This window comes from Mesorhizobium sp. M2A.F.Ca.ET.043.05.1.1, assembly GCF_003952445.1.
Lineage (GTDB): Bacteria > Pseudomonadota > Alphaproteobacteria > Rhizobiales > Rhizobiaceae > Mesorhizobium.
Genome location: NZ_CP034446.1, coordinates 6,058,779 through 6,171,461, shown reverse-complemented (window position 1 = coordinate 6,171,461; position 112,683 = coordinate 6,058,779). Strand labels below are relative to the sequence as shown.

At 63.8% G+C, this 112,683-nt stretch carries 107 protein-coding genes, 2 tRNA genes and 6 pseudogenes (2 of these 115 running past the window's edge); 52 read left to right on the top strand and 63 right to left on the bottom strand.

Annotated elements, in window-relative coordinates; all coding sequences use genetic code 11:
- The 3 genes in view from EJ069_RS29765 to EJ069_RS29755 are tightly spaced (each overlapping or abutting the next) and all read right to left on the bottom strand, a layout consistent with a single transcriptional unit that may run on beyond the window.
- Positions 1-237 carry the 5' end (the start) of a transporter associated domain-containing protein gene (locus EJ069_RS29765; protein ID WP_126064165.1) on the bottom strand. It extends 660 nt beyond the left edge of the window, so the window shows 237 of its 897 coding nt (coding positions 1-237); it begins with the start codon at positions 235-237; its stop codon lies off the left edge, out of view.
- Positions 234-1,403 carry a 3-dehydroquinate synthase gene (aroB, locus tag EJ069_RS29760; protein ID WP_126064164.1) on the bottom strand — a complete coding sequence of 390 codons (1,170 nt, stop codon included), beginning with the start codon at positions 1,401-1,403 and terminating at the stop codon, positions 234-236. Before aroB ends, EJ069_RS29765 begins: the two co-directional genes overlap by 4 nt.
- Complete coding sequence (locus tag EJ069_RS29755; protein WP_126064163.1) at positions 1,400-2,029, bottom strand: shikimate kinase; 630 nt, start codon at positions 2,027-2,029, stop codon at positions 1,400-1,402. The genes aroB and EJ069_RS29755 overlap by 4 nt, the downstream gene beginning before the upstream one ends.
- Before the next feature lie 190 nt (positions 2,030-2,219).
- Here EJ069_RS29755 and EJ069_RS29750 point away from each other — a divergent pair, with 190 nt between their 5' ends.
- From EJ069_RS29750 to EJ069_RS29730, 5 genes are all read left to right on the top strand, one after another.
- Entirely contained in the window at positions 2,220-2,372 is a 153-nt protein-coding gene (locus EJ069_RS29750; RefSeq protein ID WP_042643428.1) for a hypothetical protein, read from the top strand.
- A 13-nt stretch (positions 2,373-2,385) separates the two neighbouring features.
- Positions 2,386-3,300, top strand: coding sequence for a site-specific tyrosine recombinase XerD (locus EJ069_RS29745; protein WP_126064162.1), 915 nt, complete (start codon positions 2,386-2,388; stop codon positions 3,298-3,300).
- Between the two features lie 101 nt (positions 3,301-3,401).
- Complete coding sequence (locus EJ069_RS29740) at positions 3,402-4,352, top strand: acetyl-CoA carboxylase carboxyltransferase subunit alpha (protein ID WP_126064161.1); 951 nt, start codon at positions 3,402-3,404, stop codon at positions 4,350-4,352.
- Positions 4,353-4,578: 226 nt separating this feature from the next.
- Positions 4,579-5,868, top strand: coding sequence for a murein L,D-transpeptidase family protein (locus EJ069_RS29735; protein WP_126064160.1), 1,290 nt, complete (start codon positions 4,579-4,581; stop codon positions 5,866-5,868).
- A 75-nt stretch (positions 5,869-5,943) separates the two neighbouring features.
- The gene (locus EJ069_RS29730) at positions 5,944-6,195 is read left to right on the top strand and encodes a sulfurtransferase TusA family protein (RefSeq protein WP_126064159.1); all 252 of its coding nucleotides are present in this window, start codon (positions 5,944-5,946) and stop codon (positions 6,193-6,195) included.
- 19 nt (positions 6,196-6,214) lie between these two features.
- Here EJ069_RS29730 and EJ069_RS29725 read toward each other — a convergent pair whose 3' ends face one another.
- Entirely contained in the window at positions 6,215-7,387 is a 1,173-nt protein-coding gene (locus tag EJ069_RS29725) for a GTP-binding protein (RefSeq protein WP_126064158.1), read from the bottom strand.
- A 5-nt stretch (positions 7,388-7,392) separates the two neighbouring features.
- Positions 7,393-8,559 carry a D-alanyl-D-alanine carboxypeptidase family protein gene (locus EJ069_RS29720; protein ID WP_126064157.1) on the bottom strand — a complete coding sequence of 389 codons (1,167 nt, stop codon included), beginning with the start codon at positions 8,557-8,559 and terminating at the stop codon, positions 7,393-7,395.
- Positions 8,560-8,780: 221 nt separating this feature from the next.
- Here EJ069_RS29720 and EJ069_RS29715 point away from each other — a divergent pair, with 221 nt between their 5' ends.
- Positions 8,781-9,944, top strand: a complete 1,164-nt coding sequence (locus EJ069_RS29715; protein ID WP_126064156.1) for a M20 aminoacylase family protein — start codon at positions 8,781-8,783, stop codon at positions 9,942-9,944.
- A gap of 110 nt (positions 9,945-10,054) precedes the next feature.
- Positions 10,055-10,131, top strand: a tRNA-Arg gene (locus EJ069_RS29710).
- 227 nt (positions 10,132-10,358) lie between these two features.
- Here the strand turns inward: EJ069_RS29710 and EJ069_RS29705 are convergent.
- From EJ069_RS29705 to EJ069_RS29690, 4 genes are all read right to left on the bottom strand, one after another.
- Complete coding sequence (locus tag EJ069_RS29705) at positions 10,359-11,216, bottom strand: carbohydrate ABC transporter permease (protein ID WP_126064155.1); 858 nt, start codon at positions 11,214-11,216, stop codon at positions 10,359-10,361.
- Positions 11,216-12,136 (bottom strand): sugar ABC transporter permease, encoded by a 921-nt coding sequence (locus tag EJ069_RS29700; protein WP_348639349.1) that lies wholly within the window; start codon positions 12,134-12,136, stop codon positions 11,216-11,218. The genes EJ069_RS29705 and EJ069_RS29700 overlap by 1 nt, the downstream gene beginning before the upstream one ends.
- A complete protein-coding gene (locus EJ069_RS29695) occupies positions 12,133-13,353 on the bottom strand; it encodes an extracellular solute-binding protein (RefSeq protein WP_126064912.1) in 1,221 nt (406 codons plus the stop codon). The genes EJ069_RS29700 and EJ069_RS29695 overlap by 4 nt, the downstream gene beginning before the upstream one ends.
- 257 nt (positions 13,354-13,610) lie before the next feature.
- A complete protein-coding gene (locus EJ069_RS29690; protein WP_126064154.1) occupies positions 13,611-14,486 on the bottom strand; it encodes a helix-turn-helix domain-containing protein in 876 nt (291 codons plus the stop codon).
- Positions 14,487-14,632: 146 nt separating this feature from the next.
- Here EJ069_RS29690 and EJ069_RS29685 point away from each other — a divergent pair, with 146 nt between their 5' ends.
- Positions 14,633-15,967, top strand: coding sequence for an alpha-glucosidase/alpha-galactosidase (locus tag EJ069_RS29685; protein ID WP_126064153.1), 1,335 nt, complete (start codon positions 14,633-14,635; stop codon positions 15,965-15,967).
- Positions 15,964-16,758 (top strand): SDR family oxidoreductase, encoded by a 795-nt coding sequence (locus EJ069_RS29680; RefSeq protein WP_126064152.1) that lies wholly within the window; start codon positions 15,964-15,966, stop codon positions 16,756-16,758. The genes EJ069_RS29685 and EJ069_RS29680 overlap by 4 nt, the downstream gene beginning before the upstream one ends.
- 58 nt (positions 16,759-16,816) lie before the next feature.
- Here the strand turns inward: EJ069_RS29680 and EJ069_RS29675 are convergent, their stop codons facing one another.
- The 8 genes and pseudogenes from EJ069_RS29675 to EJ069_RS29645 all read right to left on the bottom strand — a co-directional run bounded on the left by EJ069_RS29675 (position 16,817) and on the right by EJ069_RS29645 (position 23,145).
- Positions 16,817-17,710, bottom strand: coding sequence for an adenylate/guanylate cyclase domain-containing protein (locus EJ069_RS29675; protein ID WP_126064151.1), 894 nt, complete (start codon positions 17,708-17,710; stop codon positions 16,817-16,819).
- A 197-nt stretch (positions 17,711-17,907) separates the two neighbouring features.
- Positions 17,908-18,843: an anti-sigma factor gene (locus EJ069_RS29670; RefSeq protein ID WP_126064150.1), complete on the bottom strand. Its 936-nt coding sequence runs from the start codon at positions 18,841-18,843 to the stop codon at positions 17,908-17,910.
- Positions 18,830-19,399: a sigma-70 family RNA polymerase sigma factor gene (locus EJ069_RS29665; protein WP_126064149.1), complete on the bottom strand. Its 570-nt coding sequence runs from the start codon at positions 19,397-19,399 to the stop codon at positions 18,830-18,832. Before EJ069_RS29665 ends, EJ069_RS29670 begins: the two co-directional genes overlap by 14 nt.
- A 16-nt stretch (positions 19,400-19,415) precedes the next feature.
- The gene (locus tag EJ069_RS29660; RefSeq protein WP_126064148.1) at positions 19,416-19,625 is read right to left on the bottom strand and encodes a hypothetical protein; all 210 of its coding nucleotides are present in this window, start codon (positions 19,623-19,625) and stop codon (positions 19,416-19,418) included.
- A 3-nt stretch (positions 19,626-19,628) separates the two neighbouring features.
- Positions 19,629-19,754 carry a hypothetical protein gene (locus EJ069_RS33855; RefSeq protein ID WP_281059997.1) on the bottom strand — a complete coding sequence of 42 codons (126 nt, stop codon included), beginning with the start codon at positions 19,752-19,754 and terminating at the stop codon, positions 19,629-19,631.
- 119 nt (positions 19,755-19,873) lie between these two features.
- Positions 19,874-21,261, bottom strand: a pseudogene (gene chrA, locus EJ069_RS29655) (chromate efflux transporter).
- Positions 21,258-22,076 (bottom strand): sulfurtransferase/chromate resistance protein, encoded by an 819-nt coding sequence (locus EJ069_RS29650; RefSeq protein WP_126064147.1) that lies wholly within the window; start codon positions 22,074-22,076, stop codon positions 21,258-21,260. The pseudogene chrA and the gene EJ069_RS29650 overlap by 4 nt, the downstream one beginning before the upstream one ends.
- Before the next feature lie 280 nt (positions 22,077-22,356).
- A complete protein-coding gene (locus tag EJ069_RS29645) occupies positions 22,357-23,145 on the bottom strand; it encodes a 3-hydroxybutyrate dehydrogenase (protein ID WP_126064146.1) in 789 nt (262 codons plus the stop codon).
- 226 nt (positions 23,146-23,371) lie between these two features.
- Here EJ069_RS29645 and EJ069_RS29640 point away from each other — a divergent pair, with 226 nt between their 5' ends.
- From EJ069_RS29640 to EJ069_RS29630, 3 genes are all read left to right on the top strand, one after another.
- Complete coding sequence (locus EJ069_RS29640) at positions 23,372-24,160, top strand: acetoacetate decarboxylase (protein WP_126064145.1); 789 nt, start codon at positions 23,372-23,374, stop codon at positions 24,158-24,160.
- Positions 24,153-25,313 (top strand): patatin-like phospholipase family protein, encoded by a 1,161-nt coding sequence (locus EJ069_RS29635; RefSeq protein ID WP_126064144.1) that lies wholly within the window; start codon positions 24,153-24,155, stop codon positions 25,311-25,313. Before EJ069_RS29640 ends, EJ069_RS29635 begins: the two co-directional genes overlap by 8 nt.
- Before the next feature lie 177 nt (positions 25,314-25,490).
- Positions 25,491-26,372 (top strand): MFS transporter, encoded by an 882-nt coding sequence (locus EJ069_RS29630; RefSeq protein ID WP_126064143.1) that lies wholly within the window; start codon positions 25,491-25,493, stop codon positions 26,370-26,372.
- Positions 26,373-26,384: 12 nt separating this feature from the next.
- Here the strand turns inward: EJ069_RS29630 and EJ069_RS29625 are convergent, their stop codons facing one another.
- Together EJ069_RS29625 and EJ069_RS29620 are read right to left on the bottom strand one after the other, a co-directional pair.
- On the bottom strand, positions 26,385-27,995 hold the full coding sequence (locus tag EJ069_RS29625) for an inorganic phosphate transporter (protein ID WP_126064142.1): 1,611 nt from the start codon (positions 27,993-27,995) through the stop codon (positions 26,385-26,387).
- 89 nt (positions 27,996-28,084) lie between these two features.
- On the bottom strand, positions 28,085-28,618 hold the full coding sequence (locus EJ069_RS29620) for a TetR/AcrR family transcriptional regulator (protein ID WP_126064141.1): 534 nt from the start codon (positions 28,616-28,618) through the stop codon (positions 28,085-28,087).
- Between the two features lie 142 nt (positions 28,619-28,760).
- On the opposite strand from EJ069_RS29620, the gene EJ069_RS29615 reads away from it, so the two are divergent.
- On the top strand, positions 28,761-30,020 hold the full coding sequence (locus tag EJ069_RS29615; RefSeq protein ID WP_245456358.1) for an efflux RND transporter periplasmic adaptor subunit: 1,260 nt from the start codon (positions 28,761-28,763) through the stop codon (positions 30,018-30,020).
- Positions 30,017-33,100 (top strand): efflux RND transporter permease subunit, encoded by a 3,084-nt coding sequence (locus EJ069_RS29610; protein WP_126064140.1) that lies wholly within the window; start codon positions 30,017-30,019, stop codon positions 33,098-33,100. The genes EJ069_RS29615 and EJ069_RS29610 overlap by 4 nt, the downstream gene beginning before the upstream one ends.
- A gap of 176 nt (positions 33,101-33,276) precedes the next feature.
- On the opposite strand, the gene EJ069_RS29605 is transcribed toward EJ069_RS29610, so the two are convergent.
- Positions 33,277-33,732 (bottom strand): L,D-transpeptidase, encoded by a 456-nt coding sequence (locus EJ069_RS29605; protein WP_126064139.1) that lies wholly within the window; start codon positions 33,730-33,732, stop codon positions 33,277-33,279.
- 351 nt (positions 33,733-34,083) lie between these two features.
- Here EJ069_RS29605 and EJ069_RS29600 point away from each other — a divergent pair, with 351 nt between their 5' ends.
- Both EJ069_RS29600 and EJ069_RS29595 read left to right on the top strand, forming a co-directional pair.
- Positions 34,084-34,416: a hypothetical protein gene (locus EJ069_RS29600; RefSeq protein ID WP_126064138.1), complete on the top strand. Its 333-nt coding sequence runs from the start codon at positions 34,084-34,086 to the stop codon at positions 34,414-34,416.
- A gap of 34 nt (positions 34,417-34,450) precedes the next feature.
- Entirely contained in the window at positions 34,451-34,615 is a 165-nt protein-coding gene (locus EJ069_RS29595) for a hypothetical protein (protein WP_126064137.1), read from the top strand.
- A gap of 72 nt (positions 34,616-34,687) precedes the next feature.
- Here the strand turns inward: EJ069_RS29595 and EJ069_RS29590 are convergent, their stop codons facing one another.
- Positions 34,688-35,389 (bottom strand): response regulator transcription factor, encoded by a 702-nt coding sequence (locus EJ069_RS29590; RefSeq protein ID WP_126064136.1) that lies wholly within the window; start codon positions 35,387-35,389, stop codon positions 34,688-34,690.
- A gap of 93 nt (positions 35,390-35,482) precedes the next feature.
- Here EJ069_RS29590 and EJ069_RS29585 point away from each other — a divergent pair, with 93 nt between their 5' ends.
- On the top strand, positions 35,483-36,211 hold the full coding sequence (locus EJ069_RS29585; RefSeq protein WP_245456357.1) for a response regulator transcription factor: 729 nt from the start codon (positions 35,483-35,485) through the stop codon (positions 36,209-36,211).
- A gap of 207 nt (positions 36,212-36,418) precedes the next feature.
- Positions 36,419-38,469 (top strand): annotated as a pseudogene (locus EJ069_RS29580) (ATP-binding protein).
- A gap of 268 nt (positions 38,470-38,737) precedes the next feature.
- Here EJ069_RS29580 and EJ069_RS29575 read toward each other — a convergent pair.
- Positions 38,738-39,148: a hypothetical protein gene (locus EJ069_RS29575; protein ID WP_126064135.1), complete on the bottom strand. Its 411-nt coding sequence runs from the start codon at positions 39,146-39,148 to the stop codon at positions 38,738-38,740.
- Between the two features lie 71 nt (positions 39,149-39,219).
- On the opposite strand from EJ069_RS29575, the gene EJ069_RS29570 reads away from it, so the two are divergent.
- Positions 39,220-39,600, top strand: coding sequence for a hypothetical protein (locus tag EJ069_RS29570; RefSeq protein ID WP_126064134.1), 381 nt, complete (start codon positions 39,220-39,222; stop codon positions 39,598-39,600).
- 27 nt (positions 39,601-39,627) lie between these two features.
- Positions 39,628-40,829 (top strand): annotated as a pseudogene (locus EJ069_RS29565) (aromatic ring-hydroxylating dioxygenase subunit alpha).
- Between the two features lie 169 nt (positions 40,830-40,998).
- On the opposite strand, the gene EJ069_RS29560 reads toward EJ069_RS29565, so the two are convergent.
- Complete coding sequence (locus EJ069_RS29560; protein ID WP_126064132.1) at positions 40,999-42,417, bottom strand: aminotransferase; 1,419 nt, start codon at positions 42,415-42,417, stop codon at positions 40,999-41,001.
- Between the two features lie 394 nt (positions 42,418-42,811).
- Here EJ069_RS29560 and EJ069_RS29555 point away from each other — a divergent pair.
- The 3 genes and pseudogenes from EJ069_RS29555 (at position 42,812) to EJ069_RS29545 (ending at position 45,657) form a co-directional block, all read left to right on the top strand.
- Positions 42,812-43,728, top strand: a pseudogene (locus EJ069_RS29555) (ABC transporter permease).
- Positions 43,725-44,546 (top strand): ABC transporter permease, encoded by an 822-nt coding sequence (locus EJ069_RS29550; RefSeq protein ID WP_126064131.1) that lies wholly within the window; start codon positions 43,725-43,727, stop codon positions 44,544-44,546. The pseudogene EJ069_RS29555 and the gene EJ069_RS29550 overlap by 4 nt, the downstream one beginning before the upstream one ends.
- Positions 44,547-44,583: 37 nt before the next feature.
- On the top strand, positions 44,584-45,657 hold the full coding sequence (locus EJ069_RS29545) for an ABC transporter ATP-binding protein (RefSeq protein WP_126064908.1): 1,074 nt from the start codon (positions 44,584-44,586) through the stop codon (positions 45,655-45,657).
- On the opposite strand, the gene EJ069_RS29540 is transcribed toward EJ069_RS29545, so the two are convergent.
- The 5 genes from EJ069_RS29540 to EJ069_RS29515 form a co-directional block, all read right to left on the bottom strand.
- Positions 45,621-46,919 carry a flavin monoamine oxidase family protein gene (locus EJ069_RS29540; RefSeq protein ID WP_126064130.1) on the bottom strand — a complete coding sequence of 433 codons (1,299 nt, stop codon included), beginning with the start codon at positions 46,917-46,919 and terminating at the stop codon, positions 45,621-45,623. The genes EJ069_RS29545 and EJ069_RS29540 overlap by 37 nt on opposite strands.
- Positions 46,916-47,992: an extracellular solute-binding protein gene (locus tag EJ069_RS29535; protein WP_126064907.1), complete on the bottom strand. Its 1,077-nt coding sequence runs from the start codon at positions 47,990-47,992 to the stop codon at positions 46,916-46,918. Before EJ069_RS29535 ends, EJ069_RS29540 begins: the two co-directional genes overlap by 4 nt.
- Before the next feature lie 397 nt (positions 47,993-48,389).
- Complete coding sequence (locus tag EJ069_RS29525) at positions 48,390-49,472, bottom strand: ABC transporter substrate-binding protein (protein WP_126064129.1); 1,083 nt, start codon at positions 49,470-49,472, stop codon at positions 48,390-48,392.
- 80 nt (positions 49,473-49,552) lie between these two features.
- Positions 49,553-50,236 (bottom strand): transcriptional regulator BetI, encoded by a 684-nt coding sequence (gene betI / locus EJ069_RS29520; protein WP_126064128.1) that lies wholly within the window; start codon positions 50,234-50,236, stop codon positions 49,553-49,555.
- A gap of 6 nt (positions 50,237-50,242) precedes the next feature.
- Entirely contained in the window at positions 50,243-51,037 is a 795-nt protein-coding gene (locus EJ069_RS29515) for a class I SAM-dependent methyltransferase (protein WP_126064127.1), read from the bottom strand.
- A gap of 252 nt (positions 51,038-51,289) precedes the next feature.
- Here EJ069_RS29515 and EJ069_RS29510 point away from each other — a divergent pair, with 252 nt between their 5' ends.
- Genes EJ069_RS29510 through EJ069_RS29495 form a run of 4 tightly spaced genes read left to right on the top strand, consistent with a single transcriptional unit; the run spans position 51,290 to position 56,009 of the window.
- Positions 51,290-52,909 carry an NAD(P)/FAD-dependent oxidoreductase gene (locus EJ069_RS29510; protein ID WP_126064126.1) on the top strand — a complete coding sequence of 540 codons (1,620 nt, stop codon included), beginning with the start codon at positions 51,290-51,292 and terminating at the stop codon, positions 52,907-52,909.
- A complete protein-coding gene (locus EJ069_RS29505) occupies positions 52,896-54,470 on the top strand; it encodes an NAD(P)/FAD-dependent oxidoreductase (protein ID WP_126064125.1) in 1,575 nt (524 codons plus the stop codon). The genes EJ069_RS29510 and EJ069_RS29505 overlap by 14 nt, the downstream gene beginning before the upstream one ends.
- A 46-nt stretch (positions 54,471-54,516) precedes the next feature.
- Positions 54,517-55,755, top strand: coding sequence for an aminomethyltransferase family protein (locus EJ069_RS29500; RefSeq protein WP_126064124.1), 1,239 nt, complete (start codon positions 54,517-54,519; stop codon positions 55,753-55,755).
- A gap of 2 nt (positions 55,756-55,757) precedes the next feature.
- Positions 55,758-56,009, top strand: coding sequence for a hypothetical protein (locus tag EJ069_RS29495; RefSeq protein WP_126064123.1), 252 nt, complete (start codon positions 55,758-55,760; stop codon positions 56,007-56,009).
- A 235-nt stretch (positions 56,010-56,244) separates the two neighbouring features.
- Here EJ069_RS29495 and EJ069_RS29490 read toward each other — a convergent pair whose 3' ends face one another.
- From EJ069_RS29490 to EJ069_RS29475, 4 genes are all read right to left on the bottom strand, one after another.
- The gene (locus tag EJ069_RS29490) at positions 56,245-57,303 is read right to left on the bottom strand and encodes a dipeptidase (protein ID WP_126064122.1); all 1,059 of its coding nucleotides are present in this window, start codon (positions 57,301-57,303) and stop codon (positions 56,245-56,247) included.
- Between the two features lie 262 nt (positions 57,304-57,565).
- Positions 57,566-57,865 (bottom strand): GNAT family N-acetyltransferase, encoded by a 300-nt coding sequence (locus tag EJ069_RS29485; protein WP_126064121.1) that lies wholly within the window; start codon positions 57,863-57,865, stop codon positions 57,566-57,568.
- 64 nt (positions 57,866-57,929) lie between these two features.
- Positions 57,930-58,553, bottom strand: a complete 624-nt coding sequence (locus EJ069_RS29480; RefSeq protein WP_126064120.1) for an alpha/beta hydrolase — start codon at positions 58,551-58,553, stop codon at positions 57,930-57,932.
- 4 nt (positions 58,554-58,557) lie between these two features.
- Positions 58,558-59,490: a VOC family protein gene (locus EJ069_RS29475; RefSeq protein WP_126064119.1), complete on the bottom strand. Its 933-nt coding sequence runs from the start codon at positions 59,488-59,490 to the stop codon at positions 58,558-58,560.
- 213 nt (positions 59,491-59,703) lie between these two features.
- Between EJ069_RS29475 and EJ069_RS29470 the strand changes: the two genes are divergently transcribed.
- Positions 59,704-61,269, top strand: a complete 1,566-nt coding sequence (locus EJ069_RS29470; protein WP_126064118.1) for an alkaline phosphatase family protein — start codon at positions 59,704-59,706, stop codon at positions 61,267-61,269.
- A gap of 51 nt (positions 61,270-61,320) precedes the next feature.
- Here EJ069_RS29470 and EJ069_RS29465 read toward each other — a convergent pair whose 3' ends face one another.
- Positions 61,321-62,685 (bottom strand): PRC-barrel domain-containing protein, encoded by a 1,365-nt coding sequence (locus EJ069_RS29465; protein ID WP_126064117.1) that lies wholly within the window; start codon positions 62,683-62,685, stop codon positions 61,321-61,323.
- Positions 62,686-62,928: 243 nt separating this feature from the next.
- On the opposite strand from EJ069_RS29465, the gene EJ069_RS29460 reads away from it, so the two are divergent.
- Entirely contained in the window at positions 62,929-63,849 is a 921-nt protein-coding gene (locus EJ069_RS29460) for a diacylglycerol kinase family protein (RefSeq protein WP_126064116.1), read from the top strand.
- Positions 63,850-63,862: 13 nt separating this feature from the next.
- Here the strand turns inward: EJ069_RS29460 and EJ069_RS29455 are convergent, their stop codons facing one another.
- The 4 genes from EJ069_RS29455 to EJ069_RS29440 all read right to left on the bottom strand — a co-directional run bounded on the left by EJ069_RS29455 (position 63,863) and on the right by EJ069_RS29440 (position 65,981).
- On the bottom strand, positions 63,863-64,084 hold the full coding sequence (locus EJ069_RS29455) for a hypothetical protein (protein ID WP_126064115.1): 222 nt from the start codon (positions 64,082-64,084) through the stop codon (positions 63,863-63,865).
- 206 nt (positions 64,085-64,290) lie between these two features.
- Positions 64,291-64,755, bottom strand: a complete 465-nt coding sequence (locus EJ069_RS29450) for a phage holin family protein (protein WP_126064114.1) — start codon at positions 64,753-64,755, stop codon at positions 64,291-64,293.
- A 6-nt stretch (positions 64,756-64,761) separates the two neighbouring features.
- On the bottom strand, positions 64,762-65,088 hold the full coding sequence (locus EJ069_RS29445) for a DUF883 C-terminal domain-containing protein (protein WP_042643003.1): 327 nt from the start codon (positions 65,086-65,088) through the stop codon (positions 64,762-64,764).
- A 131-nt stretch (positions 65,089-65,219) separates the two neighbouring features.
- Positions 65,220-65,981, bottom strand: coding sequence for a Crp/Fnr family transcriptional regulator (locus EJ069_RS29440; RefSeq protein ID WP_126064113.1), 762 nt, complete (start codon positions 65,979-65,981; stop codon positions 65,220-65,222).
- 164 nt (positions 65,982-66,145) lie between these two features.
- Between EJ069_RS29440 and EJ069_RS29435 the strand changes: the two genes are divergently transcribed.
- Complete coding sequence (locus EJ069_RS29435; protein ID WP_126064112.1) at positions 66,146-66,526, top strand: response regulator; 381 nt, start codon at positions 66,146-66,148, stop codon at positions 66,524-66,526.
- A 46-nt stretch (positions 66,527-66,572) separates the two neighbouring features.
- Here EJ069_RS29435 and EJ069_RS29430 read toward each other — a convergent pair whose 3' ends face one another.
- The 3 genes from EJ069_RS29430 to EJ069_RS29420 form a co-directional block, all read right to left on the bottom strand.
- Entirely contained in the window at positions 66,573-67,508 is a 936-nt protein-coding gene (locus EJ069_RS29430; protein ID WP_126064111.1) for a DMT family transporter, read from the bottom strand.
- Between the two features lie 138 nt (positions 67,509-67,646).
- Positions 67,647-68,198, bottom strand: a complete 552-nt coding sequence (locus EJ069_RS29425; protein ID WP_027166584.1) for an RNA polymerase sigma factor — start codon at positions 68,196-68,198, stop codon at positions 67,647-67,649.
- Between the two features lie 3 nt (positions 68,199-68,201).
- The gene (locus EJ069_RS29420; RefSeq protein ID WP_042641626.1) at positions 68,202-68,405 is read right to left on the bottom strand and encodes a NepR family anti-sigma factor; all 204 of its coding nucleotides are present in this window, start codon (positions 68,403-68,405) and stop codon (positions 68,202-68,204) included.
- A 218-nt stretch (positions 68,406-68,623) separates the two neighbouring features.
- Here EJ069_RS29420 and EJ069_RS29415 point away from each other — a divergent pair, with 218 nt between their 5' ends.
- The 8 genes from EJ069_RS29415 to EJ069_RS29390 all read left to right on the top strand — a co-directional run bounded on the left by EJ069_RS29415 (position 68,624) and on the right by EJ069_RS29390 (position 73,131).
- Positions 68,624-69,418 carry a response regulator gene (locus EJ069_RS29415; protein ID WP_126064110.1) on the top strand — a complete coding sequence of 265 codons (795 nt, stop codon included), beginning with the start codon at positions 68,624-68,626 and terminating at the stop codon, positions 69,416-69,418.
- A 173-nt stretch (positions 69,419-69,591) separates the two neighbouring features.
- Positions 69,592-69,756, top strand: a complete 165-nt coding sequence (locus EJ069_RS29410; RefSeq protein WP_018429836.1) for a DUF1328 domain-containing protein — start codon at positions 69,592-69,594, stop codon at positions 69,754-69,756.
- Positions 69,757-69,910: 154 nt separating this feature from the next.
- The gene (locus EJ069_RS29405; RefSeq protein ID WP_126064109.1) at positions 69,911-70,942 is read left to right on the top strand and encodes a sensor histidine kinase; all 1,032 of its coding nucleotides are present in this window, start codon (positions 69,911-69,913) and stop codon (positions 70,940-70,942) included.
- 136 nt (positions 70,943-71,078) lie between these two features.
- Positions 71,079-71,249, top strand: a complete 171-nt coding sequence (locus EJ069_RS32940) for a hypothetical protein (RefSeq protein WP_189476022.1) — start codon at positions 71,079-71,081, stop codon at positions 71,247-71,249.
- 170 nt (positions 71,250-71,419) lie between these two features.
- Positions 71,420-71,860, top strand: a complete 441-nt coding sequence (locus EJ069_RS33590; protein ID WP_245456268.1) for a transposase — start codon at positions 71,420-71,422, stop codon at positions 71,858-71,860.
- A complete protein-coding gene (locus EJ069_RS33585) occupies positions 71,800-72,375 on the top strand; it encodes an IS630 family transposase (protein ID WP_245456713.1) in 576 nt (191 codons plus the stop codon). The genes EJ069_RS33590 and EJ069_RS33585 overlap by 61 nt, the downstream gene beginning before the upstream one ends.
- Positions 72,376-72,474: 99 nt before the next feature.
- Positions 72,475-72,801, top strand: coding sequence for a hypothetical protein (locus EJ069_RS29395; protein WP_126064108.1), 327 nt, complete (start codon positions 72,475-72,477; stop codon positions 72,799-72,801).
- 84 nt (positions 72,802-72,885) lie between these two features.
- Entirely contained in the window at positions 72,886-73,131 is a 246-nt protein-coding gene (locus EJ069_RS29390; RefSeq protein ID WP_027166589.1) for a YMGG-like glycine zipper-containing protein, read from the top strand.
- Positions 73,132-73,215: 84 nt separating this feature from the next.
- Here EJ069_RS29390 and EJ069_RS29385 read toward each other — a convergent pair whose 3' ends face one another.
- The 4 genes from EJ069_RS29385 to xylF all read right to left on the bottom strand — a co-directional run bounded on the left by EJ069_RS29385 (position 73,216) and on the right by xylF (position 78,327).
- Positions 73,216-74,838 (bottom strand): CHASE domain-containing protein, encoded by a 1,623-nt coding sequence (locus EJ069_RS29385; RefSeq protein ID WP_126064107.1) that lies wholly within the window; start codon positions 74,836-74,838, stop codon positions 73,216-73,218.
- A gap of 132 nt (positions 74,839-74,970) precedes the next feature.
- Positions 74,971-75,771, bottom strand: coding sequence for an ATP-binding cassette domain-containing protein (locus EJ069_RS29380; protein WP_126064106.1), 801 nt, complete (start codon positions 75,769-75,771; stop codon positions 74,971-74,973).
- A gap of 18 nt (positions 75,772-75,789) precedes the next feature.
- Positions 75,790-77,142 (bottom strand): sugar ABC transporter permease, encoded by a 1,353-nt coding sequence (locus EJ069_RS29375; RefSeq protein ID WP_126064105.1) that lies wholly within the window; start codon positions 77,140-77,142, stop codon positions 75,790-75,792.
- Between the two features lie 144 nt (positions 77,143-77,286).
- Positions 77,287-78,327, bottom strand: a complete 1,041-nt coding sequence (xylF, locus tag EJ069_RS29370; RefSeq protein ID WP_126064104.1) for a D-xylose ABC transporter substrate-binding protein — start codon at positions 78,325-78,327, stop codon at positions 77,287-77,289.
- A 269-nt stretch (positions 78,328-78,596) separates the two neighbouring features.
- Here xylF and EJ069_RS29365 point away from each other — a divergent pair, with 269 nt between their 5' ends.
- Positions 78,597-79,841, top strand: coding sequence for an ROK family protein (locus EJ069_RS29365; protein WP_126064103.1), 1,245 nt, complete (start codon positions 78,597-78,599; stop codon positions 79,839-79,841).
- A 296-nt stretch (positions 79,842-80,137) separates the two neighbouring features.
- Here the strand turns inward: EJ069_RS29365 and phoB are convergent, their stop codons facing one another.
- The 7 genes and pseudogenes from phoB to EJ069_RS29330 form a co-directional block, all read right to left on the bottom strand.
- Entirely contained in the window at positions 80,138-80,827 is a 690-nt protein-coding gene (phoB, locus tag EJ069_RS29360) for a phosphate regulon transcriptional regulator PhoB (protein WP_010911896.1), read from the bottom strand.
- A 17-nt stretch (positions 80,828-80,844) separates the two neighbouring features.
- Positions 80,845-81,552 carry a phosphate signaling complex protein PhoU gene (phoU, locus tag EJ069_RS29355; protein WP_126064102.1) on the bottom strand — a complete coding sequence of 236 codons (708 nt, stop codon included), beginning with the start codon at positions 81,550-81,552 and terminating at the stop codon, positions 80,845-80,847.
- Positions 81,553-81,572: 20 nt separating this feature from the next.
- On the bottom strand, positions 81,573-82,376 hold the full coding sequence (pstB, locus tag EJ069_RS29350; protein ID WP_112129583.1) for a phosphate ABC transporter ATP-binding protein PstB: 804 nt from the start codon (positions 82,374-82,376) through the stop codon (positions 81,573-81,575).
- Positions 82,373-83,224, bottom strand: coding sequence for a phosphate ABC transporter permease PstA (gene pstA / locus EJ069_RS29345; RefSeq protein WP_042641606.1), 852 nt, complete (start codon positions 83,222-83,224; stop codon positions 82,373-82,375). The genes pstB and pstA overlap by 4 nt, the downstream gene beginning before the upstream one ends.
- A 4-nt stretch (positions 83,225-83,228) precedes the next feature.
- On the bottom strand, positions 83,229-84,215 hold the full coding sequence (gene pstC / locus EJ069_RS29340; protein ID WP_042641604.1) for a phosphate ABC transporter permease subunit PstC: 987 nt from the start codon (positions 84,213-84,215) through the stop codon (positions 83,229-83,231).
- A 64-nt stretch (positions 84,216-84,279) separates the two neighbouring features.
- Positions 84,280-85,338: a phosphate ABC transporter substrate-binding protein PstS gene (gene pstS, locus EJ069_RS29335; protein WP_042641603.1), complete on the bottom strand. Its 1,059-nt coding sequence runs from the start codon at positions 85,336-85,338 to the stop codon at positions 84,280-84,282.
- 490 nt (positions 85,339-85,828) lie between these two features.
- Positions 85,829-89,589 (bottom strand): annotated as a pseudogene (locus tag EJ069_RS29330) (PAS-domain containing protein).
- Positions 89,590-89,617: 28 nt separating this feature from the next.
- Between EJ069_RS29330 and EJ069_RS29325 the strand changes: the two are divergent.
- Positions 89,618-90,154 (top strand): hypothetical protein, encoded by a 537-nt coding sequence (locus EJ069_RS29325; protein WP_126064101.1) that lies wholly within the window; start codon positions 89,618-89,620, stop codon positions 90,152-90,154.
- A 54-nt stretch (positions 90,155-90,208) separates the two neighbouring features.
- Here the strand turns inward: EJ069_RS29325 and EJ069_RS29320 are convergent, their stop codons facing one another.
- Positions 90,209-91,117: a DUF2865 domain-containing protein gene (locus tag EJ069_RS29320; RefSeq protein ID WP_126064100.1), complete on the bottom strand. Its 909-nt coding sequence runs from the start codon at positions 91,115-91,117 to the stop codon at positions 90,209-90,211.
- A 290-nt stretch (positions 91,118-91,407) separates the two neighbouring features.
- Between EJ069_RS29320 and EJ069_RS29315 the strand changes: the two genes are divergently transcribed.
- Positions 91,408-91,641, top strand: coding sequence for a hypothetical protein (locus tag EJ069_RS29315; RefSeq protein WP_126064099.1), 234 nt, complete (start codon positions 91,408-91,410; stop codon positions 91,639-91,641).
- Positions 91,642-91,659: 18 nt separating this feature from the next.
- Here EJ069_RS29315 and EJ069_RS29310 read toward each other — a convergent pair whose 3' ends face one another.
- The 4 genes and pseudogenes from EJ069_RS29310 to EJ069_RS33850 form a co-directional block, all read right to left on the bottom strand.
- Positions 91,660-92,025 (bottom strand): hypothetical protein, encoded by a 366-nt coding sequence (locus EJ069_RS29310; RefSeq protein ID WP_126064098.1) that lies wholly within the window; start codon positions 92,023-92,025, stop codon positions 91,660-91,662.
- Positions 92,026-92,385: 360 nt separating this feature from the next.
- Positions 92,386-93,234 carry a glutathione S-transferase family protein gene (locus EJ069_RS29305; RefSeq protein WP_126064097.1) on the bottom strand — a complete coding sequence of 283 codons (849 nt, stop codon included), beginning with the start codon at positions 93,232-93,234 and terminating at the stop codon, positions 92,386-92,388.
- A 23-nt stretch (positions 93,235-93,257) separates the two neighbouring features.
- Positions 93,258-93,839: a VOC family protein gene (locus EJ069_RS29300; protein ID WP_126064096.1), complete on the bottom strand. Its 582-nt coding sequence runs from the start codon at positions 93,837-93,839 to the stop codon at positions 93,258-93,260.
- 182 nt (positions 93,840-94,021) lie between these two features.
- Positions 94,022-94,276 (bottom strand): annotated as a pseudogene (locus EJ069_RS33850) (LysR family transcriptional regulator); the annotation flags it as partial.
- A 158-nt stretch (positions 94,277-94,434) separates the two neighbouring features.
- Between EJ069_RS33850 and EJ069_RS29290 the strand changes: the two are divergent.
- Positions 94,435-95,574, top strand: coding sequence for an epoxide hydrolase family protein (locus EJ069_RS29290; protein ID WP_126064095.1), 1,140 nt, complete (start codon positions 94,435-94,437; stop codon positions 95,572-95,574).
- 334 nt (positions 95,575-95,908) lie between these two features.
- Here the strand turns inward: EJ069_RS29290 and EJ069_RS29285 are convergent, their stop codons facing one another.
- The gene (locus EJ069_RS29285; RefSeq protein ID WP_245456355.1) at positions 95,909-96,889 is read right to left on the bottom strand and encodes a LysR family transcriptional regulator; all 981 of its coding nucleotides are present in this window, start codon (positions 96,887-96,889) and stop codon (positions 95,909-95,911) included.
- A gap of 52 nt (positions 96,890-96,941) precedes the next feature.
- On the opposite strand from EJ069_RS29285, the gene EJ069_RS33070 reads away from it, so the two are divergent.
- The 3 genes from EJ069_RS33070 to EJ069_RS29265 all read left to right on the top strand — a co-directional run bounded on the left by EJ069_RS33070 (position 96,942) and on the right by EJ069_RS29265 (position 99,928).
- On the top strand, positions 96,942-97,211 hold the full coding sequence (locus EJ069_RS33070) for a hypothetical protein (protein WP_210211317.1): 270 nt from the start codon (positions 96,942-96,944) through the stop codon (positions 97,209-97,211).
- Between the two features lie 36 nt (positions 97,212-97,247).
- Positions 97,248-98,555 (top strand): GNAT family N-acetyltransferase, encoded by a 1,308-nt coding sequence (locus EJ069_RS29275; protein WP_145965061.1) that lies wholly within the window; start codon positions 97,248-97,250, stop codon positions 98,553-98,555.
- Positions 98,556-99,673: 1,118 nt separating this feature from the next.
- Complete coding sequence (locus EJ069_RS29265) at positions 99,674-99,928, top strand: hypothetical protein (RefSeq protein WP_126064093.1); 255 nt, start codon at positions 99,674-99,676, stop codon at positions 99,926-99,928.
- Positions 99,929-99,971: 43 nt separating this feature from the next.
- Here EJ069_RS29265 and EJ069_RS29260 read toward each other — a convergent pair.
- The 3 genes from EJ069_RS29260 to EJ069_RS29250 all read right to left on the bottom strand — a co-directional run bounded on the left by EJ069_RS29260 (position 99,972) and on the right by EJ069_RS29250 (position 100,925).
- Positions 99,972-100,046, bottom strand: a tRNA-Glu gene (locus EJ069_RS29260).
- An 85-nt stretch (positions 100,047-100,131) separates the two neighbouring features.
- On the bottom strand, positions 100,132-100,545 hold the full coding sequence (locus tag EJ069_RS29255) for a VOC family protein (protein WP_126064092.1): 414 nt from the start codon (positions 100,543-100,545) through the stop codon (positions 100,132-100,134).
- Positions 100,542-100,925, bottom strand: coding sequence for a fimbrial protein (locus tag EJ069_RS29250; protein WP_126064091.1), 384 nt, complete (start codon positions 100,923-100,925; stop codon positions 100,542-100,544). Before EJ069_RS29250 ends, EJ069_RS29255 begins: the two co-directional genes overlap by 4 nt.
- A 26-nt stretch (positions 100,926-100,951) precedes the next feature.
- Here EJ069_RS29250 and EJ069_RS29245 point away from each other — a divergent pair, with 26 nt between their 5' ends.
- Complete coding sequence (locus tag EJ069_RS29245; RefSeq protein WP_126064090.1) at positions 100,952-102,016, top strand: RluA family pseudouridine synthase; 1,065 nt, start codon at positions 100,952-100,954, stop codon at positions 102,014-102,016.
- A gap of 216 nt (positions 102,017-102,232) precedes the next feature.
- Entirely contained in the window at positions 102,233-103,144 is a 912-nt protein-coding gene (gene rpoH, locus EJ069_RS29240) for an RNA polymerase sigma factor RpoH (protein WP_126064089.1), read from the top strand.
- Between the two features lie 261 nt (positions 103,145-103,405).
- On the opposite strand, the gene EJ069_RS29235 is transcribed toward rpoH, so the two are convergent.
- The 3 genes from EJ069_RS29235 to EJ069_RS29225 form a co-directional block, all read right to left on the bottom strand.
- On the bottom strand, positions 103,406-104,065 hold the full coding sequence (locus EJ069_RS29235; protein WP_126064088.1) for a peroxiredoxin: 660 nt from the start codon (positions 104,063-104,065) through the stop codon (positions 103,406-103,408).
- Positions 104,066-104,256: 191 nt separating this feature from the next.
- The gene (locus tag EJ069_RS29230; RefSeq protein ID WP_042641578.1) at positions 104,257-104,622 is read right to left on the bottom strand and encodes a cell division protein ZapA; all 366 of its coding nucleotides are present in this window, start codon (positions 104,620-104,622) and stop codon (positions 104,257-104,259) included.
- A gap of 4 nt (positions 104,623-104,626) precedes the next feature.
- Positions 104,627-104,899, bottom strand: coding sequence for a DUF4164 domain-containing protein (locus tag EJ069_RS29225; RefSeq protein ID WP_023763725.1), 273 nt, complete (start codon positions 104,897-104,899; stop codon positions 104,627-104,629).
- Positions 104,900-105,161: 262 nt separating this feature from the next.
- On the opposite strand from EJ069_RS29225, the gene tkt reads away from it, so the two are divergent.
- The 5 genes from tkt to EJ069_RS29200 form a co-directional block, all read left to right on the top strand.
- Positions 105,162-107,150: a transketolase gene (gene tkt, locus EJ069_RS29220; protein WP_126064087.1), complete on the top strand. Its 1,989-nt coding sequence runs from the start codon at positions 105,162-105,164 to the stop codon at positions 107,148-107,150.
- A gap of 155 nt (positions 107,151-107,305) precedes the next feature.
- A complete protein-coding gene (gene gap / locus EJ069_RS29215; RefSeq protein ID WP_126064086.1) occupies positions 107,306-108,316 on the top strand; it encodes a type I glyceraldehyde-3-phosphate dehydrogenase in 1,011 nt (336 codons plus the stop codon).
- 157 nt (positions 108,317-108,473) lie between these two features.
- Positions 108,474-110,363 carry a potassium/proton antiporter gene (locus tag EJ069_RS29210; protein WP_245456354.1) on the top strand — a complete coding sequence of 630 codons (1,890 nt, stop codon included), beginning with the start codon at positions 108,474-108,476 and terminating at the stop codon, positions 110,361-110,363.
- Positions 110,364-110,524: 161 nt separating this feature from the next.
- A complete protein-coding gene (locus EJ069_RS29205) occupies positions 110,525-111,721 on the top strand; it encodes a phosphoglycerate kinase (RefSeq protein ID WP_126064085.1) in 1,197 nt (398 codons plus the stop codon).
- A 117-nt stretch (positions 111,722-111,838) separates the two neighbouring features.
- On the top strand, positions 111,839-112,683 hold the 5' portion of the coding sequence (locus tag EJ069_RS29200; protein WP_126064084.1) for a class I fructose-bisphosphate aldolase. Its footprint extends 181 nt past the window's final position; 845 of the gene's 1,026 nt are visible here — the first part of the coding sequence; the start codon lies at positions 111,839-111,841; its stop codon lies off the right edge, out of view.

The following is a 112,683-nucleotide window of genomic DNA, read 5'->3' as shown; positions in this document are numbered from 1 at the left end:
TTCGAGCTCATCAAGCTCGAAGAGGCCCTCGAGCCGGTTGCGCTCCTCGCGGCCGGCTTCGCCGTCGCGACGCGGATCGTCGCTGTCGTGATCCTTGCCGTTGCGCTCGGACCGCTGCGGCGGCTCGATCGGCCGTAGCGCGTAGCCGAAAGCGGCAAGCAAGCGGGCGCGGAACAGAAGCGCCGAAAGCAGGATGACGGCGAGGATGGCGGCGACGATCCAGCCGGCATCGGTCATCCAGAACGACTCCTCTTGGACCGTTCGGGATGGCTCGTCTTGAGCGCCGCGGGGTGGCTCATCTTGAGGAAAGCCAGCACCTCCGAGGGCGGCAAGTCCTTGGCGATGAACGACTGGCCAATGCCGCGCGTCAGGATGAAGGTCAGCGCGCCGCGCGAGACCTTCTTGTCCTGGGTGATGAAGCCGAGCAGCGCCTCCGCGTCGGGCAACTCGCCCGGAATATCGGCCATCCGCCAGGGCAGGCCGACGGCGCTGAGATGCGCCTCCACACGTTCCGCGTCGTCCGGGCTCGCCAAGTTGAGCCGCGCTGAAAAACGGTGCGCCAGCGCTATGCCGATAGCCACGCCCTCGCCATGGACGAGGCGCGCGCCGTCATAGTGCGTGGCGGCTTCCAGCGCATGGCCGAATGTGTGGCCGAGATTGAGCAGGGCGCGGTCGCCGGTCTCGAATTCGTCGCGGGCGACGACATCGGCCTTGGCGCGGCAGGCCTCGGCGATCGCCTCGACCCGCGCCGGACCGCCGCCAAAGACGTCGCGCCAGTTCTGTTCCAGCCAGGCGAAGAAGGCCGGGCGATCGATCAGCCCGTATTTGGCAAGTTCGGCATAACCGGCGCGGAACTCGCGGATGGGCAGCGTGTCAAGGACTTGGGTGTCGGCCAGCACCAGCCTGGGCTGGTGGAAGACACCGACCAGGTTCTTGCCGCGCGGGCTGTTGATGCCGGTCTTGCCGCCGACGGAGGAATCCACCTGCGCCAGCAGCGAGGTTGGGATCTGCACGAAATTCATGCCGCGCCGCACGATGCCGGACGCAAAGCCGGCGAGGTCGCCGATGACGCCGCCGCCGAGCGCGATCACCACGTCGCGGCGTTCGAGCTTGGCGGCGAGCACGCCGTCGACCACCTGCTCGAGATGGGCGAAGCTCTTGGTCTTCTCCCCGGCGGGCAATGTGATGACGGCGGACTGGATGCCGCCCTTCTCCAATCCCGCCTTCAGCGTGTCGAGATGCGCGGCGGCGACGTTCTCGTCGGTGACGATGGCCGCGCGGGTGCCAGGAAGCCGGCGCGCGATCTCCTCGCCGGCGCGCGCCAGCAATCCGGAACCGATAAGGATGTCATAGGCGCGGTCGCCGAGTCCAACCTCGACCTTCACCGGTTCGGCGTGGCTCACGGCTGCACCTCGTCATTTGTGGCGCCTGTAGCGCCCGTCGCGATCGCCTCGACGCCGAGATGGGCGCAGAGCGCCGCGACGACTTCGCCGGCGATGATCTCCTTGCGGTCGTCGCGCGTCGGCACGGTGAGGTCGGCGGCGGCATAGACCGGATAACGCTCGCCCATCAGCTTTTCCAGCACGGCGCGCGGATCGGGGTTCTTCAAGAGCGGCCGGTTCTGCTTCTTGGAGACGCGCTCCATCAAGAGGTCCAGATCGGCCTTCAGCCAGACCGATATGCCATGCGCCGAAATCGCCTCGCGCGTCTGCGCGTTCATGAAGGCGCCGCCGCCGGTCGACAGCACCTGCGGGCCGTTTTCCAGCAGGCGCAGGATCACGCGCTGCTCCAGCGCGCGGAATTCCGGCTCGCCATAGCGCTCGAACAGTTCCGGAACCGTCATGCGCGAGACGCTTTCGATCTCCTGATCGCTGTCCATGAAGGGCAGCGACAGCATCGTCGCCACCTTGCGGCCGATCGCCGTCTTGCCGGCCCCCATCAGCCCGACGAAGACGATCGAACGGCTGCCGAGCCGTTCGACCAGCGCGGCACAGCCTTCGTCCGTCGGATTTGGTGGCAGAGCGTTCATCGGGGCCTCTTTGCGCCGTATCGACATCAAAAGCCTGTTTGCGTCAAGCGCGGGTGCACGAACGGGTCCGACGCCTTTCCGGCAAAAACCTGCAGCGACCGGAATCCTTGGTCCTTGAATTGCCCAGTTTGGCGTCCCATAAGGGCACAGGGCTTTGGAACCGCAGAACAACAAGACGGGCGAAATTTGAATGCCGACTTTGTTTCGCTTCGTCGTGACGCTGGCGGTTCTTGCAGGCATTGCCTATGGCGCGATGTTCGCGCTGGCGATGTTCGTGGAGCCCAAAAAAGCGGAAATGAGCATCCGCATTCCCGCCGAGAAGCTCAACCCCAAGAAGAACTGACAAACCCGGCCCGATGAACAGCGCCGCCCGCATCGAAGCCTTCCTCGAAATGATGAGCGCCGAACGGGGGGCGGCCGAGAACACGCTTGCCTCCTACCGCCGCGACCTCGAGGACGCTTCCGAAGCGATCAAGGGCGGACTTGCGGGCGCTGGATCGGCCGACATCCGCGCCTATCTCGACGACATTGCCGCGCGCGGCTTCGCGCCGACCTCGCAGGCGCGCAAATTGTCGGCGATCCGCCAGTTCTTCAAATTCCTCTACGCCGAGGGACTGCGCGGTGACGACCCGACCGGCACGCTGGACAGCCCGCGCAAGGGCCGGCCGCTGCCGAAGACGATGAGCGAGGCCGAGACCGGCCGCCTGCTCGACCGGGCGGCGCAGGAAGCCGGCGAAGCTGGTCCGGATGGCGACCGGATGGCGGCGTTGCGCCTGCACGCGCTGGTCGAGGTGCTCTACGCCACGGGCCTGCGCGTGTCGGAGCTGGTCGGCCTGCCGGTGACGGTGGCGCTGCGCGACGACCGCTTCTTCATGGTGCGCGGCAAGGGCGACAAGGAACGCATGGTGCCGCTGTCGGCCAAGGCGCGCACGGCCATGCGCGCCTGGCTTGCCGCAAGGGCCGAGCGCCCGGCCTTTGCCGAGAGCCCTTTCCTGTTTCCCGCCTCCTCCGACAGCGGCCATCTTTCCCGGCAGGTTTTCGCACGCGATCTCAAGGGCTTGGCGGCTCGGTCGGGGATAGCTGCGGCGAAAATCTCGCCGCATGTGCTTCGCCATGCTTTTGCCAGCCATCTCCTGCAGAACGGCGCCGATCTCAGAGCCGTTCAGCAACTCCTTGGCCATGCCGACATCTCGACCACGCAGATCTACACCCATGTGCTGGAGGAGCGGCTGGTGCGGCTGGTCAACGATCATCATCCGCTTGCCGACTAGGCCTCATATCGCTATGTGAGGGCGACGTTCCACCGCCCGGAGCCGGCATTTCAGCGGTTCCGCCAGCCATTTCGCCTTCCGACGGATCGGTCCGCTCAAGCATGTACAACTACCTCGACTTCGAAAAGCCGGTGCAGGATCTGGAGCTCAAGATCCTCGAGCTGAAGAAGCTTGCCGAGAACGGCGAGGCGGTCGATGTCGCCGAAGAGATCAGCCGGCTGGAAAAGCGTTCGCGTGACGCGTTGCGCGACCTCTACAAGGCGCTCACCCCCTGGCAGAAGGTGCAGGTCGCGCGCCATCCCGACCGCCCGCATTGCGTCGACTACATCAAAGGGCTGTTCACCGATTTCACGCCCTTGGCCGGCGACCGCAATTTCGGCGACGACCAGGCGATCGTCGGCGGCTTCGCCCGCTTCCGCGGCGAGCCGGTGGCGGTGATCGGCCAGGAAAAGGGTTCGGACACGGCAAGCCGTATCAAGCACAATTTCGGCTCGGTGCGGCCGGAGGGCTACCGCAAGGCGGTGCGCCTCATGGAACTGGCCGACCGTTTCAAGATCCCGCTTCTGACGCTGGTCGACACCGCCGGCGCCTATCCCGGCGTCGGCGCCGAGGAGCGCGGCCAGGCCGAAGCGATCGCACGTTCGACTTCCGCCTGCCTTTCGCTGAAAGTGCCGTCGATCTCGGTGGTCATCGGCGAAGGCGGTTCCGGCGGCGCCATCGCGATCGCCACCGCCAACCGGGTCTACATGCTGGAGCACGCCATCTATTCGGTGATCTCGCCGGAGGGTGCCGCTTCGATCCTGTGGCGTGACACCACCCGCTCCAAGGACGCGGCGACCAATATGAAGATCACCGCGCAGGATCTGCTCGAGATGAAGATCATCGACGCCATCATTCCCGAGCCGATGGGCGGCGCCCAGCGCGCGCCGGAAACGGTGATTGCCTCCACCGGCGACCTCATCGCCAGGACGATGAAGGACTTTGCCGGCGCCAACACCGATTTCCGCGAGCAGCGCCGCGAGAAATATCTGGCGATGGGCCGCAGCCTCTAATCGGGTATCTCGCGGTAAACTGTGGCGGCCACGACCAATTTCGCCACAAAAATGCCGCCGGATTCGGCTCAATGGGATTTGCCGTGAGGGGTTTGCCCAGATTTGTGACGAAGGCTTGCGGTAAGGAATTTTCAAGGTTAACGGGCTTACGGTCCACTGGTGTTCAGCCTGCGGGCCCGGCCATGCCGAGAGTCGTTGGCCCGAGAGAAGAGACGTAGCCGCACCGATGTTTGCCAAGCTTGCCCGCACCGGAGTCCTGATCGCCGCCATCGGCGTCGCCGGCTGCAATGATTCGTCGATGAAGGATTTCGCGCCGGAGGCCAACAAGCCGCTGCCGGACAAGATCCTCGCCGACATGAAGGCCAAGGGCATGGTGCGCACCTCCTCGGTGATGGCGCGCATCTTCAAGGAAGAAGGCAAGCTGGAGATCTGGAAGGCCAAGACCAACGGCCGCTACGATCTCGTCGCCACTTACGACATCTGCAAATGGTCAGGAAAGCTCGGCCCCAAATACACCGAGGGCGACCGCCAGGCGCCGGAAGGCTTCTACACGGTGCGCCCATCGCAGATGAACCCGCGCTCGAATTACCATCTGTCCTTCAACATCGGCTTCCCCAACGCCTATGACCGCGCCAATGGCCGCACCGGCCAGAACCTGATGGTGCACGGCGCCTGCTCATCCTCGGGCTGCTATTCGATGACCGACGCGCAGATCGAGCAGATCTATGCCTTCGGCCGCGACGCCTTCCAGGGCGGCCAGACCGAGTTCCAGATCCAGGCCTTCCCCTTCCGCATGACCGCCGCCAACATGGCGCGCTACCGCAACGACCCGAACTACGAGTTCTGGAAGATGCTGAAGGTCGGCTACGACAATTTCGAGATCACCAAGGTGCCGCCGAAGGTCGACGTCTGCGAGAAGCGCTACGTCTTCAATCAGGTCGCGCCTGAAGGCACCACCTTCGACCCGACCGGCCCCTGCCCCCCGACGACGCAGCCGGATTCGCTGAAGACCGCTTTCGCCAATTACGAGAAGAGCTACGACGCAGCCTTCAATTCGGCGGTGAATTCCAGCAACCCGCCGCCGAAGCCGACCATTGCCGGCATCAAGGAAGCCAGCATCGTCTCCGACTGGTCGAAGCGCCGCGCCCGCGGCGAGCGCGTGCCGATCGAGCCGCCGTCGATGAATGCGGATGGCTCGGTGACGGAAACGACCCGCATGGGCCGCATCGATTCGCCGGCCGGCCGCAAGATGGCCGCGCTCGACGCGGAAAAGGAAGCCAAGCGCAAGGCCGAAGAGCAGCGCCTGGCGGCGATCGAGGCGGCCAAGGCCGCCAAGGAACAGGCCAAGGCGCAAGCGCTGGCCGAGAAGCAAGCCGCCAAGCAGGCCGCGCAGCAGCCGGTCGTCACCGCCGGCGTCGAGCCAGCGCCTGCGCAGGAAACCCAGCAGGCCGCCGACGCCGACCAGGGCACCGTGTCGAAGCTGAAGAAGAAGCTGCTCGGCATGTTCGGCGGCTGAGACTCAATGCATGTCGCCCAAAAGCATGCCCTCGGGCATTGACCCGAGGGTGTAAGGCGGTTTTGGGATAACGACATGCATGAACAAAGGGCAAAGCCGCCCGCCATCTACGATCTCAAGGGACTGAACTGTCCGTTGCCGGTGCTGAAAGCCCGCAAGCGGTTGGCGGCCATGCGGCCGGGCAGCCAGCTTTGGCTGGAAACCACCGATCCGCTCGCGGTCATCGATATCCCGGCCTTCTGCGCCGATGCCGGTCACCAATTGGTCGAAACGGCCGCGGTCACCGGCGGTCATCGTTTCCTGGTCGAGCGCGGCAGCGCGGCCTGAGCCGGCGTCGTTTTTTTGCTTATAGCCCGGCTATTGCCAGCGGATTGGACTCGAGCGCGGCCCGGTCCGGCGTGTCGATCGACGGTTTGTTGGTGAAGGCCGCGAACAGGCGCTGGATATAGTCCTGCGGCATGTCCAGCGTGATCAGCACCAGCCTGGTGCCGCGCTGGCCGTCCGGCCATGCCGGCAGCCTTGCCGGCGGATGCAGGATCTTCTGCACGCCATGGATGACAAGCGGCCGCGACGGATCCTCCGCAAGCTCGATGACGCCCTTCATGCGCAAGAGCTTCTCGCCATGCGCCGAGCGCAGAAGGTCGAGGAACATCTCGATCGCCGAGAACGGCACCGGGCCGTCATGGACGAGCGAATGGGTGCGCACGCGCCTATCGTGGCGGTGCTCGTGATGGTGATGGTCATGATCGCCGTCATGGTGATGATGGCCATGATCATGGTGATGATCCTGATCATGGTGATGATCCTGATCATGGTGATGATCTTGATCATGGTGATGATCTTGATCATGCGCCGCCTCTTCGCCAAGCCAGCGCCGCACATCGGCGGACTTGGTTTCAGGATCATAAAGCCCGCAATTGAACAGCGCCGCGGCGCCGGCCTCGTTGACGTCGAGCACGACGGCGCCCCGATTGACCTGCTTCAGCCTTGCCCGCAACACCTCGACCTCGGCCGCGTCGGCAAGATCGGTCTTGGTCAGCACGATGCGATCGGCCACCGCCGCCTGTTTCACCGCCTCGACATGGGCGTCGAGCGTCGCCTCGCCATTGACGGCGTCGACCAGCGTGATGACGCCGTCGAGCCGGAAGGCCTGCACCAGCGCAGGATGCGCCATGATCGACTGCTGCACCGGCGCCGGATCGGCGAGGCCCGTCGTCTCGACGACGACGCGGGCGAGTTTCGCGATGCGGCCGGTCTGCAGCCGGTCGACCAGATCAGCAAGCGTGTCGACCAGGTCGCCACGCACCGTGCAGCAGAGGCAGCCGTCGGAGAGCTGGATGATGCCGTCGGATGCCTGCTCGACCAAAAGGTGGTCGATCGCCACCTCGCCGAACTCGTTGATGATCACCGCCGTGTCGGCAAGCGCCGGATCCTTGAGCAGCCGATTGAGCAGCGTCGTCTTGCCGGCGCCGAGAAAGCCGGTGAGAACGGAGACGGGGATGGGAAAGCCGCCCTTCATGATCCCTAGTTCGCCGCCTTGGCGGGCTGGTCGCCTTGCGCCCCTGCTGCGGCGGTCGCCGCCGGCTCGGCGCCGGCCGGCGCCGGCCTGTCGGGCCGCCAGCTCGGCACCGGCACGTCGGCATAGTTCTGATCGGTCTGGTCGACGAACGCCTTCGGCGCCGGGCCGGTGGCGCCGCCGAGGCCGACCGCGATCAGCGTCGGATGGTCGAGCTTCACCTGATAGGGCGACTTGGGCTTATCCTTGGCAGCGACTTCGGGGGCTGCCTCGGATTGCTCCTCCTTCGGCTTCTTCTTGCAGATCTCGTCATGCATGTCGTTGGGCGACAGCGTGTCGCCATAGGGCTTGAGAGCGGCCAGCGTCGTCGAACCCTCCGCCCGCGTATCGAAACCCTGGTCGAGCAGCTTTGCCGCCGCCTCGGCGCGGCTGACCGCCGATTTCTCGCCAAGCACCACGGCGACCAACGTGCGGCCGTTGCGCGTCGCGGAGCCGATCATGTTGAAGCCGGAAGAGCAGACGAAGCCGGTCTTCATGCCATCGGCGCCGGGATAGCGGCCGATGAGCAGATTATAGTTCGGGAGCGCCTTCTTGCCGACGGCAAGGCCTTCGATCGAGAACCAGGGCGCATATTGCGGAAAATCATTGCGCAGCGCCGTCACCAGCACGGCGAGGTCGCGCGCTGTGGTGTATTGTTCCGGCGAATAGAGCCCGTTCGGGTTGACGAAATGCGTTCCGACCATGCCGAGGCGGGCCGCCTCGGCGTTCATGCGGTCGGCGAAGGCCGCCTGCGATCCGCCGATATTCTCGCCCACGGCCATGGCGATGTCGTTGGCCGATTTGACCAGCATCATCTTCAGCGCATTGTCGAGCCGCATCACCGAGCCGGGCCTGAAGCCCATCTTGCTCGGCGGCTCGCCGGCCGAATGCTTCGTCACCTTGATCGGCGAATCAAGCGCCACCTCGCCGGCCTGGATGGCACGGAAGGCGACATAGGCCGTCATCAGCTTGCTGAGCGAGGCCGGATACCAGCGCTTGAACGCGTCCTGATGCTCCAGAATGGAGCCGCTCTTGAGGTCGAACAGGACCACCGGATTGGCGCGCGCAACGCCGGCAAACGCCGGAAGCGCCAACGCGCCCGCCAGCAACAGGTTGAGGAAATGCCTCTGCCGCATGATCAAATCCGAAATCGCCTCTTGCCGTAATCGCCACCGGGTCCGTAAGATTTCGTTACCCATCGCCAGCATAAATGCGGCCCGGCCCCTCGACCCGGACCCCATTGTTGCGGTGCTATTTACCCTATGTGACGCCAAAATGGCAAAGTTCAACACAATCACAATTGCTGAGCATCGGTTCTGAACCGACCGCCGCCAATCAACCAAGAGATGGACCGATCATGCCGATTCTCAACCGCGCCGCACAAATGCAGGAAGAAGTCGCCGGCTGGCGACGCCATCTCCACCAGACGCCGGAACTGAATTTCGACGTCTTCCAGACCGCCGGCTTCGTCACCGAGAAGCTGAAGGCCTTCGGCTGTGACGAAGTAGTGACGGGATTGGGCAAGACCGGCGTCGTCGGCATCATCCGCGGCCGCAAGGGCGATGGCCCGACGATCGGACTGCGCGCCGACATGGACGCGCTGCCGATCGACGAGATCACCGGCAAGCCATGGGCCTCGACCGTGCGCGGCAAGATGCATGCCTGCGGCCATGACGGCCATACCGCGATGCTCTTGGGCGCCGCCAAATATCTTGCCGAGACGCGCAATTTCGCCGGCACCGTGGCGGTGATCTTCCAGCCGGCCGAGGAAGGCGGCGGCGGCGGCAACGAGATGGTCAAGGACGGCATGATGGAACGCTTCGACATCGAGAAGGTGTTCGGCATGCACAATATGCCGGGCCTGCCGGTCGGCCAGTTCGCCATCAAGCCCGGTCCGATCATGGCCGCGACGGCCGAGTTCACCATCACCGTCAAGGGCCGCGGCGGCCATGCCGCGATGCCGCACGGCACGATCGATCCCATCGTCATCGCCAGCCAGCTGGTCGGCGCGCTGCAGACCGTCGCCTCGCGCAGCACCGATCCGGTCGAGGCCGTGGTGGTGTCGGTCACGAAGTTCCACGCCGGCGATGCCTATAACGTCATCCCCGAAAGCGCCGAGATCGCCGGCACGGTCCGCACGCTGAAGAAGGAGGTGGCCAAGAAATCGGAAGAGCGCATCCGCGCGCTCTGCGCCGGGCTGGCCGCCGCCTTCGGCGCCACCATCGAGGTCGACTACGACGCCAACTACCCCGTCACCTTCAATCATGCGCAAGAGACGGTCTTCGCCAGCGATGTCGCCGCCGACGTCGCCGGCGACGCGCATGTCCATCGCGCTATCCAGCCGGTGATGGGCGGCGAGGATTTCTCCTATATGCTGGAAGCCCGCCCCGGCGCCTTCATCTTCATCGGCAACGGCGACTCGGCCGGCCTGCACCACCCTGCCTACGACTTCAACGACGAGGTCATCCCGCACGGCATGAGCTACTGGGTGAAGCTGGCCGAGACGGCCTTGGCGGCCTGACGGCACTGGCTTGGCAAGAGGAGGCGGCCGCCCATCGCAGACGGCCGCCTGATCGGCTTTCAGACTCCTCTTGGCGAACCGGCCCGAAGCGTTTATGTGTCGGGCCGCGTGGTCCCGTAGCTCAGTAGGATAGAGCGGCAGATTCCTAATCTGTAGGTCACAGGTTCGATTCCTGTCGGGATCACCAAGGGTCGTGTCCCACCGGATGGTGTAGCTGAGGGTTGTGGAGCCGCTCGCTCGCGCGCCGTTAGTAGCGCTGTAGCGAGTGAGCGGCCTGTCGGTGGTCATCGGCGCTTTCCGGCAGGGTCTGGATTATTGACGCGCGACAGGGCGGAGATCGTGTTCCACTAACGCCGACCGCCGTCTCAAGGATTGCGCCGTTTGCGGCGTTGCTCCAGCTGTGGCCTACGGACGCTATTTGGTTGACCCTGCAAGCAAGCCGGAGATTAGGTATCGATTGAGGAAGATCACCAGCAGGCAGGGCACCGCAATGGCGATGGAACCGCCGGCCATGATGAGCCCGTAGTCGACGAAGTTCTTCCCTGCGAATTCCGGGATCAGAACCGTCAGCGGCTTTGTGTCCTTGGGTGAGAAGACGAGCGGCACAACATATTGCCCCCAGGCGCCGAGGAAGGTGAGAATGGCAGTCGCCGTAAGTCCTGGTGCAGCGATCGGCGCGATGATGGAAAACAGGATGCGCATGTGGCTTGCCCCGTCGATACGCGCCGCCTCTTCCAACGATCGTGGCAGCGTGTCCATGACGCCTTTCAGGAGCCAAAGGCAAAGCGGCAGGAACGCCGAGACGTAGATGAGCGTCACGCCGAGATAGGCGTCGATCTGCCGGAGCGACACCATCAGCCGAAACAGCGGGATGAGCACCGCGTATCCCGGCACCGCCATGGTCCCCACCACAGCATAGAAAAGCACCTCACGTCCGGGAAAGTTCAGGCGCGCGAAGGCATAGGCCGCAAGCAGCGACATCAGCACGCAAAGCACGGTGGCGGCACCCGAAGTGAGTATGCTGTTGAAAAGCGCAAGCCGGAACTCACCGGCCACGTCGACGCCTCCCATATGGCCATCGAGCACGCCAAGAAGCCTCAGGTAGTGCTCGCCGGTGGGATGCTCGGGAAAAAGATGAAGCGGCCGCGCATTGAACTCGACCGTCGGCGTCAGGCTGGAGGCGAGTGTCCAGTAGATCGGAAGAAGCGACCAGGCGAGCAGCAGCGCAACGCCGGCCCAGATTCCAAGACGGATGTGCCAAGGTTCCTTCATCAGTCGAGCCTCGTGCTGCGGTGGATGCGCAGCACATAGCCAAGCGATATGGCGAGCGAAATGAAGGTGACCATCAGTGACAATGCCATGCCGTAGGAGAAATTGAGTTTCTTGAAGGCCTCAAGATAGATCTGCAGCAGGATCGGCCGCGTCTCCAGACTGTTGCGGGCAAGCACGATCGCTTCGTCGAACAGGTTGAAGGCCGACACCGTGGCATTGGTCATCGCCACCGCGATCGCCCCGCGCGTCAGCGGCAAGGTAATATTGCGGAACATCACAAGGCGACTGGCGCCGTCCATGCGCGCGGCCTCATAGAGGTCGCCCGGAATGCTTTGCATCGCCGCCAGCACGATAACGATGGTCAGCGGCAACATGCGCCAGACATGCACCACCGAGACCGCAAGCATGGCGCTGGTGCTGTTGTTGAACCAGAGGTGGCCCTCGTAGTCCAAACCGATCATCACCAGCAGCCCGTTGAGCAGGCCAGGGCCGGGCGAATAGATCCATTGCCATATGACGCCGCTGACCACGCCGGGCAGCGCCCACGGCAGGACAACGGCTGCCAACACCCACTGACGCCCGCTCTTCAACTGATTGATGAGTGAAGCCGCCAGGACCCCCAGCACCGTCTCGGCGAAAACGGCGATTACGACATATTTGAAGGTGTTGAGCCAAGCCTGTCCCACCTCTACGTCGCTGAAGACGCGCGTATAGTTGGAGATGCCGACGAACGGGGTTCCTGCTTGCATCGGGTTGACGCGGTGCAAGCTGTCCCATGCGGTGCTCAGCAATGGGTAGAAAACGAGCCCGCCCATGGTGAGCAGGATCGGCAGCACCATCAAAAAGGCGGTCGTGGCGTCCCCAACTTTGCGGGCGCCACGACCTTGTCGCGGGAGGACAGTTACCGCTTGCGACGTCACTGCTTCACGGCTTCAGCCGCGGCCTCGGCGATGCGCTGAACGGCCTGGTCCACACTGATCTCACCCTTTGCGGCGCTGTTGATCGAGGTGTTTACGGCCAGCGAGAATTGCAGATACCAGGCGGGCGCGCCGGATGGGAACAACGCCTCGACGGTTGGCGCCTGCTCCACAAGCGCCTCGCCGCTGACCAGCTTGCCCTGTTGCTGCAGCTCTGCGAGCGCGGACGTGCGCGTCGGCAATACCCCGTTCCCGTAGTTGTGGATCTGATAGTCCTTGGATGTCATCCATTTGATGAATTCCTTGGCCGCTTCCGGGTTCTGGGCATTCCTTGGGATGCCGAGGCCCTCCAGCAACCCGAATGAGCGCGTCTTGCCGCTTTCGGTGGCGACCGGAATTGCCTGAACCTGTCCCGCAACGACAGACTGTGCAGGATCATTGTAAGCGCCAAGGCGGCCCGGTTCGCCGCTGATCATGATGCTGGTCAGGCCCTTGGCGAAAAGTGTCTCATTGATCTCGCTGTCTTTAAGACCGGTGGAGGCGGGATCAACCAGGCCCTCCTTCAAGAGCATCATCTCGAAGGCCATCGCTTTATAGCCGGCCGAGTCCGGCGCCATGAACAGAGGTTTCATATCCTTGTCGAAAAGATCTCCACCAAACGCCTTGGTCAGAAGATACCAGCTTGTCGATGCGCCTTCTGTCGCGGAAAGCGGCAGGCCGATCGGATACTTTACGATTCCCTTGGCCTTGACGGCCTTCGCCGCCGCCACAAGCTCGTCGAGCGTCTTTGGCATGACGGTCACGCCGGCGTCGGCGAACTGCTTCTTGTTCACCAGCATGACGCGAAAGTCATTTGTGTAGGGAATGGCCAGAACCTTGCCGTTCACGTTGAAGATCGTCGACCCCTTGATGTCATCTAGGGTCGCGGCGTCAACGGTGTCGTTGAGCGGCGTATACCAGTCTGCCGCAGCGAACTGGCCGGTCCAGGACCAGTCGAACTCGGTCACGTCAGCCGGCGCCGTGCCAGCCAGCAACGCCGTTGAAATCTTCACCGACACGTCGTCCCATGACGCCGTCTGCAGATCAAGCTTGATGCCGGTGGCTTTCTCGAAATCAGCCGCCATGTTTGCATCCTGAGGCGAGGGCAGGAGCACCGAAACTGTTTGTCCCGCAAAGGGCTTGGCATCATCGGCCAGCGCAATTCCGCTGGTAATGGCCATCAAAACGACGCTGAAGGCGAAGACCAGATCAGACTTCGGCAAACGCATGATTATCTCCCGTGACGTCGCGAGCGGGCAGCATTGTTCCCACTACGCTTTTTGGCCGCTGCCCGCACCAATAGACGGTAACGCTATCGCTGGAAATTCTGATATTCTTGCCGGTTTCGACCCAAATTTTCAGGTTTTTCAGCCCTGCGGTCTGTCGCAGCAGCAAAAAATCCGGCGCTGGTGATGAAGCGTCAACGTCCGGGTGATGTTCAGGCGCGGAAGCGGCGCCGGTAGTCCTTCGGCGTACAGCCAACCTGCCGCTGGAAGGCATCGTAAAAGCGACTGAGAGAGCCGTGGCCACTTTCGAAAGCCACCTCGATAATTGCCATGTCGCTGTCGGCCAAAAGCTTCAGTGCGTGGTTGAGCCGCCGGCGGCGCAGATATTGCGCGATGGATTGTCCCAGGACCTTCTGAAAGGTCGCGGTTGCGTTCGTCGGATGGAGTCCGCCGACAAGCGCTACGTCCGCAACGTTGATCGGCCTGGCGAATTCGTTGTTGATGAAGGTCGTCATCTGCTGCACCCGCGCAACCACCCGCCGGTCGGCGACATGCATCGCCTGGCGCCGATGTTCAGCTTCGAGGGCGCCCAGGCCTATCTCGGCGATGCGCGGGTCGGCCGCCAGCCGGCGAAGACGAAGGCGAACCTCGTCGCGTAATATGTCGGCGGCCAGTTCGCTGTTGGTGTCCCACTCTCGCGCCCAGCGCGTCACCAATAATGTGTCGGCAGCGTCGATGGACGAGCCCGTGACGACGTGACCCGCCATGAGGTCGTTCTTGAAATCACTTGAGACCGCAAGGGACAGCAGATCGGCGAATGGCACGTAGATGCAGACGAGCTCCGTTCCGTCACCAGCAGATATCACCTGGTGAGGAACAGCGGCCCAGAAGCAGTAGATGGCACCTTCGCGCAGGCTGACCTGCTTGCCATTGATGAGATAGGTCATGCCGCCGCGCGTGATGACGTTGAGTTCCACATGGTCGTGCCAGTGGGCTTCCGGCATAGGCTCCACGATATGCGTCTCAGCCAGGAATTCGTCCGGCTTGAGAAAACGGTTGCCGGTCTGGCGCGGGTCAAGCTGACGCATTCGCTCCCTCCGTTTTGCGCGCCCCGGCTAGCGCGGTTCCACTTAAAAACCGGAAATATCAATCGCATTCAAGCAAGCATTTTCCGGTTTCCAATGGCAATAGGGAAGCTGCGTCGAAAGCGCATAGCAAGGACTGGATACCCGCAATGCCCAAGATCTGTCTCGTCGGCGCCGGAAGCACGGTGTTCGCCCGCAACATCCTCAGCGACGTGCTGAGCAATGAAGCTCTCTCGCGTTGCGAAATCGCGCTTCACGATCTCGATCCGGACCGCCTTGCCACCTCCGAGATCATGACACGCCGCATCTGCCGCGCGCTTGGGATCGAGGACGAGGTAAGGCTCGTCGCGACAGTCGATCGGGCAATCGCCCTCAAGGACGCCGACTTCGTCATCCTGATGATGCAGGTGGGCGGCTATAAGCCGGCCACCGTCACCGATTTCGAAGTCCCGAAAAGGGTCGGCCTGAGGCAGACCATTGCCGACACTCTGGGCATCGGCGGCATCTTCCGGGCTCTGCGTACAATTCCGGTCGTGTTTGCCATCGCCGACGACATGCGCAAGCACTGCCCGCAGGCGCTGATGATGAACTATGTGAACCCGATGGCCATGATCAGCTGGGCCATGGCAGAGGGCTATCCGGACATTCGCTATGTCGGCCTGTGTCACTCCGTTCAGGAAACATCGCAATTCCTGGCCCGCACTCTCGGCGAGGATATTGCCGACATCGACTATCTGTGTGCCGGCCTTAATCATGTGGCTTTTTTCCTCAAGTTCGAAAAACGCCTACCCGGCGGCGGCCGTGTAGACCTTTATCCGCGGCTTCGGCAGATTGCTCGCGATGGGACTTTTCCCGTCGATGATGCAGTTCGTTTCGCGGTCATGAAGCACTTCGGCCATTTCGTTACCGAGAGTTCCATCCACTTTTCGGAATACACGCCCTGGTTCATCAAGCGCGGACGCGAGGACTTGCTGGAAGAATTCAGGTTGCCGCTCGACGAATACATCACCCGTTGCGAAAGACAGGTCGCGCAATGGCATGAACTGCGCCACGAACTGGAAGACGAGAGTCGGCCGATCGAAGTCTCGCGCAGCAAGGAGTATGCTGCCGCCATCATTCATGCCTGCGTGACGGGTGAGCCAAGCCTGATCTACGGCAATGTCGCCAACCGGGGCCTAATCGAAAATCTGCCATCGAACGCTGCGGTTGAAGTTCCTTGCCATGTCGATCGCAACGGCATTCAGCCTATCCGCATCGGACGCATCCCGGTTCAGCTTGCCGCCATCATGCGGAGCAACATCAATGTGCAGGAGCTGGCCGTGACGGCCGCCCTCACCGGGAAGCGCGAGCACATCTACCACGCAGCCGCCATGGACCCTCACACGGCAGCGGAGCTTTCGCTTGCCGAAATCGATTCCCTGGTGGATGCGCTGATCGAAGCTCATGGCAGCTTGTTGCCCGCTTTTGCTCGGGCTGCCCAATGAGTGGCTTCGACCTGTCGGGAAAGGTTGCCATCGTCACCGGCGCACAACGCGGGATCGGACTGGGTGTTGCTACTGAACTGGCGCGCGCCGGAGCGCAAGTCGTCCTGACGGGCATAAAGGACGTCGACGGCTATCGCGCCGCCGCCAACATTTGCGCAATGGGTCTGGCAGCAACTTATCGCCGCATGGATACAAGCGATGAGTCGGAGGTCACGCACGTGATCGATGATATCTTTGCCGAGATGGGTCGACTTGATATTGCCGTTGCCAATGCTGCGATCTACCCGAACACCAACATCGCCTCGATCACGCCAAGCGAGTGGGACAGCGTCATGGCGGTCAACCTGCGCGGGCCCTTCCTGCTGGCGAAGGCTTGCCTGCCCTATTTTCAGCGGCAGCGCCACGGCCGGGTGGTCTTTTTGTCCTCAATAACGGGTGCGCGCGTATCTTCTCCTGGGTATTCTCACTATGCGGCTAGCAAGGCAGGAATTCTGGGCTTCATGCGCACGGCGGCCCTCGAATTTGCGCCTTGGAACGTTACGCTGAATGCCGTTGAGCCGGGCAACATCCTGACAGAGGGCGTGATGGAGCATCAGTCACAAAGTTTCGTGGATGCACAATGCGCCGCCGTGCCGCTTCGCCGTCTCGGCACACCGCAGGACGTTGCCCACGCGGTGCGTTTTCTCGCTTCCGATGAAGCGGCTTACATCACCGGCCAAAGTATCATCGTAGACGGCGGGCAGACCTTGCCCGAAATGTCGACCGCGATCCTGCCGGAAGCGGCGCGTTGAAGGTGATTATCAAGCGGCTGATGAAAGTTGGTGCGGCGGTCCCGCCCAACCGGCCAGATCAGCCTGAGACAATTTCGTAGTGCAGGATCTGGGCGTCGCCGAGGGACGATCTGCGTCCGGGCGAGATGACGCCGGAGCCGAAGAGGAGGATATCTTCGCGGCGTACGAATACTTCTTCCTGGCCGGGTCCCATCGACACAAATGTGCCCGACGAGCTCCGCTCGACAAGCCGTGCCTTGCCATTCGAAATGGTGAAGGTCGCGTGGTGCCTTGAGACCCAGGGCCGCTGGACTACGATATCGCATTCCGGAGATCGGCCGATCGTCACGAATTCATTGTTTCGGCAGGATCCCAACTGATCTCCATAGCGGATGACCAGATTGATCTGCCGCGGCGGCGCGGAGCGCCTTTCGATAATGGTGCCCCGGCTGGCGACGTTCGTGCTGGGGACCCCATCGTCGCTCCGCAGCGTATAGACATCGAAGAGTTCCTGCTTGCCCTTGAACGCCATTTTGTCGAGGAGCCGCAAGGCGCTGCGGCTGCCAGCCGAAAGCGCTTCGAAGAAGCTCTGGCTGATCAGCACCTCCCCCGGATTGGCCGTGGTGGACAGCCTTGCGGTGACATTGACAACATCGCCGAACACCGCGCCGCGCGCGCGAATAACCGCGCCGAAATGCAATCCGATCCGGGCGCTCAACGGCCCTCTCGTCAGTTGGCTGTTGATTTGGCAGACGGCCCTCAGCGCCGCCTCCGAGCTCTCGAACAGACTGAGCACGTCATCGCCCTTCGAGTAGATGAAGTCACCGCCGTGCTCGGCGACGATCGCGCGTATCGCGTCGAGGCAATCCGAGACCTGCCGCAGGGCGGCATCGTCGCCGATGCGCTCATAGAGCGGCGTGCTGCCCACGACATCAGCTAGGAGGACTGCGGCTAGAAGTCGTTCCTGATCCATTGCCCCGTATCCGCCCCGAGAATGGAGCGTTTATAACATAGCAAAGTCGACCTTGACCTATCTACTTGCGCGCCTTGGGGCCGGCGCAACGGGGCAAGTGCTTTGGCGCGATCATCTTGGACAGGCACCTGCCTTCGCTCATCCGGCCAAACGGACTATCGGCCTCAGGAATAGCGGCGATAAAAGGTTTCGTTTCCCTACCCCGGACTGCCCGCTGCCGGATTGGCGATGATCGCCGCCCGGAAGCGGGCGACGAAATCGTCAAGCGCCGGGCGTTCGGCATCCGAGATCGCCCAGTAGGAGAAGGCGTCGTCGGTCCAGTGGACCAGGAGGAAGCCGCCTGCCGACAAGTCGTCCGCCACCGGCATCGATTTGGCCTCGTTCTGCCGGGGCGCCGCAACCAGCGTGATCAGGTGCTCGTGATGGCGATAAACCAGCGCCGGCATCGGTCTGTCGCCGATCACCTCGACGCGGCCGCCGAGCAGCGCGTAACCGTCCTTGGCCATGTCGGGTGCCGCCGGCGACACGCCGATGCGGCCGTCGAGCCAAGGCTTCACCGTGTGGCGGTCGGACGAGACGATGTCGACCGGCGTCGCCGCGAGCAGGCTGCGGCGATGACCGTTGGCGACGGCCACGGCGAAACTTTCAGCCCCGTTGTCCGCCGTCGCCAGCCACTGCGTCGCGCCGCTGGCCAGAAACGCCGTCAGTACGATGGAGGCCGCCATCTGGCGCCAGTCGAAGGAATTGAACCAGCGCGACGCGCGCGGCCGCATCGCGACGACATTGCCTTGCTGCTGGGGCGGCAGCGGCTCCGCCTTCGCGGAAGAGACGTTTGGCGCCTCCGCTTCTTCCGGCCTTTTCACCTCGGCAATCGCCGCGATACGCGCCAGGAAATCGTCGCTGACGGTCGGGCGCGGCAGGTTGGCGACAGCGCCCCGCAGCGCCACCAGGCGCGCATGCTCGGCGGCCAGTTCCGGATCGGCGGCCATGCGGCGCTCGACCGCAAGTGCGGCGGCGGCATCGAGCTCGCCATCGACAAGGGCGTGGATCATCAGCTTCATGTCCTGCGGGTCTTGCGGCAATCCGTCCTCACGGGGGCCATCCTCACGCGGGCGATTTTCATGCGGGCTCATGCCGCCCTCCAAGTTCCGTCATCAACAGGCCGCGGGCCCGTGCCAGCCGCGACATCACCGTGCCTTGCGGCACGCCGAGCATGGCGGCGATCTCGCGGTAGCTGAGACCGTTTATGTCGCGAAGCACCAGCGTTTCGCGGAAGGCTTGCGGCAGCCTGGCGATCGCCGCTTCCACCGCAGCCGAATTTGCCTTGGCGATCAGCGCCGCCTCCGGGCTGTCGGCATCATTGTCGGGCGGCGGCGACACGTCATCGAGATCGGCGAGGTCGCCGACGGCGACCACGCTGCGCGGCCGGTTCTTCGCCATCCATGTATAGGAGGCGTTGCGCACGATGGTGAGCAGCCACGCGCGGGGATTTCCCCCAGCGAACCCGGCGATGCCCGCATGCGCCTTGAGGCAGGCCTCCTGCACGACATCCTCGGCATCGGCTTGATTGCCGGTCAGCCAGCGGGCGAGCGACAGCGCATCGCCAAGATGCGGCAGCACCACCTCGGCAAAACGCGCGGCCAGCATCTTTTCGCTCAACACCGTTCCGCCGTCGGGCGCTCCCGCCATGGGTCTGCCGCCGCCCTCAGCGGGAGGCGACGATCTGTCCCTGCTCGTGCGCGTGAAGATCGCGACCGCAGGCGATGGCGCCTGCTTCGGGGGAAGAGAGGGCATTGGTGTCACCGGAGTCAAGTGTCTCGGAAGCAAGGGGCGCCTCGCAAGGGGACGGCGCATCGCTGGCTGCAACAGGGTGCTCGCCGTCATGGTCGTGGATCTCAATGGTTGCGACCGGCATCGATCAGGGCCGGCGGCGGGGCGGCATCGCCCGAAACAGATGCGCCCAGCGCCAGCGCTCCAAGGGACGGCTGCGGTAGACGCCTTCGCCGCCTCCGGTCCCTGTGCTTTTGTCTTCATGCCGCTTCATGATGGTCTCCTGCTGCTGCGCAAACGCGGCGCATGCCTTGGAGACCGGCGGACCGGGCCATTTATTCCCGGCCGCTCCGCTTTTTCGTTCACGCTGATGTGATCGGAATGGCGTGCAGCCTACAGCGCCGACAGCAAAAGTCCCGCCAGCGCCGATGCCGCCAGCGTCGGCAGCATGCCGAGTTTCAGCCTGAACATGGCGACCATCGCCGCAACCGACAGCAGCGCGGCGCGCCAGTCGAGCGAGGACAGGACAGGCACTTCCACGCCCCAGGCGACGCTTGCGACCTTGCCGAAGACGACGTGCAGCGCGAACCACAGCGCCAGGTTCATGATCACGCCGACCACCGCCGCGGTGATCGCGCCGAGCGCCGCTGCCAGCGCTCGGTTCTGCCTCAGCTGCTCGATGTAGGGGCCGCCCAGGAATATCCAGAAGAAGCAGGGCACGAAGGTCGCCCAGAGCGTCAGCAGCGATCCGAGCGACCCGGCGAGCAGCGGGCTGGCAAGGCCGGCATGGCGATAGGCGGCGGCGAAGCCGACGAATTGCAGCACCAGGATCAGCGGTCCGGGCGTTGTCTCGGCGAGGCCTAGCCCGTCGACCATCTGGCCGGGTGACAGCCAGCCGAAAGAGGTGACCGCCGCCTGCGCGACATAGGCCAGAACCGCATAGGCGCCGCCGAAGGTGACGACGGCCATCAGGCTGAAGAAGCCGCCGATCTGCGCCCACACGCTGCCTGGCCCGCCAGCACGGCGATCAGCGCCACCGGTCCGAGCCAGAGCGGCAGCCAGATGGCGATGGTGCGGGCCGCGTGCCATCTGGTGGGCAGGGTGTGGGCCAGCTCGCCGCGTTCGAACATCAGGTCGACCACGCCTATCCTGTCGACGGTGGCCCCACCCTTGCCATGCGCCGAGCCGGAAAACAGGCCTGGCGCGAAGCGGCTGCCGATCCAGCCGACGAGGCCTGCCGCAAGCACGATCAGCGGGAACGGCAGCTTGGCGATGTAGATCGCCAGGAAGGCCGCCACCGCGATCGCGATCATGACGCGGTTCTTAAGCGCCCGCTTGCCGATGCGGATCACCGCCTCGACGACGACGGCCAGCACCGCCGCCTTGACGCCGAAGAACAGCGCCTCGACCACCGGCGCATCATTGTAGAGCATGTAGAAGCTGCTCAGGCAAAGCATGACCAGCGCGCCAGGCAGCACGAACAATGTGCCGGCGACGAGGCCGCCGGCCGTCCGGTGCAAGAGCCAGCCGATATAGACGGCAAGCTGCTGCGCCTCGGGTCCAGGCAGGAGCATGCAATAGTTGAGCGCGTGCAGGAAACGCTCCTCGCCGATCCAGCGGCGCTCCTCGACCAGTTCCTTGTGCATCAGCGCGATCTGCCCGGCCGGCCCGCCGAAGGACAGCAGGCCGATCTTAGCCCAGAGCCGCGTCGCCTCACGGAAGCTCGGCGTGGCGGGGGTATCCACCGGCGGCGCGTCGTCGTCCTTGGCGAGCGCGGTCATGGCGCCTTGCCTCCGGCCGGCCAGTTATGCGTCTCGTCCGCGGCGTCGCGGCACCAGCGGAAGAAGGCGTCGTAGAAGAGCATGCCGGCTTCCAGCTGCTCGAGATCGTCGCGAAACATGCGTGACAGGCCGAGCGAGGCGGCGAGGAAACCGGCCGCCTGCGGGACGAGGTCGAGACGCGCAGTATCGGCAGCCCGCACGATCAGCGCCAGTCGGTCGAGCGCGTCTACGCGCAGGCCGAATTCCTCGATCATCGTGTCGAAGCTGCAGCGATCGCCGCGATGGCTCCAGAACACGCCTTCGATGTCGAAGGGAACCGCGCCGAAGCGATCGGCCACCAGAGGCACCTCGGCCGGATCGACAAACAGGAACACCGCACCGGGATCGACGAAGCGGCGGATCAGCCAGGGACAGGCGATGCGGTCGACCTTCGGCCGCGAACGCGTGACCCACACCGTACGCCCCATTTCGTCGCGCGGCGGGATCGCGCTGGCGCTGACCAATGGCGCCTTGGCGGCGACCCAGGCCTCGAAGCCGCCTTCCAGCGACTCAGCCGGAATGCCTTCATGGCGCAGCCATGCGGCAACGCCTTGCGAGAGTTTCTGCCCCCTCTGGCAGATGACGACGACTTTTGCTCCGGAGAACTCGGCCGCCCAGGTCGAGACAGTCCTGAAATCGCGCCGGTACGAAGCCGGCAAAATTCGCGGATCGGCTTCATAATCCTCGTCGGTGCGCACATCGACCAGGCAAGGCGCGTCGGGCAGGCCGACGAGACGGGAAAGCTGCGGAACGGTGATTGCGGTTGTTGACGGCATGGCGTCCACCTCCTGAACAGAGAGAGTCTGGACGCGATCGTTGGGCTGACGCCTCACGGGGTCGTCGCGGGGAACCCCTTGCGGGAATGCTGGAACGGTCCCCGGCGATTGTCAAGAAATCAAATTGCCTAGAGCAATTCCAGGAAAAGTGTGAGCGGTTTTCCGTCCGGAATTGCGCAAAAACAGAGAGATAGAGCGGTTCACTGTTTCCGTGAAACGGTGAACTGCTCTATGAGGACGCGAGCTCCGCTCCGCCCTTCCCTGAAAACAGCCTTTGCCCTTACTGGGCCGTCCAGCCGCCATCCATCGGCAGGGTCGCGCCGGTGATCTGCCTGGCGGCGTCCGAGCACAGGAAAAGCGTCAGCGCCGCAAGCTCCTCGACCGTGACGAATTCCTTGGTCGGCTGAGCGGCCAGCAACACATCGTGCTTGACCTGCTCTTCGGTCATGCCTCGCGCCTTCATCGTGTCGGGGATCTGCTTCTCGACCAGCGGCGTCCAGACATAGCCGGGCGCGATCGCATTCACGGTGATGCCGTCCTGCGCCACTTCCAGCGCCACCGTCTTGGTCAGGCCGGCAATGCCGTGCTTGGCCGAGACATAGGCCGACTTGAACGGCGAGGCGACCAGCGCATGCGCCGAGGCCGTGTTGATGATGCGGCCCCATTTGCGGCTCTTCATGCCCGGCACCGCTGCCTTGATGGCGTAGAAGGCGGCAAGCAGATTGATGCGGATGATGGCCTCCCACTTGTCGTCGGGAAATTCCTCGATCAGCGCGACATGCTGGATGCCGGCATTGTTGACCAGGATGTCGAGGCTGCCGAACGCCTCCTCGGCCTCATGGATCATGGCGCTGACCGCGGCGCCGTCCATCATGTTGGCGCCCGAATAGCGGCACTTGACGCCGAAATCCTTTTCGATGCCGGCCCGCTCCTGCTCGATCGCCGCGGCATCGCCCAGGCCGTTGATGGTGACGTTGGCGCCCTCGGCGGCGAAGGCCCGGGCGATTGCCAGGCCGATGCCGCTGGTCGAGCCGGTGACGAGCGCATTCTTCGAAGACAGGGAACCCATGGGAGATCTCGCGACAGGAGGGAAGGGAACTATAAGGGCACATAGTTTGTGCGCCGCAGCATGACAATGCCATGACCATATGTCGTAGCGATTACAATGTTGTGATGCTGTCCGATGCCCGCCAAGCTGGCGCTCGATGCGGCTGACATGGCACTGTCATGGTGCCATGCAACATATCCTGCCGCGCGTCCAGCGCGTGTCGTTCCTGAACCGATGGGTGAATAGCTTGGAAATCGACGATGTCGTGAAGCGCGCCTACGCGATGCCGCTCACCAACCCTTCCTTCCCGCCCGGCCCCTACCGTTTCTTCGACCGCGAATACATCATCATCACCTACCGCACCACGCGTGAGGCGTTGGAGGCGGTCGTGCCCGTGCCGCTCGAGATTGACGAGCCGCTGGTCAAATACGAGTTCATCCGCATGCCGGATTCGACCGGCTTCGGCGATTACACCGAGACCGGCCAGGTCATCCCGGTGCGCTACAAAGGCCAGCATGGCGGCTATGTGCATTCCATGTATCTCGATGACGACGCGCCGATCGCCGGCGGCCGCGAGCTCTGGGGTTTCCCCAAGAAGCTCGCCAGCCCCAAGATCGTGCATGAGGGCGAGGTGGTGGTCGGTACGCTGCATTATGGCAGCGTTCTGTGCGCCACCGGCACCATGGGCTACAAGCATCGCGAGGCCGATCACGACCAGGTGCTGGCCTCGCTCGCCGCGCCCAATTTCCTGATCAAGATCATCCCGCATGTCGACGGCAGCCCGCGCATCTGCGAGCTGGTCCGCTATTATCTCACCGACGTCACACTGAAGGAGGCCTGGACGGCGCCCGCCGCGCTCGACCTGCGCCCCCATGTCATGGCCGACGTGGCCAAGCTGCCGGTGCTCGCCATCGTCTCGGCCGTGCACTTCACCGCCGACCTGACGCTCGGCCTCGGCGAAGTCGTGCATGACTATCTCGCCGACCACGGCCGATCGGCTGCCGGGGCGAAGGCGTTGGAGAAAGCCGGTGCTTGAGCGTAACCGCAACAAGGCGGCCGCCGCCACCATCGCTGAAATCACCGCGCAATACGACCGCATCGCCCTGGTCTTCCAGGGCGGCGGCGCGCTCGGCGCCTATCAGGCCGGCGTCTATCAGGCGCTATCCGACGCCGGCTGCGAGCCGACCTGGCTGTCCGGTGTCTCGATCGGCGCCATCAATGCCTCGATCATCGCCGGCAACGAGCCGAGCCGACGCCTGCAGCGGCTGGAGCAGTTCTGGCAGACCGTCTCGGGCCGCAAGATTTGGGCCTATACGCCGGAAGGCGACATCTATCGCGATATCCGCAACCAGACCTCGTCATTCATGACCATGGCCATGGGCCAGCCCGGCTTCTTCAAGCCGCGCAACCCCAACCCCTGGTTCCAGCTCTCGGGCGCCGAAGGCGCCACCAGCTTCTACGACACCGCCGAGCTCAAGGACACGCTGGAAAGCCTGATCGATTTCGACGTGCTGAACGACGGCAGGAAGCGCTTGAGCGTCGGCGCGGTCAATGTCCGGACGGGCAATTTCGTCTATTTCGACACCGACAAGGTGCGCATCGGGCCGGAGCATATCATGGCGAGCGGCGCGCTGCCGCCGGCCTTTCCCTCGATCCGCATCGAGGGCGAGTATTACTGGGACGGCGGCATCGTCTCCAACACGCCGCTGCAATATCTGCTCGACCAGGAGGAGGACCGCTCCTCGCTGGTTTTCCAGGTCGATCTGTTCAGCGCCCGCGGCGTTCTGCCGCGCGGCATGGCCGACGTCCTGTCGCGCCACAAGGACATCATGTATTCCAGCCGCACGCGCCAGAACACCGACAATTTCCAGCGCATCCACGCGCTCAAGATGAAGCTGCTCGATGCGCTGAAGCGCGTGCCGCCGGAGCAGTTGAAGGACGGCGAGAGGGAACTGATCGCCGACTATTCCGACGCTGGCGTGGTCAACATCGTGCACCTTATCTACCAGCACAAAGGCTATGAAGGCCACGCCAAGGACTATGAGTTCTCCGGCACCTCGATGCGCGAGCACTGGGAGATGGGCCTGGAAGACACCGAGCGCACGCTGCGCCACAAGAAGTGGCTGATGCTGCCTGACAATGCCGAAGGCGTCACCATCCACGACCTGCATCGCGAAGACCCGACCTGATCCTTGCGTCCATTACAGGCGGAGCAGGTAAGCGGCGGAGATTGCGGTGCGGCGCGCAGCGAAACTGTGAAGCTGCTCTTCATAGCCTGTCAACATTGTCGCAAATAGTCGCTCGCGGAGAGCAGGGGTACATCCGGACAGCAGCGCAAAAGCGCTGATCTCAACGGAGTACTGCCAGTGACCACCGGAGCTGTTTCTTCCCCTGTCGTTCCATCTGGTGAAGCATGGCGCGGCCTGCTTTGGCTTGCGCTTCTCACCGCGCTCTGGCTATCGCTGATCTTCTGTTTGCCGGCGATCCAGGCCAGCGGCGTTCCGACCACGGCCCACCAGCTCGCGGCCCACGGGCTTATCGCGCTGGGATTGTGGCTCGGTCTCGAACGGACGAGTCTGACGCCAGGCCAACGCCGCGTGACCTGGCTGGTGGTCATGATCCCCGATACGCTGTGGCTGGCCATCGCCTGGAGCGCCGCGATCAATGGTGTCTTCCACACGGACGCCTCGTCTTTACCGTTGTTGCCATCGGCGATCTTCCTGCCGGTGATCATAGGCGCGCCGCCGCTGCTGTTCTCGAAGCGGATCGGCCAAGTGCTCGATGCGATGCCGGCAAGCTGGCTCGTGGCGCTTCAGCTCTACCGCATATTCGGCGGCTGGGCTCTCGCAGCCTGGCTGCATGGTGCTCTGCCCGGAGCGTTCGCTGTGCCCGCAGGCATGGGCGATGTATTGACCGGGCTGTTTGCGCTGCCCGCGGCGCTGGGGGCGGCGACCGGCACAGTCGGCGGCCGAAGAGCTGCAACTCTCTGGAACATCCTCGGCCTCGGCGATTTCGCGGTCGCGGTCACCATGGGCGTGATCACCTCGCCCGGTCCGTTGCAACTGATCGTTCCGGATGTGCAGAGCATCGGCGCCGGCGCCTATCCGGGTGTGCTGACCCCTGCTTTCGTGGTGCCAAGCTCGATCCTGCTGCACATGTTGTCGCTGCGCCAATTGCGCCGCCTCGGCAGGGCCGAGGCTGAGCGGCCGCAGACAGAAACGGCGCCGCGAGCAGCGCCGTTTCTTTGAGTGTCTTCCCGCTCAGAAAACGTGGCGGAAGATCACGAACAGCACGAAGGCAAGCGCGATCGAGCAGGGCAGCGTGAGCACCCAGGCCAGCAGGAGATTGCGCACGGTCGACCACTGCAGGCCGGAGCCGTTGGCCGCCATCGTGCCGGCGACGCCGGACGACAGGACGTGGGTGGTCGACACCGGCAGACCGAGACGGTCGGCCATGCCGATGGTGATCATCGCGACCAGCTCGGCGGCGGCGCCCTGGCCATAGGTCAGGTGGCTCTTGCCGATCTTCTCGCCGACGGTGACGACGATGCGCTTCCAGCCGACCATGGTGCCAAGCCCGAGCGCCAGCGCCACGGCGATCTTCACCCACAGCGGGATGAACTTCGTCGCGTTGTCGACCGCCTTATGATAGTCGGTGACCGCCTTCAGGTCGGCGTCCTGCATAGGCAGCAGCTTCTTCTTGTCGATCAGCTTCAGCGCCTCGCCGATCAGGTAGATGTCGTTGCGCGCGTTGCTGACCAGGTCGGTCGGAACGTTGTCGACGGTGGCGAAGGGCTGCAGCCCGGCGGTCGTGCTGTGGATGTAGCTCTGCAGCGCGAGCGTCGTCTGGTCGTTCCATGACTTGCTGCGCACGGCTTCCTGCACGGCGGCCTTTGCGGCGTTGGCATCCACGACGGTGACCCCCGGCTTGACATATTTGCCCAGCGCCTGCTCGACGGCGACGGACGCCGACTTATAGGCGTCGAGATAGTTGATGTCGGGCGTGCGGTTGAGCGCATAGGCGGTCGGCACCACGCCGATCAGGATCAGCATGATCAGGCCCATGCCCTTCTGGCCGTCATTGGAGCCATGCGCGAAGCTGACGCCGGTGCAGGTGAAGATCAGCAGCGCGCGGATCCACCATGGCGGCGGCGTTTTGCCCTTCGGCGCTTCGTAGAGGGCAGGATTACGCACCAGGAGCTTCATCGCATAGAGCAGCACCGCGGCGGCGAAGAACCCAACGATCGGCGAGACCAGCAGGGTGGTGCCGACATTGGTCGCCTGCCCCCAATCGACGCCGCTGGTGGCGCTACCGGCCGGAGCCATGAACTGGTTGGCGAGGCCGACGCCGATGATCGAACCGACCATGGTGTGCGAGCTCGAAGCCGGCAGGCCGAGGAACCACGTGCCCAGGTTCCACAGGATGGCGGCGACCAGAAGGGCGAACACCATGGCGAAGCCGGATGACGAGCCGACCTGCAGGATGAGCTCGACCGGCAGCAGCGACAGGATGCCGAACGCCACGGCGCCGCTCGAGGTCAAGACGCCGAGGAAGTTGAAGACGCCGGACCACATGACGGCGAATTCGGCCGGCAGCGACCGCGTGTAGATGACGGTGGCGACCGCGTTGGCGGTGTCGTGGAAGCCGTTGACGAACTCGAAGCCCAGCGCAATCAGAAGCGCGATGCCGAGCAGGATCCAGGGCACCGTCTTGGCGATCGCCAGGTCCTGGCTGAGCGCGTAGCCGACATAGATGATGCCGACGAGCACCAGCACGCCGAAAGCCGGCAGGAACCATTTCGCCCCGCTCGATTGCTCCAGGGGATGATCCGGTCTCGGGATCCCCGCCTCACTTGATACCACGTCCACCATTGTCCCACTCCATTTGCATCAGCAAAGAACCGGGAAGGACGCTATGTCCCTAGGATGAAGCTGGTGTGACGCCTTGGCCGGCAGGCGACCTATCCGGCTATCTTCAGGAGCGAGGCCACCAGAAGCTTATGCTCGTCTTCGGAAAGCACATCGGAATCGAAAAGGTTCATGCTGCGCATCCCCTCGATGGCGAGAAAGCAGACTAGCAGCGAGCCGAGATCGCTGCTCTCTTCCTTCAACCGCTCGAGCAGCTGGTGCTTGAAAGCTTTTATCGGCGTCAGGAAATCGGGATCTTCGGCGATCGCCGAGAAAATCCAGGAGGCCGAGGGTTTCGGTCGCTCGCAGTCGTCGGCCGACAGCTTGATATAGGCCGAGAGGGCGCTTTCGTGCCCGGCCTCGGCGGTGCGCGCTTCCAACGCCTTCTGGAAGTCGCGGAGATAGCTTTCGACAAGGCCCTGCATCAGCTTGGCCTTGGTCGGGAAGTTGTAAAGCAGGCCGCCCTTCGACACCCCCGCGCGGCTGGCGACCGCCTCGAGCGACAAGCTTCCCGGGCCTGCCTCGCGGGCGACGTCGGCGGCGGCGGCAAGTATCTTTTCGCGTGAGTTTGCCCTGGGTGCTCTCATCACGCCCCCTTATATTAGCTTAGGCGGAATTGACAAGACCGTCCAGCCGGTACAGTAAAGCGCCGTTTGAAGTCGGGACCTGTTGTCGATATGTGTCCCGGCATCGATTGTTTTGCCGGTTGCCGGCTCGAGGGGACTGTCCGTGAAGCGCTTTTTCATCATCGCTGTGTTCCTGATTCTGCTCGCTCTCGTCTGCGTCGGCATCGTTGGTTTCAACTTCATGCGCGATGCCGGCATCAAGCAGTATTTCGCCACCATGAAGCCGCCGGCCGCCACGGTCTCGACAGTGGTCGTCAAGCCTTCGGAATGGACGCCGGGCGTCGAGGCCATCGGCACCGTCAACGCCGTGCGCGGCGTCGACCTTACCGTCGAAACGAGCGGCATCGTCAAGAACATCCTCTTCCACGCCAACCAGAAGGTCGCCACCGACGCGGTGCTCCTGCAGCTGGACGACGCGGTCGAGAAGGCCGATCTGGTGGCGCAGAAGGCGCAGGCCGCCTCCGACCAGGCGGCGTTGACCCGCGCGATCGAACTGCAGCGGCGCGGCGTAGGCACGGACGCGACGCTCGACGCCGCGCGCGCCGCCGCGGATGCCTCGGCCGCGCAGGTGAACAAGCTGCAGGCCGTGCTCGACCAGAAGCAATTGTCCGCGCCCTTCGGCGGCACGGTCGGCATCCCGAAGATCGATATCGGCCAATATTTGGCCCCCGGCAATTCGGTGGTGACGATCCAGGATCTGGACACGATGCGGGTCGACTTCACGGTTCCCGAACAGCAGCTGCCGCTACTCAAGATCGGCCAGACCGTCAAGCTCGGCAGCAGCCTTGCGGACATGTCCTTTGCCGGCTCCATCCGCGGCATCGATCCCAAGATCGATCCGGCAAGCCGGCTGGTTTCGATCCGCGGCGAGGTCGCCAACCCGGAAGGCAAGCTGACGCCTGGCCAGTTCGTCCAGATCCGTGTCGAGCTGCCGCAGGAAAACAATGTCATCTCAGTGCCGCAAACCGCGGTGACGACGAGCCTCTACGGCGATTATGTCTTCGTGGTCGTGCCGGCAAAGCCGGCGGAGGGCGCCGCTGCCGCGCCGGCAAAGCCGGACGAGCAGAAAGCCGCCGCCGATGCCGCCAAGCCGCAGGCGGACGCGTCCAAACCCGCCGACAACGCCACGAAGCCGGCTGACGCCAAGCCGGCCGATGCCGCGCAGCAGCAGGCGTTCACCATCTCGCAGATCTTCGTCAAGCTCGGCCGCCGCAACAACGGCATGGTCGAGATCGTCGAGGGCCTCAAGGACGGCGACCAGGTCGTCACCGCCGGCCAGAACCGCCTCTTCAACGGCATGTCGGTTGCCGTCGACAACACCATCGACCCCAGCAAATCGGCGAACAAAGAGGTTCAGCAATGAGCTTTTCCGACCTCTTCATTCGCCGGCCCGTCTTGTCGACGGTGCTGGCCTGCATGATCCTGCTGCTGGGCTTCCAGGGCATCTTCGGCCTGTCGATCCGCCAGTATCCCAAGGTTGACGAGACGGCGATCACGATCACCACGGCCTATCCGGGCGCCAGCGCCGACCTCATCCAGGGCTTCATCTCGGCGCCGATCGCGCGCGCCGTCGCCTCGACCGAAAACATCGACTACGTCACCTCGTCCAGCCGTCCGTCCTCGAGCACGGTCACGGTGCAGATGAAGCTCGGCTCCAATCCGGACGTCGCGCTCGCCGAGGTGCTGTCCAAGGTCCAGGGCGTGCGCGGCACCCTGCCGGACGCCTCCAAGGATCCGGTCATCGTCAAGGGCACCGGGCAGCAGTTCGCGATGATGTACATCTCGATGCAGAACCCGAACATGACGAAGGAGCAGCTCACCGAGTATATCGAGCGCGTCATTCGGCCCCGCATCTCGACCGTGGAAGGCGTCGCCGACGTCCAGATCTTCGGCGCCCAGGAATATTCCATGCGCATCTGGATCGACCCGATCCGGCTCGCCGCGCGCGGCGCCACGGCGGTTGACGTGCTGACCGCCATCAACAACTCGAATTTCCTGTCGGCGCCCGGCAACACCCAGAACGAGTATGTGGTCTCCTCGATCACCGTGCATTCGACCCTGCAGACGCCGGAGGCCTTCGCCCAGCTCCCGATCCGCTCGACGAACGGCGAGGTTGTGCGCCTGCGCGATGTCGCGCGTGTCGAGCTCGGCGCGGCCAGCACCGACACCAGGGTGAGCTTCAACGGCAAGCCGGGAACCTTCCTCGCCATCTTCCCGACGCCGGCCGCCAACCCGCTGACGACCGCGGCCGCGGTCACCAAGCTCGTGCCGGTGATTCAGGAAACGCTGCCGAAAGGAATGACAATCGAGGTCGTCTACGACGCCACCGGCCAGATCAGCGCCTCGATCGAGGAAGTATTCAAGACCATCGGCGAGGCCGTCGCCATCGTCATCGTGGTCATCCTTCTGTTCCTCGGCTCCTTCCGCTCGGTGATGATGCCGATCGTGACCATCCCGCTGTCGCTGATCGGCGTCTGCTTCATCCTGTTTGCGGTCGGCTACTCGATCAACCTTCTGTCGCTGCTTGCCATGGTGCTGGCGATCGGCCTCGTCGTCGACGACGCCATCGTGGTGGTGGAAAACATCCACCGCCACATGGAAGAGGACCACATGTCGCCGATGCAGGCGGCCTTCAACGGCATGCGCGAGATCGCGACGGCCATCGTGGCGATGACCATCACGCTGGCCGCCGTGTTCGCCCCGCTTGCCTTCACCGGAGGCCTGACCGGCGCGCTGTTCCGCGAATTCGCGGTGACGCTGGCCGGCTCCGTGGTGCTGTCGGGCCTGATCGCCATGACGATCACGCCGATGATGTCGGCGCGTTTGCTGAAGGCGGGCCAGCACGGGCGCTTCCAGCGCATCGTCGATGGTACGTTCAGCCGCGTCGAGCGCGTTTATGAACGGGCCGTCACCGCCTCGCTCCGCAACCGGCCGGTGACGCTGATCATCGTCGTGGCGCTTGTCGCCCTCACCGGCTTCATGTTCACCAAGACCTCGACCGAACTGGCGCCCGAAGAAGATCAGGGCTTCCTGCTCTCTCTGGTGACCGCGCCGCGCTATGCGACATCGGATTACACCGAGACCTATGTCAACCAGATGCTCGGCCTGGTGAGGGACATCCCCGAGACCAGGGCGCAGTTCTCGGCCGTTGCCTTCGGCGGCGCCACCAACAGCGCCTTCGTCGGCTTCGCCTTCAAGGATTGGGCCGACCGCAAGCGCAATTCGAAGGAACTGCAGGCCGACATCACGGCACGGCTCGCCAAGGTCGCCGGCGTTCAGGCCTTCGTCTTCGCGCCGCCGACGCTGCCGGGTTCCGGCGGCGGCCTGCCGATTTCCATGGTCGTGCGCTCCACTGGCGACCCTTCGGAGGTCTTCGATCAGGCCGAGAAAATCAAGAACAAGGCGCAAGCCTCGGGCCGCTTCATCGTCGTGCAGAACTCGATGGCCTACGACGCGCCGCAGGTGACAGTCACCATCGACCGCGAACGCGCGGCGGCGTTGAACCTGCCGATCGCGGATATCGGCAATACGTTGACGCTGCTGGTCGGCGGCGCCGAGGTGGCGCAGTTCGATCGGGATTCCAACAGCTACGACATCATCCCGCAGGTGCCGCAGGAATTCCGCGACAACCCCGAGAAGCTTGGCGAGTATTTCATTCGCAGCGTCGACGGCAAGATGGTGCCGCTGTCGGCGGTGGTGAAGATCTCGACCAACGCCTCGCCGGCGGCCATCGAGCAGTTCAACCAGCTGAACTCCTCGACGATTTCGGCCTTGCCTTTGCCCGGCGTGACCACCGGCGACGGCTTGAAGGTGCTGGAGGATATCGCCAATGAGACCCTGCCCGACACCTTCTTCATCGACTATTCCGGCCAGTCGCGGCAGGAGAAGGAGCAGGGCAACACCATCCTGATCGCCTTCGCCGCGGCGGTGGTCGTGATCTATCTGGTGCTGGCGGCCCAGTTCGAGAGCTTCCGCGACCCGCTGATCATCATGATGGCCGTGCCGCTGTCAATCTTCGGCGCCATCGTGCCGCTCAACATCGGGCTCGGGACGCTCAACATCTACACCCAGGTCGGCCTGATCACGCTGATCGGCCTGATCACCAAGCACGGCATTCTGCTGGTGGAGTTCGCCAACCAGCAGCGCGAGGTGCACGGCATGCGCCGCCGCGACGCCATCATCGCATCGGCCAAGGTGCGCCTGCGGCCGATCCTGATGACGACGGCGGCGATGGCGCTGGGCGTCGTGCCGCTGATCATCTCCAGCGGCGCGGGCGCGGCCGCCCGCTATTCGATGGGCCTGGTCATCTTCACCGGCATCCTGGTCGGCACGATGTTCACGCTCTTCGTCGTGCCTATGTTCTACACCTTCATTGCCAGCAAGGACCTGCCGCATCTCGCCGAGAAGCCCGATCCGAAGCTGATGCCGGCGCTGCCGAGCTGATCGGCACGACAGCTAAAGACAAAAGAGGCCGGAAATTCCGGCCTCTTTTTTTTGCGGTTGCCTCACGGCTTCAGCTGAGCAATTCCAGGAAAAGTGTGTAACGGTTTTCCGTCCGGAATTGCGTCTCACAAACTACGCCGAAGGCGGCAACCGGCCTGCTACCCTAACCCAGCCTTTTACTTGACGATGACGATGCTGGTGTTGGCGGGGCCGAAGGCCTCGACGAGCTGATAGAAGTCGGCTGCCGCGTCGGGATGCAGCCGCACGCAACCATGCGAAGCGGGACGGCCGAGACGGCTGATGGCGTAGGTGGCGTGGACGGCATAGCCGCCGCTGAAGAACACCGAATGCGGCATCGGCGCGTTGTCGTATTTCTTCGAGTACCACATCTCATGCATACGCGTCGGCTTGAACGAACCGGTCGGCGTGATGTGCCCCCTCGCGCCGGTCGAGACCTTCCAGGTGTAGGTCGGGCGACCGTCGACGGTGACTTCCATGATCTGCTGCGACAGCGAGACCTTGGCGACGATCTGGTTGGCGTGAGCGGCATTGCCGGCGCCGAAGAGCAGCGCGGCACCCGTGAACGCGGCGGCGGCGACATGGATGAGCTTGGCGGAAATGGCGGTATGCATGACGATCCCTCTGTTTTTTGCCGTTGTGTCCGGCTTCAATTTCGATGGGCCCTTATCGTTCTCGTCCGTTTCCGAGAGATTTCGCTTGGTGCTCGTTTCTGTTTCGAATTCGTTTCTATAAGTTAACAAAGGGTCCGGCCAACCATTGCATCGGACTTCTTCCGGGGCGCGGCAGGTCGGCGCTGCACGATGAGCTTAGCCCCCGGAAACGAAAGCTCATTTCATTTTCTATATTAAGCACTTACGCCCGGTTCGAAACCAAACTGCAACAAAGCGCAGCCACGGCGGCATGATCTGGATACAGGCCGAAGGCAGATTTGACGCAACGGGAACAGACAACTGCAAACGAAAATGGGCAGGAAATCGAAACTGCGCTCCTGGCTTCTCAGGATCAGTGTCGCGGCAATCGCGCTCGGCGGCGCTGGCTCGGTGGCCGGCAGCCCGGTGACGGCGCTGGCGGCGATGACGTCCGGCGAGGTTTCGACACTGCACATGGCTCTGTTCATCGCCACGGTCTGGATTGTTTCCAGCCTGCGCGTCCACCGGCTGAAGGCCCTCTGGCGGGTCGGCCTTCGGCTGCTGAGGACGCGCGGCCCCTCCGGCTACTTGCTGCCGAGAGGACCGAAGGCCCGCGCCGCAGCGGGGGGCTCCGTCAGCGGCGCGGGCGCTTCGGGAGTTTCCTGAAGCACCGACGACATCGAGATTGAGGGATAGGGACATGAAGACGAAGTTTGCCGCCTCCGTGCTTTCCGCGCTGCTTTACGCGCAAGGCTTGCTCGGCTTTGCCGCGCTGGCGACGGTGCTGCTCAAGGAGCGCGCCCACGCCGAGACAACCGCCGGCACCGACGTTTTATCCGGCCCCTCGATCATTGTGGTGCGCTGAGCGCCAGGCGCCGGACCCAAGATGACCACCGCTTTGGGGAATCCGATGCTTGATAGGCTCGTCGACCCGAATTCACTCGTTGCGCGAGGCTGGTGGATCGAAACGATAGCCGGCGCCGCGGATGGTGATGATCGTCTCGGTGTCGAGCTTTCGGCGCAGCCGCACGATGCGCGAATCGATCGAACGGTCGAAAGCGTCAGCATTCTCGGCCGGGGCCGCGGCAATGATGTCGTCGCGGGTCAGCACCTTGCGCGGGCTCGCCAGGAACAGCTTCAGCAACGCCACCTGCCCCGGGGAAAGCTGATCCTCCGCACCCGAGCGATGCATCACCATGGCCGATCGCAGGTCGACGGTGGCGTTCTCCAGCACGATCAGTTCCCCGGCGGCCCTGCCGCGTCTCATCAGCAGGCCGCCGATGCGCGCGGCAAGCTCGCGCACGTTGAGCGGGCTTTCGACCACATCGGCGGCGCCGAGCTCGAGCGCCAGCACCTTGTCGACGAGGTCGCGGGGCCGGCAGATCAGGATGAAATCGGGGCCGCCCTCGCCGCCCGCGCCCTGGCTGCTGTAACGCTTGAGCAGTTCGCGGCTCTCGGCCTGGGTGACCTCGTCGCCGACCACCACGACATCGATGCCGCCGGCCGAAAGCAGCGTCTCCGCCTCCCAGGGCTGGCGGGCCTGGCGCACGTCGTGCCCGCGCCGCTCGAGATGGTCGGCGAGATCGCCCGCCACCACCTCGGCGACGGACACAAGCGCAATGACGGATCGTGCGGCCATTTTCTCCACCCCGCCACGGACAACTCGAGATGAGTGCTGGACATCATGTTTATACCCAATCTACTTTCCGCTGAAAGCGGGAGCGAGCGCGTCGTGAAGGCACGCATCATCGTCGTCGAGGACGAACCGGATCTGAGGGAGGCCGTGGCCGAGTATCTCGGCGCCAGCGGCTATGACGTCGTGACGGCCGAGAATGCCGTGGCGGCGCGCGCGCTGTTCGAAACGCATCCCTTTCACCTCGCCATCCTCGACATCGCGATGCCCGGCGAGGACGGGCTGTCGCTCGGCCGCTGGCTGCGCTCTAAGACGCCGATCGGCATCATCTATGCCACCGCCGCCGGCACCGCGCTCGACCGCATCGTCGGGCTGGAGCTCGGCGCCGACGATTACATCGTCAAGCCGTACGAATTGCGCGAGGTGCTGGCGCGGGTGCGCAGCGTTTTGCGCCGCGTGCCGCAGCCGGCCGAGCCGCAAGCCGCAAAGGCCGAGACCAGCAATCGGCGTTTCATGAATTTCGGCGGCTTTCAGGCCGATTTCGACGGTCGCCTGGTCACCGCCGCCAATGGCGCGGTGATCGAGATGGCCAAGAGCGAATTCGACGTGCTCGAGGTTTTCCTCACCCGCGCCAACCGCCTCCTGACGCGCGCGGCGATTTCGGAAGCCATCGGCTTCGTCGAGGACCCGGAATCCTCGCGCGCGGTCGACATCCGCATCATGCGGTTGCGAAAGAAGATCGAGGCCGACCCCGCCAATCCGAAATTCCTGCGCACGGTGCGCGGCGAAGGCTATATCTTCTCGCTGCCGAGCGGCGACGCCAACTAGATCGGTTCCGGGAAAGTGAGAGTGGTGGCTCGGCGGTTTCGCCGTAGCCTTCCGTCCGGAATTGCGTCAAAACAAAGCGATAGAGTGGTTCGCCGTTTCCGCAGGAACGGAGGATGCTCTGAACGACCGACGTTCCGGGCTGGAATGACCATGACTGCTGATGGAGCACGCACCGATATGCATGCCTCGCGCCCGGGCGGCGCCGCGATGGCGGCTGTCCATGTCGTGCGCCGCCTGCGCGAGGCGGGCGACTGGCAGCGCGAGATGGACGGCATACTGGAGACGGTGTGCCGCAAGATGGATTGCCAGCGTGGCATTCTCTTCCGGCTGCGTGAATTGCCGGGCGAAGGTTTCGCCCAGTCGGTCGCCGCCTATTGGATCGACCAGGATTTCGGCGGCGACCTGGCCTCGCCTACCGTGATCATGCAGTCGATCATCAACTCGGATTCCTTGCTGGAGCGCCTGCAGGAAGACGAGCGGCAGGGCAAGATCTTCTCCGGCCACACGCGCAACCTGGACGGTTTCCTGCGCGCCGATTTCGAGAAGCAGAGCATCAAGTCGTTCCTGTCCGTCTCCGTCTTCGCGCATGGCCACCTCTGGGGCACGCTGGCCGTCAACGACTGCGTCGCCGAGCGTGAATGGACGGATGAGGAAGAGGCGACGCTGCACATCATCGCTCTGGCCATCGGCGACGCCATCGAGCGCTCGCCATCCGAGGCGCATGCCAGCGAGGTGATCCGCCGCACCATGCTGCAGGCCTCGCTCGACGCCATCATCGTCATCGACGAGACGGGCTCGATCATCGAGTTCAATCCGGCCGCCGAGAAGATGTTCGGCTTCCAGCGCAGCGCCATCCTCGGCAAGGACCTGCTCGATACCATCGTTCCGATATATTACCGCAAGGGCTACGCCTCGGGTGCCGAATACATGGCCGGCCGCGGCGCGCCGATGGTCGGCCAGCGCCTGGAGACCGTCACCCAGAACGCCGCGGGCGAGATTTTCCCGATCGAGCTGACGGCGACGGAGATGCGCGTTGCCGACCGCCGCCTGATCTTCGGCTCGATCCGCGACCTGCGCGAAAAGCTGCAGGCCGAAGAGGAGATCAACCGCCAGCGCGAGAAGCTGCACCAGAACGAGAAGATGGCGGCGATGGGCTCGCTGCTCGCCGGGTCTCGCACGAGCTCAACAACCCGCTGGCGGTGGTGGTGGCGCAGTCGACGCTGCTGCACGAATTCGCAGGCGACCCGCAGACCAAGGTGCGCGCCGAGAAGGTGCGCGCGGCCGCCGAGCGCTGCGGCCGCATCGTCAAGAGCTTCCTGTCGATGGTGCGGCTGCACCCGACCGAGCAGGCCGAGACCGATCTCAACCAGGTGATGCGCTCGGCGCTCGAGGTCACCGCCTATGGTGCCCGCTCCAGCGGCATCATCATCGACACCGATTTCGCCACCGGACCGCTGCTTGCCATGGCCGACGCCGACCATATCACCCAGGTGGCGGCCAACTTCCTCATCAACAGCCAGCATGCGCTGGCCGGCATTACCGGCGAGCGGATCATCAAGGTGCGGACATTCCGCAACGAGCACGGCAATCCGGGCTTCTCCGTCGAGGACAACGGCCCGGGCATTCCCGAGGCGATCCGCGCGCGCATCTTCGAATCCTATTTCACCACCAAGCCGGTCGGGGTTGGCACCGGCATCGGCCTGTCGATCTCGAAGTCGATCGTCGAGCGCCACAACGGCAACATCTGGTTCGAGGAAGTGCAACCGACCGGCGCGCGCTTCGTCGTGCAATTGCCGGCGATTGCCGGCGGCGCTGCAAGCGCAGGTGAAGGGCCGGCGCGCTCGAGCGGGTTGCGCCATGCGTTGATCATCGACGACGAGCCCGATGTCGCAGGCTCGCTTTCGGATATACTGGAGCTGATGGGGCTCAAGTCGCGCGTGGTGGCAAGCTGGACGTCCGCCGCCGACGTGCTCACGGGCCATATGCCGCCGGACATCGTCTTTTCCGACCTGCGCATGCCGGGCATCAGCGGCATCGCGATCTACCGCGAGCTGCTCTCGCAGCAGCCCGCTCTGGCCAAGCGCTTCGTGCTGGTGACCGGCGACCTCATCGGCGCCAAGGCGGAGATCGAAGCGCTGCCACCGCCGCAGCGCCCGCACATTCTGGAAAAGCCCTTCTCGACGCTCGATGTGCGTGGCGTGCTGTCGGCCGTCGCCGACGAAGCCGCAGCAGCCGCCGACAACAGCGTCCACTTCTGAGCTAAGATCGCAACCGAAGAGGCGTGGCCGAGCTTGAGCTAGCACCGCCGCAGGATCGGCCGAGATTCAGGTCAAGCCGAGCCGAGAATGGTGGTTCGCGAGAACCGGAGCGGAGCGTACTTAAAGTACGAGCACCGGAAGCGCAGGGAACCTGCCATTCGCAGGCCGGCTTCACCTGAATACCGGCAGATCCGGAAAAAAGAGGCTCCCGACCGATTTTCGCGGCGGGAGCCTGACTTGAGCGCAGGAGGGAGCGCTCTGGGAGGTCTTAAAAAATGTTCGGCGTGTTGGTGACCGGGGCGGCGTTGGCGATCATGCGCACAGCGCGCTCGCGGTGCTGGCCGGACTGCTCGGCGATGGCGCGCAGGCACTCGACGCTCTCCGCACCCCAGTTCTGGCCCTTACAGGCAAAGTCTATTGCAGATTCCGGCAGGCGGGCGGTCTTGAGCGTGGTCTGCGCGCCTTCAACTACATTGGCCGGCGGGTTGATTGAAGCGAAGGCCGGACCGGAGGCGGGCGCGGCCAGCATGCCGACGAAGGCGCAGGCGCCGATCAGCATGAACATCGCCATCGGATGGTCGCTGGCGCGCTGGCGCAGCGCAAGTTTCGGCCGGCGGTCATTGCGCTCCGGGCCATGCTGGCGGCGCTTGGTGTCGGCGGCATGAACTTTCGCAAACATCGGCTGTTCCCTTCGTTGTCTTTCTTTTTGCTGTGAAACGAACTTAGTCGCACCACGTAACAGTCGGATGATTGGCGGCGATTGCCTGTGTAACAGGATTGAAACAGACGCTGAGCGCTGCGGCCTTCGGATCCACGGCAACCATTCTCGACCGACCAGCGAAGCTGGTTGGCGCAGCTATGCGCCTGTCGCGCCTGCCCGACTGTAAACAGCCTCACACAGCAACGCTTGAATCGAGCGCGTCGCTGTCGTCTGCCGCAGCTCGGCATCGATCGAAACATGCCCTTTCCGACGCGGGCACCGGCGCTCGCAAGCGCCGTTCCGCTTCCTCGATTAAGGCCCGGATTCTACGGGATTTTTCCGGCCCGGACGAGGTCGAACTTACAGCCTTGGAATTTTCATATTCCTACAAGCCATTGCATTTCAATGGAAAATATGTCTATATTGAATGAGTATTCAACAAAAAGAAGAGCATTCCGATGAACCCGCACCTCCGTGACGTGGCGATCCCCAACGATTGGGACCGGCGGGTTTGCCGGGGTGGAGCTACCATTCCAACGCCCTTCTCGAGCTCGAGAAGGAATATGTCTTTCGCAATCACTGGCAGATCGCCGGCCATGTCTCCGACGTGCCGAAACCGGGCGACTATCTGACCATGGACGTCATCGGCGAGCGCGCGCTGATCGTGCGCGGCAAGGACGGCGTCGTGCGCGCCTTCAACAACATGTGCCGCCACCGCGGCAGCCGCGTCGTCGCCGACAGCCAGGGCAGCTGCAAGAACGCGCTGGTCTGCCCGTTCCACGGCTGGGTCTACAATCTCGACGGCACGCTGCGCGGCGCTGCCCGTCCGCGCTCCTTCCCCGAGCTCGACAAGACCGAGTTCGGCCTGATGCCGCTCGACCTCGAAATCTGGATGGGGTTCATCTTCATCCGCTTCCGCAAGGGCGGCCCGCAGCCCTCGGTGGCCGAGCTGCTCAAGCCGATCGAAGCCGAGATGGCGCATTACAACGTCGCCGACATGGTGCCATCCTGGGGCATCTGGACCCAGAAATCGCCGGTCAACTGGAAGTCGGTGCGCGACGTCGACAATGAAGGCTATCACGTCGCCATGGCGCATCCGGCGCTGCAGGACCTCTACGGCGCCACCTATTTCGACGAGCCTTTCGTCAATGGCGTGTCGCGCTCCTTCGCCACCTACAATCCACATGCCGGCCGGCGCTGGAGCGTGCGCGAATACATCAAGCTCGCGCCCGAGGCCGCGCATCTGCCGGAGCATCTGCGCAAGGCCTGGATCTATTACGGTATCTTCCCCAACAACGCGCTGTCGATCATGCCGGAATCCGTCCAATTCTATCAGGAGTTCCCGCTGTCGACCGGCGAGACCCTGCTGCGCGGCGCGATCTATCGCTACAAGGACGAGACCAGGGAGCAGGCGGCGGCGCGCTACCTCGCCTACCGCATCGACCGCGACACCATGAACGAGGACGTGCAGCTTTCGGTGTGGTCGAACGAATCCATGCTGTCGGAGGCTTTTGAAGGCTTCTACTTGTCGGATTTGGAGTACGGCGTGCGCACCCACCACGACCATCTGCGCAGGCAGGTCCCGGTGCTGAACCTGGAGACGGCGCCAGAGGAAAAGGACATGTGGGGCCTGAACGACGCGCTGCGGTCGAGGGGATGAGGCTGCTAGTCTCCCCCCTTGAGGGGGAGATGGCCGCGAAGCGGCCAGAGGGGTCGCTGCGCGTGAAGCGCCAACACTTCAGGACGTTAGACAACGCCGGCGATTTACGTGAGATGACCCCCTCTGTCGCCTTCGGCGACATCTCCCCCTCAAGGGGGGAGATTAGCTCTCACCCCCGCCAGACGCCTTCCTTCCGCAAATCATCCATCGTCCGCGAAATCCCTTCGCGCAGGATCGCCACCATGTCGTCGACCTGCTCTTTGGTGATGATCAGCGGCGGCGACATCACGCACATGTTGATCAGCGGCCGCACCAGAAGGCCGAGCTCGTGGCAATGCGCGTCGATGCGTTTGCCGACATTCTTGTCGAGTTGCAGCGGATCCTTGCTTTCGCGATCGGCCACGCATTCGACGCAAGCCATGAGGCCGACGCCGCGCACCTCGCCGACCAGCGGCAGCTCTTCAAGCGTCCTCAACTGCGCCTGGAAATAGGGCGCGATTTCGCGGGTGTGTTGAAGCACGCCCTCTTCCAGCAGGTCGAGATTCTTCAGGGCAACCGCGCAGCCGATCGGATGGCTGGTGTAGGTCAGGCCATGACCGAACAATGCGTCGGGATGGTTGGAGCGGCGCAGTTCTTCCAGCAGCCGCTCGGAGATGATGACGCCGCCGAGCGGGAAATAGCCCGATGTGATGCCCTTGGCGAAGGTGATCATGTCCGGATCGATGCCGAATACGTCGCCGGAGGCAAACACATGGCCGAGCCGTCCGAAACCGGTCACCACCTCGTCCGAGACATAGAGGATATCGTTGTCGCGGCAGATCTCGCGGATGCGCTTCAGATAGCCGTCCGGCGGCACGATGACCCCGCCCGAAGCCTGCACCGGCTCGCCGACAAAGGCGCCGATGCGGTCGGCGCCGACCCGCGCGATCGTGTCGCGGAACTGGTCGACCAGGAAGTCGGTAAAAGCTGCAATGCTCATGCCCTTCGGCCGCCGGAACGGATCGGGCGAGGAAAGCTTGATCACCAGATCGCTCGCCCCGTCCATCCAGTCGTGATCGCGCGGGCGACCGTTAAGCGATGCCGAGAGATAGGTCGAGCCGTGATAGGCGGCGCCGCGACTGAGGATCAGCTTCTTCTCCGGCCGTCCGCGCACATTGTTGTAGAACTGCATGAAGCGCAGCGCCGTCTCCACCGCCGATGAGCCGCCGGTGGTGAAGAAGGTGTGGCTGAGATCGCCGGGCGCCGCATCGGCAATGCGGCGCGCCAGCTCCGCCGAGGGCGCGTTCATCGTGTACCAGGGCGTGTTGTAGGAGAGCGCCATCGCCTGGTCGTACATGACCTTGGCCAATTCCTCGCGGCGATGGCCGACATTGATGCACCACATGCCGGCCGGCCCGTCTATCAGCCGCTTGCCGGAGGCGTCAGTGATGTAGATGCCGTCGCCCTCGCCGATCAGCGTGCGCGCCTCGTCACCGACCGAACCGGCATAGGGCCAGGGCTGGACGAGATGGCGCTTGGCAAGCTCGACTGCATCGTCATCGCCAGGGCCGATCAGTTCGATTGCCTTGATCTTGCTTTGAGCCGCCATCTTCGCCTCGTATCGCCAGAGCTGCCGAATTCTCACCGAACATCAAACGACGCGGAAAACCACGGAAATCCGGCTTTCTGTCCGCCTATTTTGAATGTTCGTTCAATCAATATCGCAGAAATAGCGCTTGATTTCAATCGGCGGATACGCTCATGATGAAAGAAAGCCGGCAAGCCAGGGAGCGATCATGCTCCAAGCATAATTCGGGAACAGGCGGCCGGCGCCAAGGCATGATCCCGAAAAGTGGGAACCGGTTTTCGGATAAGATCATGCTTCAACGAGGAGTTAGGCCGGGATAACGATCCAGCGGAACGTTATCCTGGCCTAGCGAATGGGAAAGCCGCATGGCGGGACAATCCGAGCCAGCTACCGAAATCACGCCCGGAGCGCTGCAATGACGGTTGCCGCGGAAGGGTCGCCCCCGCTGCGCATGGCCGGGCCAGACGAAATCCCCTTCTGCAATCGGAAGCCGTCCAGGGCTTTGCCCTGATCAGTCCCACCTTCGTCTACGCCCTTATTCTTCTCGTCCTGCCGATCCTGGTCGTTATCGCCCATTCCTTCTGGACGCAGAACTATCTCACCATCGACCACACCTTCACCATGGAGAACTACCGGATCGCGCTGACCGAGCCGATCTACCGCGACCTGCTCTGGCGTTCGCTCTACATCTCGCTGACGGTCAGCCTGCTGACGGTGGCCCTCGCCTACCCGATCGCCTACTTCATTTCCTTCCATGGCGGTCGCCACAAGAGCCTGTGGCTGTTCCTCATCACCATCCCGTTCTGGACGAGCTACCTGCTGCGCGTGATGTCGTGGAAGGTGATCCTCGGCTACAATGGCGTCTTGAATTCCGGTCTGATGGGCCTTGGTATCATCAGCGAGCCGTCGGACGCGCTGCTCTACAATTCCACCGCCGTTATCATCACGCTCACCCATGCCTGGGCGACCTTCGCCATCCTGCCGATCTTCGTTTCGCTGGAGAAGGTCGACCGCACCCTGGTCGAAGCGGCGACCGATCTCGGCGACGGGCCGCTGCGCTCCTTCCTGCGTGTCACCCTTCCGCTGTCGGCGCCCGGGGTCATATCGGCGGCGCTGATCGTCATGATCCCGACCGTCGGCGACTATGTCACGCCGAAGCTCGTCGGCGGCAAGGATGGCGTCATGATCGCCAATGCCATCCAGGCGCAGTTCGGCAAGGCGTCGAACTGGCCGCTGGGTGCCGCGCTCTCGGTCACCACCATGGTCATCGTCTCGCTGATGGCCGGCGCCACGGTCCTGATCATTCGCGCTTTACAAAGGTTGGCGCGATGACGGTGACAAGACGTCTCCTGCCGGGATGGCTGTCGAGCTACGCCACGCTCTACATCCTGTTCCTCTATCTGCCGGTGATCTTCCTGCCGATCTTCTCGATCAACACGGCGGCGACGCCGAAATTCCCGCTCTCGGGCGTCACGCTGCACTGGTACGAGGACCTGCCGAAAACGCCGGCGCTGATCGACGCAACCTGGAACAGCCTGATCGTCGGCGTCTCCGCCTCGATCCTGTCGACGGTGCTCGGCATCCTCGCCGCCCGCTCGATCACCCGCTACCGTTACCCGGGCCGCCGCGCCATCAACGGCCTGATCATGGCGCCGCTGGTGCTGCCCGAGGTGATCGTCGCCATCTCCATGCTGCTTGTCATGCTGCAGCTTGGCCTCAGCCTATCGCTCTTCACCGTGGTGCTCGGCCATGTTCTGGTCTGCATCCCCTACTCCATGACCGTCCTGACCTCGGGCTTCGAGGGTTTCGACCGCAGCCTGGAGGAGGCTTCCGCCGACCTCGGCGAAAGCGCCTTCGGCACCTTCCGGCGGGTGACGCTGCCCATGGTCGCGCCGGCGATCATCTCCAGCCTGCTCGTCTGCTTCACCATCTCGCTCGACGAATTCATCATCGCCTTCTTCCTCACCGGCACCGAGGCGACGCTGCCGATCTACATCTGGGGCCAGCTGCGCTTCGCGGCCAAGCTTCCCGGCGTGCTGGCGCTCGGCACCTTGCTGCTGTTGGCGTCCTTCGTCCTGATGACAATTGCCGAAATCCTGCGCCGCCGCGCGGCGAGACGCACCCAGAACGAGGGAGGCCTCCATGCTTGAGCGGGTCCAGTCCGAGCGCATCCAATCCGACCGCACCATGATCGACATCCGCGACGTCACCCGCAGCTACGGATCGTTCAAGGCGCTGGACAATGCATCGCTGGCGATCCGCGAAGGTGAGTTCTTTTCGCTGCTCGGGCCCTCGGGCTGCGGCAAGACCACGCTGTTGCGCATGATCGCCGGTTTCGACACGCCGACCAGCGGCTCGATCGCCGTCGACGGCCAGCCGATGGACGGCATTCCCGCCAACCGGCGACCCACCAACATGGTCTTCCAGAGCTATGCGATCTTCCCGCATCTCAACGTCGAGCAGAACGTCGCCTATGGGCTGAAGCGGCTGAAGCTGCAGGGCGGCGAAGAAGAACGCCGCGTCGAGGAGGCGCTGGCGCAGGTGTCGCTGACCGGCCTCGGCAAGCGCCGCGCCACCGAGCTCTCCGGCGGCCAGCGCCAGCGCGTCGCGCTCGCCCGGGCGCTGGTCATGCGGCCGAAAGTGCTGCTGCTCGACGAGCCGCTCTCGGCGCTCGACAAGAAGCTGCGCGAGCAGATGCAGGTCGAATTGCGCCGCCTGCAGCAGGCGGTCGGCATCACCTTCGTGCTGGTCACCCATGACCAGTACGAGGCCCTGGCCATGTCCGACCGCATCGCGGTGATGTTCAGCGGCCGCATCGCGCAGGTCGCCTCGCCGAAGGAGATCTACCAGCGCCCGGTCAACCGCCAGGTCGCCGACTTCCTAGGCGGCATGAACTTCGTCAAGGCCGAGATCGTCGAGGAGAACGGCGCCTCGCTGGTGCTCGACACGCTGGGCTTCGGCCGCGTCAGGACCGACAAGCCCAAGGCTTTCATGCGCAATGGCGGCGCGGCGACGCTCGGCATCCGGCCCGAACGCCTGCGCGTTCTGTGGGACAATGCGTCGGCAAAATTCGAGGTCGCCGGCAAGGTGGTGGAGCGCCACTATTTCGGCGAGATCACCCATCTGATCGTCGAGATACCGGGACTCGAAAAACCGCTCTCGGTGACCGAGACCAATGATTTCGGCGCCGACGATATTCCGGTCGGCGCCCCGATCCGCCTCGCCTACGACCCCGAGGCCTTGGTGGCGATGGCCGACTGAATCTTTGCAGCAGCGATGCGCCCGGCGACGATCGCGCCCTCGACATAACCCGGGAAAGACGGCGAGACTTCCGAAGCGGCGAAATAGACCGGCGGCGCGCCGGCAAGGATCACGCGCTCGGCATGGCGCGCGGTCACATCGATGATGAGATCGCTATAAGCGCCGCCGCTCCAGCGGTCATGCGTCCAGTCACGCGCGCTGAAATCGATGATGTCGGCGGCCTGCGGGCCGAGCGCCTGGACAAGCCTGGCGGTGATTTCCGCCTGCAGCGCCGCCTCGCCGAGCGGATGCCAGCGCAGCGCGAGTGGCCCGCCGACAAACACGACAAGCGCGGCGTGACCGGCATCCTGGCTGGCGTCGCAGGCAAACAGCCCCGGCTGGTCGCGCCACATCACCATGCCGCACAGGCCCCGCTCGCGCCAGAACGGCTTTGCGTAGCGCACCAGGATCTTGATCACCGCGCCGCTTTCCCAGACGCCGAGCGCGCCTGCAAGCTCGGCAGGCAGGGCAGGCGCGAAGTCGAGCTTGGCGGCCGTCGCCGGCGGCAGCGCGATCAGAACCTCGCGCGCTTCGATCGTGGCCGCGCCGGTGCTGATGCGAACGCCTTGCGAGGCGCGCTCGACACGCGTCGCCGCCTGGTTCAGGCGCAGCCGGTCGCCGAGCTCGGCGGCCAGATCCTCGGCTAGCGATTGCATGGTGTCGCCCAGAAAATACTGCAGCTCGAACACCTCGTTGGTGATGCGGCGGTCATTGTCGATCAGGTACCAGAGCGGCACCTTGTCCAGCGCCAGGCACCACAGGCCCTCGATCATCGAACGGAAGGCCGCCTTGGCGTCGGCCGTGTCTTTCTGGCGTTCGAGCCATGTCGCCACGGTCAGTCCGGCGATCGAGGCATCGTCCGGCTCGATCCTGTTCATGCGCTCGCGGATCGCCATCGCGATCCGATAGGTCCGCTCGGCTTCCTCGACCGACATCGACGGATGGGTGATGAACTCGCCTTCGATATAGGTCTCGACGAAGCTCTTGCCCCGCGCCTTGGCCAGCGCCATCAGCTCGGGCATGTCCTGGCATAGGAACTGCCCGCCGCTGTCGATCAGCTCGCCGAGCCCGTTGCGGACAGCCTCCACCCTGCCGCCGGCACGATCACGTGCTTCAAGGACAAGGAAATCGATACCCGCCCGCTTCAGCTCGAGCGCGGCGCATAAGCCGGTGAAACCGGCGCCGACGATGACGACGTCCGTTCTTTCAATGATGCTGCTCAATAGCCGGCCTTGATCTTCTCGAATTCGGCGACCATGCGCTGCTTGAGGTCCGGCGCCACCGGCTGCTGGAACAGCGTCTTGTCGAGGAACTTGTCGAGATTGTCGAAGCCGCGCTCGGTGAGCAGCTTCTGGTCCATCGCCGCCATGCCCGCGCTGTTGCCGTGACCGTAGCCGAAGGTCTTCACCATATACTCCGAAACGCCCGGCGCGTTGACCGCGCTCAGGAAATCATAGGCCTGGTCGAGCTTGCCCGGCGCATCCTTAAGCAGCACATAGCCGCACACCCAGGTCGAAATGCCTTCCTTGGTGTCGCGGTTCATGGCGATCGGCATCCCCTGGCCTTTCAGCGTCACATAGGTCTCATTCCAACCCCAGACCAGGTCGACCTCATTGCCCGTGAAGGCCTGATTGAGGTCGGTGTCGTCGGTCCAGTAGAAGCGGACATTCTTGTGCACGTCGCGCAGGAAGGCGGAGGCCTCGCTGAACTGCTCGTCCGTCATCCTGGTCAAGTCCTTCAGGCCGATGACCAGGCTCGCCAGCGCATAGGCGTCGTCGACATTGTCGCCGATGGTGACGCGGCCCTTGAACTTCGGATCGGCGAAGATTTTCAGCGACTGTGCCTCGTCCGCCGTCACCTTGTCGGTGCGGTAGAGCAGCGAGGTGTTGCCCCAGTCGAACGGCATGAACCAAGCCTTGCCGTCGGCGGTGGTGGCCAGATCCTTCATCGCCATGATGCCGGGATTGAGATCTTTCCAGCCGGCAATCTTCGAGGTGTCGAGCGGCTGCAGCAAACCCGCCTCGCGCCACTTCACCACGCTTTGCGAGCAGGGATGCGCGATGTCTGCCTTGAAGCCGGCGCGCATCTTCTCGAAGGCCTCATCCTCGTCGCCGAAGAAGGAGAAGGTCGGCTCGGCGCCGTGTTTGGCGGTATAGGCCGGATGCAGCAGCGGGTCCTCGTAGCCGGACCAGTCGAAGACGACGAGGTCGCCGCCACCTTCGGCAAGCGCATAGGCGGAGCCCGCGCCGACTGTGACGAGGGCGGCCAAAGCAAGGCGGCGAAGCATGGTCTTCATGGCGCGAAAAACTCCCCCATCGCGGACATATCGGGAGAGGTTAGGAGAATTCAGGAGCTTTGGCGAGCCCGCGGGATCGGCGAGCAACCGCTTCAGACCAACATGCGACCGAGACCAGCAATTGTCGAAGTCAGCGCTACCCCTCATCGCCCTGCCGGGCACTTCTCCCGTATAGTGACGGGGAGAAGGGGCTGGCCGCAACGTCGGCTCTCCTTGTTGCGGCGCTGACCATTGGCGAAACCAGCGATGACAGCGCCCCTCTCCCCGTCACTATACGGGGAGAGGATGCCGGTAGGCAGGTGAGGGGCGGCGCCAGCGCTCGAAAGGACGATGGTGCAACCTGAGTTATGACCCTCGTTCCATTCGAGCGAACAAGAACCGCCACCCGAAATAAAGCTCAATAGCCGGCTTTGATCTTTTCGAATTCGGCGATCATCTTGAGCTTGAGCTCCGACGGCAGCGGCTGCTGGAACAGCGTCTTGTCAACCCATTTCTCCACATTGTCGTAGCCCTTTTCCTTCAGCACCGCCGGGTCGACGCCCGCCATGCCCTTGGCATTGGCCTGGCCGTAGCCCCAGTCCTTGACCAGCACCTTGGCGACTTCCGGATCGTTGACGGCGTTGAGATAATCATAGGCCTTGTCGATGTTGCCGGGCGCGTCCTTGAACAACACGTAGCCGCATACCCAGGTCGAGATGCCCTCGTCGGTGTCCTTCTTGGACTTGATCGGCACGCCCGCGGCGGCCGACTGCACGGTGGCGTCGTTCCAGGCCCAGGCGAGGTCGACTTCGCCACCCGAAAGCAGCTGCACGATGTCAGTGGTGTCGGTCCAGTAGGAGCGGACATTCTTGTGCACCTGGCGCAGGAAATCGGATGCCTGCTTGAACTGGTCGTCCGTCATCTTGGTCCAATCTTTCAACCCGATGGCGAGGCTGGCCAGCGCATAGGCGTCGTCGACATTGTCCCCGATTGAAACACGGCCCTTGTATTTCGGATCGGCGAAGACCTTCAGCGACTGCACGTCCTTTTCGGCGATCTTGTCGGAATTGTAGGTGAGTTGGGTATCGCCCCAGTCCCACGGCATGAACCAGGCCTTGCCGTCGGGCGTCGTGGCGAGGTCCTTCATCGCCATGATGCCGGGATTGAGGTCCTTCCAGCCGGTGATCTTCGAGGTGTCGAGCGGCTGCAAGAGCCCGGCTTCGCGCCACTTCACAACGCTTTGCGAGCAGGGATGGCCGAGATCGGACTTGAAGCCGGAGCGGATCTTTTCGAAGGCCTCATCCTCGTCGCCGAAGAAGGCGAAGGTCGGCGAGTCGCCGTTCTTCTCGACATATTTGCCGTGGAAGCTCGGATCCTCGTAGCCGGACCAGTCGAACACGATCAGGTCCTTGTCGGCGGCGACGGCGAGCGCCGCCGCCGAAGCCGCGATCGCGCTCCCAAGCGCCAGGGTCAAAGTCAGGCGTCGGCTGAGTTTCTTCATGCAGTTCCATCCTCTTTTGGTTTGCCGGTCTTGTTTGGCCGGCTGTTGCTAACCCCGGTTTTTGCTAGCCCCAGTTCTCGCTAGCCGTAGTGTTTCGGGAAGGCGGCGGCTAAGAACGCGTTCGCCGCCTGCAATGCCGTCTCGCGCGTGGTGTCCTCCGTCCCCATCATCAGCCGCAGCCACAGGCCCTCGAGCATGGCGCTGAGCGCGAGCGCGATGGCCTGGGGGTCATAGCTGTATCCGCCGCTTTCCTTGAGCGTCGTGCAGAGATCGATGAAGACCTGCTGGTAATAGGCGTCGCGTGAGCTGCTCAGCGCCTGGTAGGTCGGCCGCGACTTGGCCTCGCCCCAGAAGGCGAGCCAGGCGGCGAGCTTGCGCTTGTTGCAGATCGATCGGTCGAAATCGGCCCACACCAGCTGCTGCAATTGTCTCGCCGGATCGTCGCCCGCCTTCTGGAGGGCGGTGCGCCAATGCGCCGAATACTCGTCATACATGTGCTGCAGCGTGGCGATGAGCAGCTTTTCCTTGCTCTCGAAATGGAAGTTGACGATGCCCCGCGACAGGCCCGCGCCGTCGGCCACGTCGGCCATCGTCGTTTCGGCATAACCGCGCTTGGCGAGCGAATCGATCGTCGCCTCGATCAGCTGCAACCGGCGGACCTCTTTCGAGGCCTTGCGGCCGCGCTTTTCGGCATCGCCTTTGGATGCCGTTTCGGAGAGAGCATCGCTCGCCTCAGTCTTCATGGGTGTGACGGTCTCCAGCATCGCCGGCTATCCAACCGGCTTCCAACCGCGCAGATGAGTGGGGCGGTGCTCGCCACTGTCAAGCACCTTCTGCATCGCCTCCCAGGTCCTGATGTTCTTGTCGACATAGGCCGCGCCGGCCGCTGCCGCGGCCTGCGCGTAGAGCGCCCCCTTTAGCCGCGAAAGCTCTTCGTGCGCGACCGCGCGGTACCATGGATTGCGGTCGCGGATGGTGATGTCGGTGAAGCCGGCGCGCCGCATCGCTTCGGCGTAGCGCGCCGGCGAGGCCATGGCGAAGGACAAGCCCTCCGCCTCGACATAGGCTTTCATCTCCGGCGACGGTTCGCCGTCATGTCCGATCATCCAGTTCGATGCCGCGAAGACCCCGCCCGGCTTCAGCACGCGGAAGATTTCAGCGAACAGCGCGTCCTTGTCCGGCACATGCAAAAGCGCGTCCTTGGAGAAGACGACGTCGAAGGAGGCGTCGGTGAAAGGCAGCGGCCCCGGCGGCGCCTGGACGAAGCTGACGCGGTCCTCGAGGCCCTGCCTTATCGCCCCTCGCCTTGCCGCCTCGATCACCGGCTTTTCGACGTCGAAGCCGGTGGCTCGAGCCGCTCCATGCTTTGCCACCAGATGCAGCGTGATGCCGCCGGCTCCGCAGCCGATATCGAGGATCGTCTTGCCCTGGAGCGAAACGCCTTCGACCACGCGATCGACCTCTTCGGGACCGCCCGGCGACAGGTAGCCCTCGCCCCACAACGCTTCGAGGAAACGGATGGCTGTGTCGTCATATTCCGGCTCGGCGTCAGCCGTTTCGATCATCGGATCTTCAGCCCCAAATGCCGATGTGGATCAGTCCAGATGCTGCCAAAGCCTAGCGCATCAACAGGAAAACGCAACATCATTTGTTGAACATTCATTCAAAATGGCTGGACAAAAAACCGTGAACCGTGCCAAATTCTGGCAATCGGGGAACAAAGGCACCGGGCAATTCGGGAAAAGCGTGAAGCGGTTTTCCGTCAGGAGTTGCGCAGAAACAAAAAGATAGGGCTACCGGATGGAGGTTCTGCGCACATGAAGGCCTGGGACGCGATCGTCATCGGCGGCGGACATAACGGACTGGTCAACGCCTGCTATCTGCAGCGCGCCGGCCTGGACGTGCTAGTGGTCGAGAAGAACGACTGGGTCGGTGGCGCGGCCACCAGCCGCGAGCTGACGCCGGGCTTCCTCTACTCCAACTGTTCCTATGTCTGCTCGCTGTTCCGACCCGAGATCATGCGTGACCTGGAGCTGCCGCGCTTCGGCCTGCAGGTGATCTCCTATGAAGGCGGCGCCGTGTTCACGCGCGATGGCGACTATCTTGCCAACTACCGCGACCACGATGCGCATCGCCGCGAGTTCGCCCGCTTCTCGAAGCGCGACGCCGAGGCCTATGATCGCTATTCGCGCGACGTCACGCGGCAGTGCCGCTTCATCCAGCCGCTCTTGATGCGCACCGCGCCCGACCCGACCAGCTTCAGGCCGCGCGACCTCGGCGAGCTGCTCTATCTCGGCAAGAAGTTCGCCGGCCTCTCGGCCGAGGAGATGGCGCTGACCCTGCGCTTCTGGACGATGTCGATCTCGGACTTCCTCGACGAGTATTTCGAGACCGAAGTCATCAAGGCGAATTTCGCGCTCTCCGGCATCATCGGCACGGCGCTCGGGCCCATGTCGCCGGGCACGGCTTACGTGCTGCTCCACCACTATATGGGCGAGGTCGACGGCTCGGTCGGCGCCTGGGGCTATGCGCGCGGCGGCATGGGCGCCGTCACCAGGGCGCTGGCCGCCTCCTTCAAGGCTTCCGGCGGCACCATCCGCACCGGCGCCGAGGTCGATCATGTGCTGATCAGGAACGGCAAGGCCAAGGGCGTGGTGCTCGCCGGCGGCGAGGAGATTTTTGGCAAGCTCGTCATCTCCAACGCCGACGTCAAGCGCACCTTCCTGAAACTGGTCGAGGAGAAGGAACTGCCCGAGATCTTCCTGCGCCGTGTCAGGAATTTCAAGATTCGCGGCTCGTCCGGCAAGGTCAACATCGCGCTGGATTCGCTGCCCGAGTTTCCGGCGCTGCCGAAGGACTCGCCGGTCTATCGCGCCGACATGCATTTCACCGATTCCATTGAACGCATGGAGCGCGCCTATGACGACTGGAAGGCCGGGCGCTGGTCTGCCGACCCCTTCCTCGACATGATGATCCCGACCACGCTCGACCCGACCATGGCGCCGCCGGGCAAGCACTTCATGAGCTGCTTCGTCCAATACGCGCCGCCCAAGATAGACGGGCGCGACTGGACCGACGCCGACCGCGACGGCTTCGCCGAAAGCGTGATTTCCCAGATCGCGCAATATTCGCCCGGTTTCCGCGATCGCATCGTCCATATGGAAGTGCGCACGCCGCGCGAGATCGAGGCCGAGGTGGGCCTCACCGAAGGCAATATCTTCCAGGGCGAGCTGACCTTCGACCAACTGCTCTTCAACCGCCCGGTGCCGGGCTACGCGCAATACCGTTCGCCGGTCGGCGGTCTCTATATGTGCGGCTCCTCCACCCATCCCGGCGGCGGCGTCATGGGCGCGCCCGGACGCAACGCCGCCGCCGAGATCCTGCGCGATCTCGCCAAGCCGACCCTGCATATGAGCCCGGCCCATGACGTCATCTGAACTGAATTGGGACGCCATCGTCATCGGCGGCGGCCATAACGGCCTCGTTGCCGCCGCCACGCTGGCCAAGTCGGGCCGCAAGGTGCTGCTGCTCGAAGCCGGCAAAGAGGTCGGCGGCGCCGCGCGCACCGAGGAGTTCGCGCCCGGCTTCCGCGTCTCCGCCGTCGCGCATCTGCTCAACCGCCTGCATCCCGATGTGGTGAAGACGCTGGAGCTGGAACGCCACGGGGTGACGATCGAACGCGGCGACTTCGTGCCGTCGGTGGCGCTGTCCAAGGACGGCCCGCTGGTGCTGCACGGCGCCTATGGCGAAGTGCTGACCGGCGCAAGCCCTTCGGAGCAAGCTGCCTGGAAGCAACTGCGCGCGCAATTGCTGCGCTATGCCGGCGTGCTTAAGCCTTTCCTGTCGCGCCGGCCGCCTGACCTCGGCAACATGTCGCTGGCCGAGATGACCGGGCTCGGCCGGACGGCGCTGGCGTTGAAGCGGCTCGGCAAGGAAGACATGCGCGACTTCCTACGCGTGCTTCTGATGAACGTCTACGACCTGCTCGACGAGCAGCTTTCGGACGACCCGCTGAAGGGCCTGCTCGCCTTCGACGCGACGCTCGGCTCGCATCTGGGGCCGCGCTCGCCGACCTCGCTGCTCGGTCTCTACTACAGACTTGCCGGCGAGATCGGCGGCCTTGCGGGCGCGCAAGTCCAGCCGAAAGGCGGCATGGGCGCCGTCGTTGCCGCCATTCGCGCCGCGGCGGAGAAGGCCGGCGTCTCCATCCGTCACGCTTCGCCGGTCGCCAGGGTGATCGTCGAGAAGGGCCACGCCGTGGGGGTCGTCACGCAGAGCGGCGAGACACTGCGCGCAAAGACCGTCGTCTCGGCCATCAATCCCGCGACCACGATCCTCGATCTCGTCGGCCCGCGCGAGGTCGACACCGGCTTCGTGCGCAAGGTCCGGAATGTCCGCATGAAGGGCGATGCGGCGAAGCTCCATCTGGCGCTCGACCGGCCGCCGCAATTCGCTGGCGTCGATGCCGCCGGCCATAAGGGTCGCCTCGTCATCGCGCCTTCGCCCGACCATGTCGAGCGCGCCTTCAACCCGTCGAAATATGGCGCGTTCTCGCCCGAGCCGGTGATGGAGATCACCCTGCCCAGTCTCGCCGATCCCTCGCTTGCACCGTCCGGCGCCTGCGTGCTTTCGGCCCTGGTGCAATACGCGCCCTACGCGTTGAAAGAAGGCTGGACGGCCGGCAAGCCGCTACTCCTGAAAGCAATCATGGCACAGCTCGAAGTCTATGCGCCTGGGATCGGCGCCACGGTGCGCCACGCCGAGCTTCTGACGCCCGCCGACATCGAGGCGCGTTACCGCATGCCCGGCGGCCATTGGCACCATGGCGAGTTACAGGCCGACCAGATGCTGATGTCGCGGCCGGTCTCCGGCTGGTCGGGCTACGACACGCCGCTCGAAGGGCTGTTCCTTGCCGGCGCCGGCTCGCATCCGGGAGGCGGCATCTCCGGCGCGCCCGGCCTCAACGCCGCGCGCCGCATCATCGCGATGAGGGCATGAGGATGAAATTCGTCGAAGTAGCGCTTTACGGCGAAGGAACGCCGTCATGAACCATCATCCCACCATAAAGCCGTCAAGCGACGCCCGCACAGCAGCCCAATCCCACTTCCGCACGCTGCGGCTCGGAACCCCGTTCCAGCCCCGCATCGACGCGCTGGGGCTGAAGCAGGACTGGTACAATTGGGCCGGCTACCGCGCGCCGCATTCGCTGTGGGACGAGGAGCTGGAATATTTCGCCATCCGCAGCCAGGCGGCGCTGTTCGACATCTCGCCGATGATCAAATACCGGATTGAAGGCCCGGACGCCGAGGCCTATCTCGACCGCGTCACGCTGCGCGACGTCACAAGGCTGAAGCCCGGCCGCGTCCACTACACCGCCTGGTGCGACGACGACGGTTTCGTGCTTGACGACGGGACGCTGTTCCGGCTCTCGCCGACGCGCTTCCGCCTGTGTTCGCAGGAGCGGCATCTGCCCTGGCTGCTCGACAGCGCTTTTCGATACGATGTGACTGTCGAGGAGGAGACCGAAGCCGTGGCCGGCCTGGCGCTGCAAGGCCCGACCTCCTTCGCCATCCTGCGCGACGCGGGCTTCGCCGGCGTCGAGCGGCTGAAGATCTTCGACCTTGCCGAATTCGCGCATGACGGTGGCGCCGTCACCATCTCGCGCACCGGCTTCACCGGGGATCTCGGCTACGAGCTGTTCGTACCGGCCGACAAGGCACTGACCCTCTGGGACAGGCTGATGGCCGCCGGCGAATTGCGCGGCATCCGCGCCATCGGCTACACCGCGCTGAACCGCGCTAGGCTGGAAGCTGGCCTCATCGTCGCCAATGCCGACTTCACCACGTCCGAGCATGCCATCCGCACCGACCGTCTGCGCATGCCCGACGAGATCGGCTTCGGCTTCATGATCGATCCGGACAAGGGCCACTTCAACGGCCGCCGCGCCATCTTCGAAGCGCGCGCCAGGAAGAAGCTGCGCCATGTGCTGGTTGGGCTGGAGATCGAAGGCAACATCCCGGCCGAGCACGCCATCGTCTACTACAGGAAGAGCCAGGAAGTCGGGCTGGTCAGCGCGGCGATGTGGTCGCCCATGGCCAAGCGCAACATCGCGCTCGCCTCCTTGCAGCGGCCCTATGGCGACACGATCGTCGACGATCTCTGGGTCGAGATCTACGCCATGCGCGAGCTGCAGTACCAGAAGCTGATGAAGAAGGCGAAGGTGGTCCCGCGGCCCTTCATCAAGCTCGACCGCCGCACCGCCAACCCGCCGGCGGACTTCTGACGATGGCAAGCGAAGCGGAAGACCTGGAAGCAGAGGTCGCCGAGCAGTGGCAGCTGGTGAACACGCCGCTCGGCGAGATGTGGTCCGGCCGCACTCGCTACGCGGCGGCGATGTATTTCTTCAAGCGCGGCGAGATGAATGCGGAAACGCTGGAGGTCTACCGCATCTGCGCCCGGCTCGACGCGGAAAACCCCTTGGCGATCATCCGCGACCGCGGCGTCGGCCAGGAATGGCTGAAGCGGATGGCTTTTTAAGGCCTTCCTCGCGGTCGTCATTCTAGGGCGGAGCAAGGAGCGTAGCGACGCGGCGCAGACCCTAGAATCCATTCCGTGACCGCTGCGCGCCGCAACGGTGCAAGCATATCGTTCGTCGGTAGCGGCGAAGCAAAATCCTGGACCGCTGCAACGCCGTGAGGTCACGGAATGGATCCTCGGGTCTGCGCCGCGTCGCTTCGCTCCTTGCTCCGCCCGTGGATGACGAAGTCGCGCTTCACCCAATCGTCCGTTCCAGCACGCTCAACCAGTTCCGGTAAGCGATCTTCTCGATCAGCGCGCGTCCGAAACCGCGCGCCGCGAGCGCATCGATGAGCTTGGGCAGGCCGGCGACATCACCGATCGGGGCCGGGATCATGGCGCCGTCGAAATCGGAGCCGAGGCCCACGCCGTCCTCGCCCAGCGCCTGCAGCAGCGAATCGATGTGTCGCACCATGATGTCGATGCTGGTGTCGGCGTTCATGCGGCCATCCTCGCGCAGGAAGCCGGTGGCGAAGTTCAGGCCGACCATGCCGCCCGATTCGCGGATCGCGCCGAGCTGCCAGTCGGTGAGGTTGCGCGAATGGCCGCAGATCGCATGCACGTTGGAGTGGGTCGCGACCAGCGGCGCGTCGCTGAGCTCGGCCACGTCGCGAAAACCCTTCTCGTTGAGATGCGAGAGGTCGATCATGATCCTAAGCCGGTTGCAGGCCTTGACCAGCGCCTTGCCGGCATCGGTGAGGCCAGGCCCGGTATCGGGCGAGGAGGGAAAGCGGAACGGCACGCCATTGCCGAAGGCGTTCGGGCGGCTCCAGACGATGCCCAGCGAGCGCAGCCCGGCGGCGTGCAGCACGTCGAGCATGGCGAGCCCGGGATCGATCGCCTCAACGCCTTCGATATGGAAGATCGCCGCGATCGAGCCCTTCGCCATGGCGTCCCGCACATCGCCGGCGCTGCGGCAGACGGTCAGCGCGCCGGCGCGCTCCAGCCTGAACAGGATCGAAGCCATGCCGATGGTCGAGGTGATCGCTTCTGCTTGCGGCAGCTCGGGCGGCAAGGGCTCGTTGTCGCTCGGCGCCGGCGGCACGGCGCTGCGCTTCGACTTTTCGACCGGCGGCGGAAAGATCGCGAACATGCCGCCGGCAAAGCCGCCCTTTCTGGCGCGCGGCAGGTCGATATGGCCACCCGGCGTTCCCTCGATGAACAGTTTTTCGACATCGGCTTCCTTCGACTGGTAGAGTCGCAGCAGCGTGTCGTTGTGTCCGTCTAAAACGGGGATCAGATCGGTATCGGTCATCAGGGGAGCCATTCAAATCGGGGACGGGCGGGACGACAGGTTTCGTCCGAACGAACCGTCAACTTAGGCAAGATGGCCGGCCGGCGCAAATGCGAAGGCTGGCTCTTTTCCTTCTCCCCTTGTGGGAGAAGGTGGATCGGCGCGCCAGCGCCGAGACGGATGAGGGGTGTTCCAGCTTGACAAGGACGGCGATCCGTCCAACACCCCTCATCCGGCCGCTGCGCGGCCACCTTCCCCCGCAAGGGGGGAAGGAAGAAATCCTCTACCGCTTCAGCACATCCGCCCATTCCGGGTGGCGGCGGAACTGGGCGTTGGCGAAGGGGCAGAGCGGGATGATCTTCTTGCCGACGGCGCGCGCATCCTCCACGGCGCGGGTGACGAGCCGAAGCCCGGCGCCCTGGCCGCGAAAGACCTCCGGCACCTCTGTGTGGTCGATGATCAGCTGGTGCTCGCCGATCTTGGTGAAGGTCATCTCGGCCTCGGCGCCGCCAGGGCCGCGCAGCACATAGCGCCCCTTGGAGCCGTGGTCTTCCAGTTCGATCTCGGGCAATTGGTCAGCCATTGTCCTTGCCTCCTCCGAGCATGATGCCGAAAAGTGTGAAGCGGTTTTCGGACGACATCATGCTCTATCTCTTTGGAGCCGGCGCGAGCGCGAACAGCTGCCGCGCCGCTTCGATTTCATTCGGCCGAACCTCATGCCCACCGTCGTGCCATTCCACTGTGACATCCGCGCCGTCGGCACGCAAATAGGCCTCGAGCCGCGACGTCAGGTTAGGCGGGCAGATCGGGTCGCGCCTGCCGGCCGTGAGTAGGATATGGCGGCCGGCAAGGCTGCCCTGCACCTTCGGCTCGAACGGGATCAGCGGATGCATCAGTGCCGAGGCATCGAACAGCGTCGGCTCGGCGAACACCACCGAAGCCAGGATGTTGGCGCCGTTGGAGTAGCCGAGGCCGAACACGGCCGATGGTTTTGCCGCCTCGACATGCGCCTTGACGAAGCCCGCCATTTTCGATGTCGCGCGCGCCAGGTCGTTCATGTCGTAGACGCCCTCGCCAGTGCGGCGGAAGAAGCGAGCTGCGCCATGCTCAGACACGTCGCCGCGCGGCGAGACGATCGTCGCCGAAGGTACGAGCTCGCGGCCGAAGCCAAGAAGCTGGTTCTCGTCCGCGCCGGTGCCGTGGAAGACAAAGAGCAGCGGGCTGCCCGGCGAACCGGGCAGCATTTTGTGGAGGTAAGCGTCCTTGCTCATGGCTTCAGCCTTCCAGCTTCTGCAGGTGCTCTTCGAGATAAGGCCTAAGATGCTGATGCTGCGTCGGCAGCTTCAGCGCCTCGCCAAGATGGGCAGTGTCTTCGTCGCGGTCGAAGCCCGGTTCGTTGGTTGCCACCTCGAACAGCACGCCGCCCGGCGTGCGGAAATAGATCGCCCAGAAATAGTCGCGATCGATGACCGGCGTCACGCCATAGCCCGTGTCGATCAGCGCCTTGCGCACCTCGAGCTGCTTGGCGCGATCCTCGACCGCGAAGGCGACATGGTGCACCGAGCCGGCGCCGAGATTGGCGAAGCCGGCGCCCGGCAGCGATTCGATGTCGACGACATCGGCGCCATTGCCGTTCTTGATCGCCAGCCGGCGGATATTGCCGGACTTGTCGACCTCCTCATAGCCCATGAACTTCAGGAGCTCCTCGGTGGCGCCGCCGTCCTTCAGCCGGAGCGAGACCGAGTGAAAGCCGCGGATCGCCTCGCCGCCGGGAACGCCGCCCTTGACCCAGGGAGCTCTGCTGTCGGCCTTGTCCTCGACAAGCGCGAAGCTGTCGCCGTCCGGGCCGGTGAAGGTAAGCCGCTTCTCGCCAAAACTTTCAGTGCGGGCGACATTGCCCAGGCCCTCATCGGCGAAGCGCTTTTCCCAATAGGCGAGCGTGCCTTCCGGCACCGAGAACACGGTCGTGCCGACCTCGCCGACGCCGTGCCGGCCCTTGCCGATATCGGGGAACGGGAAATACGTCATCACCGAACCCGGCGTGCCGACCTCGTCGGCATAGTAGAGGTGATAGACGTCCGGCGCGTCGAAATTGACGGTTTTCTTCACCCGGCGCAGGCCGAGCTTTTTCGTGAAGAACTCATTGTTGCGGCGTGCGTCGCTCGCCATCGAGGTGACGTGATGCAGGCCTTGGATCTGATTGAGCATGGTTGTGCTCCTTCCCTTGTTCTTGCGCGGCCCTCGCCGCTGTCCACGCCAATATGAGGAGGGGCGGCTCTGCGGCAAAGCGGGCAAACACAGGATGGACTGTATCATAAACGTGAACGACCGTTCAAACTATGTTCACCAATCCATCACCAGCATCGGCTTGCAACCCATGTGATTTCCGTTCCATCTGAGCGCTTCCACAAGGAGACGATCTTGGACAATCCGACGAGCCGCCCGAATGTTCTCCTCATCACTTGCGACCAATGGCGTGGCGATTGCCTATCGGCGGCCGGCCATCCGGTCGTGAGGACGCCAAATGCGGATGCGCTCGCGGCCGAGGGCGTGCTCTTCCGCCGCCATTATGGCGGGGCAGCGCCTTGTTCTCCGGCCCGCGCCTGTCTCTATACAGGCCTCTACCAAATGAACAATCGCGTCTGCCGCAACGGCACGCCGCTCGACGCGCGCCATGCCAACATCGCGCTTTCGGCGCGCGCGGCGGGCTACGATCCAACCCTGTTCGGCTACACCGATGTCTCGCTCGACCCGCGCCAGCTTGCGGTGGGGGATCCGCGCCTGCGCAGTTATGAAGGCGTGCTGCCTGGCTTCACCGTCCGACAGGCTTTGCCCGAGCATCAGAAGCAGTGGCTGTCATGGCTGCGCGCGCAAGGCATAGACACCGGCTCCGGCAGCCCTGGCATCCACCGTCCGGCCGGAGGGCAGGCGGAATGCGACGTCACCAGCGACGCGCCGCCGGTCTATTCGAAGGACCAGACGCCGAGCGCTTTCCTGGCCGGCGAATTTATCCGCTGGCTTGGCGAGCAGGAGAAGGGCGCGCCATGGTTCGCGCACATCTCCTTCATCAGCCCGCACCCGCCCTTCATCGTGCCGGAGCCTTACAATACGATGTACGATCCGGCTGAAGGCCCCGCTTTCAAGCGGGCGGCAAATTGGCAAGCCGAAGCCGCAAGCCACCCCTATCTCGCCTATGATCTCGCCCTCCAGAAAAGAACGAAATTCGTTCCAGGAATGGAGGGCAACGTGCCGGACTGGAGCGAAGAGAATTTCCGCCGCATCCGCGCGATCTATTACGGCATGATTTCGGAGGTCGATGCGCAGCTCGGCCGCATCTGGCAGGCGATCAAATCGGCCGGCGCCTGGGACGACACCATCGTCGTCCTTACATCCGACCATGCCGAGATGATGGGTGACCATTTCATGCTGGGCAAAGGCGGCTTCTTCGATGCCAGCTACCACATTCCGCTGATCGTCCGCGACCCGCGCCGAAGAGCCGCGGCCGGTTCATCCGTGGAGCATTTCACCGAAGCCGTCGATGTCTTTCCGACCTTGCTCGACTTTATTGGCGCCGCGCCGCAGCACCATCTCGACGGCTGCTCGCTCACGCCGTGGCTTGACGGCGACCGGCCCGGAAACTGGCGCGACGCCGCGCATTGGGAGTTCGACTTCCGCACGATCGCGGCGGGCGAAGCCGAACGCCATTTCGGCATGGAGTCGCGCGACTGCAATCTCGCCGTCATCCGCTCGGCCGGCTTCAAATATGTCCATTTCGGTGGCGGCCTGCCGGCGCTTCTTTTCGACCTGTCGCAAGACCCGGGAGAACTGAACAACGTGGCGAACGACCCGGCCTATCTGCCGGTACGGCTGGAGTTCGCGGAGAAGATGCTTGCCTGGCGAGCCGCTCACCTCGACCAGTCGCTGGCATTGGCGGAACTGACGGAGGATGGCGTGGCTGGGTGCGTTGCCAAGGCAGTAGGGCAGTAGGCAAAAGGGGCAGTAGGGAATCGCTCCCTACTGCCCTACTGCCCTATTCCCTTACTTCAGCATCATCCGCTGCTGGTCGCGATTGGCGGCATAACTGCTCTTGTCATAGGCAGTCTGCGCCTGCAGCTGTTCCTTGGTGAAGTTGGTGTAGAGATATTTCTTGCCGTTCTTGTCGGTCATGAATTTGAGCTTGTCCATGCCGACCGCCACCTCCTTAGCGCCGATGCCGAGGAAGCCGCCGACATCGACGACGACCGCGTCCGGCTTGTTTTCGGGCGTCAGCACGACGTCGCCGATGGACCCGATCTTTTCGTCGTTGGCGCCATAGACCGTCGTACCCTTCAGATCGTCGACCCTGATATTGCCCATGGGCATTTCCGTCAGCGCCGACTTGTCGATGGACGAGGTCTTGGTCTGATCGGTTGCGGCGGTGCCGTTGTCGGCGGGCTTGTTCTCGGCCGTGCTCTGGGCCGGCGGCGTCGCAGGCTTGGTCTCGGCCGTCGACTTGGCGGGCTCTGCCGGCTTGGCGCCCTTGTCGGAGGTCGTGTCCGAAGACACCACCGCGGGCGTGGTCGCCGCGGGAGCGTTGTTCGCGGCCGCGGTGTTGCCCGGCGCCGGATCATAGGCCTTGCGGTTGAAGTCGGGCTGCGCCTGCAGTTCCTCCTTGGTGGTCTCGGCCACCAGCCAGCGGTCGCCATTCTTCTCGGCCCATTTTGCCTTGGCGAAGTCATAGGTGACATTCTTCGTGCCGATGCCGAGGAAGCCGCCGACGCCGATCACCAGCGATTCGGCCTTGCCGTCCTTGGCAAGCACGATGTCCTTCACGTCGCCGATCTTCTGGGCGTCGTCCGCGGTGCCGTTGTACACTGACTCGCCCATGATGTTGGAGGCGAGGTTGCCCTCGGCCTTCTTTACCGGCTCGGCCGGCGCGGCCGCCGGAGCCTGTGCCGTCGTTGTGTTGTTGGCGGGCTGCGTGGCATCGGTCGACTGCGCCGGCGCCGGATCATAAGGCTTGCGGTCGAATGCCGGCAGGGCGTTCAGCTCATCCTTGGTCGACTTGGCGACCAGCCAGCGGTCGCCGTTCTTCTCGGCCCATTCCAGCTTCGCGTAGTCGAAGGCGACGTCTTTCTTGCCGACGCCGAGAAAACCGCCGACCCCGATGATGGCGGACTTGGCCTTGCCGCTGGAATCGAAGACGACGTCATCGACCTTGCCGATGTTCTGGGCGTCGTCGCCGGTGCCATTGTAGACGGACTCGCCGATGATGTTGGACATCAGCGCGCCATCGGCGCGCGGCACCGGAGCCGTGGTTTCGGCTGCCGGGGCTTGTGGGGCCGGAGCGGGCGTCGTCTGCGCAACGGCGCCGGTTGCGAGCAGTGTAGCGATCGCGGTGGTCGCAAAAAGAGTGCGGATCATGATGGTCTCTCCTCGTGCCTGATTTGTGCATGCTGCTCACGCGGCCAGCCTCTGAACGGCGGTCGGGAGCGGCAGTGTCGACAGGTTCACAACGTTGTGAGCGGGGTGTTGTTCCAACCACAACACGTTCACGAGCGTCTGGGTTGCCAAACCTGCGCTGGAACCTTTGCGGCCGCATCCTCGTTCCAGCCTGCGGCTGAGGGTCTGGCGGCTCAAGGCGGCCTGAAGGGAAACGGAGCGGGTATGCGGTTTGCTGCGGTGCTTAATCGGGACGGCGGCACGCTCCGCACCATCGACATGGAAGCTTTTTCCGGCCAGTTGCGTCAGACGCTTGAAGCTGCGGGACATTCGGTCGAGATCGACGTCGTTGCCGGCCGGGATGTCGCTGCCGCGCTGGAGAAGGCCATCGCCAGGCGCAACATCGACGTGATCCTTGCCGGTGGCGGCGACGGCACGATCTCGACCGCGGCCTCCCTTCTCATGAACAAGAAGAAGGCGCTGGCCATTTTACCTGCGGGGACGATGAACCTCTTCGCGCGCGGCCTGGGCATCCCGCAGACACTGGAGGCAGCGCTGCGGTCCTTTGCCGATGGCGAGGTGATCGCCGTCGACATGGCGAGCGCCAATGGCCAGCCTTTCGTGCATCAGTTCTCGATCGGCATGCATGCCAAGATGGTCCAGCTGCGCGAGAAAATGGATTTCGGCTCGCGCCTTGGAAAGATGCAGGCCTCCGTGCGCGCCGCCTGGGCGGCGATCAAGAATCCACCGGCGCTGAAAGTGAGCCTGAGCATCGGCAAGGCGGAGATCGTGATGCGCACGACCGGCATCGGCATCTCCAACAATCTGTTCGGCGAGGGCCACCTGCCCTATGCCGACAATCCGGCCGGCGGCGTGCTCGGCGTCTATGTCAGCGTCGCGCGCCGGCGTCACCATCTGGCAAAGCTGCTGCTGGACATGCTGCGCGGCCGGCTGCGCCGAAGCGCCCATGTCGAAGTTCATCAGGCCGGTAAGGTTGTCCTCAAGGTCCTCTCGCCCGCCAGGAAATTCAGCGCCGTCCTGGACGGCGAATTGATCAGGCTCGAGCGCGAAACCACGATCGAGATCCACCCCGGCGCGTTGAACGTGCTTGTACCGTCGAGCGGCGTCAGCGCAAAGGCAGCTTGAAGACGGCGCTGCTTCAGGGTTTTGCGGTCGATTGGCCCGGAGCGGCGCCCTGCTCGGTGCCAGGCGGCTGCGGCACGTGCTGCTCGCCGGAAGCCGGCGACTTTATCAATTCCCCGTAAATCTCCACCGCACCCCACGCAATGAAGGCCAGCAACAGGCCGGCTACGAGAATCCTTAACGCGTGCCAACCCCAGTGTCCCTGGCGGGCTTTGTCTTCAGGAACGATCTTGGTCATGATTGGCCTCCATGTTGCGTGTCTGGCCAAGCGTTTCGGGCACGGCACGATCGGGTAACGAGCCCTTGCCGTGAAGGTTCCGAGCGGGTGATACCACGTTGAGGATCATTGGACGAATGAGGCCCGAAGCAGGCTTCGAACCTCGCCAGCAAGCCAGCCGCGATAGTCATGCCCAAGCAGGCCGCCACGCTGGAGACCTCGACAGCCTAATGCAGATCGTCTGGACCTCGCTCTGGTGGCGACGGCCTGGTGTTCTCCCGATAGATGGCGTAGGCGACGACAGCCAGGGCGGGCGCCGCAATGGCTGCCAGCCCGCCCTTGCTCCTGGCAAGCGCCGGAAGCAGGGCAAGCGCGGCGGTAACACCCACCGCCGTCATGTCGGCCTGTCGCCGTCGCGCGCGGCGTTTGGCGCGCGCGCTGGCGGTCAGCTTGTGGATGACGATGATCAGCCCGGCAAGCACCAGGAACCCGATGCCGAAGCCCAGGCTGGTCGCCAGCGGCCCGTAGCGCGCCGCCAGCCAGATATAGGCGGCGCCGATGAGGAAGGCGACGCCGCAGAGGGCGAAGATGGCCGCAAGCCCATAAAGGATGGCCGTTATCCGCGCCCTTTGCAAAGCAGCCATGGCCTCGCCCGAGGCAAGGGCCGAGATCAGCGAGACAAGCGTCCCCATCTGAGGCTAGCGGCGGGAAAGAAGCGCGAAGAGGAAACCGACGCCCGCGGCGATCGCCAGCGACGTCACCGGCTTCTCACGGACCTTGGCGATCAGTTGTGCCTCAATGTCCTCGGCACTTCCCCGCATGCTCTCGAACGCGGCTTCGCCTTGCGCGCGCAGCTGTTCGACGCCGTCCGCGGCCGCGCGTCGCGCGGCGCCGTAGCCGTGCTGGCCTGTCCTGGCGAGTTGCTCGGTGAGTTTCTGGATATCCGCCTTCAACTGCTCGATATCGGCTTCGAGATCGGCGGTGGTTGCTTGGTCCGTTGCGGATTTGCCTGCGGCGGTTGCCATTCTCTAACTCCTTGCGTTTGCGTTGGTTTCAACGCCCGTTCTGCACCATGGTTCCGGGCCTGGCCTCTCACAGCACCCTAGAGCGTGTCCAGATTCAGGTCAGGCCGGCCTCACCTGAATCTGAACACGCCCTAGATCAGCGGCCTGCGGTCCTCCCCTAGCCCTTCCCAGCGGGCCAGCTTCTTCAGCCCATCATAGTCGATCACTTCACAGCCACCATCCCGCCACAGGACCAATTTGCGGTCCATCAGCTTGCGGATCGTCTTGTTGGTGTGGACAAGCGAGAGGCCAAGCGTGTCGGCGACGTGCTGTTGCGTGATCGGGATCTGCACCGGCGTCTTGCCGTTCAGGCCGGCGCCGCGAGCCCGACTGGCGATGAAGGCGATAAGATAGGCGGCGCGCTCGAGCGCGGTGCGACGGCCGATGCTGAGCAGGTTCTCGTCCAGCATTCGCTCCTCGCGCGAAGCGATCCAGGTTATGTCGTAGGCAAGGCCGGGGTGGTTGCGGTAGAGTTCCTGCAGCTGCTCGCGTTCGAAGACGCAAAGCAGCATCGGCGACAGGGCTTCGACGGAATGCTGCATCTCGCCCATCAGGCTGCCCTGCAGGCCGATGAGGTCGCCGGGCATGGAAAAATTGAGGATCTGTCGCCGCCCGTCGGGCAACAGCTTGTAGCGGAACGCCCAGCCCGACAGCACCGTGTAGAGATGGGCGCTGTGGCTGCCTTCGACCAGGACCGTCGCCCCCTTGTCGACGGCAAGCTCACCGCGCTTGAAGGTGCTGATGAATGACAGTTCCTGCTTGTCGAACTCGCGGAATGCAGGCAGAGGCCGCAATGGGCACTTTTCGCAACGATATTGACGGCTGGCGATCGGACGTGCGCTTTGGCTGGACATTTCGACCCCTCTTCGAAATCCCTGCCCTTGCGGGCGCAGAAAAACGCCTGAGACCGGCAGGGGTTCCGCAGGCTTCCACGCCTGTGCTTTTAGCCATGTCTTTTTTAAATGACATGCCAACAAATTCCGCGCATCAGTGCGGTCCTGCCAGGAGAAACCGATAAGTGCCAGCACTGCTTGACGGACTGCGTATCCTCGTCTTGGAAGACGAGTTCCTGATCGCGATGGATGTCGAGCAGCTTTGCCGCGACCATGGCGCGGCGGAGGTGACGATCGCCCGGGAGATCGTCGAGATCGACGGGCAAGCGCTGTCCGCGCGATTCGACGCGGCGGTTGTCGACCTTATGCTCGGCGGCGTCTCGACCCTGGATTTCGCCGCCCGGCTGCGCAACGAGGGCGTGCCATTCGTATTCGCCTCCGGCTATTCGGATCCGGAGGAAATCCGGGGTTCGTTCCCCGACATCCGCCTGGTGACCAAGCCTTACTCGGGCGAGGATCTGATCGAAGCCGTGGCCATGGCCTGCGGCCGGGTCCCCTCGGCCTGACGCAGGGTCCGCCGAATCCGCCCTACAGGCTGCCCGTTCACCTTCGCTACGGCTTGCGCGAACCGGGGATCCTTCCGCAGATACCGGATGCGCCAAGCGCCCCGATGATGATCAGCACGGCGCCGGCGGCTACCCCATAAGAAACATCGCCGACGCCGAGCAGCGCGAGCAGGGACAACGCGGCCAGCGGCGTCGCATAGGCGATTGCCGAGATCAGCGCGGTATGGCCTGTCCTGGTCGCCCGATCCCAAAGCGCGTTGGAAAGCGTCAACGGAACGATCCCTATGGCTGCGATCGCCAGCAGCTGGGATGGGGAAAGGCTGATCGGCGCCTCGAAACCGAAGTGCAAGGCCAGCGCAAGCACCGCCAGAAGTCCCATTGACGGCCCGATGACGTCCTCGGCCTCCCGACCATCCGAGCGGACCGCGGCATAGATGGCGAAGGTAAGACCGCTCAAGAATGCCAGGAACACGCCAAAAAGGTCGAAGCCGAGCGCGAAGCTGGGGCCGATCGCAACCACCGCGCCGACGAAGCCGAGGACAATGCTCCCCAGGCGCGACGGGCCGAGCCGTTCACGCCGCTTCCAGGCCATGATGAGCACCAGCATCACCGGCCACAGATAAGCGACGACATTCGCCTCCGCTGGCCCGATCCTGGGCATGGCGAAGAGATAAAGGACATTGTTGACGAGCAGGCCGACGCTGACCAGAAGGACCGTGCGGAACGGCGTGGCGACGAAGGAGGCGGTGCGCCCACGCATGAACGCCATGAAAAGCGCGGCGACAAAGCCTACGGCCGCAGCCAGCCCAAAGACCAGGAACGGAGGCGCGGGGCTCGCCAGCGTGGCCAGTGTCGGCCATGTCGCCCAGAAAAGCACGGCCCCCACGGCAAGGGCGGCCGCCTTGGCTCGCGGACCGAGCGGCCGCAGCCCGTCCAAGAGCAGTTGGAGGCGGAAGACCGATGCTGCAGATACTGTTTCCATGCCGCCGAATAGAATAGAACTGCGGCCCGACCTGACAAGCAAGTCCTCGTGAACACCGAGCTCGGCCAGCCGATCACGCCCACCGAGATGGCCGGTATCGCACTTAGGGAAGCCAGGCGGCGCTCCGCGCCCCGAAAATCAGGCGGCGTTCGAGCCTGTCACCTGCGCCGAGATCGCGTCAGGTCCGAACTCGTCCTCGCCGGAAATCTTGAGGATCTCCTGCAGCCTGGTGCGCGCCCGGCTGACCCGGCTCTTGATCGTGCCGACCGCGCAACCGCAGATTTCGGCGGCTTCCTCGTAGGAAAAGCCGGAAGCGCCGATCAGGATGATGGCTTCGCGCTGGTCCTCGGGCAGCTGCTCGAGCGCGCCGCGGAAATCCTTGAGGTCGAGCTGACCGTGCTGGGCCGGATGGACGGCAAGCCTGGCGGTCATGATGCCGTCGCTGTCCTGCACTTCGCGACCGCGCTTGCGCATCTGCGAATAGAATTCGTTGCGCAGGATGGTGAACAGCCAGGCCTTGAGATTGGTGCCCGGCTGGAAACTCTCATGCTTGTCCCACGCCTTGACCAGCGTTTCCTGGACGAGGTCGTCGGCCCGGTCGGCGTTCTGCGTCAGCGACACGGCAAAAGCACGCAAGCTCGGGATCGCACCGAGCAGCTCGGTCTTGAAGCTCTGGGATACCGCCGCCATGCCTCAGTCCTTTTTCTGGGCAGGTTCGGTCTGTTCCAGCTGGCTGAGCAACTGAGCGAAACGGTCCGGCACATGATCCGAGACCAGCTCGTCGTAATATTGCTTGAGCTTGCGGGCAATTTCGGAGTTTGCTCCAAGCGGATTGCCATCCCCGTTCCGATGCCTGCTCTTGGCATCAGCCATCTGTTTTTTTGACATTTCTTTCATGTTAGCCCTAGTTTCCAGCACCGGAACCGCTCTTCGACTTCAACCCACAACGCAAGCGGAACCCTCGTCTGGTTGCCCAACCCGAGACCCGGAAACGCCGGCCTGCTAATTTAGTTCCATGGCCGGCGGAACTTTTTCCGGAAGCCGGCGTTGGTTTTCCAGGGGCTGGCAACAGCATGGCCTTGAACGTGCAACGTCATCTGAGGGAGACGTAAATAATGAGTTTGTCCGCAACCATCGCTCCGCATCTTCCGTTCCTGCGCCGCTTCTCGCGCGCGGTGTCCGGATCGCAGGAAAGCGGTGACGCGCTGGTCGCCGCGATGCTGGAAGCCATCATCGCCGACACCAATATCTTCCCCGAAGCCTCCAGCGACCGTATTGCGATATATAAGGTCTTTGCCAGGCTCTTCACCTCAGTTGCCATCCGCGTGCCGCAGGAGCAGGCCCAGACAGCCTGGGAGCAGCGGGCGGCCGCCAATCTGAACGCAATCGCGCCCTTGCCGAGGCAGGCTTTCCTTCTTGTCGCCGTGGAGGGTTTCAGCGAGGACGAGGCCGCCGAGATTCTCGACGTCGACGAGGACGAGTTCTCGGAGTTGCTTGCGCAGGCAAGCAGCGAGATTTCGCGACAGGTCGCGACCGATGTGCTGATCATCGAGGACGAGCCGCTGATTGCCATGGACATCGAGGAGATGGTCGAAAGCCTCGGCCACCGGGTCGTCGGCACGGCACGTACACATGCCGAGGCAGTGGCCATGTTCGGCAAGACGCGGCCGAAAATGGTGCTGGCCGACATACAGCTCGCCGACGGCAGCTCTGGCATCGAGGCCGTCAACGAGATCTTGTCGTCGACACCGGTGCCGGTGATCTTCATCACCGCCTTCCCGGAACGCCTGCTGACCGGTGAACGCCCCGAGCCGGCCTTCCTGGTCACCAAGCCTTTCAATCCCGACATGGTCAAGGCTCTGATCAGCCAGGCTCTGTTCTTCGACCGGCAGGCCAAGGCCGCCGCCTGATCCGCTCCGAGTTCTGGACCGTTTTGAGCGTCATGCGAGGTCTCGCGCCTCGCATGAGGCTCATCTGTTTGCGATCTGAAAAGTGTCTTCAAAGGGGATCGTCTTTTTCAGCAAATGGTGGAACAAACGGCACCGACCCACGTTCTTTTTCCGACATAACAAGGAGACGCATCATGCTGTACTGGGCGCTCGTATTTCTCGTAGTTGCGATCATCGCCGGCGCGCTTGGGTTCGGCGGCATCGCCGGCACGTCGGCGGGCATCGCGCAAATCCTGTTCTTCATCTTCCTCGCCTTCCTGGTGATTTCGCTCATCGCGGGCCTCTTCAGGAGAGCCTGACGCGACACTGGAAGCCGCACCCCTCAAACGGTTTCCAGCCACCGCCGGGCGGCGTCTCGAAAGAGCGCCGTCCGGCGGACCGTTTTGGACAGCCTGCGGCGTCGGAACCAGTTGCGGATTGAACCGTTCAAGGACCGAGTGCGGGGATGTTCCGATGCCTCCCGAGGATCCCACCAAGGACAGGACTGAAAAGCGTGACGGCGAGGTGATCGCGATGCATCCCGCCGAAAGCGGGATGCAGGTGGGGCGAGCCTTGCTTCATGCCCTGCACAATGCCGGAATCTCGGTTCTTTATCAGGATCGGCAGATGAAAACGGTCTGGGCGCGCAACATGAGCGCGCCCTGGGCCTCCGAAACCGCCGACGGCAAGGACCTGCTTTCCCCGGCACAGGCCGAACGCATAAGCGCCGTCAAGCTCAAGGTGATCGAATCCGGCAACGCGGACCAGCTCGAGCTCAGCATTCCAGGAAGCCAGGGTGTCCGTTGGTTCCAGCTTTGGATCGATGCCGACCGCAGCGACGCCGGCGAAGTCCTCGGCATCGTCACCACCATGGTGGAAACGACGGAGCAGAAACGTCGCGAGCAGACGCTGAAGGCATTGCTGCGAGAAGTCAGTCACCGATCGAAAAACCTCCTGGCCATCATCCAGAGCATCGCCACACAGACAGGACGCTACACGGAAACGCTCGGTGAGTTCCTGGCGCGGTTTCGCGGCCGGCTGCAATCGCTCGCTTCCTCCCAGGATCTGGTCACATCCTCCAACTGGCGGGGAGCGGCGCTGCAGGAACTCGTATCCGGCCAGGTCGGCCGCTACAGCGCCGATCTGGCGCGGAGCCTGCGGTTCGCGGGCGACAATCCTTATCTCAATCCCAATGCCGCCCTGCATATCGGCTTGGCGATGCACGAATTGGCTGTGAACTCGGTGAGCTACGGCGCGCTGTCGCAAGCGGACGGCCATGTCGAAGTGAGCGCAAGGCTTGAACCCGAAAGCGGAAGCTCGCCCAGCCTTTTGCTGACCTGGACGGAGGCGGTCGGCGACGCGCCGCGCAATGAAAAGCGCTTCGGCAGCGTGGCGCTGGAGCGCGTCGTGCCGATGTCGCTGAACGGCTCCGCGACGCTTGAGATCGGCAAGGACCGTATGGAATACCGCCTCACCGTCCCGCATGGCAATTTCGAGACGGATTGATTGCGCCCTATGGCGCCAGGCTTCGCGGCGAAGGCCTTTAACCCTCTGTTCACCATAAAGTCCGATCCTGCGTTGCCGGCTGTCGATGCGCCGGAAACCCGCCCGTGCCTCCCCGTGCGCGACCTGGGAGAACGAAATGATGGTTGCCGATGCGAACAAGCTGGAGCAGGCCGCCCGTGTCTCGATGAGCGGCTTCCAGGATGCCGAGCCGCAGCCGACGCCGCGGTCATTCCATCTTCCACTTCGCCTTGGCGCGGTGGCGCTTCTCGCCGCCGTGGCCCTGACTGCCGCCTGGCAATTGTTCTGATCCTGCATGCGGCAGCTGGCATGTCGACCAAAGCTGCGCGGCGGCTTTGGGTAAACGTCCATAAGGAACAGGACTTGTTGCGCGTCGTCTAAAGCGCGTCGCCCTTTAAAGGATTCGGGATTCCCAGAGTGACGGTTTGATGATTCATTGCGGTGGAAGGGAGAACCGTGATGGGCAAGCCGTTACCGATGGCGTTGCGTAAGCGTGTTGCGGCGTTTGTGGATGAGGGCAACAGCAACCGTGAGGCGTCGCGTCATTTTAGGGTTTCGCCGAAGTTCGTGAACGATCTGATGAAGCTGCGCGCCGAGAGAGGTACGCTTGAGCCGCGCCGGCAAGGCCACGGCCCTGGCGGCGGCAAGCTGGCCGCTCATGCCGACTTCGTGCGCCAGCGGATGGCCGAGAATGGCGATCTGACGCTCGATGAACTGTGCGTGGAGCTGGACGGGCGCGGCATCACGGTGCACCGGTCGAACGTGGCCCGTCTGCTTCACCGGCTGGGCCTCAGTCACAAAAAAAGACACTCCGGGCGAGCGAGCACCAGCGTCCCGACATCCGGCAGGCGCGCGAGCATTGGATCGGGCGGCGCAAACCGTTCTTCGACAAGGCCTTGACGCGCCTCGTCTTCATTGACGAGACCTCGACCAACACACGGCTGACCAAGCGAACCGGCTGGGCGCCCAAGAGCCAACGTTATCGAACATCCGCGCCGTTCGGCGGCTGGAAGACGCAGACCTTCATCGCCGGCTTGAGATGCCATGCCATGATCGCGCCTTGGATCATCGATGCGCCGATGAACAAGGCGCGTTTTGAACTCTATGTCGAAACCCAGCTTGCACCCGAACTCAAACCGGGCGACGTCGTCATCCTCGACAATGTCGCCTTCCACAAGAGCGAGCGGGCGGCCGAGCTGGTGCGCCAGCGCGGTGCCTGGCTGCTGCCGCTGCCGGCCTACTCGCCGGACCTCAACCCAATCGAAATGGCCTTCTCGAAACTCAAGGCGCTGCTCAGAAAGAAGGCCGCGCGATCCTTCGACGCCTTATGCAACGCGCTCAAGGACATATGCGACCTGTTCGACCCGCTACAGTGCAGAAACTTCTTCAAAGCTGCCGGATATGAGGCCAATTAAACGCGACGCGCTTTAATTCCATTCGACACTACGCTTTGAACCCGGCCCCGGAACTTTCGCTCGCCGAGAATCGTTGTTTGCGGCGAGAGGTTTGGAGCCATGGAACACATTGCCGCACTGCTCTTCGTCGTCGGTTGCTCGAGCACAATGACCGATTGCCGCGAGCTCCAGGTGCCGGTCAGCGTCTTCGAGACCGAGCAGGCCTGTACAGCCGAACGGCCCTTCGCCCTTGGCGACCTGCAGGGCCAGGCCCCGCACATCGTCGGCAAGTGCCTTACCGTCGATCCGGCCCTGGAAGATGATTACGATCGGATCGCCTGGAACGTGCGGCCCGACGGCACGCTGGTCGCGTCTTTGGAGGTTTCCGGCATGCTTGTCGCGTCGAACAGCGTGCGCCCCGAAAAAGACTATCTTAAACAACAGTAAGATCGGGCAGGCAAAGCCCGTTTTTTCATGCTAAATGGCGGCTGGCACTGCCGAAAAGTGAGGACAAAAGTGAGGAGCATTTCAATGCGGAAGATGATTATTGCCATGGTTGCCGTTGTCGCTGTCAGCGGCTGCACCACGACCGAGCAGGATGTCGTGGGCGGTGGCCTGATTGGCGCCGGCGTGGGTGGCCTGGTCGGCGGCGGCAAGGGTGCGCTGATCGGCGCGGCCGTCGGTGCCGGGTCGGGCCTCCTGGTTCGTAACCTGCGCAACGGCTATTGCCAGTACCGCGATCATCGCGGCCGGATCTACACGGCTCGCTGCAACTGATATCGGAAAGGGACCGGAGGCCGATGGCCGGCCTCCGGTTCCGACCCGCTTATTCGTACACCACCGCGGGGCCATTTTGGCCGCTCACTCCGCCAGCGGTATCCTGATTTCCACCTTCAATCCGTCGTCCCGATAGTCGCGCGCGATCGTGCCGCGCAATTCGCGTGTGACATTGAGGTCTATCAGCTTGGTGCCGAAGCCGGTCTTTGCCGGCGCCTCCAGTTTCTTCTGACCCGCTTCGCGCCAATTCAGGGTAAGCGTCCGCTCGCGGCCGCGCCCCTTCACGTTCCAGTCGACCTTGAGGGCGCCCACCGAATTGCCGGCCTCGCCATATTTCAGCGCGTTGGTGGCGAGTTCGTGGAAGGTCAGCCCCAGCGCCTGAGTCGTCGTCTCGTCGAGCAGCACTTGCGGCCCGGACAGCACACCTTCAGGGAGGTCTTTGCCGAACACCTGCCCGAGCTCGATACGCAGCAGGTCGCCGAGATCGGCCTTCTGCCAGCGCGAGCGGGTGAGCATATCCTGCGACGCAGCCATGGCCTGGAGGCGCGCCGAGAACGATGCCGAGAACTCCTTGACGTCGGTGGCTTGCGAGGCCGTCTGCCGCGCGATCGCCAGCACGCGGGTGATCGAATTCTTGATGCGGTGCTTCATCTCCTGCAGGATCAGGTCCTTTTCCAGCAGGCTCTTTTCCGTCGCCTCGTGCAGCGCCGATTTGGCGTCATAGGCCCGCTCCTGATAGCGCGCCACCAGGGCGATGGCCCCCGCAAGCAGCAGGCCGAACAGCCCGAGCATCACCGGAATGGCGCGCGAGGACGGCGGCTCGAAGGCGCTTGTCGGCCTGAACAGCAACGTCCAGGGCCGACCGGCAACAACGACATCGCGGCGCGCCAGAAGCTTCGCCCCGATGCGCTCCGCCGGCGGCGCTTCCGACCGGAACAAAAGATTGCCGGCCTCGGGCTTGCCGTCATAGACCTCGACATTGACGGGCAGCAGCGGCGCGCGGCTGAGCGCGACCTGGAACAGGTCCTGCGCGCGGAAGGCAGCGTAGAGAAACCCGGCCGTCGAGGAGCGGCTTGCATTTATCACGTCCGGGGCGGTTTCGACGTTCAGCCGCACGAAAACCAGGAAACCCGTGAACGTCTGCGCCACGCCGGCGCCCTGGCCGAGCTGGACCAGGCCGCTCGCATGCTGCTGGTCGTCGGCCATCGCCTTTTCGATCGCCTCCCGCCGCACCGGCTCGCTGAACATATCGAATCCGATGATCGACTGGTTGGACGTGTCGAGCGGCTCGAACAGCACGATCGGCGTGCGCCATTGCTGGGTCGTCGCGGGGTAGATCGGGTGGGCCGCCCCATGGTCGCGCAGGATGTCGCGTTCGACCGCGGCCTCGTCGCCGGCTTTGGCGAGCCTGAGGAAGCCTATGCCGCGCAGGCCCGCGAAGTTGTCATCGATGTTCAGCGCGGAGAAGAAGGCGTTGAATTCGCCGCGCGTGATGTCGCCGTTGCGGGCATCGAACAGCGCCTGCGTCGAACGCAGCAGCGAAAGATGCAGGTCGATGCGGCTCTCGATGCGGCTCAGCGCGTCGTCGGCGGTGCCCTCGAACTTGATCCGCGCCGCCTCCTGCGTCGCGAAATAGGCGAACCCGGCCATCGTCAGGCTGATCAGCGCGACGGCGACAAAGGCAACGATCGGAAAGAGCTTCTTCAAATCAAAGATGTGGCCCGTGGACGGTCGACGATCTTTATGGGCAAGTCTCCGCGTCAACACAATGGCGCGGTCAAATCATCACCGCGGCTGGTACATCACGCAGCCATTAATTAGCCGGCTATATGCCTGGGTTTACGCCGCGATCTTCAGCGCGCCAGGGCCTGGAATGGCGCCGGGCGGACATTTGCCCAAGATAATCATGCCGAGCACTTCGTCCTGGGTGACATCGGTGGTGCGCGCGGTGCCGACCACCTGGCCGTTCTTCATCACGCAGACCCGGTCGGCGAGTTCGAAGACGTCATGGATGTCATGGCTGATCAGGAAGATGCCGATGCCTTCGGCCTTGAGCTGCTTGACCAGCTCGCCGACCTGCGCCGTCTCCTGCGGCCCGAGCGCCGCCGTCGGCTCGTCCATGATCAGGATGCGGGCGTTGAACAGGATCGCGCGCGCGATCGCCACCGACTGCCGCTGTCCGCCCGACAGCTTGACGACCGGCTCCTTGAAGCGCTGGAAGCGCGGGTTGAGCCGGCCCATCACCTTGCGCGCCTCGGCTTCCATGGCGACGTCGTCCAGCGTGCCCCAGGCGGTCATCAGCTCGCGCCCGAGGAAGAGATTGGCCGCGGCATCGACATTGTCGGCCAGCGCCAGCGTCTGGTAGATCGTCTCGACGCCGTATTTCTTGGCGTCGCGCGGATTGGAGATCGATGCCTCCTCGCCATTGATGAAGATCTGTCCGCTGTCGCGCTTGTAGGCGCCGGACAGGATCTTGATCAGCGTCGACTTGCCGGCACCGTTGTGGCCGAGCAGCGCCATCACTTCGCCGGGGAAAAGATCGACGGACGCGTCGTCGACTGCGCGGATGCCGCCGAAGGCGATCGAGATGTTGCGCATGTCGACCAGCGGAACGCCGGCGGGAGCGGATTTGTCAGCCATGTTGTTTCTCCTGCCTGATCAGGCCCGCTTGCGATAGAGGGTGTCGAGCCAAACCGCCACGACCAGCACGGCACCCACGACGATGCTTTGCAGCGGCGAATCGACGCCGAGCAGCACCATGCCGGACTGCAGCGACTGCATCAGCAGCGCGCCAAGCATGGCGCCGAGCACGGTGCCGGAACCGCCGGCGAGCGACGTGCCGCCGATGACGGCCGCGGCGATGACCAGCAGCTCGTCCAGCGTTCCGAGCGCATTGGTGGATGAATTCTGCCTGGCCGACGAGATCGCCGCCGCGACCGTCGCCAGCACGCCCATGATCATGAACACCTTCATGGTGATCCAGCGCGTGTTGATGCCGGCGAGGTTGGCCGCTTCCGGGTTGCCGCCGATGGCGAAGACATAGCGGCCGAAGCGCGTGCGCTTGGTGACGAAGGTCATGATCAGGCCGACGGCGACCGCCATCAGCACCGGAATGGCGATGCCATGCGCGATGAACAGTCCGCCTTCGGGAACGGTGATGTTGTTGGCGGCGGCATAGCGGTTCACGATGCCGACCGGCCACGGATAGGAATTGGCAAGCCACACAGCGCCCAGGATGATCGCGCAGGTGACCGTGGCGAGCAGCGTCTCGGCCCACACCGGACGCAGCGGGAAACGGAAGCGCTTGCGCTGCACGCGACCGTTATAATGCATGAAAATGACCGCCAGGCAGGCGACGATGCCGACGACCCAGCTCCATTTGGCGCCGATCGAGCCCGCCGGGCCGCCGCCCATCAGCTGGAACGTGGCGTCAAGCGGCGCCACCGTCTGGCCGCTGGTGACCCACCAGGCAGCGCCCCGCCAGACCAGCAGACCGCCCAGCGTGACGATGAAGGCCGGCACTTCGAGATAGGCGATGACGAAGCCCTGGAAGGCGCCGATCAGGAGGCCGAGCGCCAGGCCGATCAGCAGTGCCAGGACCCAGATCCACGGGTTGCCGAGCTCAAGCCCGACGAAGCGGACCAGGAAATGCGCCTGGGCAAAACCCATGACCATGCCGATCACCCCTTCGGCCGATCCGACCGACAGGTCGATGTTGCGCATGACGATGACCAGCACCATGCCAGAGGCCATGATCGCCACGGCCGAAGTCTGCACCGACAGGTTCCAGAGGTTGCGCGGCGTCAGGAAGGTGCGGCTGTCGAAGTCGAGCGGATTGACGCCAAGGCGCAGGCTGGAGATCACATGCAGTCCGACCCAGATCAGGAGCAGCGCGCCGATCATACCGAGCATGCGGGTGTCCAGCTCGGTTGCCTTCAGGAACCGGGCGACGGTGCCCAGCTCCGAGGCACGCGCGGTGTCTGCCGGTTGGGTGGACGTCGTGTCGGTCATGAATTCCTCCTGCCGGCCTGCCCGTCTGGCGCGGACGCCGGAGCAAGCCTAGAAGCTATCCGCTCGAGGCGGAACGGTAATCTTTGAGAAAACGCCGCGGCTTTCAGGCCGCGGCGCAAGGTTTTTGGTCTAGTGTCGGCGAGCTTAGTTGCAGACCTTGACGCTGCCGGCGGCAACGCCAGCGCAGACTTCGTCCTTCTTGATCCAGCCGGCGTCGATGACGAGGTTGAGATTGTCCTTGGTGATCGCGATCGGGGTCAGGAACAGCGACTTGACGGTGTTGCCGCCAGGCGTCGTGAAGTCCTTGGCGCCGGCGATGTCGCCCATCTTCTTGCCGTCGGCGAGCTGCGAGGCGATCTCGGCGGCATTCTTGCCGAGCTCGCGCGCGTCCTTCCATACCGACACGGTCTGCGTGCCGAGCGCGATGCGGTTCAGCGCCGCGTGGTCGCCGTCCTGGCCCGAGACCGGAACGGTGCCGGCCAGCCCTTGCGCCGTCAGCGCCGCGACGACGCCGCCGGCGGTGCCGTCATTGGCGGCCACGACCGCGTCGACCTTGTTGTCGTTGGCGGTCAGGAACTGCTCCATGTTCTTCTGCGCGTTGGCGGGCAGCCAGCCGTCGGTATAGGCCTCGCCGACATTCTTGATCTTGCCGCTGTCGATCGCCTCCTTCAGCACTTCCATGGAACCCGAGAACAGGAAGTCGGCGTTCGGATCGGAACCCGAGCCCTTGATGAAGACGTAGTTGCCTTCGGGCTTGGCCTTGAACACCTCACGGGCCTGCATGCGGCCGACTTCCTTATTGTCGAAGGTCAGGTAGAAAACGTCCTTGTTCTCGATCAGGCGGTCGTAGCCGACGACCGGGATGCCCTCATCGAGCGCCTTCTGCACCGCCGGGCCGATTGCCGAGGCATCCTGCGCCAGGATGATCAGTGAATTGGCGCCCTGCGAGATCAGGCTTTCGACGTCGGTCAGTTGCTTGCCCGGATTGGACTGCGCGTCGGCCGAAATATACTTATCGCCGGCGGCCTCGATGGCGGCCTTCATCGCCGCTTCGTCGGTCTTCCAGCGCTCTTCCTGGAAATTCGACCACGAGACGCCGATCACCTTGCCCTTCGCCTCGGCGACCGAAGCCAGCGTCAGCGACATGGCAACACCCGCCAGAATGGCGGCTGCGAATTTGTTCATAATATCCTCCCTGCGCCCTGTGCGGCGCGACCCAGACTGGCCCGAAGGCCGGCATAGAGGCTTTTTTTCGAGCCTCAAAAAAATAGTGGTCCAGCGAAATGAAGCTGTCAACCGAGATTCTGATGGCATCTGATGGGTCCAGGCATTTTTTTCGGAGTCCGCAATAAATAATGACATCAGCTTTGGCTTCTGCCACTATCCTTAGCGTGTCAGCGACAGGCCATGGCATCATCACAAGGCCGCGATGACCGGGGAGGACGTGCGAGACGATGTCGGTCGGAATCCGTCACGACGATTTGCGCCGGCGCAACCGCGCCATGGTGATTTCGGCCGTGCGCCGCGCCGGCCAGCCATCGCGGACGGAAATTGCCGCCACCACCGGCCTCAGCCACTCGACCATTTCGGCAATCTCCGCCGATCTGATCCAGGAGGGCATCCTCACCGAGATCAAGGCCAGCGAGCCGACGGCGTTGAAACGCGGCCGGCCGCAGATCGGCCTGGCGCTGAACCCCGAAGCCGCCGCAGTGCTTACGGTGGTGCTGTCGCTGAACTTCCTGTCGGTCGCCGTCATCGACTATGCCGGCCAGGTGATCGCCGAGGAGCAGCGGCGCCTGGACACGCTGGTCATGCCGCGCGACGAGTTGATCGGCGAGTGCCTGGCGATCGTCCGGCGCCGGCTGCAGGATCCCGATCTCGACGTGGGCAGCGTCGCCCGCATCGCCATGGGCATTCAAGGCATCACCGATTCCCACGCGCGCGCCATGCTGTGGTCGCCGATCACGCCGCTGACCGACATTCCGTTCGCCGACATCCTGGAGAGGGAATTCGGCATCCCCGCCACCATGGAGAACGACTGCAACATGATGGCAGTGGCGCTGCGATGGCGCGATCCCGAGCGCTATCGCGACAATTTCATCGCCATCCTGCTCTCGCACGGCATCGGCATGGGCCTTGTGCTAAAGGGCGAATTGTTCACCGGCACGCATTCCTCCGGCGGCGAGTTCGGCCACATGATCCATCGTCCGGGCGGCGCGCTTTGCCGCTGCGGCCGGCGCGGCTGCGTCGAGGCCTATGCCGGCAACTACGCCATCTGGCGCAGCGCCATGGGGATAAGCGAGGACGCCGCGCCGACCGACGTCGGCGACGCCGACATGCGCGCGCTGGCCGTAAAGGCCCGACAGGAGGACGGCCCCGAACGGGAAGCCTATCGTCGGGCCGGCGAAGCGCTGGGCTTCGGCCTGGGCAGCCTGTTCGCCCTTATCGATCCGGCGCCTGTCGCCATGGTCGGGGTCAGCGCCGCCGCCTTCGACCTGATCGAGCCGGCGCTGAGGGAGGCGATCGCCCAGACCGCCGGCGGCCAGCACTCGAACTCGATCTCCTTCGACAGCGAACCCAACGAGCTGCCGCTGATCCGCGAAGGCTGCGCCATGCGCGCGCTGACCTTCGTCGACCAGGAGATTTTCGCGCCGGGGGTCCAGACGAGGTCCGGCGCCGCGGGGAAGAACGTCGCCTAAGCGGGTTTCTGATTCGCCGGAGATAAGCGAAGGCCTTTGAGCTTCGTCATTCCAGGGCGGAGCAACGCGAACCGGAGCGTAGACCCTGGAATCCATGCCGTTACCTGGATCGTAGGGCGCAGCGGCGCAGAATTCTGGACCGTCGCGACGCGTCGAAGTCACGGAATGGATCCTCGGGTCTGCGCTGCGTCGCTGCGCTCCTTGCTCCGCCCGTGGATGACGAAGCACGAGCGTCTCGGCTACTCACCAGCGCATGCGATCCGGTAGCGGACGCATCAATTCCACGAACGGTGAACCTAATCCTCGCGAATGGCGTAACCCGCCCCGCGGATGGTGCGGATGACGTCGGGCATGCGGCCGTTGTTGACGGCCTTGCGCAGGCGGCCGACATGCACGTCCACCGTGCGCTCGTCGATATAGATCGTCTCGCCCCAGACATTGTCGAGCAGCTGGCTGCGCGAGAACACGCGGCCCGGATGCCGCATCATGAACTCGAGCAGGCGGAACTCGGTCGGGCCGAGCCTGATCTCGCTCTTCTTGCGGTAGACGCGGTGCGATTCGCGGTCGAGCACGATGTCGCCGACCTTGAGCACGCTGGACAACACCTCCGGCTTGGCGCGGCGCAGCAGCGCCTTGACGCGCGCCATGAACTCCGGCGTCGAGAACGGCTTGACCAGATAGTCGTCGGCGCCGGTGGACAAACCTCGAACCCGATCGCTTTCCTCACCGCGCGCGGTGAGCATGATGATCGGCAGCCGCTCGGTCTCGGGCCGCATCCTGAGACGCCGGCAAAGCTCGATGCCGGAAACCGCCGGCACCATCCAGTCGAGCACGAGCAGGTCGGGGACATTTTCCTGAAGGCGGATTTCGGCCTCGTCGCCGCGGGTCACCACTTCCACCTGGTAACCCTCAGATTCGAGATTGTAGCGGAGCAGCACCCCCAGCGGCTCCTCGTCCTCCACCACCATGATGCGTGGCGCGATCATCGGGGTAACCTTTTCCGTCAGGCGGCCGGCGCCGACATTGCCGTCTCGTCCTGCTTCGGACGGTTGGCGGGCAATTGCGTGCCGGTCAGCACATAATAGGCGTTCTCGGCGATGTTGGTCACATGGTCACCAATGCGCTCGAGGTTCTTGGCGCAGAACAGAAGATGCGTGCAAGCGGTGATGTTGCGCGGATCTTCCATCATGTAGGTCAACAGTTCGCGGAAGACGGAGGTGTATTTGACGTCGATGCGTTCGTCGTCGTTGCGAAGCTTGGCCAGCGCCGTGGCATCGCCCACCGTGTATTCCTGGATCACGCCCTGGACCTGGATCAGCACCAGTTGCGCCATGGAATCGATCGAATGCGTGAGGTCGCGCGGGGCGGTGCTGACGCCGACCGACCCGACGCGCTTGGCGATGTTCTTGGCGAGATCGCCGATGCGCTCGAGGTCGCCCGCCATGCGGATCGAGCCGACCACGTGGCGAAGATCGTCCGCCATCGGCTGGCGCTTGGCGATCAGCGTGATGGCGCGGTCGTCAAGCTCGCGCTGACGCGCGTCCATGATGGCATCGTCGGAGACGACGCGCTGCGCCAGCGCATTGTCGCCTTCGAGCAGGGCCCTGGTCGAGCCGCCGACCATGGAGCCGGCGAGATCGCCCATGTCGTTGATGAGCCGGCTGATCTGCCTGAGATCCTCGTCGAAGGAGGCGACGGTATGTTCGGCCATGATGTTGTCCTCGTATGAGCTCAGCCGAAGCGGCCGGTGATGTAGTCCTGGGTGCGCTTCTCGCGGGGCGAGGTGAAGATCTTCTCGGTCCGGTCGAACTCCACCAGCTCGCCCAGATACATGAATGCCGTCTGCCGCGACACGCGCGCCGCCTGCTGCATGTTGTGGGTGACGATGACGATCGTGTAGTCGGCCTGCAATTCGTCGATCAGCTCCTCGATCTTGGCGGTCGAGAGCGGATCGAGCGCCGAGGCCGGTTCGTCGAGCAGGATGACCTCGGGCTTCACCGCCACGGTGCGGGCGATGCAAAGGCGCTGCTGCTGGCCGCCCGAGAGGCTCTGGCCGCTGGCATTGAGCTTGTCCTTTACCTCGTTCCAGAGTGCGGCGCGCTTCAGCGCCGATTCGACGCGGCTGTCCATCTCGGCCTTGCTGATCTTCTCATAGAGCCTGACGCCGAAGGCGATGTTCTCGTAGATCGACATCGGGAACGGCGTCGGCTTCTGGAACACCATGCCGATCTTGGTCCGGAGCAGGTTGAGGTCCTGCGAGCGGTCGAGGATGTTCTTGCCGTCGAGCAGCACCTGGCCCTCGGCGCTCTGCTTCGGATAAAGCTCGTAGATGCGGTTCAAGACGCGCAGCAGCGTCGACTTCCCGCAGCCCGACGGCCCGATGAAGGCGGTCACGCTGCGCTCGGGCAGCGACAGGTTGATGTCCTTCAGCGCCTTCGACTGGCCATAGTAGAAGTTGAGGTTCTTGACCTCGATCTTGGCCTTCTCGACGGTCGTGTCGGCTACGTTCAGGTCGGTGGACAACATCGGTTTCATCTGTCCTCTCTGCGTCCGGTTAGGCTGCGGGCGATGATGCTCAGCCCGAGAACCGTCAGGGTGATTATGAGTGCGCCCGTCCAGGCCAGCTGCTGCCATTCCTCGTAAGGGCTGAGAGCGAACTGGAAGATGGTCACCGGCAGGCTGGCCATCGGGGCATTGAGATTGCTCGACCAGAACTGGTTGTTGAGCGCGGTGAAGAGCAGCGGCGCCGTCTCGCCGGAAATGCGGGCAATCGCCAGCAATATGCCGGTCACGATGCCGGACAGCGCCGCGCGGTAGGCGACGGAGCGGATCACCACCCAGCGCGGCGCGCCGATGGCGGTGCCCGCCTCGCGCAGCGCGTTGGGCACGAGGTTCAGCATGTCCTCGGTGGTGCGCACCACGACGGGGATCACCAGGATCGACAGCGCGACAGCGCCGGCGATGGCCGAGAAGTGCCCCATCGGCCGCACCATCAGCTCATAGACGAACAGGCCGACGATGATCGAAGGGGCCGACAACAGGATGTCGTTGATGAAGCGCACCACCGTGGTGAGCTTCGAGAAGCGGCCGTACTCGGCCATGTAGGTGCCGGCCAGCACGCCGATCGGCGTGCCGACGACGATGCCGATGATCGTCATCACGATGCTGCCGTAGATGGCGTTGAGCAGACCGCCGGCATCGCCGGGCGGCGGCGTCATCTGGGTGAACACGGCCAGCGACACCCCGGAGAGCCCCTTGTAGAGCAGGGCACCGAGAATCAGGGCCAGCCAGGCGAGGCCGATGCCGGCGGCGATGACGCACAGCGCCATCATCACGGCATTCTTGCGCTTGCGGCTCTGGTGAAGTGATGCGGCAGTCGCCATCGGTTCAGGCTCCCGTGCGGCTATCGATGCGCAGCAGCATGTAGCGTGCGAGCGCCAGGATGATGAAGGTTATGATGAACAGGATCAGGCCGAGAGCCACAAGCGAGGAGGTGTAGATCGCGCCATCGGCCTCGGTGAACTCGTTGGCGATCGTCGCCGAGATCGTCGTGCCCGGCGCGAACAGCGAGGCGCTGATGCGATGCGCGTTGCCGATGACGAAGGTGACGGCCATCGTCTCGCCGAGCGCGCGGCCGAGGCCGAGCATGACGCCGCCCATGATGCCGACGCGGGTGTAGGGGATGGTCACACGCCGCGTCACCTCCCAGGTCGTGCAGCCGATGCCGTAGGCCGATTCCTTCAGCACCGCCGGCACCGTGTCGAACACGTCCTTGGTGATCGAGGTGATGAAGGGCAGCACCATGATGGCCAGGATCAGCGAGGAGGTCAGCAGGCCGATGCCGTAGGGCGGGCCGGCAAACAGGCTGTTGAGGCCGGGGATGCCCTTGAAGAGCCAGATGATGAAGGGCTGGATGGTCGTCTGCAGGAACGGCGCGAAGACGAACAGGCCCCAGATGCCGTAGATGATCGAGGGAATGCCGGCCAGAAGCTCGACGGCGATGCCGATAGGGCGCCGCAGCGGACGCGGGCAGAGCTCGGTCAGGAAGACGGCGATGCCGATGCCGATCGGCACGGCGATGATGATGGCGATGGCCGAGGTGACGATAGTGCCGTAGATGGGCGCCAGCGCGCCGAAATTCTCGGTGACCGGGTTCCAGGATTCGGTCGAAAGGAAGGATATGCCGAATTTCGACAGCGCTTCCCACGATCCGGCGATCAGCGAGATGGCGACCCCGCCGAGCAGAACCAGCACGAGGATGGCGGAAGCGCGCGTAGCCGCCCGGAAGACCATGTCGGTGAAGGCAAAGCGGCGCACTGTCGCTTCCCTGGTCCGCATGGCGGACGATGTCGCGGCTTCGGAAACGGCACTCATCTAGCCCCTCGCATTTCGAAAGAGACAGGAGGGCGCCGGAAGCGCCCTCCCTTGTTCGTCAGGATTACATGCCGGAATAGAGCGGCTTGCCGTTCGCGTCGACGATGTCCTTGCCCCACATTTCCTCGACGCTCTTCACGACCGCGTCGGGCATCGGAACATAGTCCAGGCTGGCGGCCAGCTCGTCGCCCTTAGCGTAGGACCAGGCGAAGAACTTGAGCGCCTCGCCGGTGGCGGCGGCATCGTCGGGCTTCTTGTAGACGAGGATCCAGGTTGCCGACGTCATCGGCCAGGTTTCGGCGCCGGCCTGGTTGGCCAGGATGACGCCGTAGCCCGGCTGCGAGTTCCAGTCGGCATTGGCCGCGGCGGCCGAGAAGGCGGCGGCGGTCGGCTCGACCTTCTTGCCGTCCTTGTTGATCAGGTCGGTGTAGGTCAGCTTGTTCTGCTTGGCATAGGCATATTCGACATAGCCGATCGCGCCGCCGGTCTGCGACACGTTGTTGGCGACGCCCTCATTGCCCTTGGCGCCGATGCCCACCGGCCACTCGAGCGCGGTGTTGACGCCGACCTTCGACTTCCAGTCGGCGCTGACGTCGGCCAGATAGTAGCTGAAGTTGAAAGTGGTGCCCGAGCCGTCCGAGCGGTGCACGACCGCGATCGCCTGGTCGGGCAGCTTGACGTCGGGGTTGAGCTTCTTGATCGCCTCGTCGTTCCAGTTGGTGATCTTGCCGGAGAAGATGTCGGCCAGCGTCGGGCCGTCGAGCACCAGCTCGCCCGGCTTGACGCCTTCGAGGTTGACGACCGGAACGATGCCGCCCATCACCATCGGGAACTGCGCGAGCCCGGTGGAGTTGAGATCCTCGCCCTTCAGCGGCGCGTCGGAAGCGCCGAAGGTCACCGTCTTGGCCTTGATCTGCTTGATGCCGCCGCCGGAGCCGATCGACTGGTAGTTGAGACCGATGCCGGTCTCCTTCTTGTAGGCGTCGGCCCACTTCGCATAGATCGGATAGGGGAAGGTGGCGCCGGCGCCGGAGATATCGGCTGCCATCGCGGCGGAGATGCTAAGGGTTGATGCCGCAGCCATTGCAATCGCAACGGCCGCAGAGCGGATGAAATGTCTCATGTGGCCTGCTCCTGTTCGGAAGATGGTCTTTCGGCACCCGTTCTATCGGCGCCCGGTGAGCGAAATAGACTTCGATTATTACAGTCACATGACAGTTTCGTGTCAGCCCGGTAACGCCTGAACGGGGATGCTCGGAAGGGCTTCCGGCGGCCTCTGCGGGCCGGCCGGAGTTTGCCGCGGGAATCAGCGACTTGTCTGACTTTTGAATCAAAAATTATCCCGGCGGCCGGATCGCGGCCGCCGGGAAATAAAATCCGGACGAGAGCGCGTTGCCTGCATGCCAGAGCGGATCATGGCGTGGCCATCGCCGAAAACAGGTCCGTTGGGGTAGAGTCGACGCTGTTTCTTGTTGGCGGTCGCTGCTCCCGCCCGTAACCGAAGAGCGGAATCAATGCCACGATTTTCCGAGCTTGGCGTTTGCTTTGATATGGTGCGATCGCACCATACGCATACGTCAACGCCTTGCGCCCGCCTGCCGGCTAAATTCGCTTTAACCCGCGCTGCGCCGGGTCTCGATATCCGAACCCAGCCAGCGCTCGAGCTTTTCGAGCAGCGCTCGCGGGCTGATCGGCTTCGGCAGGTAATCGTCCATGCCGGCCTCGAGGCAGCGTTCGCGGTCGCCCTTCAGCGCATGCGCCGTGACGCCCACGATCGGCACATGCGTGCCCATGTCCTGCTCGAGCTTGCGAATTGCGCCTGTTGCTTCCAGCCCGTTCATTTCCGGCATCGACACATCCATCAGGATCATGCGCGGATTGAGCTTGCCGAAAGCATCGAGCGCCTTGCGGCCGTTGCCGACGATCTCGAAGCGGTAGCCGGTCTCGCCAAGGATCTGGGTGAACACCATCTGGTTCACCTCATTGTCCTCGGCAACGAGGATGTCGATCCCGCGCTCGGCTTCGGCCGGGCGTTGGCGCGCACGCACGGGCGGCGCGGCGGCTGCAGCATGGCGCGGTCCGACGTCGCCGTCTGCCCCGGCGCGGCTTGCGATAGGCTGCCGCCAACGGCGGGCAGCGCCGCGGCGCTGCTGTGGCGATGGCGCTGGATGGTCGCGACCAGCGTTTCCAGAAGGACGGAGGAGCGCGCCGGCTTGATAAGCTGCGCATCGATGCCGAGGTCGCGATAGGTCGTGTTGGCAAGCGACTGGTCGACCGAGGTCAGCATGATGATGGGCGTATGCGCGAGGCCCGCCGTGTTGCGCACGATGCGCGCCATCTCGGCGCCGGTCATGCCCGGCATCTGGTAGTCGAGCACGACGCAGTCGACCGGCACGCCATAGGCGGCGGCGGCAATCAGCACCTTAAGCCCTTCGGCGCCGCTTTCGGCGGCGCAGGCATCGAACGTCCACGACGCCATCTGCTCGCTCAGGATCGAGCGGTTGACGGCGTTGTCGTCAACGATGAGCACGCGCGCGCCGGTGACGTCGACCGGCGTGATGCGCTGCCCGCCCTGCTCGGCCCTGGGCAGCGTGACGGTAAACCAGAAGGTCGAGCCCTTGCCCTCCGCGCTGTCGACGCCGATCTCTCCGCCCATCATCGAGACCAGCCGCGAGGTGATGGCGAGGCCGAGGCCGGTGCCTTCGTGCCGCCTGGTCGAGGAGGTATCGACCTGGCTGAACTTCTCGAACACCAGCTTCAGCTTGTCTTCGGGAATGCCGATGCCGGTATCCGTCACGGAAATGGTGAGCTTCGTTCCCGCGGGAACCCGCTCGCCCGTCACATCGACCAGCACATGGCCCTCGTCGGTGAACTTCACCGCGTTGCCGAGCAGATTGGTGACGATCTGCCTGACGCGGCCGACATCGCCGACGAATTGGCCGTCGAGCCCCGGCTGGACGCGCACGATGAGCTCCAGGTCCTTCTCCTTGGCGCGCGTCGAGACCAGCGTCGCCACATCCTCGATCGCCTCGGCAAGATTGAATGGCGCCGGGTCGAGCACCAGCTGGCCGGCGTCGATCTTGGAGAAGTCGAGGATGTCGTTGATGATGGTGAGCAGCGCGTTGCCGGATTTGACGATGATGTCGGTGAACGTCTTCTGCTTCGGATCGAGGTCCGACTTTGCCAAAAGCTCTGCCATTCCAAGGACCCCGTTCATCGGCGTGCGGATCTCGTGGCTCATATTGGCGAGGAATTCCGACTTGGCCCGGTCGGCGAGCACGGCGCGCCGCTGTGCTTCGCTGAGCTCGGCCTCGCGCTGCTTGAGCTCGGTGATGTCGGTGGTGGAGCCAATGAGATAGAGCGAGCCGTCGGAGGCGATCATCGCGCCCTTGCGCGCGAACTGGTGCCTGACGCTGCCGTCCGGCAGCACCACCGTCTCCTCGATCTCCTGCGTCTCTCCGGTCCGCAGCACGGCAAGGTCGCCGGCGATGAAGGCTTCGCCGTCGGCGCCGAATATCTCGACGTCGGTCTTGCCGATCGCCTCTTCCTTGCTGAAGCCGGTGAGATCACACCAGCCCTTGTTGACATAGAATTGCCTGAGGTCCGAGCGCTTGGCATAGATCGACACCGGCACATTGTCGATCAGGCTGCGGAACACCTCGTTCTCGCTCATGCTCTGCCGAAGCGCCTGCTCGCGCGCCTTGACGTCGGTGATGTCGGTGCTGGAGCCGACCAGATGCACCGACCCGTCAATGGCCACCAGCCGGCTCTTGCGCGTCATCAGCTGCCGCACGGTGCCGTCGCGATGGGTGACAGCCTCCTCGACCTCGCGTCCAGTGCCGGTCGCCACGACTTCGGTATCGTCATTGCTGAAGCCGTCCGCCTCTTCCGACGCGAAAAGCTCGCGATCCGTCTTGCCGAGCACCTCGTCCTTGGCGAATCCGGTCAGCGCGCACCAGGCCTTGTTGACGAATTCCATGCTGAGATCGTCGGCCTTGATGAAGGCCGCCACCGGCAGCTCATCCATCACGTGCCGGTAGAGGTCGATCTGGCGCATGGAGTCGCGCAGCGCCTTTTCGCGGACCTTGATGTCGGTGATATCGACACGCACGCCGATGAACGTCCCGTCATCGGTGCGCATGTCATAGACCTGGTACCAGCGCCCGTCGGCGTTGAGGCGCTCGTAGGCGGAATTTGGCAAACGGTACCGCCTGAGCATGGCGTCGAGCCAGCGCTCGGTGTCGACGCCGTACAGACCGTCGATTTCAGTGTCGCCGCTCGAGCGAAAATAGCCGACCGAATGGCCGAGAGACAATGCCTCGCGGAATGTGCGGCCCGGCTGCCAGGCCGGCTTCAGCGCCGGCAGCGTGTCCTGCAGCTTGCGGTTGGCGAAGACGAAGCGGTCGTCGCGGTCGTAGATGATGACGCCCGCCGGCAGCGACTCCAGGACGGTCGCGAGGTTCCTGCGCGCATCCTCGGCCTCGGTCTCGCGCTGCTTCATGTCGGTGATGTCGACATAGGAGATCAGCCGCTTGCCGGCCGGAAGGGGCGCCAGCGAGGCGATCAGCGTGCGGCCGTCGCTGCGCGGCAACTGCCTAGAGCCTGCGGCGCCGGCGCGGATTTCGGCTTCCCGCTCGGTCACATGGCTTTGCCAGTTCCGCTCCTCGCCGCCGAACGGATCGGCGGCACGAGTGGCTTCCATTAGGTCGCGAAAAGAGATGCCGGCTGGAGCGCGCCGCTGATCGACCTTCCAGAAGTCGTAGAAGGCCTGGTTGATCACCTCGACGCGCAATTCGGCATCGACAACGATGACGCCGATCGGCATCGAATCGACCATCAGGCTGAGATTGCTGAACGTCTCGGCCGTCCTGGCGTTGGCTCTTTCGATCTCGGCGTCTCGGCGCTTGACCTCGGTGACATCATAATAGGTCAACAGGCGCTTGCCGCCGGACAACGCCGTCACCGAGAATATCATCGTGCGGCCGTCGGCATGGACGAACTCGCGCGGCGCGACGGAACCGGCACGAATTTCCGCGATTCGGCTGGCAAGGTAGCGCTGCCACTCCTGTTCGTCGATCTCGCCATAGATGCCGTTGCGGCGATTGAGATCCATGAGGCGGCTGAATGGCGCGCCGACGGTCACCACCCCGTCGGGGATCCTGGAAAACTCCCGGTAGGCTTTGTTGATGATCAGCGTGTCGAGCCGGGCGTCCAGAAGCACGACGCCCATTCGCATGGCGTCCATCGTGCGTTCGAGATCGGCAAGATGCTGCTCGCCGCCCTCGTCGGCGGGCGTGTCTTCGTCATGCCCAACCGTTGCGTCGAGGGGGTCGCGCATGCCGCCAGTCCCACTCGTCTTGTCCACGTCCGCCATGCTGTTGCCACCCCAACCGAACCCCCCTTTGCGGTTCGTCGCGGAAATGTGCCCGACAAGCATTAACGATCCGCTAACCATAACGGATCGCAACCACCTGCCGTTCGATGCCGTTGAGGAAACCAGCATCATGGCACCGGTTGCGGTAATCCGCCTGTTGGCGATTGAGGCGACGACACACTATAAAGCACCTGAGGTGTTGCTAATGTTCAATCGAATCGCCGCTTTCGTCCTGTGCCCCGCGCTGCTTGCAGCGGGCGCCTGCACACGAAGCGACGACGGCACGGTGATCGTTCCCAGCCGGATGGATGTCAGGCGTGTCTGGGACAAGGCGCCGCCGGGAACGACCCCCTCGCGGCAGATCGTGTCGGATGTGTTTCCTCCGCCACCAAGCGCGCCGGCAAGCCTGCCGGCGAGCCCGACTGTCCGGCGCCATTCCAGGCCCGCTTCGACGAAACCGTCCTTCGGCCAGGATCCGCCCGACCCGGCATCCGGCGAGCAGAACCCCCTCACCTGCAGGAATGTTGGCGAAGACGGCAAGCGCTATCGCGTCATCTGCGAATGACTGCTCGCCACTGCCGATGGCGCCGGACGAATCAAAACAAGAGCGACGCCCGAATCAGTTCGCGGGGAAGAAGGTCGGACCAACCATGCGCACCGGCTTCGCGCTGGCCGGAACAGCCGCGGCGGCCGTTGTCGCGCTGCCCGCGCTCACTTCGCTGCCGCCCGACGCAATGGCTGAGACCGTGTCCAGGTCGGGCCTTGTTGTCGGCAAGGGAATGATGGCGTTTTCCATATTGCCGGGCGTCACAGTGCGCGCCCTGAGCTCCGTCACCCGCCGGGAGTAGCGCTTGAGGTCGCAGGCCTTGAACTCTGCGGCATCGCGATAACGGAAGGCGGTCGGAAGCTCGGTATAGGGCTTGCGCGTCTCCACCGCGACCATCTGATCGGTCTCGAGGCTCGGATCGCTGAGCGTGTAGAGGTCGACGCCGGGATCGTCGCAGATATAACGGCACTGATCGGCCGTATCCTTGAGATCGCCGGCCTGCGCGAATTGCGAGTTCGGCGCAGGGAAGAAATAGCCGTCCGAAAGGCGAACGCAAAACAGCATCGCATTCCCGCCATAGGTCGGGCTGGAGGCTCCGGGCTTGGGCGGCTGCTGCCGCTTGGGTGCCGTCTGACAGCCGAGGGCGACGTATCTCGCCTGCAGCCCCGAGGAGTCGCGGCCGGAATTGCCGCTGCTGGCGATCCGGCGCTGCACTTCGGCGCGGTTGCGGGCAAGATCGGCGCAGGCGTTGAAGAAACCGCCGACTGCGCTGCTCGCGGTGCAGCGGCGCTGCCTCTCCAGCCCCTGGATCGCGGCGAGCTGACGGCGCAGTTGCGCGAGCTCCGGGCTCACTCCGCCGCGGCCGCCGGATTGCATCTGACTTCTCAGCGCCGAGCAGGGATCGCCATAAGATATCTGCGTCAGCGACAAGGTCGCCATGACCGTCAGGAGCAGTAAATCAAGAAGTCGTAACCTCGTCATCGGGCGCCACCCCCTGGTAGGAAACAAGTTCGACTGAATCAAAGCCTTCTAAATGAGGAAATACTCATAGACAGGAAGGTTACCCTGCAAAACTTGTTGCAGTTTTGAGTGTTACTCTCAATCTTGTGAAAAGAATACTACGTTTTCGCATCAAGGTTGAGGCAGCGGCCGAAACCTTCTGGCAGCCGGTCGAGCCGCCGTCGCGATCACGGATTGCTGATGAAACCTTTGACCGGTGGTGGACGTTTCCCGGTGCTGATGTGATCCGCGCTGCACCCAGGAGACTGAAGATGTCCATTCACTTCACCGTCTCTGGCCTGACCAGGAACCTGATCCATTCGCTTGGGTTGGATCATGAGCAGGCGCCGAGGCCCCTTACCCCGGAACAGAACCTTCTGCTGGATTGTTACCTGGCCGGGCAGATCCCGGACTCGGCCTGGAGCGACTATGTCTTCGAGATGCCGGAGTTGGAAAAACACGCTGAGGTCAGGCGTACCGCGTCAGGCGTGCGCGGCCTGACCTGAAACGGCGAGTCCGCCCGCTTATTTCTTCGGTGAGCTGAATTGCAGCGTGAAGACGTTGCCAGCGATGCCTTGCGCCAGCGCCGGCGAAAGGCCGAGCGGCAGGCAATCATTCAACGCCTTTATCGCCGCGTCCACATAGGCCTTGCGCGCCTTGTCGTCGCCGCCGACATGGATGGCGGTTGTTTTAGGCGGCCCGATCAGCGTGCCGTCCCGCTTGAAGCTGAAGCTGAGCGTGACCGAGGAATTGTCGGAATTGGCCGGCGGCGTCCAGCAGGCGAGCAGGGCGGCGCCGACCTCGTTCATGCCGTTGAGCGATGCGGCAGCCGATAGAAAGGGCACAACCGACAGCGTGCCCGCCATCACAAAAAATCTTGCCGTGTTCATCGCAGGTCCTCGTCGCCGTCGCTCTGCCTATGACGGTATCGTACGATCCATGACGAGGATGACAATAGGATTTCGGTCCGCCCGTCGGTGGTGCAATCATACTGTCGTGATTTCGGCGATGGCCGCGAAAAGCAAAAGGCCGGCACGGAGCCGACCTTTCCCTTGCCTCGTCATGGCGCCAGTACATCCGTGGTCGCGGCGAGGTCTAAGCCCAGTAGACAGGTCTTAGGTAAACGAAACCTTAAAGCGCGTCGCGGTCCTTCGGATTTGCTCAATGCGCTTAGCTCTTCGATTTTACGCATGTCTTTATCCCGAAACCGGTCCCACTTTCGGGAGCCATGCTTTAACGCCGAGGGACCGCTACGCCCTGGCCTGCGATTTCACATGCGCGATGTAGCCGCGCACGTCGCCGGCCGGCTCGGCATAAGCCTTGCCGAGCTTCTTCTCTAGCGCCGCCATGTACTCCTTCGCCCATTTGGGCAGCGCATAGTCGACGACCGCCAGGAATTCGAGCGTTGCCCCCAGCCTTATGTCGGCGATCGACGGGTTGTTGCCGCCGATGAACGGTTTGCCGTTGCGGAAGAAGGAGTGAAAAACCTCGAGCGGCTCGGCGATCGCAGCCATCGCCGCCTTCTGCGCTTCCGATTTCTTGTCGGGATGGGCATCGCTGTGGCCGACCTCGCCGGCATATTGCGGAAAGCCGAGCGCCGGATAGGTCGCGCGCGCGACATAGGGATAAAGCGTGCCGACCAGATAGAACATGGCGCTGTCGATCATCGCCCGCTTGGCCGGCGCCTTGGGATAGAACTTCTCCAGCCCGTGCTTGTTGGCGAGATATTGCATGATGGCGCAGCTTTCCCACAGCACGCCGCGCGGCAGGCTCTTGTCCTCGATCATCGGCGTCAGATGCGCCGGATTGCGCGCCAGGAACTCAGGCGAGCGCGTATGGCCCCAGGCGTCGGTCTCCACGGGATCGAGCCCGGCCGCGCGCGTGAACACCCTAACCGTCATGTTGTTGACGCTCGGCCTCAGCATGCTGAGTTTTATGCTGGGCTTCTTGGCCGGTTTGGCCTTGGCTTTAGGTGCGGCTTTGGTTGTCGCCTTAGGCCCGGCCTTTGCCGTCGCAGCCTTTGCCGCCGCCTTCGCGCTCGGCTTTGCCACGGCCTTGGCCGCGGGTTTCTTCGCGCTCTTCGCTGCAGCCTTTGCCATCTGTTCCTCCCCTTATGGCTTGCTCAATATGGATTCTTCGCTGTCCGCTCATCCGACAGGGTTTCGCGCGACCGCTCGACCAGCGCCTGAATGGCATCGGCCAGATGGAGTTCGGCGATATTATAGTCGCCGCGCGCCACGCGGATCTTGTGCGCCTCCATCAGCACGTCTGCATGGGTGAAGCCGGCCGGCGGCTCGAATCGGTAGGACGCAAGCTCGATCAGCAGTCCCAGCGGATCCTCGAAATAGATGGAGTCCATGAAGCCGCGGTCCTTGACGCCGCTGTGCTTGATGCCGCGCTCGTCGAGCCGCCCGACCGCCTGCAGAAAGGTGACCCGCGACACCGAGAAGGCAATGTGGTGGACGCAGCCAATATCCGTCGGCGTCCGCCGCTTGACCGGGGTCCGGCTCTCGTCGGTGAAGACCGTGAGCAGGCGCCCGTCGCCCGGGTCGAAATAAAGGTGGCTCTCGCTCGCCTTGTCGAGATTGGGCTGCTCGAAGATGAAGGGCATGCCGAGCACCCCTTCCCAGAAGTCGATCGAGGTCTGGCGTCCGGCGCCGACCAGCGTGATGTGATGAACGCCTTGCGACTGCAGCTTCCGCATTGGTTCCTCCCCGCGTTCCGCTCGCCTCTTCTGCCGGGCAAGTTCGAAACGCATCCCCTGGCGCCTTCGGCCAGGGCAGCATGATGCAATGCTAATTCAATCCGCGACACCACGCCAGAAGGGACATGTTGCCGCTAGCTCTGAACCTGGACCGAAGACCTTGGGTCGGACGGCACTCCACCTGCCACAACCCTGCGGACACCCTCCAGCGCGTCATGCAACGGTTGCCGAAGCTCGACGGCGCGCTGGGTCAGGACCATCCCACGCCGTGCCGGAATGAGGAGGGGATCGCCGAGTTGATCGCGAAGCCGCGCCAGCCGGGCCGACAAGGCGGGTTGGCTCAGGTTCAAGCGCCGGGCGGCACGCGTGACGTTCCCTTCTGCCAGTAGGGCTTCGAGCGTGACGAGGAGGCCGAGATCGAGGTTTCTGGTATCCATTCGTTGGATAACAACAGGCAGGAGGTTCGATTTCAACCTCGGCGACGTACCGAGCAGTAATGCCGAGTAGTCTTCGGCTCTCAGAACATCGATCGACAATATCGGATTCGTGGACACCCTCTTCCTGGAACCGCATCCCAGCTTAAGCGGAGAACATCATGATTTCACCCTACACAATAAACGTCCCTGACGAACGGCTCGCCACGATCAGAGCCAAGGTCGAGGCTTATGACTGGAGCCAGCTGCCGGATGCGGGAGGCTGGTCGGCGGGGGTCGGGATTGATGACCTCAAGCGACTCGCCGCTTATTGGCGGGACAGCTATGACTGGCGTGCGGTCGAACGGCGCCTCAACGCGCTGCCCAACTTCACGGCCGACGTGGAAGGCGAGCACCTCCACTTCGTTCATGTGAAAGGCGACGGCTCCAAGCCGCCCGTCCTGCTTCTCCACGGCTGGCCGGGCTCGTATCTCGAGTTCGAGCGGCTGTTGGAGCCGCTCGCAGGGGACGGGCACGATGTTGTCGTCCCCTCGCTTCCTGGCTTCGCGTTCTCAAACCCGATCACGCGCCCGATCGGCCCGCGGCGGGCTGCTGCGCTCGTGCATGGGCTGATGATCCAACTGTTCGGCGACGCGCGGTATTTCGTTCAAGGGGGCGATTGGGGCCACGGCATCGCGGCCTGGGCAGCGCATGATCGACCGAACGCTCTGCTCGGCATCCATATTAACATGATGACCGTGCGCGCGGAGGATGCCGCTCCGACGACCGACGAGGAGAAGTCCTTCGCCGCCAAGCGGGCCGCGATTGCCGATTGGGAGAGGGCCTACTTTCACGAGCAGGAAACCCGTCCGCAGACGCTTGGCGTCGCGATGGCCGACAGCCCGGTCGGAGCGGCGGGCTGGATACTCGAAAAGTTCGGCAAGTGGGCGGATCTTCCGACTACCGCCGATGGCGCCCCCGACATCTGGAGCAAGTTTTCCGAGGAGGAACTCCTCACCAACGTCATGCTCTACATTGCGCCGGCATCGTTCGTGACTGCAACCTGGATCTACTACGGCAGCCGGATTGAGGCGTCGCTGATGCTTCCGGCCGGCACCCGCATCCAGGTGCCGACCGGCGTTGCGGCCTTTCCTGATCCGGTGTTCTTGCCGCCGCCGCGCTCGTTCGCGGAGAAGACCTACAACATCGTGCATTGGACCGACATGCCGCGGGGCGGCCATTTCGCCGCGCTGGAAGAGCCGGAACTGATGCTGGCCGACCTGCGCGCCTTTATCGCGACGGTGTCGGGAGCGCGCTCCTGAAGGTGGAGATATCTCCGTTTCCGAAGCGCGGTGCGTGGCGCTGGCCGCGCAGGGCTTCAATGCCTTGCGTTGTCACGACCGCTCGCGGCGAGCGGAGGCGATCCAGCCACCGGGCAGCCTCACCTGGACCATTAGGTCGACGCGCTCTGGCCCCTTCTCGCGGTGTAGGGCCGCGCTGAGCAAACTGAGGACCGGGTTCGTTGGCTCAGCTCAACAACCCGATTTTCCGAGGAGCCGAGCTAGTGCGGGCGTTCTTCGGACCGGCCCAGGTTGTGAAGCAGCGGCGAACTCGATAGTCTCGGCGATTGCGGAAACCTGTCGCTGCCCGATTAGTCTAGGCGCGCGGCGCGTCGTCTTCGCCCTCGACCATCAGCTTTCCGATCAATTCGCGAACCCAGCGCTGCCCGGCATGGCCGTGACAACGCTCGTGCCAGATCAAGCCGATATCGAACCGCTCGCTCAGCCAGGGCAGATCGATGATCATCAGCCTTTCCGATTGGGCACGAAACAGCCGCCTGGGTACGAGCGCGACAAGATCGCTGCTGGAAACAATTTCGGGAATGAACAAGAACGAGCCCGCTGACATGACGACATTGCGCCGATAACCGAGAACTCCCAAGGCGTCGTCAACTGGTGTCTCGAAATTGCCGCCTCGCCGTGAGACGACGATATGTTCCAGCCTGACATAGTTCTCGATCGTCAGACCAGGCTTCAGATCCGGGTGGCCTTGCCTGCCGATGAGGACATATGTTTCGTCGTAAAGATGACATGCACGTAGATGCGGCATCGCGGGATCGGGTGTGGCGATCACCAAATCGATATCGCCGTTCGCCAACTGCTGCTCCATGAGGGCGGGGGACAGGTGCCAAACCGCCACGCGCACGCCTGGTGCTATCCCCCGGAGCGCCAAGACGAGCGGCATCACAACGGCTGCCTGGACATAATCCGAGCAAGCGATCGACACAGCGAGTTGCGCCGTTTCGGGATCGAAGTCCCTGTGGGACTGCAGTGTCGAGCGCACCCGATCCAACGCCTCGCGCAATTGTGGGGCAAGTTCTGTTGCCTTGGCGGTCGGGGTCATTCCGCGCTGGGCAGGAAGAAGCAACGGATCGTCGAACAAATCCCGCAGCCGCGCGAGTTGCGCACTGACTGCCGGCTGGCTGAGATGCAGCTTCGCCGCCGCCTTGGTGACGTTCCGTTCGGCGAGCAGCACTTCGAGCGTTGCCAGAAGGTTGAGGTCGATGCGGCTGGTATCCACCACATTTATTTCCGGATAAAATATAATCGATTTCAAATATGGCTGAAAAGCCTTCATCCTGCAAGCCTCGACGCGGGAGCTTCACCAATCCCTCCCGCGGGAGGCAAGGATGATCATCGTCAGTTTTCTTTATCCCAATACTGAGCGGGCACGCTTCGATGCCGCCTATTATGTCGAGAAACATGTGCCCTTGGCCCTGGGCCTGCTTGGCGACGCCGTCAGAGGCATTCATCGATGCCGACTAACCAAGCGTCAGGCGCTCGAAGTGCTGATAGGGCTTGCCGCCAAGCTCATCTCCAACTTCACCAACGCGCTGGCCCATACCGAGCTTGATGATCCGGTGAAGCCGCTGGCTTGGGTACATCCCAGCGAGCGCTGAAGCGCCCCACTCCACGATAGAGACCAGAGAAGCATGATGAAGAAGAATATCCTTATTGTATCTGCGCACCCCGAACCAACGTCGCTCACCCGGCAGTTGGTCGATGTTACTGTCGAGACGCTTGGCGCCGCCGGACACGAGATCGTGCAATCCGAACTTTACGGTATGAAGTGGAAAGCAGTGTTCGACGCCGACGACTTTCCCGTCCGCACCAATCCCGACCGGCTGTCGTTCATCATGGAATCGGGCCATGCCTATGTGACCGGCAACCAGACGCCGGATGTTGTCGCCGAACAGGCCAAACTCCTTGCTGCGGACGCGGTCATCCTGCAGTTCCCGCTGTGGTGGTACGGCGTGCCCGCGATCCTGAAGGGCTGGATCGAACGCGTCTATGCCTTTGGTTTCGCTTATGGCTACCAGAACGGCACCAACGAGTTTCGCTTCGGGGACGGCATCCTGAAGGGCAAGCGCGCGCTGGTAAATGTTCAGGCCGGTGGACCTGTGGCGGACTATGGCCGGCGCGGGATCAACGCGCCGATTGAGCAGCTGCTCTTTCCGCTGACCCACGGCGCGCTCTTCTATCCGGGCATGGATGTGCTGCCCACGCACGCTGTCTACAGCGCCGGCCATGTCTCCACCGCCGAAGAGGTCGAGGCGATCAAGGCGGGCTGGCGCGCGCGACTCGCCGGGCTGTTCACCGACGCGCCAATCCCGTTCCGTGCGCAGAACGGAGGCGATTTCCCCGATCGCCACACCATGGCGGATGACGTCGCGCCGGGCCAGACCGGCATCGTCGCGCATGTCGCCGAAAAATTGCGTTTCGTTGATGCCGTGGCGGGCGATGCCGCTGCAATAGCGTCAGTCGTGAACGGGGCATACAGGGCCAATGGCGCAGTTGAGGGATGGACCAACGAGCGTGGATTGCTTGATGGACCGCGCATCGGCGAGGCGGGCGTTCGTGCGCTCATCGCGCGGGGACGCATTCTTCTGCTGCGCCGGTTGACGGATGGCGCGATCTCCGGCTGCATCAACATCGCGATAGACGACGATGGCGCGTGGCATACGTCGATGCTCGCCGTGGCTCCGGACGAGCAGACCGCGGGCATCGGAAAGTTGATCAAGCAGGAGGTCGAGCGACAGGCCGCGGCGGCTGGGGCGCCACGGATGCGAATGGAGGTGATCCGGCAGCGTGAGGCATTGATCGCTTGGCATCGCCGGCGTGGATACGAGCTGACGGGCGAAACTCTAGCATTCCCCTACGACGACCCTTCGGTCGGTCATCCGCTGCGCCCCGACCTGGAACTTGTTGTTATGGAAAAGCAGTTGAACTCCACTGTCGGCTGAGTGTCAGCCACATTCTTGCGCTTGCCGGCTTGTCGCAAACATCAGATCAAATCTTTACTCCCGAAGCTCGGGCGGTCGCAGAGCACCTACAATCCTTCCCGTTTCACCATCCTTTTCGGGAGGGCGGGCAGCGCTTCGCGATGTCGTCCGCCGTCCTTCCGCGGCGGTCGCTACAGCCGCTTGGAACTCTGCGGTTGTAGGAGCGCGATGAAACGCCTGAGCGTTAGCCGGCAAAGCGATCCAAGGCTGTTTGCGAGAAGTCCAGATATGCACGTAGGGTTCGATCTCCCTGCTCCGGACGAGCGTCCCCGCACGAAGTATTAGCATTCCGGGAACGGCCGAGTTACGATTGGCAAGGCGGGTCATGCAAGCCTCGCACCCGATATGCTCTGAGGCGGCCCGTTCCGCGCCGTTCAAAGCGAAGGTCGTGGCCGCGCCTTGGAAGCAGATAGCTGACTCAGGTAGCATGGCGTGCAGCGCGAAGGCACTTCCACTCCACGTCTGACAATCTTCGCTGTGGCAGGCGTAACTCGCCGGCAGATCCTCCAACGCTATTTGATACGTCACCGCTCCACCGCGGCATCCCCCTCGAAGCATCTCGTTCTCCATCAAAAGACGTCCTGAAACTGTGCTGCGGGCCGGTGACGAGCTTAGATCAGCGATCAAAAAGAGGCTGCATTGGGGTGACCCGAACCACCTGCGCACGTGGATTAACTCTGTACCAGTTTTGAGTGCGGTTACGGCATATACGATGGCGCGATCGGTCTGGTTACAGAGGCTGGTGGAGTGGTTTAGCGCCTGCTTTCCACCCACAACCGGCGTTCCGCTAACCACCCGATCTCAGACATTCCGGCGGCGAAAGCGGACCCCATAAGCTGCGCGTCGGCAAACGCCGAAAAGCGCTCGATAAGATATCGAACTTGGCACCCTTTAACGCAAAAAATCGCGACGTGATCCGAGGACATGCCGATCGGTGCCACTAAAGCCGCAAAAAGTGTGGGACGAAAAGTGGGGACGACTTTGGCCAAATCGTCCGAAACGGCGGATTTCCGCCATTTTCCGCTTGACGATGGTGACCCCTACGGAACTCTCTGCCCGCAGTGACCGTTTAGCGGTTGATGGCACTGGCTGACGACATCCAGATGGCGGAACGGCACGTTCTCCAAGCGGAGCGGCACATCAAGTGCCAGCGGGCGCGCATCGCCGCGCTGAAGCGCCGCCGGTTGCCGCGGGGCAAGGCATCCGCCTTTTTGCAACTGCTTGAAGATGCGCAATCGATGCACCTCCAGCACTTATCGAGGTTGTTGGAGCAGGCATCACGCGAAAGAACCGAAGCCGGTTTCGCTGCCGCCATCGCCCTTGCTGCGGAGTGATCCGCCTGCTGGAGTCTTTTCGAAAGTCGGGTTTTCAGAAGCTTGGTACGCCCAAGGGGAATCGAACCCCTGTTCCCGCCGTGAGAGGGCGGTGTCCTGACCGCTAGACGATGGGCGCGCTCAAGAACCGGCTACATAGGCTGGCGGCCGCGAAAAAGCAACTGGGGTTTCTGGCCCCCGAACCACTTTACGGATTGGCTGTGTCAGGACTGCCGTTTCGGCTCGATCAGGTCCCAGAGATTGCCGTAGAGATCGGAAAAGACCGCCACCGTGCCATAGGCTTCGTGGCGCGGCGCCTCGCGGAACTCAACGCCCTTCGCCAGCATCGCCCGGTGGTCGCGGGAAAAATCGTCGGTTTCGAGAAAGAGAAAGACCCGGCCGCCGGTCTGGTTGCCGATGCGGCTGGCCTGCTCCTCGCCGGAAGCTTCCGCCAGGAGCAGCCGCGCGCCCTGGCCCTTGGCCGGCGCGACGGTGACCCAGCGCTTGCCGCCGCCAAGGTCGACATCCTCGATGAGCACGAAGCCGAGCCGCTCGACATACCAGCGAACCGCCTCGTCGTAATTGCTGACGACGAGCGCGACGGTCGCAACGCTGCGGCGTTCGGCAAAGCCGCTCATTTGTTCCGAATCGCGAATTGGCCGATGATGCGGCGCTCGGCGATGTCGTAGACGAAGATCGACCGGCTGCCGTCGGCAAGCTCGGCGTCGATCGACAGGCGGTTGCCGGAGAGCGACTGGCTGATCACCTTGGCGCCGACAGGGAGCACGATGTCGCCCGACAGCGGCGCGTCGGCCGGACCCTGGACATCGGCGGCAGGCGCTGATCCGGCCACCGGCGCGTTGCGCGCTTTGTAGACAAGCGCGCCGATCACCACCATAAGGGCGAGAAACAGAAGGCCGAGATTGACGATCATGAAGCGGACGAGCTTGCGGCGCACATTCTCGGCCGCGGGGTCGAGCGGCTTTTCCTCGTCTTCTTCGGCGATCGGCCGGGCCATGGCTAAACAATCCGCAACGGGTTTCGATGAGCGCTCATAACGAAGAGACCCCGATATTGATAGAGGACGAATTGGCGGACGAGGAATCCGGCGAAGCTGTCGCGCTGGAAGCCGGCACCGACGCCGCCGGCCAGCGCCTCGACCAGTGGCTTGCCGCCAGGCTCGGGCCGGAGCTTTCGCGCAGCCGTGTGCAGGCGCTGATCAAACAAGGCGCGGTCTCCATCGCCGGCAAGCCGGTGCTGGAAACCAAGCGCAAGCTGATTTCCGGTGAGCGGATCGAAATCTTGGTGCCTGCGCCGGAGCCGGCCGAACCGCAGGGCGAGGACATTCCCCTCGACATCCTCTACGAGGACGACGAACTGATCGTCATCAACAAGCCGGCGGGGCTGGTCGTGCATCCCGGCGCCGGCAACTGGACCGGCACGCTGGTCAATGCGCTGATCCATCATTGCGGCGACAGCCTGTCCGGCATCGGCGGCGTCAAGCGGCCTGGTATCGTCCACCGGTTGGACAAGGAAACCAGCGGCGTCATGGTGGTGGCCAAGACCGACCGGGCGCATAGGGCCCTGTCGGAAGCCTTTGCCGACCACGGCCGCACCGGCGATCTCGAGCGCGCCTATCTGGCGCTGGTCTGGGGCATTCCGCAGCGGCCGACCGGCACGATCGAGGCCCATCTCGGCCGAGCCGCCGACCGCGTGCGCCGCGCGGTCGTTCCCGAGGGCCGCGACGATGCCCGCCATGCCGTCACCCATTTCAGCGTCGTCGAGCGCTTCGGCGAGGATCAGCAGGCTTTCGCCACCGCGAGCCTCGTCGAATGCCGGCTGGAGACCGGCCGCACCCACCAGATCCGCGTCCACATGGCCCATATCGGCCATCCCGTGATCGGCGATCCGGACTACGGCCAGGCCTTCCGCACCAAGGCCAACCGGCTGCCGGAACCCTTGAAGACCAAGGTCAAAGCCTTTCCACGGCAGGCCCTGCACGCCTGGCTCCTTGAATTCGAGCATCCGACCACCCATCTAACGATGAGGTTCGAAGCGCCGATACCCGGAGACATGGAGGAACTCGTCGGCGACTTCCGAAAACTTTGAACCGACCCGCCACCAACAAGCTGCAAACCAGCCATCAAAAAACCTGACCGGCGTTGTTCACTTCAGCGTGACAGACTGTTTAGCGTTGAACAAATGCCTGTCTTTTCTGGTTTTGTTCCTATATATAGAGGTTGTCGCGGATGAGCCTTTGGCATCCGTGGCGTGTGCCCGCCGCGTTTCGGGGGCATCCACTCCAAAGAGAGAGGGGGCGCTATCATGGCCCAATCATTGCCCAGTATTGTTTCCGGTGAAGGCGGTCTCGCCCGTTACCTGGAAGAAATCCGCCGCTTTCCGATGCTTCAGCCGCAGGAAGAGTACATGCTCGCGAAACGCTACGCCGAGCATCAAGACACCACGGCTGCGCATAAGCTCGTCACCAGCCATTTGCGGCTCGTTGCCAAGATCGCCATGGGCTATCGCGGCTACGGCCTGCCGATCGGCGAGGTGATCTCGGAAGGCAATGTCGGCCTCATGCAGGCCGTGAAGAAATTCGAACCGGAGCGTGGTTTCCGGCTCGCCACCTATGCCATGTGGTGGATCAAGGCCTCGATCCAGGAATACATCCTGCGCTCGTGGAGCCTGGTCAAGATGGGCACAACCGCCAATCAGAAGCGTCTGTTCTTCAACCTGCGCAAGGTGAAGGGCAAGATCCAGGCGCTCGATGATGGCGACCTGAAGCCCGACCAGATCGCCGAGATCGCCACCCGTCTCAACGTTTCCGAGGCCGAAGTGGTGTCAATGAACCGCCGCCTGTCGGGCGACGCCTCGCTCAACGCCCCGATCCGGGCAAGCGAGGGCGAGTCCGGCGAATGGCAGGACTGGCTGGTCGACGACCACGAAAGCCAGGAAGAGATGCTGATCGAGCAGGACGAGCTGGAAAGCCGGCGCGCCATGCTGTCGGGCGCTCTGTCGGTGCTCAACGACCGCGAGCGGCGCATCTTCGAGGCGCGCCGTCTCGCCGAGGAGCCGCTGACGCTGGAAGAGCTCTCGGCCGAGTTCGACATCAGCCGCGAGCGCGTGCGCCAGATCGAGGTGCGCGCCTTCGAGAAGGTGCAGGATGCGGTCAAGGCCGCCGCCAAGCGTCAGATGCAGGCGCTGCGCACCATCGAAGCGCAGCCGGCGGCTTAACGAGCTCTATATCGAAAAAGAAGGAGGCGGCGCTTCGGCGCCGCCTTTTTCGTTTGGCGAAGGTGGCGCAGCAGCCCTTTCTCCCCGTCACTATACGGGGAGAAATGCCCGGCAGGGCAATGAGGGGCAGCGCCGAGGCTGCGAGGTTTTCTTTTCAGAACGATCCGAGGAAGGTTTCAGCGCGCTCATCCTCGAACGCCGCGCCGCCCCTCATCCGCCCTTCGGGCACCCCTTCTTCCCGTGAACGGGGAGAAGGAAAAATCATGCCGTTGGCTGCTTGGTCTTCCTGAGATACGGCAGCACCGCCTCATACGCGCCAAAGCGCTTGATCGCATCCTCGTTGGAGACAGCGGCGGTGATGATCACGTCGTCGCCCTGCTTCCAGTTGGCCGGCGTCGCCACCTGGTGCCTGGCGGTCAGCTGGATGGAATCGATGACGCGCAGGATCTCGTCGAAGTTGCGTCCCGTGGTCATCGGATAGGTCAGCACCAGCTTGATCTTCTTGTCCGGGCCGATGACATAGACCGAACGCACCGTGGCATTGTCCGCCGGCGTGCGGCCCTCCGAGCTCTCGCCGGCGCCCGCCGGCAGCATTTCATAGAGCTTGGCGACGTGAAGGTCTTTGTCGCCGATCAGCGGATAGTGCACCGTATGGCCGGTGGCGGTCTTGATGTCGGCCTGCCACTTCTCGTGGCTCGACACCGGATCGACCGAGATGCCGATGATCTTGACGTTGCGCTTTTTGAACTCGCCCTCGAGACCGGCCATGGTGCCGAGCTCGGTCGTGCAGACCGGCGTGAAGTTCTTCGGATGGCTGAACAGCACCGCCCACCCATCGCCGATCCAGTCATGGAACTTGATGGTGCCCTGCGTGGTCTCGGCCGTGAAATCCGGCGCGACATCGTTGATACGAAGACTCATGACCTATCCCTACCCTTTTTGAAAACCGTAGCCGGCCTGCGGCTGGCCGTTGCCGGCTCCAAAAGCGTAGCACCATCACGACGCTGATTAAACGCTCGCGATGATGGTCATGACCTGCGCGAGGCGAATTTTTTGCGTGACCGCCGGCAATTCGCGGTAGGATTTTCCGTCAGAACGGGTATCGGAGCCGCTCAGGCCTTCTTCACCGCGAGCGTCACAGCGAGATCTTCCATGCGCTGCGCAAGCGCGCCGAGCGCGGTTGTCAGCACGCTGTCGCTCTTGTCGGCCTTGGTCAGCGCCTCGTCGCGCGTCTTGCGCAAAGTCAGCACTTCGCTCTCCATGCCCTTGACGCGCTTGGTAAGCTCCGAGAGTTCGTCCATCACCATGATGCCAGCCATGACAGTAAGCCGCTGGTCGCCGATTTCGCCGAAGGAATCCTTCAGATGCGAGACATAGCGGTCGAAGCGCTCGGCAAGGTCGATCAGGTGCTCTTCCTGGCCCTCGTCGCAGGCCATGCGATACTGCTTGCCGTCGATGGAAACCGTGACCTGTGCCATTGCCCTACCTGTCCAGGACCGCGCGGATGGTTTCCATGGCGGTCACCAGCCGCCGCGACACTTCCTTGTTGGCGTCTTCCAGACGCTCGGCGCGCGCTTCGGAATTGTCGAGCTCCTGCGCCAGGCGCGAACGGTCGGCGTTCATGCGCTGCACCTCTGCCTCGGCTTCCGAATAATCACGCTCGTGCTCGAGCTTCGCTGCCACGGCGTTTTCCAGCCCTTCCATGGCCTTGCCCAGCCTGGCGATGACTTCTTTGAGGGTCGTTTCCCCGGTCATGGCCTTCGTCCTATGCCCTGCCCATCACCGAATCGCTCGCATTCAGAACGCGTTACCTCGGAAAGATTAGGCGCCGGGTGAAGGGCGCGTCAACAAAGCTCTCGCGACTGTCCCCCGCTATCGCTAATGTAAGGCGCTCGATGCCATCACAAGCCCGGCAAAATCCATCCCGATTTGTTGACTAAAAGGCCGCGCCTGCTATGTGTCGCGGCATCCTTTTCCAAGGGCTCTCCCCAGGCTCCAACCCACTTCCGGAGGAAGCATGACGTCGCGTGAACAACATGATCGGATGGCCAACGCGATCCGTTTCCTTTCCATGGACGCCGTCGAGAAGGCGAACTCCGGCCACCCCGGCCTGCCGATGGGCTGCGCCGACATCGCCACCGTGCTGTTCAGCCGTTTCCTGAAATTCGACGCCAAGGCCCCGCACTGGGCCGACCGCGACCGCTTCATCCTGTCGGCCGGCCACGGCTCGATGCTGCTCTATTCGCTCCTCTACCTCACCGGCTACGAGGACATGACGATCGACCAGATCAAGAACTTCCGCCAGCTCGGCTCCAAGACCGCCGGCCATCCCGAATACGGCCATGCCGCCGGCATCGAGACCACCACCGGTCCGCTCGGCCAGGGCCTTGCCAATTCGGTCGGGTTCGCGCTCGGCGAGCGCATCATGAACGCCGCCTTCGGCAACGATCTCGTCAACCACTACACCTATGTGCTGGCCGGCGACGGCTGCCTGATGGAAGGCGTCTCCCAGGAAGCCATCGCGCTGGCCGGCCATCTGAAGCTGAACAAGCTGATCGTCTTCTGGGACAACAACAACATCTCGATCGACGGCCCGGTCTCGCTGGCCGACAACACCGACCAGGTCGCCCGCTTCCAGGCCTCCGGCTGGAACGCCAGCCACATCGACGGCACCGATCCGGAAGCGATCGCCTACGCCATCGAGGCGGCGCGCCATTCCGACAAGCCGACGATGATCGCCTGCAAGACCACCATCGGCTTCGGCGCCCCGACCAAGGCCGGCACCAACAAGGCGCATGGCTCGCCGCTCGGCGCCGAGGAAATCGCCGGCGCGCGCAAGTTCTTCAACTGGGAGTCGCCGCCCTTCGAGATCCCCGCCGACATCCTCGACGCCTGGCGCGCCGTCGGCGCCGGCGGCGCCAAGGCCCGCGCCGACTGGGAAGGCCGCCTCGCCAAGGCCGAGCCGAAGCTCAAGGCCGAGTTCGAGCGCCGCATTGCCGGCAAGCTGCCCTCCAACTTCGACGCCGTCATCACCGACTACAAGAAGAAGCTCTCGGCCGACAAGCCGAAGGTCGCCACTCGCAAATCCTCCGAAATGGCGCTGGAAGTCATCAACGGCGCGGTGCCGGAGACCATCGGCGGCTCGGCCGACCTCACCGGCTCCAACAACACCAAGACCAGCCAGACCAAGAACATCACGTCCGACGATTACGGCCAGCGCTATGTTCATTACGGCATCCGCGAGCACGGCATGGCGGCGGCGATCAACGGCCTCACGCTGCATGGCGGCCTGATCGCCTATGGCGGCACGTTCATGTGCTTCTCGGACTATGCCCGTCCTTCGATGCGCCTGGCCTCGCTGATGGGCATCCGCTCCATCTTCGTCATGACGCATGACTCGATCGGCCTCGGCGAGGACGGGCCGACCCACCAGCCGGTCGAGCATCTGGCGGCATTGCGCGCCATCCCGAACCACAATGTCTTCCGCCCGGCCGATGCGGTCGAGACCGCCGAATGCTGGCAGATCGCGCTCGAATCCGAAAAGACGCCGTCGACCCTGGCGCTGACCCGCCAGAACCTGCCGACCGTGCGCACCGAGCATTCGGCGAAGAACCTCTCCAGCCAGGGCGCCTATGAGCTCGCCGCGGCAAACGGCGAGGCGGTGGTGACGATCTTCGCCACCGGTTCCGAGGTCGAGATCGCGCTCGGCGCGCGCGACCTGCTCGAAAAGCACGGTCATCCGACCCGCGTCGTCTCGGTGCCCTGCTTCGAGCTGTTCGACCAGCAGAGCGACGATTATCGCGCCAAGATCATCGGCAACGCCAAGGTGAAGGTCGCGATCGAGGCCGGCATCCGCCAGGGTTGGGATCACCTGATCGGCACCGACGGTATTTTCGTCGGCATGCACGGTTTTGGCGCCTCCGGCTCGATCGAGCAGCTCTATCCGCATTTCGGCATCACCGCCGAGGCCGCGGCGAAAGCGGTCGAGACTCGTCTGCACGGCTGACCGGCTGCGTCAATTCGCGGGGCCGCAAATAGGCGGCTCCGCCATGCTGGACTAACCTAATCGATTTAAGTTCGACCTTCTGCGGCTGGATTCTTTGGCTCATGGCCGCTATGAAGCAGCGGACCCAATCGCCCCCAGTCCCTAGGGAGAAAACAATGACCGTCAGAGTTGCCATCAACGGATTTGGCCGCATCGGCCGCAACATCCTGCGCGCCATCCATGAATCCGGCCGCAAGGATATCGACGTGGTCGCCGTCAACGACCTCGGCCCGGTCGAGACCAACGCGCATCTGCTTCGCTACGACAGCGTGCATGGCCGCTTCCCGCATGAGGTGACCGTCGACGGCGACCAGATCTCGGTCGGCAAGGAGAAGTTCAAGGTCACCGCGATCAAGGATCCGACCCAGCTGCCGTGGAAGGAACTCGGCGTCGACATCGCGCTCGAATGCACGGGCATCTTCACCGCCCGTGACAAGGCCGCCGCGCACCTCGCCGCCGGCGCCAAGCGCGTCATCGTCTCGGCCCCGTCCGACGGCGCCGACCTCACCGTGGTCTACGGCATCAATCACGACAAGCTGAGCAAGGACCACATCGTCATCTCGAACGCGTCCTGCACCACCAACTGCCTGGCGCCGCTGGCGGCCGTGTTGCATGAGACCGTCGGCATCGAGAAGGGCATGATGACGACGATCCACTCCTACACCGGCGACCAGCCGACGCTGGACACCATGCACAAGGACCTCTACCGCGCCCGCGCCGCGGCGCTGTCGCAGATCCCGACCTCGACGGGCGCCGCCAAGGCGATCGGCCTCGTGCTGCCCGACCTCAAGGGCAAGCTCGACGGCATCTCGATCCGCGTGCCGACCCCGAACGTCTCGGTCGTCGACTTGAAGTTCATCGCCAAGCGTTCGACCACGCCGCAGGAGATCAACGAAGCGCTGATCGCCGCCTCCAAGGGCAAGCTGAAGGGCGTGCTCTCGGTCACCCATCACCCGAACGTCTCGATCGACTTCAACCACGATCCGCACTCCTCGATCGTGGCCCTCGACCAGACCAAGGTCATGGACGGCAACTTCGTCTCGGTCCTGTCCTGGTACGACAATGAATGGGGCTTCTCGAACCGCATGGGCGACACCGCCGTCGCCTTCGGCAAGACCATCGCCTGATCCAGGCTCGCTTCAGAGTTTTAAAACGCCCGGCTCGGCCGGGCGTTTTTTATTGGCCGGCTGAGCCAAAAACCACGCTGTTGCCTTGCACTGGTCATGTCTTCGCCCCACTCTCCCTTAAATCGACAAATGAGAGGGACTTGAGGGGCACTGGCGGATGGAGCATGCGATCTATCTCGTGACGCTGGTCGGCACCGCGCTCATTGTTGCCGCCGCGTTTTCGAGCTTGATCGCCTTCCGCTTCGGCGCTCCTTTGCTGCTCCTCTTCCTCTGCATTGGGCTTGCCACCGGCGTCGACGGCCTCGGTATCGAATTCGACAATGCGCGGCTGGCCTATTTTGCCGGCTCACTGGCTTTGGCCATCATTCTCTTCGACTCCGGTTTCGGCACCCCGCTCAACGCGCTGAAGCAAGCGGCCGGGCCGGCACTGTCGCTGGCCACGATAGGCGTCATCCTGACCACCGGCATCTTCAGCGTCGCCGCTTCCTATTTTCTCAAGCTCAGCTGGCTGGAATCCTCCCTGCTCGGCGCCGCCGTCGCCTCGACCGACGCGGCCGCCGTGTTCTTCCTGCTGCGCGCCGGCGAGATCCATCTGCGCGAGCGCGTGCGTTCGACGCTCGAAGTGGAATCAGGCACCAACGACCCGATCGCCATCTTCCTCACCATCACCCTGGTCGAGATCATCGCCGCGCATGCAAACCCCGAGGCCAACGTGCTGGCCGCCAATCTCCTTCTTGGCTTTCTTGCCAATATGGGGCTCGGCGCCGTGATCGGCGTCCTCGGCGGCTTCGGCATCGTGCGTCTGGTCGAGCGGCTCAACCTGGATCACGGCCTGCTGCCGATCTTCGTGCTGACGCTGTCGCTGATGGTGTTTGCCGCCGCCGGCGCGGTCGGCGGCTCAGGCTTCCTCGCCGTCTACCTTGCCGGTCTGATCGCCGGCAATTCCGACATCCGCGCCGTCACCATCCTGAGGCGCTTCCAGGACGGCATGTCGTGGCTGGCGCAGATCATCATGTTCCTGATCCTAGGCCTGTTCGCCACACCCTCGCAGTTCCCGGCGATCCTGGTGCCGGCGGTGCTGCTCGGCCTGTTCCTGATCTTCGTCGCGCGGCCTTTGGCCGTCTGGCTCTGCCTGATCCCCTTCCGCCTGCCGCGTCCCGAGGTCGCCTTCGTGTCCTGGGTCGGCCTGCGCGGCGCGGTCTCGATCCTGCTTGCAATCACGCCGCTGCTCGGCGGCCTCGAGCATGGCCGCCTGATCTTCAACGCCGCCTTCATCATCGTGCTAGTGTCGCTGGTGGTGCAGGGCTGGACGGTCGGGCCGCTGGCGCGCCGCCTCGGCCTGATCGTGCCGGCGCGTCTCGGGCCCCTGGACAAGGTCGAGCTCGAACTGCCGGGCTCGGCCCATCACGAACTGCTTGCCTATCGCGTCGCACCCGGCAGCCCGGTGGCGCGCGGCGAGCGCATCCCGCGCTGGGCAAGGCCCTCGCTGGTGCTGCGCGACGGCCGCTCGATGCGCTTCCAGGACATGGGCCGTCTCACAGCCGGCGACCAGGTCTATATCTTCGTGCCGGATCGCTATCCGCGCCTGCTCGACAAGCTTTTCGCCAGCCGCGCCGTGGTCGACCCCGAGGACGCCGACTTCTTCGGCGCCTTCGCCGTCGATCCGGCCCGCTCCGCGGCGGAGCTGGAAGCGGCCTATGGGCCCGGCCTTACCGAGGCCGAACAGAAGCTCACCGTCGCGGCGCTCGTTACCGAGCGGCTCGGCGGCCATGCCGAATATGCCGACCGCGTGATGATCGGGCCGATCGAGCTGATCGTGCGCGACGTCGACGAGAAAGGCCGGATCACCGGGCTCGGCCTGTCCTTCGAGCCGACCGCGCCGGTGGCGCGCGTGCCGGTGTTCATGAGCGCCGGCGAGATCGGCGACCGCATAGCGGCGCTGATCCGAAACTGGCGCAGGCCGGTGGAAAAGCAGCCGGTCGAGGACGTACCGATCGATCCCGCGACGCCGGCACCGGGCGAGCAAAAGGCAACCGGCGAAGGCTGATGTCTCATGGCGACATCATTTTTGCGCGCGCGCTTTAACGCGGCTCTTGCATCGCCGCCGCTGCCGGTTAAGGTCCCCGCGTTTTCGCTAGAGCAATTCCATGAAAGATGTGGGCGGCTTTCCGTCCGGAATTGCCTTAACGCACCAGGAAGGAACGGATCATGGCCGGCTTCAAGACACTCGATGACATCGGCGCCGTCAGCGGCAAGCGCGTCCTGGTGCGCGTCGACCTCAACGTTCCCGTCGCCGACGGCAAGGTGACCGACGCCACCCGCATCGAGCGCATCGCGCCGACCATCGCCGAGCTCTCGAAGAAAGGCGCGAAGGTCATCCTGCTTGCGCATTTCGGCCGTCCGAAGGACGGTCCGTCGGCCGAATTCTCGCTGGAGCCGATCGCCAGGGCCACGGCCGAAGTTCTCGGCCGCCCCGTCGGCTTCGCCGCCGACTGTATCGGCGACAAAGCCGCCGATGGCGTTGCCGCCATGAAGGACGGCGACGTGCTGCTGCTCGAAAACACCCGCTTCTACAAGGCCGAGGAGAAGAATGACCCGGCCTTCACGGAAAAGCTCGCCGCCAATGGCGACATCTATGTCAACGACGCCTTCTCCGCCGCGCACCGCGCGCATGCGTCGACCGAAGGCCTGGCGCACCGGCTGCCGGCCTATGCCGGCCGCACCATGCAGGCCGAGCTCGACGCGCTCGAAAAGGGTCTCGGCAATCCGGTACGGCCGGTGGTCGCCATTGTCGGCGGCGCCAAGGTCTCGACCAAGATCGACCTTTTGATGAACCTGGTGAAGAAGGTCGACGCGCTGGTGATCGGCGGCGGCATGGCTAACACCTTCCTGGCCGCGCGTGGCACCGATGTCGGCAAGTCGCTCTGCGAGCATGATCTCGCCGGCACAGCCAAGCAGATCATGATCGAGGCGGCGGAAGCCGGCTGCGCCATCATCCTGCCCACCGACGGCGTGGTGGCCAAGGAATTCAAGGCGGGTGCCGCGAGCGAGACCGTTGCCATCGAGGCCGTGCCGGCCGACGGCATGATCCTCGATGTCGGCGCAAAGACGGTGCAGAGCGTTACCGACTGGATCGATCGCGCCGCGACCTTGGTGTGGAACGGCCCGCTCGGCGCCTTCGAGATCGAGCCCTTCGATCGCGCCACGGTGGCGGCGGCAAAGCACGCGGCCGCCCGCACCAAGGCAGGCAAGCTGGTGTCAGTCGCCGGCGGCGGCGACACGGTGGCCGCCCTCAACCATGCCGGCGTCGCCGACGACTTCACTTATGTCTCGACCGCCGGCGGTGCCTTCCTCGAATGGATGGAAGGCAAGCCGCTGCCCGGCGTCGAAGTGCTGAAGCGGTAAACAGTCCGAGACAAGCCGAAGCCCGCGCGGCTTTCAATCGATTCGCGCTTTCCGGGGTCATTCCTTTGGCGATAATGTTCTGCTAGCGCGGAACAAACGCAGCGTAGGAGAGCACCCATGAGCGAACGTCTCGAAGATATCGCCACCGCGATGGTGAGCGGCGGCAAGGGCCTTTTGGCCGCCGATGAGAGCTCCGGCACCATCAAGAAGCGCTTCGACGTCATCGGCGTCGAGTCGACCGCCGACAACCGGCGCGACTATCGCGAGATGATGTTCCGCGCCAAGGAGGCGATGTCCAAATACATCTCCGGCGTCATCCTCTACGATGAGACGATCCGCCAGAAGGCCGCCGACGGCACGCCGCTGGTCGATATCATCAGGGCGGCCGGCGCCATCCCGGGCATCAAGGTCGATCTCGGCGCCAAGCCCCTGGCGGGCTTTCCAGGCGATACCATCACCGAGGGCCTCGACGGCTTGCGCGAGCGGCTTGCCGACTACTACAAGCTCGGCGCCCGTTTCGCCAAATGGCGCGCGGTGATCGATATCGACACCGGCAAGGGCGTTCCCTCGGCCAACTCGATCGCCTCGAACACCCATGCGCTGGCCCGCTATGCCGCGCTCTGCCAGGAGGCGGGTATCGTGCCGATCGTCGAGCCGGAAGTGCTGATGGACGGCGCGCATTCGATCGACACCTGCTACGACGTCACCAAGGCGACGCTGGTCAAGCTCTATGACGAGCTCTATGCGGCGCGTGTCGTCCTGGAAGGCTCGATCCTGAAGCCCAACATGGTCATCTCCGGCAAGAAGTCGGGCAGGACCGACAGCCCCGAGGAAATCGCCGAAAAGACGATAAAACTGTTCCGCGAAGTGGTGCCGGCGGCGGTGCCGGGCATCGCCTTCCTGTCCGGCGGCCAGGAGGACGAGGAGGCGACCGCCAACCTCAACGCCATCAACGCCATCGG

Bases quoted from the DNA above. Each gene is read 5' to 3' on its own strand.
- EJ069_RS29755 (WP_126064163.1), bottom strand. From the start codon at position 2,029: ATGAACGCTCTGCCACCAAATCCGACGGACGAAGGCTGTGCCGCGCTG.
- EJ069_RS29750 (WP_042643428.1), top strand. From the start codon at position 2,220: ATGCCGACTTTGTTTCGCTTCGTCGTGACGCTGGCGGTTCTTGCAGGC.
- EJ069_RS29745 (WP_126064162.1), top strand. From the start codon at position 2,386: ATGAACAGCGCCGCCCGCATCGAAGCCTTCCTCGAAATGATGAGCGCC.
- EJ069_RS29740 (WP_126064161.1), top strand. From the start codon at position 3,402: ATGTACAACTACCTCGACTTCGAAAAGCCGGTGCAGGATCTGGAGCTC.
- EJ069_RS29735 (WP_126064160.1), top strand. From the start codon at position 4,579: ATGTTTGCCAAGCTTGCCCGCACCGGAGTCCTGATCGCCGCCATCGGC.
- EJ069_RS29730 (WP_126064159.1), top strand. From the start codon at position 5,944: ATGCATGAACAAAGGGCAAAGCCGCCCGCCATCTACGATCTCAAGGGA.
- EJ069_RS29725 (WP_126064158.1), bottom strand. From the start codon at position 7,387: ATGAAGGGCGGCTTTCCCATCCCCGTCTCCGTTCTCACCGGCTTTCTC.
- EJ069_RS29720 (WP_126064157.1), bottom strand. From the start codon at position 8,559: ATGCGGCAGAGGCATTTCCTCAACCTGTTGCTGGCGGGCGCGTTGGCG.
- EJ069_RS29715 (WP_126064156.1), top strand. From the start codon at position 8,781: ATGCCGATTCTCAACCGCGCCGCACAAATGCAGGAAGAAGTCGCCGGC.
- EJ069_RS29705 (WP_126064155.1), bottom strand. From the start codon at position 11,216: ATGAAGGAACCTTGGCACATCCGTCTTGGAATCTGGGCCGGCGTTGCG.
- EJ069_RS29695 (WP_126064912.1), bottom strand. From the start codon at position 13,353: ATGGCCATTACCAGCGGAATTGCGCTGGCCGATGATGCCAAGCCCTTT.
- EJ069_RS29690 (WP_126064154.1), bottom strand. From the start codon at position 14,486: ATGCGTCAGCTTGACCCGCGCCAGACCGGCAACCGTTTTCTCAAGCCG.
- EJ069_RS29685 (WP_126064153.1), top strand. From the start codon at position 14,633: ATGCCCAAGATCTGTCTCGTCGGCGCCGGAAGCACGGTGTTCGCCCGC.
- EJ069_RS29680 (WP_126064152.1), top strand. From the start codon at position 15,964: ATGAGTGGCTTCGACCTGTCGGGAAAGGTTGCCATCGTCACCGGCGCA.
- EJ069_RS29675 (WP_126064151.1), bottom strand. From the start codon at position 17,710: ATGGATCAGGAACGACTTCTAGCCGCAGTCCTCCTAGCTGATGTCGTG.
- EJ069_RS29670 (WP_126064150.1), bottom strand. From the start codon at position 18,843: ATGAGCCCGCATGAAAATCGCCCGCGTGAGGATGGCCCCCGTGAGGAC.
- EJ069_RS29665 (WP_126064149.1), bottom strand. From the start codon at position 19,399: ATGGCGGGAGCGCCCGACGGCGGAACGGTGTTGAGCGAAAAGATGCTG.
- EJ069_RS29660 (WP_126064148.1), bottom strand. From the start codon at position 19,625: ATGCCGGTCGCAACCATTGAGATCCACGACCATGACGGCGAGCACCCT.
- EJ069_RS33855 (WP_281059997.1), bottom strand. From the start codon at position 19,754: ATGAAGCGGCATGAAGACAAAAGCACAGGGACCGGAGGCGGCGAAGGC.
- EJ069_RS29650 (WP_126064147.1), bottom strand. From the start codon at position 22,076: ATGCCGTCAACAACCGCAATCACCGTTCCGCAGCTTTCCCGTCTCGTC.
- EJ069_RS29645 (WP_126064146.1), bottom strand. From the start codon at position 23,145: ATGGGTTCCCTGTCTTCGAAGAATGCGCTCGTCACCGGCTCGACCAGC.
- EJ069_RS29625 (WP_126064142.1), bottom strand. From the start codon at position 27,995: ATGGTGGACGTGGTATCAAGTGAGGCGGGGATCCCGAGACCGGATCAT.
- EJ069_RS29620 (WP_126064141.1), bottom strand. From the start codon at position 28,618: ATGAGAGCACCCAGGGCAAACTCACGCGAAAAGATACTTGCCGCCGCC.
- EJ069_RS29610 (WP_126064140.1), top strand. From the start codon at position 30,017: ATGAGCTTTTCCGACCTCTTCATTCGCCGGCCCGTCTTGTCGACGGTG.
- EJ069_RS29605 (WP_126064139.1), bottom strand. From the start codon at position 33,732: ATGCATACCGCCATTTCCGCCAAGCTCATCCATGTCGCCGCCGCCGCG.
- EJ069_RS29600 (WP_126064138.1), top strand. From the start codon at position 34,084: ATGGGCAGGAAATCGAAACTGCGCTCCTGGCTTCTCAGGATCAGTGTC.
- EJ069_RS29595 (WP_126064137.1), top strand. From the start codon at position 34,451: ATGAAGACGAAGTTTGCCGCCTCCGTGCTTTCCGCGCTGCTTTACGCG.
- EJ069_RS29590 (WP_126064136.1), bottom strand. From the start codon at position 35,389: ATGGCCGCACGATCCGTCATTGCGCTTGTGTCCGTCGCCGAGGTGGTG.
- EJ069_RS29575 (WP_126064135.1), bottom strand. From the start codon at position 39,148: ATGTTTGCGAAAGTTCATGCCGCCGACACCAAGCGCCGCCAGCATGGC.
- EJ069_RS29560 (WP_126064132.1), bottom strand. From the start codon at position 42,417: ATGGCGGCTCAAAGCAAGATCAAGGCAATCGAACTGATCGGCCCTGGC.
- EJ069_RS29550 (WP_126064131.1), top strand. From the start codon at position 43,725: ATGACGGTGACAAGACGTCTCCTGCCGGGATGGCTGTCGAGCTACGCC.
- EJ069_RS29545 (WP_126064908.1), top strand. From the start codon at position 44,584: ATGATCGACATCCGCGACGTCACCCGCAGCTACGGATCGTTCAAGGCG.
- EJ069_RS29535 (WP_126064907.1), bottom strand. From the start codon at position 47,992: ATGAAGACCATGCTTCGCCGCCTTGCTTTGGCCGCCCTCGTCACAGTC.
- EJ069_RS29525 (WP_126064129.1), bottom strand. From the start codon at position 49,472: ATGAAGAAACTCAGCCGACGCCTGACTTTGACCCTGGCGCTTGGGAGC.
- betI (WP_126064128.1), bottom strand. From the start codon at position 50,236: ATGCTGGAGACCGTCACACCCATGAAGACTGAGGCGAGCGATGCTCTC.
- EJ069_RS29515 (WP_126064127.1), bottom strand. From the start codon at position 51,037: ATGATCGAAACGGCTGACGCCGAGCCGGAATATGACGACACAGCCATC.
- EJ069_RS29510 (WP_126064126.1), top strand. From the start codon at position 51,290: ATGAAGGCCTGGGACGCGATCGTCATCGGCGGCGGACATAACGGACTG.
- EJ069_RS29505 (WP_126064125.1), top strand. From the start codon at position 52,896: ATGACGTCATCTGAACTGAATTGGGACGCCATCGTCATCGGCGGCGGC.
- EJ069_RS29500 (WP_126064124.1), top strand. From the start codon at position 54,517: ATGAACCATCATCCCACCATAAAGCCGTCAAGCGACGCCCGCACAGCA.
- EJ069_RS29495 (WP_126064123.1), top strand. From the start codon at position 55,758: ATGGCAAGCGAAGCGGAAGACCTGGAAGCAGAGGTCGCCGAGCAGTGG.
- EJ069_RS29490 (WP_126064122.1), bottom strand. From the start codon at position 57,303: ATGACCGATACCGATCTGATCCCCGTTTTAGACGGACACAACGACACG.
- EJ069_RS29485 (WP_126064121.1), bottom strand. From the start codon at position 57,865: ATGGCTGACCAATTGCCCGAGATCGAACTGGAAGACCACGGCTCCAAG.
- EJ069_RS29480 (WP_126064120.1), bottom strand. From the start codon at position 58,553: ATGAGCAAGGACGCTTACCTCCACAAAATGCTGCCCGGTTCGCCGGGC.
- EJ069_RS29475 (WP_126064119.1), bottom strand. From the start codon at position 59,490: ATGCTCAATCAGATCCAAGGCCTGCATCACGTCACCTCGATGGCGAGC.
- EJ069_RS29465 (WP_126064117.1), bottom strand. From the start codon at position 62,685: ATGATCCGCACTCTTTTTGCGACCACCGCGATCGCTACACTGCTCGCA.
- EJ069_RS29460 (WP_126064116.1), top strand. From the start codon at position 62,929: ATGCGGTTTGCTGCGGTGCTTAATCGGGACGGCGGCACGCTCCGCACC.
- EJ069_RS29455 (WP_126064115.1), bottom strand. From the start codon at position 64,084: ATGACCAAGATCGTTCCTGAAGACAAAGCCCGCCAGGGACACTGGGGT.
- EJ069_RS29450 (WP_126064114.1), bottom strand. From the start codon at position 64,755: ATGGGGACGCTTGTCTCGCTGATCTCGGCCCTTGCCTCGGGCGAGGCC.
- EJ069_RS29445 (WP_042643003.1), bottom strand. From the start codon at position 65,088: ATGGCAACCGCCGCAGGCAAATCCGCAACGGACCAAGCAACCACCGCC.
- EJ069_RS29440 (WP_126064113.1), bottom strand. From the start codon at position 65,981: ATGTCCAGCCAAAGCGCACGTCCGATCGCCAGCCGTCAATATCGTTGC.
- EJ069_RS29430 (WP_126064111.1), bottom strand. From the start codon at position 67,508: ATGGAAACAGTATCTGCAGCATCGGTCTTCCGCCTCCAACTGCTCTTG.
- EJ069_RS29425 (WP_027166584.1), bottom strand. From the start codon at position 68,198: ATGGCGGCGGTATCCCAGAGCTTCAAGACCGAGCTGCTCGGTGCGATC.
- EJ069_RS29420 (WP_042641626.1), bottom strand. From the start codon at position 68,405: ATGAAAGAAATGTCAAAAAAACAGATGGCTGATGCCAAGAGCAGGCAT.
- EJ069_RS29415 (WP_126064110.1), top strand. From the start codon at position 68,624: ATGAGTTTGTCCGCAACCATCGCTCCGCATCTTCCGTTCCTGCGCCGC.
- EJ069_RS29410 (WP_018429836.1), top strand. From the start codon at position 69,592: ATGCTGTACTGGGCGCTCGTATTTCTCGTAGTTGCGATCATCGCCGGC.
- EJ069_RS29405 (WP_126064109.1), top strand. From the start codon at position 69,911: ATGCCTCCCGAGGATCCCACCAAGGACAGGACTGAAAAGCGTGACGGC.
- EJ069_RS32940 (WP_189476022.1), top strand. From the start codon at position 71,079: ATGATGGTTGCCGATGCGAACAAGCTGGAGCAGGCCGCCCGTGTCTCG.
- EJ069_RS33590 (WP_245456268.1), top strand. From the start codon at position 71,420: ATGGGCAAGCCGTTACCGATGGCGTTGCGTAAGCGTGTTGCGGCGTTT.
- EJ069_RS29395 (WP_126064108.1), top strand. From the start codon at position 72,475: ATGGAACACATTGCCGCACTGCTCTTCGTCGTCGGTTGCTCGAGCACA.
- EJ069_RS29390 (WP_027166589.1), top strand. From the start codon at position 72,886: ATGCGGAAGATGATTATTGCCATGGTTGCCGTTGTCGCTGTCAGCGGC.
- EJ069_RS29380 (WP_126064106.1), bottom strand. From the start codon at position 75,771: ATGGCTGACAAATCCGCTCCCGCCGGCGTTCCGCTGGTCGACATGCGC.
- EJ069_RS29375 (WP_126064105.1), bottom strand. From the start codon at position 77,142: ATGACCGACACGACGTCCACCCAACCGGCAGACACCGCGCGTGCCTCG.
- xylF (WP_126064104.1), bottom strand. From the start codon at position 78,327: ATGAACAAATTCGCAGCCGCCATTCTGGCGGGTGTTGCCATGTCGCTG.
- EJ069_RS29365 (WP_126064103.1), top strand. From the start codon at position 78,597: ATGTCGGTCGGAATCCGTCACGACGATTTGCGCCGGCGCAACCGCGCC.
- phoB (WP_010911896.1), bottom strand. From the start codon at position 80,827: ATGATCGCGCCACGCATCATGGTGGTGGAGGACGAGGAGCCGCTGGGG.
- phoU (WP_126064102.1), bottom strand. From the start codon at position 81,552: ATGGCCGAACATACCGTCGCCTCCTTCGACGAGGATCTCAGGCAGATC.
- pstB (WP_112129583.1), bottom strand. From the start codon at position 82,376: ATGAAACCGATGTTGTCCACCGACCTGAACGTAGCCGACACGACCGTC.
- pstA (WP_042641606.1), bottom strand. From the start codon at position 83,224: ATGGCGACTGCCGCATCACTTCACCAGAGCCGCAAGCGCAAGAATGCC.
- pstC (WP_042641604.1), bottom strand. From the start codon at position 84,215: ATGAGTGCCGTTTCCGAAGCCGCGACATCGTCCGCCATGCGGACCAGG.
- pstS (WP_042641603.1), bottom strand. From the start codon at position 85,338: ATGAGACATTTCATCCGCTCTGCGGCCGTTGCGATTGCAATGGCTGCG.
- EJ069_RS29320 (WP_126064100.1), bottom strand. From the start codon at position 91,117: ATGACGAGGTTACGACTTCTTGATTTACTGCTCCTGACGGTCATGGCG.
- EJ069_RS29315 (WP_126064099.1), top strand. From the start codon at position 91,408: ATGTCCATTCACTTCACCGTCTCTGGCCTGACCAGGAACCTGATCCAT.
- EJ069_RS29310 (WP_126064098.1), bottom strand. From the start codon at position 92,025: ATGAACACGGCAAGATTTTTTGTGATGGCGGGCACGCTGTCGGTTGTG.
- EJ069_RS29305 (WP_126064097.1), bottom strand. From the start codon at position 93,234: ATGGCAAAGGCTGCAGCGAAGAGCGCGAAGAAACCCGCGGCCAAGGCC.
- EJ069_RS29300 (WP_126064096.1), bottom strand. From the start codon at position 93,839: ATGCGGAAGCTGCAGTCGCAAGGCGTTCATCACATCACGCTGGTCGGC.
- EJ069_RS29290 (WP_126064095.1), top strand. From the start codon at position 94,435: ATGATTTCACCCTACACAATAAACGTCCCTGACGAACGGCTCGCCACG.
- EJ069_RS29285 (WP_245456355.1), bottom strand. From the start codon at position 96,889: ATGAAGGCTTTTCAGCCATATTTGAAATCGATTATATTTTATCCGGAA.
- EJ069_RS33070 (WP_210211317.1), top strand. From the start codon at position 96,942: ATGATCATCGTCAGTTTTCTTTATCCCAATACTGAGCGGGCACGCTTC.
- EJ069_RS29275 (WP_145965061.1), top strand. From the start codon at position 97,248: ATGAAGAAGAATATCCTTATTGTATCTGCGCACCCCGAACCAACGTCG.
- EJ069_RS29265 (WP_126064093.1), top strand. From the start codon at position 99,674: ATGGCACTGGCTGACGACATCCAGATGGCGGAACGGCACGTTCTCCAA.
- EJ069_RS29255 (WP_126064092.1), bottom strand. From the start codon at position 100,545: ATGAGCGGCTTTGCCGAACGCCGCAGCGTTGCGACCGTCGCGCTCGTC.
- EJ069_RS29250 (WP_126064091.1), bottom strand. From the start codon at position 100,925: ATGGCCCGGCCGATCGCCGAAGAAGACGAGGAAAAGCCGCTCGACCCC.
- EJ069_RS29245 (WP_126064090.1), top strand. From the start codon at position 100,952: ATGAGCGCTCATAACGAAGAGACCCCGATATTGATAGAGGACGAATTG.
- rpoH (WP_126064089.1), top strand. From the start codon at position 102,233: ATGGCCCAATCATTGCCCAGTATTGTTTCCGGTGAAGGCGGTCTCGCC.
- EJ069_RS29235 (WP_126064088.1), bottom strand. From the start codon at position 104,065: ATGAGTCTTCGTATCAACGATGTCGCGCCGGATTTCACGGCCGAGACC.
- EJ069_RS29230 (WP_042641578.1), bottom strand. From the start codon at position 104,622: ATGGCACAGGTCACGGTTTCCATCGACGGCAAGCAGTATCGCATGGCC.
- EJ069_RS29225 (WP_023763725.1), bottom strand. From the start codon at position 104,899: ATGACCGGGGAAACGACCCTCAAAGAAGTCATCGCCAGGCTGGGCAAG.
- tkt (WP_126064087.1), top strand. From the start codon at position 105,162: ATGACGTCGCGTGAACAACATGATCGGATGGCCAACGCGATCCGTTTC.
- gap (WP_126064086.1), top strand. From the start codon at position 107,306: ATGACCGTCAGAGTTGCCATCAACGGATTTGGCCGCATCGGCCGCAAC.
- EJ069_RS29210 (WP_245456354.1), top strand. From the start codon at position 108,474: ATGGAGCATGCGATCTATCTCGTGACGCTGGTCGGCACCGCGCTCATT.
- EJ069_RS29205 (WP_126064085.1), top strand. From the start codon at position 110,525: ATGGCCGGCTTCAAGACACTCGATGACATCGGCGCCGTCAGCGGCAAG.